The sequence below is a fragment of the Pseudomonas sp. GD03944 genome (genome assembly GCF_029839275.1).
Taxonomy (GTDB): domain Bacteria; phylum Pseudomonadota; class Gammaproteobacteria; order Pseudomonadales; family Pseudomonadaceae; genus Aquipseudomonas.
This window is the reverse complement of the sequence record NZ_JAOCAH010000008.1, coordinates 1-112,800: the sequence shown is the minus strand read 5'-3', so window position 1 is coordinate 112,800 and position 112,800 is coordinate 1. Positions and strand designations below refer to the sequence as shown.

General features: G+C 64.7%; 108 protein-coding genes and 1 pseudogene (1 of these 109 only partly in view). 54 read left to right on the top strand and 55 right to left on the bottom strand.

Translation table 11 applies throughout. The features are described from left to right. Positions 1-1,863 carry the 3' portion of a penicillin-binding protein 1A gene (locus tag N5C28_RS14290; protein ID WP_279823255.1) on the top strand. 579 nt of this gene lie to the left of the window's left edge, so only the last 1,863 of its 2,442 coding nucleotides appear in the window; its start codon lies beyond the left edge, outside the window; it ends in the stop codon at positions 1,861-1,863. 65 nt (positions 1,864-1,928) lie between these two features. On the opposite strand, the gene N5C28_RS14285 is transcribed toward N5C28_RS14290, so the two are convergent. The 4 genes from N5C28_RS14285 to rpmE all read right to left on the bottom strand — a co-directional run bounded on the left by N5C28_RS14285 (position 1,929) and on the right by rpmE (position 5,779). After that, entirely contained in the window at positions 1,929-3,197 is a 1,269-nt protein-coding gene (locus N5C28_RS14285; RefSeq protein WP_279823254.1) for a malic enzyme-like NAD(P)-binding protein, read from the bottom strand. A gap of 101 nt (positions 3,198-3,298) precedes the next feature. Then, positions 3,299-4,741 (bottom strand): M48 family metalloprotease, encoded by a 1,443-nt coding sequence (locus N5C28_RS14280; protein ID WP_279823252.1) that lies wholly within the window; start codon positions 4,739-4,741, stop codon positions 3,299-3,301. Further along, a complete protein-coding gene (locus N5C28_RS14275; RefSeq protein ID WP_279823250.1) occupies positions 4,738-5,538 on the bottom strand; it encodes a thermonuclease family protein in 801 nt (266 codons plus the stop codon). The genes N5C28_RS14280 and N5C28_RS14275 overlap by 4 nt, the downstream gene beginning before the upstream one ends. Positions 5,539-5,563: 25 nt before the next feature. Then, positions 5,564-5,779, bottom strand: coding sequence for a 50S ribosomal protein L31 (gene rpmE, locus N5C28_RS14270; protein ID WP_279823247.1), 216 nt, complete (start codon positions 5,777-5,779; stop codon positions 5,564-5,566). A gap of 172 nt (positions 5,780-5,951) precedes the next feature. Between rpmE and N5C28_RS14265 the strand changes: the two genes are divergently transcribed. The 10 genes from N5C28_RS14265 (at position 5,952) to N5C28_RS14220 (ending at position 18,848) form a co-directional block, all read left to right on the top strand. Next, complete coding sequence (locus N5C28_RS14265; protein WP_279823246.1) at positions 5,952-8,171, top strand: primosomal protein N'; 2,220 nt, start codon at positions 5,952-5,954, stop codon at positions 8,169-8,171. 130 nt (positions 8,172-8,301) lie between these two features. After that, positions 8,302-10,053: an arginine--tRNA ligase gene (argS, locus tag N5C28_RS14260; protein ID WP_279823245.1), complete on the top strand. Its 1,752-nt coding sequence runs from the start codon at positions 8,302-8,304 to the stop codon at positions 10,051-10,053. Beyond that, positions 10,054-10,740 carry an SPOR domain-containing protein gene (locus N5C28_RS14255; RefSeq protein WP_279823244.1) on the top strand — a complete coding sequence of 229 codons (687 nt, stop codon included), beginning with the start codon at positions 10,054-10,056 and terminating at the stop codon, positions 10,738-10,740. 162 nt (positions 10,741-10,902) lie between these two features. Beyond that, positions 10,903-11,436, top strand: coding sequence for an ATP-dependent protease subunit HslV (gene hslV, locus N5C28_RS14250; RefSeq protein ID WP_279823243.1), 534 nt, complete (start codon positions 10,903-10,905; stop codon positions 11,434-11,436). 24 nt (positions 11,437-11,460) lie between these two features. Then, on the top strand, positions 11,461-12,801 hold the full coding sequence (gene hslU, locus N5C28_RS14245; RefSeq protein WP_279823242.1) for an ATP-dependent protease ATPase subunit HslU: 1,341 nt from the start codon (positions 11,461-11,463) through the stop codon (positions 12,799-12,801). 85 nt (positions 12,802-12,886) lie between these two features. Continuing rightward, positions 12,887-13,258: a DUF971 domain-containing protein gene (locus N5C28_RS14240; protein ID WP_279823240.1), complete on the top strand. Its 372-nt coding sequence runs from the start codon at positions 12,887-12,889 to the stop codon at positions 13,256-13,258. 312 nt (positions 13,259-13,570) lie between these two features. Continuing rightward, positions 13,571-15,250 carry a class II poly(R)-hydroxyalkanoic acid synthase gene (phaC, locus tag N5C28_RS14235; protein ID WP_279823239.1) on the top strand — a complete coding sequence of 560 codons (1,680 nt, stop codon included), beginning with the start codon at positions 13,571-13,573 and terminating at the stop codon, positions 15,248-15,250. Positions 15,251-15,400: 150 nt separating this feature from the next. Next, complete coding sequence (gene phaZ / locus N5C28_RS14230) at positions 15,401-16,258, top strand: poly(3-hydroxyalkanoate) depolymerase (RefSeq protein ID WP_279823238.1); 858 nt, start codon at positions 15,401-15,403, stop codon at positions 16,256-16,258. A 219-nt stretch (positions 16,259-16,477) separates the two neighbouring features. Next, entirely contained in the window at positions 16,478-18,160 is a 1,683-nt protein-coding gene (gene phaC, locus N5C28_RS14225; RefSeq protein WP_279823237.1) for a class II poly(R)-hydroxyalkanoic acid synthase, read from the top strand. Positions 18,161-18,233: 73 nt separating this feature from the next. Continuing rightward, positions 18,234-18,848 (top strand): TetR/AcrR family transcriptional regulator, encoded by a 615-nt coding sequence (locus N5C28_RS14220; RefSeq protein WP_279823235.1) that lies wholly within the window; start codon positions 18,234-18,236, stop codon positions 18,846-18,848. 57 nt (positions 18,849-18,905) lie between these two features. Here the strand turns inward: N5C28_RS14220 and N5C28_RS14215 are convergent, their stop codons facing one another. The 3 genes from N5C28_RS14215 to N5C28_RS14205 all read right to left on the bottom strand — a co-directional run bounded on the left by N5C28_RS14215 (position 18,906) and on the right by N5C28_RS14205 (position 20,663). Further along, positions 18,906-19,832 carry a phasin family protein gene (locus tag N5C28_RS14215; RefSeq protein WP_279823234.1) on the bottom strand — a complete coding sequence of 309 codons (927 nt, stop codon included), beginning with the start codon at positions 19,830-19,832 and terminating at the stop codon, positions 18,906-18,908. A 10-nt stretch (positions 19,833-19,842) separates the two neighbouring features. Continuing rightward, positions 19,843-20,265, bottom strand: a complete 423-nt coding sequence (locus N5C28_RS14210) for a phasin family protein (protein WP_279823233.1) — start codon at positions 20,263-20,265, stop codon at positions 19,843-19,845. Between the two features lie 119 nt (positions 20,266-20,384). After that, positions 20,385-20,663 carry a polyhydroxyalkanoic acid system family protein gene (locus N5C28_RS14205; RefSeq protein ID WP_279823232.1) on the bottom strand — a complete coding sequence of 93 codons (279 nt, stop codon included), beginning with the start codon at positions 20,661-20,663 and terminating at the stop codon, positions 20,385-20,387. Positions 20,664-20,867: 204 nt separating this feature from the next. Between N5C28_RS14205 and ubiE the strand changes: the two genes are divergently transcribed. From ubiE to N5C28_RS14160, 9 genes are all read left to right on the top strand, one after another. Then, positions 20,868-21,638, top strand: a complete 771-nt coding sequence (ubiE, locus tag N5C28_RS14200; RefSeq protein WP_279823231.1) for a bifunctional demethylmenaquinone methyltransferase/2-methoxy-6-polyprenyl-1,4-benzoquinol methylase UbiE — start codon at positions 20,868-20,870, stop codon at positions 21,636-21,638. After that, the gene (locus tag N5C28_RS14195) at positions 21,638-22,255 is read left to right on the top strand and encodes an SCP2 sterol-binding domain-containing protein (protein WP_279823229.1); all 618 of its coding nucleotides are present in this window, start codon (positions 21,638-21,640) and stop codon (positions 22,253-22,255) included. Before ubiE ends, N5C28_RS14195 begins: the two co-directional genes overlap by 1 nt. Beyond that, the gene (ubiB, locus tag N5C28_RS14190) at positions 22,252-23,841 is read left to right on the top strand and encodes a ubiquinone biosynthesis regulatory protein kinase UbiB (RefSeq protein WP_279823228.1); all 1,590 of its coding nucleotides are present in this window, start codon (positions 22,252-22,254) and stop codon (positions 23,839-23,841) included. The genes N5C28_RS14195 and ubiB overlap by 4 nt, the downstream gene beginning before the upstream one ends. Before the next feature lie 79 nt (positions 23,842-23,920). Next, positions 23,921-24,319, top strand: a complete 399-nt coding sequence (gene hisI / locus N5C28_RS14185; RefSeq protein WP_279823226.1) for a phosphoribosyl-AMP cyclohydrolase — start codon at positions 23,921-23,923, stop codon at positions 24,317-24,319. Then, positions 24,312-24,647, top strand: a complete 336-nt coding sequence (locus tag N5C28_RS14180; protein ID WP_279823225.1) for a phosphoribosyl-ATP diphosphatase — start codon at positions 24,312-24,314, stop codon at positions 24,645-24,647. The genes hisI and N5C28_RS14180 overlap by 8 nt, the downstream gene beginning before the upstream one ends. A 22-nt stretch (positions 24,648-24,669) precedes the next feature. Continuing rightward, positions 24,670-24,939: a twin-arginine translocase TatA/TatE family subunit gene (locus N5C28_RS14175; protein WP_279823224.1), complete on the top strand. Its 270-nt coding sequence runs from the start codon at positions 24,670-24,672 to the stop codon at positions 24,937-24,939. Positions 24,940-24,948: 9 nt separating this feature from the next. Beyond that, a complete protein-coding gene (gene tatB / locus N5C28_RS14170) occupies positions 24,949-25,308 on the top strand; it encodes a Sec-independent protein translocase protein TatB (RefSeq protein WP_279823223.1) in 360 nt (119 codons plus the stop codon). Next, the gene (tatC, locus tag N5C28_RS14165; protein WP_279823222.1) at positions 25,305-26,099 is read left to right on the top strand and encodes a twin-arginine translocase subunit TatC; all 795 of its coding nucleotides are present in this window, start codon (positions 25,305-25,307) and stop codon (positions 26,097-26,099) included. Before tatB ends, tatC begins: the two co-directional genes overlap by 4 nt. Next, positions 26,096-26,803 (top strand): 16S rRNA (uracil(1498)-N(3))-methyltransferase, encoded by a 708-nt coding sequence (locus N5C28_RS14160; RefSeq protein WP_279823221.1) that lies wholly within the window; start codon positions 26,096-26,098, stop codon positions 26,801-26,803. Before tatC ends, N5C28_RS14160 begins: the two co-directional genes overlap by 4 nt. 6 nt (positions 26,804-26,809) lie before the next feature. Here N5C28_RS14160 and N5C28_RS14155 read toward each other — a convergent pair whose 3' ends face one another. Beyond that, positions 26,810-27,298, bottom strand: a complete 489-nt coding sequence (locus tag N5C28_RS14155) for a helix-turn-helix domain-containing protein (RefSeq protein ID WP_279823219.1) — start codon at positions 27,296-27,298, stop codon at positions 26,810-26,812. Positions 27,299-27,447: 149 nt separating this feature from the next. Between N5C28_RS14155 and N5C28_RS14150 the strand changes: the two genes are divergently transcribed. Both N5C28_RS14150 and N5C28_RS14145 read left to right on the top strand, forming a co-directional pair. Then, the gene (locus tag N5C28_RS14150) at positions 27,448-28,176 is read left to right on the top strand and encodes an SDR family oxidoreductase (protein ID WP_279823199.1); all 729 of its coding nucleotides are present in this window, start codon (positions 27,448-27,450) and stop codon (positions 28,174-28,176) included. Between the two features lie 193 nt (positions 28,177-28,369). Next, positions 28,370-28,957: a 2-hydroxychromene-2-carboxylate isomerase gene (locus N5C28_RS14145; RefSeq protein ID WP_279823198.1), complete on the top strand. Its 588-nt coding sequence runs from the start codon at positions 28,370-28,372 to the stop codon at positions 28,955-28,957. Positions 28,958-28,963: 6 nt separating this feature from the next. On the opposite strand, the gene dtd is transcribed toward N5C28_RS14145, so the two are convergent. Then, a complete protein-coding gene (gene dtd, locus N5C28_RS14140) occupies positions 28,964-29,401 on the bottom strand; it encodes a D-aminoacyl-tRNA deacylase (RefSeq protein WP_279823197.1) in 438 nt (145 codons plus the stop codon). Beyond that, the gene (pip, locus tag N5C28_RS14135) at positions 29,398-30,369 is read right to left on the bottom strand and encodes a prolyl aminopeptidase (RefSeq protein ID WP_279823196.1); all 972 of its coding nucleotides are present in this window, start codon (positions 30,367-30,369) and stop codon (positions 29,398-29,400) included. The genes dtd and pip overlap by 4 nt, the downstream gene beginning before the upstream one ends. A gap of 112 nt (positions 30,370-30,481) precedes the next feature. Here pip and N5C28_RS14130 point away from each other — a divergent pair, with 112 nt between their 5' ends. Beyond that, positions 30,482-30,916: a hypothetical protein gene (locus tag N5C28_RS14130; RefSeq protein ID WP_279823195.1), complete on the top strand. Its 435-nt coding sequence runs from the start codon at positions 30,482-30,484 to the stop codon at positions 30,914-30,916. Between the two features lie 19 nt (positions 30,917-30,935). Here N5C28_RS14130 and N5C28_RS14125 read toward each other — a convergent pair whose 3' ends face one another. The 5 genes from N5C28_RS14125 to N5C28_RS14105 form a co-directional block, all read right to left on the bottom strand. Continuing rightward, positions 30,936-31,496, bottom strand: coding sequence for a lipocalin family protein (locus tag N5C28_RS14125; RefSeq protein WP_279823193.1), 561 nt, complete (start codon positions 31,494-31,496; stop codon positions 30,936-30,938). A gap of 11 nt (positions 31,497-31,507) precedes the next feature. Beyond that, positions 31,508-31,762, bottom strand: coding sequence for a hypothetical protein (locus tag N5C28_RS14120; protein ID WP_279823192.1), 255 nt, complete (start codon positions 31,760-31,762; stop codon positions 31,508-31,510). Between the two features lie 68 nt (positions 31,763-31,830). Beyond that, positions 31,831-32,439, bottom strand: a complete 609-nt coding sequence (locus tag N5C28_RS14115; protein WP_279823189.1) for a DUF924 domain-containing protein — start codon at positions 32,437-32,439, stop codon at positions 31,831-31,833. Between the two features lie 3 nt (positions 32,440-32,442). Then, positions 32,443-33,450: a class 1 fructose-bisphosphatase gene (locus N5C28_RS14110; RefSeq protein WP_279823187.1), complete on the bottom strand. Its 1,008-nt coding sequence runs from the start codon at positions 33,448-33,450 to the stop codon at positions 32,443-32,445. A 95-nt stretch (positions 33,451-33,545) separates the two neighbouring features. Further along, positions 33,546-35,189, bottom strand: a complete 1,644-nt coding sequence (locus tag N5C28_RS14105; RefSeq protein WP_279823185.1) for a histidine kinase N-terminal 7TM domain-containing protein — start codon at positions 35,187-35,189, stop codon at positions 33,546-33,548. 340 nt (positions 35,190-35,529) lie between these two features. Between N5C28_RS14105 and N5C28_RS14100 the strand changes: the two genes are divergently transcribed. Together N5C28_RS14100 and N5C28_RS14095 are read left to right on the top strand one after the other, a co-directional pair. Beyond that, the gene (locus tag N5C28_RS14100; protein WP_279823183.1) at positions 35,530-35,925 is read left to right on the top strand and encodes a YkgJ family cysteine cluster protein; all 396 of its coding nucleotides are present in this window, start codon (positions 35,530-35,532) and stop codon (positions 35,923-35,925) included. Between the two features lie 29 nt (positions 35,926-35,954). Beyond that, complete coding sequence (locus N5C28_RS14095; protein WP_279823181.1) at positions 35,955-37,394, top strand: mannose-1-phosphate guanylyltransferase/mannose-6-phosphate isomerase; 1,440 nt, start codon at positions 35,955-35,957, stop codon at positions 37,392-37,394. A 98-nt stretch (positions 37,395-37,492) separates the two neighbouring features. On the opposite strand, the gene typA is transcribed toward N5C28_RS14095, so the two are convergent. Then, on the bottom strand, positions 37,493-39,313 hold the full coding sequence (typA, locus tag N5C28_RS14090; protein WP_279823178.1) for a translational GTPase TypA: 1,821 nt from the start codon (positions 39,311-39,313) through the stop codon (positions 37,493-37,495). Positions 39,314-39,478: 165 nt separating this feature from the next. Then, complete coding sequence (gene thiI / locus N5C28_RS14085; protein WP_279823176.1) at positions 39,479-40,933, bottom strand: tRNA uracil 4-sulfurtransferase ThiI; 1,455 nt, start codon at positions 40,931-40,933, stop codon at positions 39,479-39,481. 329 nt (positions 40,934-41,262) lie between these two features. Here thiI and glnA point away from each other — a divergent pair, with 329 nt between their 5' ends. From glnA to ntrC, 5 genes are all read left to right on the top strand, one after another. After that, positions 41,263-42,669 (top strand): glutamate--ammonia ligase, encoded by a 1,407-nt coding sequence (glnA, locus tag N5C28_RS14080; protein WP_279823174.1) that lies wholly within the window; start codon positions 41,263-41,265, stop codon positions 42,667-42,669. Between the two features lie 157 nt (positions 42,670-42,826). After that, entirely contained in the window at positions 42,827-43,378 is a 552-nt protein-coding gene (locus N5C28_RS14075; RefSeq protein ID WP_279823172.1) for a DUF4124 domain-containing protein, read from the top strand. A gap of 3 nt (positions 43,379-43,381) precedes the next feature. Continuing rightward, positions 43,382-44,008 (top strand): DUF4124 domain-containing protein, encoded by a 627-nt coding sequence (locus N5C28_RS14070; protein ID WP_279823170.1) that lies wholly within the window; start codon positions 43,382-43,384, stop codon positions 44,006-44,008. Positions 44,009-44,204: 196 nt separating this feature from the next. Beyond that, the gene (glnL, locus tag N5C28_RS14065) at positions 44,205-45,293 is read left to right on the top strand and encodes a nitrogen regulation protein NR(II) (RefSeq protein WP_279823168.1); all 1,089 of its coding nucleotides are present in this window, start codon (positions 44,205-44,207) and stop codon (positions 45,291-45,293) included. Beyond that, entirely contained in the window at positions 45,290-46,729 is a 1,440-nt protein-coding gene (gene ntrC / locus N5C28_RS14060; RefSeq protein WP_279823166.1) for a nitrogen regulation protein NR(I), read from the top strand. Before glnL ends, ntrC begins: the two co-directional genes overlap by 4 nt. A gap of 266 nt (positions 46,730-46,995) precedes the next feature. Here the strand turns inward: ntrC and N5C28_RS14055 are convergent, their stop codons facing one another. Next, on the bottom strand, positions 46,996-47,436 hold the full coding sequence (locus N5C28_RS14055; RefSeq protein ID WP_279823164.1) for a hypothetical protein: 441 nt from the start codon (positions 47,434-47,436) through the stop codon (positions 46,996-46,998). Here N5C28_RS14055 and trmL point away from each other — a divergent pair. Next, on the top strand, positions 47,435-47,890 hold the full coding sequence (trmL, locus tag N5C28_RS14050; protein ID WP_279823162.1) for a tRNA (uridine(34)/cytosine(34)/5-carboxymethylaminomethyluridine(34)-2'-O)-methyltransferase TrmL: 456 nt from the start codon (positions 47,435-47,437) through the stop codon (positions 47,888-47,890). The genes N5C28_RS14055 and trmL overlap by 2 nt on opposite strands. 62 nt (positions 47,891-47,952) lie before the next feature. On the opposite strand, the gene secB is transcribed toward trmL, so the two are convergent. Genes secB through N5C28_RS14035 form a run of 3 tightly spaced genes read right to left on the bottom strand, consistent with a single transcriptional unit; the run spans position 47,953 to position 49,151 of the window. Beyond that, complete coding sequence (secB, locus tag N5C28_RS14045; protein ID WP_279823160.1) at positions 47,953-48,438, bottom strand: protein-export chaperone SecB; 486 nt, start codon at positions 48,436-48,438, stop codon at positions 47,953-47,955. Between the two features lie 43 nt (positions 48,439-48,481). Beyond that, positions 48,482-48,736, bottom strand: coding sequence for a glutaredoxin 3 (gene grxC / locus N5C28_RS14040; protein WP_279823158.1), 255 nt, complete (start codon positions 48,734-48,736; stop codon positions 48,482-48,484). Between the two features lies 1 nt (position 48,737). After that, positions 48,738-49,151: a rhodanese-like domain-containing protein gene (locus N5C28_RS14035; protein WP_279823155.1), complete on the bottom strand. Its 414-nt coding sequence runs from the start codon at positions 49,149-49,151 to the stop codon at positions 48,738-48,740. A gap of 141 nt (positions 49,152-49,292) precedes the next feature. Between N5C28_RS14035 and gpmI the strand changes: the two genes are divergently transcribed. From gpmI to N5C28_RS14015, 4 genes are all read left to right on the top strand, one after another. Then, positions 49,293-50,828 carry a 2,3-bisphosphoglycerate-independent phosphoglycerate mutase gene (gene gpmI, locus N5C28_RS14030; RefSeq protein WP_279823153.1) on the top strand — a complete coding sequence of 512 codons (1,536 nt, stop codon included), beginning with the start codon at positions 49,293-49,295 and terminating at the stop codon, positions 50,826-50,828. 152 nt (positions 50,829-50,980) lie between these two features. Next, positions 50,981-51,877, top strand: coding sequence for an NAD-dependent epimerase/dehydratase family protein (locus tag N5C28_RS14025; RefSeq protein ID WP_279823151.1), 897 nt, complete (start codon positions 50,981-50,983; stop codon positions 51,875-51,877). Positions 51,878-51,990: 113 nt separating this feature from the next. Continuing rightward, entirely contained in the window at positions 51,991-53,235 is a 1,245-nt protein-coding gene (locus N5C28_RS14020) for a murein hydrolase activator EnvC (protein ID WP_279823149.1), read from the top strand. Between the two features lie 34 nt (positions 53,236-53,269). Further along, positions 53,270-54,577, top strand: coding sequence for a S41 family peptidase (locus tag N5C28_RS14015; RefSeq protein ID WP_279823147.1), 1,308 nt, complete (start codon positions 53,270-53,272; stop codon positions 54,575-54,577). 334 nt (positions 54,578-54,911) lie between these two features. Here the strand turns inward: N5C28_RS14015 and N5C28_RS14010 are convergent, their stop codons facing one another. The 8 genes from N5C28_RS14010 to N5C28_RS13975 form a co-directional block, all read right to left on the bottom strand. Continuing rightward, a complete protein-coding gene (locus tag N5C28_RS14010; protein ID WP_279823145.1) occupies positions 54,912-55,805 on the bottom strand; it encodes an ABC transporter permease subunit in 894 nt (297 codons plus the stop codon). Next, on the bottom strand, positions 55,802-56,683 hold the full coding sequence (locus N5C28_RS14005) for an ABC transporter permease subunit (RefSeq protein ID WP_279823431.1): 882 nt from the start codon (positions 56,681-56,683) through the stop codon (positions 55,802-55,804). The genes N5C28_RS14010 and N5C28_RS14005 overlap by 4 nt, the downstream gene beginning before the upstream one ends. A 26-nt stretch (positions 56,684-56,709) precedes the next feature. Then, entirely contained in the window at positions 56,710-57,852 is a 1,143-nt protein-coding gene (potA, locus tag N5C28_RS14000; RefSeq protein ID WP_279823143.1) for a polyamine ABC transporter ATP-binding protein, read from the bottom strand. A gap of 54 nt (positions 57,853-57,906) precedes the next feature. Then, complete coding sequence (locus tag N5C28_RS13995) at positions 57,907-58,941, bottom strand: polyamine ABC transporter substrate-binding protein (RefSeq protein WP_279823428.1); 1,035 nt, start codon at positions 58,939-58,941, stop codon at positions 57,907-57,909. A 260-nt stretch (positions 58,942-59,201) separates the two neighbouring features. Then, positions 59,202-60,302 (bottom strand): polyamine ABC transporter substrate-binding protein, encoded by a 1,101-nt coding sequence (locus N5C28_RS13990; RefSeq protein WP_279823141.1) that lies wholly within the window; start codon positions 60,300-60,302, stop codon positions 59,202-59,204. Between the two features lie 91 nt (positions 60,303-60,393). Further along, positions 60,394-61,767 carry an aspartate aminotransferase family protein gene (locus N5C28_RS13985; RefSeq protein ID WP_279823139.1) on the bottom strand — a complete coding sequence of 458 codons (1,374 nt, stop codon included), beginning with the start codon at positions 61,765-61,767 and terminating at the stop codon, positions 60,394-60,396. 59 nt (positions 61,768-61,826) lie between these two features. Then, a complete protein-coding gene (locus tag N5C28_RS13980; RefSeq protein WP_279823137.1) occupies positions 61,827-63,185 on the bottom strand; it encodes a glutamine synthetase family protein in 1,359 nt (452 codons plus the stop codon). 43 nt (positions 63,186-63,228) lie between these two features. Then, positions 63,229-63,981 (bottom strand): gamma-glutamyl-gamma-aminobutyrate hydrolase family protein, encoded by a 753-nt coding sequence (locus N5C28_RS13975; RefSeq protein ID WP_279823135.1) that lies wholly within the window; start codon positions 63,979-63,981, stop codon positions 63,229-63,231. A 276-nt stretch (positions 63,982-64,257) separates the two neighbouring features. On the opposite strand from N5C28_RS13975, the gene N5C28_RS13970 reads away from it, so the two are divergent. The 4 genes from N5C28_RS13970 (at position 64,258) to aguA (ending at position 68,301) form a co-directional block, all read left to right on the top strand. Then, entirely contained in the window at positions 64,258-65,637 is a 1,380-nt protein-coding gene (locus tag N5C28_RS13970; protein WP_279823133.1) for a glutamine synthetase family protein, read from the top strand. A gap of 138 nt (positions 65,638-65,775) precedes the next feature. Beyond that, positions 65,776-66,120: an extracellular solute-binding protein gene (locus tag N5C28_RS13965; protein ID WP_279823131.1), complete on the top strand. Its 345-nt coding sequence runs from the start codon at positions 65,776-65,778 to the stop codon at positions 66,118-66,120. After that, a complete protein-coding gene (locus tag N5C28_RS13960) occupies positions 66,121-66,747 on the top strand; it encodes a TetR/AcrR family transcriptional regulator (RefSeq protein ID WP_279823129.1) in 627 nt (208 codons plus the stop codon). It begins immediately after the preceding gene. Positions 66,748-67,197: 450 nt separating this feature from the next. Further along, on the top strand, positions 67,198-68,301 hold the full coding sequence (gene aguA / locus N5C28_RS13955) for an agmatine deiminase (protein WP_279823127.1): 1,104 nt from the start codon (positions 67,198-67,200) through the stop codon (positions 68,299-68,301). A 48-nt stretch (positions 68,302-68,349) separates the two neighbouring features. On the opposite strand, the gene N5C28_RS13950 is transcribed toward aguA, so the two are convergent. From N5C28_RS13950 to desA, 5 genes are all read right to left on the bottom strand, one after another. Next, on the bottom strand, positions 68,350-69,669 hold the full coding sequence (locus N5C28_RS13950; RefSeq protein WP_279823125.1) for a PAS domain-containing methyl-accepting chemotaxis protein: 1,320 nt from the start codon (positions 69,667-69,669) through the stop codon (positions 68,350-68,352). Between the two features lie 141 nt (positions 69,670-69,810). Beyond that, a complete protein-coding gene (locus tag N5C28_RS13945) occupies positions 69,811-70,803 on the bottom strand; it encodes a cytochrome-c peroxidase (RefSeq protein ID WP_279823123.1) in 993 nt (330 codons plus the stop codon). Positions 70,804-70,992: 189 nt separating this feature from the next. Beyond that, positions 70,993-72,321 (bottom strand): OprD family porin, encoded by a 1,329-nt coding sequence (locus tag N5C28_RS13940; RefSeq protein WP_279823121.1) that lies wholly within the window; start codon positions 72,319-72,321, stop codon positions 70,993-70,995. 485 nt (positions 72,322-72,806) lie between these two features. Further along, entirely contained in the window at positions 72,807-73,775 is a 969-nt protein-coding gene (locus N5C28_RS13935) for a sensor domain-containing diguanylate cyclase (protein WP_279823119.1), read from the bottom strand. Positions 73,776-73,937: 162 nt separating this feature from the next. Then, the gene (desA, locus tag N5C28_RS13930; protein ID WP_279823116.1) at positions 73,938-75,125 is read right to left on the bottom strand and encodes a delta-9 fatty acid desaturase DesA; all 1,188 of its coding nucleotides are present in this window, start codon (positions 75,123-75,125) and stop codon (positions 73,938-73,940) included. Positions 75,126-75,296: 171 nt separating this feature from the next. Between desA and dibA the strand changes: the two genes are divergently transcribed. Continuing rightward, on the top strand, positions 75,297-77,567 hold the full coding sequence (gene dibA / locus N5C28_RS13925) for a phosphodiesterase DibA (protein WP_279823114.1): 2,271 nt from the start codon (positions 75,297-75,299) through the stop codon (positions 77,565-77,567). Positions 77,568-77,608: 41 nt separating this feature from the next. On the opposite strand, the gene N5C28_RS13920 is transcribed toward dibA, so the two are convergent. The 7 genes from N5C28_RS13920 to N5C28_RS13890 form a co-directional block, all read right to left on the bottom strand. Then, the gene (locus N5C28_RS13920) at positions 77,609-77,824 is read right to left on the bottom strand and encodes a TOBE domain-containing protein (protein WP_013793202.1); all 216 of its coding nucleotides are present in this window, start codon (positions 77,822-77,824) and stop codon (positions 77,609-77,611) included. Positions 77,825-77,840: 16 nt separating this feature from the next. Further along, on the bottom strand, positions 77,841-78,656 hold the full coding sequence (gene ssuB / locus N5C28_RS13915) for an aliphatic sulfonates ABC transporter ATP-binding protein (protein WP_279823112.1): 816 nt from the start codon (positions 78,654-78,656) through the stop codon (positions 77,841-77,843). Further along, positions 78,653-79,447 (bottom strand): aliphatic sulfonate ABC transporter permease SsuC, encoded by a 795-nt coding sequence (ssuC, locus tag N5C28_RS13910; protein ID WP_279823111.1) that lies wholly within the window; start codon positions 79,445-79,447, stop codon positions 78,653-78,655. Before ssuC ends, ssuB begins: the two co-directional genes overlap by 4 nt. A gap of 69 nt (positions 79,448-79,516) precedes the next feature. Next, a complete protein-coding gene (gene ssuD / locus N5C28_RS13905; RefSeq protein ID WP_279823110.1) occupies positions 79,517-80,665 on the bottom strand; it encodes an FMNH2-dependent alkanesulfonate monooxygenase in 1,149 nt (382 codons plus the stop codon). 52 nt (positions 80,666-80,717) lie between these two features. After that, complete coding sequence (locus N5C28_RS13900) at positions 80,718-81,692, bottom strand: sulfonate ABC transporter substrate-binding protein (protein WP_279823109.1); 975 nt, start codon at positions 81,690-81,692, stop codon at positions 80,718-80,720. Between the two features lie 108 nt (positions 81,693-81,800). Continuing rightward, a complete protein-coding gene (gene ssuE, locus N5C28_RS13895; RefSeq protein WP_279823107.1) occupies positions 81,801-82,388 on the bottom strand; it encodes an NADPH-dependent FMN reductase in 588 nt (195 codons plus the stop codon). A 9-nt stretch (positions 82,389-82,397) separates the two neighbouring features. Further along, positions 82,398-83,036, bottom strand: coding sequence for a peroxiredoxin (locus N5C28_RS13890; protein ID WP_279823106.1), 639 nt, complete (start codon positions 83,034-83,036; stop codon positions 82,398-82,400). A 174-nt stretch (positions 83,037-83,210) separates the two neighbouring features. Between N5C28_RS13890 and N5C28_RS13885 the strand changes: the two genes are divergently transcribed. After that, positions 83,211-83,663, top strand: coding sequence for a GNAT family N-acetyltransferase (locus N5C28_RS13885; RefSeq protein WP_279823105.1), 453 nt, complete (start codon positions 83,211-83,213; stop codon positions 83,661-83,663). Here the strand turns inward: N5C28_RS13885 and chrA are convergent. From chrA to N5C28_RS13860, 5 genes are all read right to left on the bottom strand, one after another. Then, positions 83,658-84,998 carry a chromate efflux transporter gene (gene chrA, locus N5C28_RS13880; protein ID WP_279823103.1) on the bottom strand — a complete coding sequence of 447 codons (1,341 nt, stop codon included), beginning with the start codon at positions 84,996-84,998 and terminating at the stop codon, positions 83,658-83,660. The two genes, N5C28_RS13885 and chrA, sit on opposite strands and share 6 nt — an antisense overlap. Positions 84,999-85,826: 828 nt before the next feature. Next, complete coding sequence (locus tag N5C28_RS13875) at positions 85,827-86,558, bottom strand: ABC transporter ATP-binding protein (protein WP_279823102.1); 732 nt, start codon at positions 86,556-86,558, stop codon at positions 85,827-85,829. 2 nt (positions 86,559-86,560) lie between these two features. Continuing rightward, the gene (locus N5C28_RS13870; protein ID WP_279823101.1) at positions 86,561-87,385 is read right to left on the bottom strand and encodes an ABC transporter permease; all 825 of its coding nucleotides are present in this window, start codon (positions 87,383-87,385) and stop codon (positions 86,561-86,563) included. A gap of 3 nt (positions 87,386-87,388) precedes the next feature. Beyond that, positions 87,389-88,381, bottom strand: a complete 993-nt coding sequence (locus N5C28_RS13865; protein WP_279823099.1) for an aliphatic sulfonate ABC transporter substrate-binding protein — start codon at positions 88,379-88,381, stop codon at positions 87,389-87,391. Positions 88,382-88,461: 80 nt separating this feature from the next. Beyond that, positions 88,462-89,799, bottom strand: a complete 1,338-nt coding sequence (locus N5C28_RS13860) for an OprD family porin (RefSeq protein WP_279823097.1) — start codon at positions 89,797-89,799, stop codon at positions 88,462-88,464. Between the two features lie 383 nt (positions 89,800-90,182). Here N5C28_RS13860 and N5C28_RS13855 point away from each other — a divergent pair, with 383 nt between their 5' ends. The 8 genes from N5C28_RS13855 to modC all read left to right on the top strand — a co-directional run bounded on the left by N5C28_RS13855 (position 90,183) and on the right by modC (position 98,220). Then, entirely contained in the window at positions 90,183-91,148 is a 966-nt protein-coding gene (locus N5C28_RS13855) for an aliphatic sulfonate ABC transporter substrate-binding protein (protein ID WP_279823096.1), read from the top strand. Then, on the top strand, positions 91,148-92,380 hold the full coding sequence (locus N5C28_RS13850; protein WP_279823094.1) for an acyl-CoA dehydrogenase family protein: 1,233 nt from the start codon (positions 91,148-91,150) through the stop codon (positions 92,378-92,380). The genes N5C28_RS13855 and N5C28_RS13850 overlap by 1 nt, the downstream gene beginning before the upstream one ends. A gap of 103 nt (positions 92,381-92,483) precedes the next feature. Next, complete coding sequence (locus N5C28_RS13845; protein ID WP_279823092.1) at positions 92,484-93,410, top strand: sulfurtransferase; 927 nt, start codon at positions 92,484-92,486, stop codon at positions 93,408-93,410. A gap of 241 nt (positions 93,411-93,651) precedes the next feature. Further along, the gene (locus N5C28_RS13840) at positions 93,652-94,839 is read left to right on the top strand and encodes a YeeE/YedE family protein (protein WP_279823090.1); all 1,188 of its coding nucleotides are present in this window, start codon (positions 93,652-93,654) and stop codon (positions 94,837-94,839) included. A gap of 52 nt (positions 94,840-94,891) precedes the next feature. Continuing rightward, on the top strand, positions 94,892-95,518 hold the full coding sequence (locus tag N5C28_RS13835) for a class I SAM-dependent methyltransferase (RefSeq protein ID WP_279823088.1): 627 nt from the start codon (positions 94,892-94,894) through the stop codon (positions 95,516-95,518). 117 nt (positions 95,519-95,635) lie between these two features. Further along, a complete protein-coding gene (gene modA / locus N5C28_RS13830; protein ID WP_279823086.1) occupies positions 95,636-96,391 on the top strand; it encodes a molybdate ABC transporter substrate-binding protein in 756 nt (251 codons plus the stop codon). A gap of 15 nt (positions 96,392-96,406) precedes the next feature. Further along, positions 96,407-97,087, top strand: a complete 681-nt coding sequence (gene modB, locus N5C28_RS13825; RefSeq protein ID WP_279823085.1) for a molybdate ABC transporter permease subunit — start codon at positions 96,407-96,409, stop codon at positions 97,085-97,087. Continuing rightward, positions 97,084-98,220: a molybdenum ABC transporter ATP-binding protein gene (modC, locus tag N5C28_RS13820; protein WP_279823084.1), complete on the top strand. Its 1,137-nt coding sequence runs from the start codon at positions 97,084-97,086 to the stop codon at positions 98,218-98,220. Before modB ends, modC begins: the two co-directional genes overlap by 4 nt. Position 98,221: 1 nt before the next feature. Here the strand turns inward: modC and N5C28_RS13815 are convergent, their stop codons facing one another. From N5C28_RS13815 to N5C28_RS13795, 5 genes and pseudogenes are all read right to left on the bottom strand, one after another. After that, entirely contained in the window at positions 98,222-99,190 is a 969-nt protein-coding gene (locus tag N5C28_RS13815) for a CDP-6-deoxy-delta-3,4-glucoseen reductase (protein WP_279823083.1), read from the bottom strand. 92 nt (positions 99,191-99,282) lie between these two features. Beyond that, the gene (gene ubiD, locus N5C28_RS13810) at positions 99,283-100,749 is read right to left on the bottom strand and encodes a 4-hydroxy-3-polyprenylbenzoate decarboxylase (RefSeq protein WP_279823082.1); all 1,467 of its coding nucleotides are present in this window, start codon (positions 100,747-100,749) and stop codon (positions 99,283-99,285) included. 130 nt (positions 100,750-100,879) lie between these two features. Beyond that, positions 100,880-102,139 (bottom strand): transcription termination factor Rho, encoded by a 1,260-nt coding sequence (gene rho / locus N5C28_RS13805; protein WP_279823080.1) that lies wholly within the window; start codon positions 102,137-102,139, stop codon positions 100,880-100,882. Positions 102,140-102,387: 248 nt separating this feature from the next. Next, complete coding sequence (trxA, locus tag N5C28_RS13800; RefSeq protein ID WP_279823079.1) at positions 102,388-102,714, bottom strand: thioredoxin TrxA; 327 nt, start codon at positions 102,712-102,714, stop codon at positions 102,388-102,390. 131 nt (positions 102,715-102,845) lie between these two features. Beyond that, a pseudogene (locus tag N5C28_RS13795) lies at positions 102,846-102,980 on the bottom strand (FCD domain-containing protein); the annotation flags it as partial. A 244-nt stretch (positions 102,981-103,224) separates the two neighbouring features. Here N5C28_RS13795 and ppx point away from each other — a divergent pair. Further along, positions 103,225-104,727 (top strand): exopolyphosphatase, encoded by a 1,503-nt coding sequence (gene ppx / locus N5C28_RS13790; protein ID WP_279823078.1) that lies wholly within the window; start codon positions 103,225-103,227, stop codon positions 104,725-104,727. Between the two features lie 42 nt (positions 104,728-104,769). Here the strand turns inward: ppx and ppk1 are convergent, their stop codons facing one another. Beyond that, complete coding sequence (gene ppk1, locus N5C28_RS13785) at positions 104,770-106,971, bottom strand: polyphosphate kinase 1 (RefSeq protein WP_279823077.1); 2,202 nt, start codon at positions 106,969-106,971, stop codon at positions 104,770-104,772. A 17-nt stretch (positions 106,972-106,988) separates the two neighbouring features. Further along, a complete protein-coding gene (gene hemB, locus N5C28_RS13780) occupies positions 106,989-108,002 on the bottom strand; it encodes a porphobilinogen synthase (RefSeq protein WP_279823076.1) in 1,014 nt (337 codons plus the stop codon). A 222-nt stretch (positions 108,003-108,224) separates the two neighbouring features. Between hemB and N5C28_RS13775 the strand changes: the two genes are divergently transcribed. Further along, positions 108,225-108,779 (top strand): DedA family protein, encoded by a 555-nt coding sequence (locus tag N5C28_RS13775; RefSeq protein WP_279823074.1) that lies wholly within the window; start codon positions 108,225-108,227, stop codon positions 108,777-108,779. 1 nt (position 108,780) lies between these two features. Here N5C28_RS13775 and N5C28_RS13770 read toward each other — a convergent pair whose 3' ends face one another. Continuing rightward, the gene (locus tag N5C28_RS13770) at positions 108,781-110,016 is read right to left on the bottom strand and encodes a sterol desaturase family protein (RefSeq protein ID WP_279823071.1); all 1,236 of its coding nucleotides are present in this window, start codon (positions 110,014-110,016) and stop codon (positions 108,781-108,783) included. 109 nt (positions 110,017-110,125) lie between these two features. Between N5C28_RS13770 and N5C28_RS13765 the strand changes: the two genes are divergently transcribed. The 3 genes from N5C28_RS13765 to N5C28_RS13755 all read left to right on the top strand — a co-directional run bounded on the left by N5C28_RS13765 (position 110,126) and on the right by N5C28_RS13755 (position 112,231). Then, on the top strand, positions 110,126-110,956 hold the full coding sequence (locus tag N5C28_RS13765; RefSeq protein WP_279823070.1) for a dienelactone hydrolase family protein: 831 nt from the start codon (positions 110,126-110,128) through the stop codon (positions 110,954-110,956). Between the two features lie 13 nt (positions 110,957-110,969). Beyond that, entirely contained in the window at positions 110,970-111,632 is a 663-nt protein-coding gene (gene elbB / locus N5C28_RS13760; RefSeq protein ID WP_279823069.1) for an isoprenoid biosynthesis glyoxalase ElbB, read from the top strand. A 128-nt stretch (positions 111,633-111,760) separates the two neighbouring features. Then, positions 111,761-112,231 (top strand): thioesterase family protein, encoded by a 471-nt coding sequence (locus tag N5C28_RS13755; RefSeq protein WP_279823068.1) that lies wholly within the window; start codon positions 111,761-111,763, stop codon positions 112,229-112,231. A gap of 94 nt (positions 112,232-112,325) precedes the next feature. Here the strand turns inward: N5C28_RS13755 and N5C28_RS13750 are convergent, their stop codons facing one another. Then, positions 112,326-112,784 (bottom strand): YaiI/YqxD family protein, encoded by a 459-nt coding sequence (locus N5C28_RS13750; RefSeq protein WP_279823427.1) that lies wholly within the window; start codon positions 112,782-112,784, stop codon positions 112,326-112,328. Between the last annotated feature and the right edge of the window lie 16 nt (positions 112,785-112,800).

Below are 112,800 nucleotides of genomic sequence, written 5' to 3'. Positions count from 1 at the left end.
CTGTCGCAGATGGCGATGATTGCCGGCCTGCCCAAGGCTCCCTCGCGCTTCAACCCCCTGGCCAATCCGGCTCGCGCAAAAGAGCGCCGCGACTGGATCCTCGGCCGCATGCGCCTGCTCGGCCGCATCGACCAGGCCCGCTACGAAGCCGCACTGGCCGAACCGATCAACGCCAGTTATCACGTGCCTACCCCGGAGGTCGCTGCCCCCTACGTGGCGGAAATGGCCCGCGCCGAAATGGTCGGGCGCTACGGGAGCGACGCTTACACCGAAGGCTTCAACGTCACCACCACGGTCCCCAGCGACCTGCAGCAGATGGCCAACACCGCCCTGCGCGAAGGGCTAATCAGCTACGACCAGCGCCACGGCTACCGCGGCCCGATCAGCCGCCTGCCGGGCATGACCAAGGAAACCTGGCTCACCGAACTGGCCAAGCAAATTTCCCTGGGCGGCCTGGAGCCGGCCGTGGTTACCCAGGTGGAAAAGAGCGGCATCCTGGTGCTGCTGCGCAATGGCAAGGAAGAAGCCGTTGCCTGGGACAGCATGAAATGGGCGCGCCCGTTCCTCAACACCAACAGCCTGGGCCCGCGCCCCCAGCAACCGGCCGATGTCACCCAGATCGGCGACCTGATTCGCGTCCAGCGCCAGGCGGACGGCACGCTGCGCTTCGTCCAGCTGCCGGCCGCACAAAGCGCCCTGGTCTCGCTCGACCCGCAGGACGGCGCGATACGCGCCCTGGTCGGCGGCTTCTCCTTCGAGCAGAGCAACTACAACCGCGCGGTCCAGGCCAAGCGTCAGCCAGGCTCCAGCTTCAAGCCCTTCATCTATAGCGCGGCCCTCGACAGCGGCTACACCGCTGCCAGCCTGGTCAACGATGCCCCTATCGTGTTCGTCGACGAGTACCTGGACCAGGAATGGCGCCCGAAGAACGACAACAACACCTTCCTCGGCCCGATCCGCCTGCGTGAAGCCCTGTACAAGTCGCGCAACCTGGTTTCGATTCGCCTGCTGCAAGCCATCGGCATCGACTACGCACTCAATTACGTGAGCCGTTTCGGCTTCAACAAACAGGACCTGCCGCGCAACCTGTCGCTGTCCCTGGGTACGGCCAACCTCACGCCCATGGAAATCGCCAGCGGCTGGTCAGTGTTCGCCAACGGCGGCTACAAGACCCAGCCCTACCTGATTCAGCGCATCGACGACCGCCACGGCAAGACCCTGTTCGTCGCCAATCCGCCCACGGTGCCGAGCGGCGAGCGCAAGAACGCCCCGGAAAACCCACAAGGCGAGGAGCTGACCACCGTCGCCCACCCGCAACCCGGCAGCGAAGGCCTTGCGAGCGAAGCACCCGCCGTGGCGGAGCAGATCATCGACGAGCGCACCGCCTACATCATGACCAGCATGCTGCAGGACGTGATCAAGCGCGGCACCGGACGTCGCGCCATGGCCCTGGGCCGCAATGACCTGGCCGGCAAGACCGGTACCACCAACGAATCGAAGGACAGCTGGTTCTCGGGCTACAACGCGGATTACGTCACCACGGTCTGGGCGGGTTTCGACCAGCCAGAAAGCCTGGGTCGCAACGAGTATGGCGGTACGGTGGCCCTGCCCATCTGGATGAACTTCATGGGCGCCGCACTCAAGGACAAACCCAACCACCTGCCTGAAGAACCTGCCGGCCTGCTGACCCTGCGCATCGACCCGCACAGCGGCCGGGCCGCCACGCCGGGAACGGCGGACGCCTACTTCGAGCTGTTCAAGAGCGAGGATTCGCCACCACCGATGAGCGAACTCGATCCGGGCCTGGGCATTCCGGGCAGCCCGCTGCCGGCCGACGAAGCCGCCCCGATCGACCTCTTCTGAGGTCGATCGCCCCCCCATAAAAAAACCCGCCGAAGCGGGTTTTTTTATGGTCTCAGCAACGACGATCAGCCGTTGAAGACGTCATCCACCGATGCCAGCGGGTAGTGCTTCGGATACGGCAGTGTGGCCACACCGGTTTCGATAGCCGCCTTGGCGACCGCATCGGAAATCACGGTGATCAGGCGCGCATCCATCGGCTTCGGAATGATGTACTCGCGACCGAACTCCAGCTTGATGCCACCATAGGCATCACAGACTTCCTGAGGAACCGGCAGCTTGGCCAGCTCACGCAGGGCCACGGCAGCGGCGATTTTCATCTCTTCGTTGATGCGGGTGGCACGAACGTCCAGGGCACCGCGGAAGATGAAGGGGAAGCCCAGCACGTTGTTCACCTGGTTCGGGTAATCCGAACGGCCGGTGGCCATGATCACGTCACTACGGGTGGCGTGGGCCAGTTCCGGCTTGATTTCCGGATCCGGGTTGGAGCAGGCGAAGACGATCGGGTTCGGCGCCATGCGCAGCAGGTCGTCCGCGCTCAGCAGGTTCGCACCGGACAGACCGACGAACACGTCAGCGCCCTCAAGGGCATCGGCCAGCGTGCGCTTGGTGGTTTCGGTGGCGAATACCGCCTTGTACTGGTTCAGGTCATCACGGCCTGCATGGATCACACCTTTACGGTCGATCATGAAGATGTTCTCGACCTTGGCACCCATGCTGACCAGCAACTTCATGCAAGAGATGGCTGCAGCGCCAGCGCCCAGGCAGACGATCTTGGCTTCAGGCAGGGTCTTGCCTGCGATTTCCAGCGCATTGAGCATACCGGCAGCAGTCACGATCGCGGTGCCGTGCTGGTCATCGTGGAAGACCGGGATGTCGCACTGCTCGATCAGCGCGCGCTCGATTTCAAAGCACTCGGGCGCCTTGATGTCTTCCAGGTTGATGCCACCGAAGGTGATGGAAATGCGCTTGACGGTGTCGATGAACGCCTGCGGGCTTTCCGAGTCGACTTCGATATCGAACACGTCGATACCGGCGAAACGCTTGAACAGCACGCCCTTGCCTTCCATGACCGGCTTCGATGCCAGCGGACCGAGGTCACCCAGACCGAGAATCGCGGTGCCATCGGAGATCACGGCGACCAGGTTACCTTTACCGGTGTAGCGGTAGGCCAACTCAGGATCACGAGCGATTTCACGAACGGGTTCGGCAACGCCAGGGCTGTAGGCCAGCGACAGATCGCGGGCGGTAGCGGTGGGTTTGGTCAGCTCGACACTCAGCTTTCCCGGGCGGGGCTGAGCGTGGTATTCGAGAGCGGCGGTTTTGAGATCAGACATAGTGGCATTTCCGCTTTTTTGGCTGTTGAACAGGCAGGCGGCGAGGATACGCAAGTTGTATACACCTGCACAAGACTGTTCGGTCAGCCTGGGACCAAGCCCTAGCGCACGACTTTGAGCCAGTCGCCCGCCTTGGGCTCACCCGTCGGATAGAGGTTGTTGAGCAGGCGCAATGTCGCTTCGGCATCGTCCGGCAACTTGCTGTCCTTGGCCAGCGCCGCCATGGTCTGGCCGCTTTTCGCCTTGACCATGTGCAGGCGCAGCGGCTCGGCCAGCTTGCGTTCGGCGGTGGTCAGGGGATGGAAGCTCTTGATGACCTGCAGGAACCTGGCGTCCTGGGTGTCCAGCGAGGCATTGCCACGGGTCACCCCGACGAACAGGTAGGCCTGCTTGCCTTTGCTTACAACCGCCACTCGACGGGCCGGATTCCCTGGAATCACGGCGGTGTACCCCTGCAAGCCCGCCTGCTGCAAGGCCTCGCCGTTGGCGAGGCGCGTATTGCCGGCGCGCTGGCGCAGCAGGTCGGCAGGCGCCAGGCCCTGGTCGTTCGCTTCCAGGGTCATCGCGATGAAGGCCTGCTGATCCGGGGTATGGCCAATCACAGCATCCGGCCGATTGACGATGCCCCAGCCATCCGGGAAGCCCAGGGCGAACCCCAATTCCGCGTGATAGAAGTTCTGGCCACGACGCACGCCAGTGGCCGCAGAGTCGCCGAACGGCAAGCCTTCCAGGTGCTGCAAGAACACCTCGCGGTTGACGATCTGTTGCCCGGCAACCAGCGCCCGTGCCGGCCCGAGGACTTCCTGCAGGCGGCGGTCGTTATCCGGGTGCGTGTCGAACAGGCCGTGGTAACCGCCCGTCGCCTGGGCTTCACCGCGCTTGGCAGCCTGGTCCCGGGCGAAGACCTCCTGGTTCTTCAGCACCTTGACCACTTCGATCATCGCCTGCGGGTCGTAGCCGCTGCGGGCCAGGTACTGGGCGCCAAGCCCATCTGCCTCGAGCTCCATATCGCGGCCATAGCCGCGCACGAACGTCGTGCCCAGCACGTTGGTCAGGTCAGCGGCCGCCCCGACACCGGTGCCGATGGCCACCGCCTGGCCCAGGATGTTCCAGGCACTCGACTGGCTCTGCTGCTGGACACTGTGACGGGCCGTAACGTGGCCGACCTCGTGCCCCAGTACCGCGGCCAGTTCGGCTTCCGAATTCAGGTAGGCGAGCAGGCCGCGATGGATATAGATGTAGCCACCCGGCAGGGCGAAGGCGTTGACGTCCGGGCTGTCGACCACGGTGAACTGGTAATCGAGCTGGCTGCGATGGCTGGCCTTCGCCACGCGCTCGCCGATCTGCTGCACATAGGCTTGCAGCTTTTCGTCGGCGTGGCGGGGGTTCTGCTTGATGATTTCCTGGTTGTAGCGGCGCCCCAGGTCGAGTTCCTGCTGCTCGCTCATCATCACGAAATTGGTGCGCCCGGTGGCCGGGTTCACCGCACAGCCACTCAAGAGGCCGAGTACCAGCCCGAGGGCAACGAAATCACGAACGGTCATGGCAACACCTCCAGCATCGCCTCATGGGTCAGTGGCAGCATCCAGCGTGCCTGCCCCGGTTTTACGCCGCCCCGGCGGGAGCGGTCAATCACCCAGCCCCGCGCCTCGACAGAACGCCCGGCGAGCGCCTGCAGGCGTTTCAGATCGAAGGACGCCTGGAACTGCGGCGCGACGCGCAGTACCAGCGAGTCCTGCAACTCCAGCCAGATGCCACCACGGTTGCGCTCGACACGCTCCACCCGACCACGAACCAGGGCGAAGCCACCGGATGCCAGTTGCGATGCATCGATCACCGGGTCTTTGCGCCACAGGCCGAGCCGGGCTTCGCGGGCCTGCCGCTCGGCCTCCAGCTGGCAGGCAGCCAGGGCCACATTGGGCGCGACCGCCACCCGGTAGCCCAGGCCCTCGGCCAGCAGTTGGGCCTCCAGGTTGCGCCCCTCGCGGTCATACAGATGCGCCAGGGTACGGCCGTAGCGGTCCTTGGCTTCGCGCCCGAGCTGCACCCCGACCTGCCCGTCGTTCGCGGCGATCAGCGCCGCCAGGCGTTTTCGTGCGGCCTCGGCGAAGGGTTCGGCGGAACGCCCCTGGCGCCCCATTTCCGGCGCATTCAGGCCAATCAGGCGGATGCTGCGACCGTCCTGCAGGCGCACCGTGTCGCCATCGACCACACGCTGCACCTTGGCGCTGCTCAGCGTCGCGGGCGCAGGGCAGTAGGCCTCGGCCGGGAGCAGAAAAAGCGCAGACACAAAAAAGGCGCCCACCTGGGACGCCTTTTTCAGTAGCGAGCAATACCCCATCAGGGTTACGTCGCTGCGCGCAAGCTTACTGCTTGGCGCCAAACATGCCGAAACGCTGCTTGAAGCGGTCAACACGACCACCGGTGTCCAGCATCTTCTGCTTGCCGGTGTAGAACGGGTGGCACTCGTTGCACACGTCCAGGCTCAGCGGCTTGGCCAGGGTGGAACGGGTTTCGATGACGTTGCCACAGCTGCAGGTAGCGGTAACGGCTTCGTAAGTCGGGTGGATATCAGCTTTCATGATGAATTCCTCAGGTCTAGCGTGCCGCCATCCAACACGATTGTTGAATACCGCACGGAATCAGGCCGCGCACTATACCAGAGCGAGACATCGACGCAAGGCCGGCCGTCGACTGGACGCGTGATAAGATCGCGCCCCAATCGCCACCCCTCAGAGCCGGGAGCCCTGCCGCGTGCCTGACGCCATTCTGCGCCTTGCCCTGCCTTCACCGCTGCGTCGCCTGTTCGATTACCGCGCGCCGCCCGGCGTCCCGCGTAGCGCGCTGCAGCCGGGCGTACGCCTGCGGGTGCCGTTCGGGCGGCGGGAGCTGATCGGTGTGCTGGTCGAGGTGGTAGCGCACAGCGAGGTACCGGCGGACAAGCTCAAGCCTGCCCTGCAACTGCTCGATGCCCAGCCACCGCTGCCCGCCGCCCTGTTCAAGCTCTGCCTGTGGACGGCCCAGTACTACCAGCACAGCCTTGGCGACACCCTGAGCTGGGCGCTGCCCGTGCTGTTGCGCCAGGGCGAGCCCGCCGAAGTGCGGCAGGAGCGCTTCTGGCACCTGAGCGACGGCGCCAGCCTCGACGACCCGCGCCTGAACAGGGCTCCGCGTCAGCGCGAGGCACTGAAAACCATTGCCCAACATCCCCACGGCGTTGCCCATCAGCTGCTCAGCCAATTGCAACTGAACCGCGACAGCCTGGAACTGCTGCGCGAGAAAGGCCTGGTGCGGATCGAGGTGCGCCGGCACCACCCCAACGCCCGCCCCGCTAACTGGCTGGCCCAGCCGGAGCTGCCGCTCAATGCCGAGCAGCGGGCCGCCGCCGAGGCCATTCGCGCTGGCCTGGGCGGCTTCAACACCTACCTGCTGGCGGGGGTCACGGGCAGCGGCAAGACCGAGGTCTACCTGCAGCTGATCCGCGAAACACTGGAGGCCGGCAAGCAGGCCCTGGTGTTGATCCCCGAGATCAACCTCGGCCCGCAGACCCTGTCGCGCTTCGAACGCCGTTTCAATGCCCGCATCGCCCTGCTGCATTCCGGCGTCAACGACCGCGAGCGCCTGGATGCCTGGCTGGCCGCCCGCGATGGCGAGGCCGACATCATCATCGGCACCCGCTCGGCGCTGTTCACGCCCATGCAGCGCCCCGGCCTGATCATCATCGACGAAGAGCACGACGCCTCCTATAAACAGCAGGAAGGGCTGCGCTACCACGCCCGCGACCTGGCCATCGTGCGCGCCCACCAGGAAAACATCCCCATCGTCCTGGGTTCGGCCACGCCGTCGCTGGAAAGCCTGCACAACGCCCATGCCGGGCGTTACGCCCTGCTGCGTCTCAATCAGCGCGCCGGCGGCGCTCATCCGCCGCGGTTCCTGCGCCTGGACATCAAGAGCCGCCCCCTGGACGCCGGCATCTCCGGCCCCATGCAGCAGGCCATCGGCCAGACCCTGGCGGCCGGGCAGCAGGTGCTGGTGTTCCTCAACCGCCGCGGCTTCGCCCCCACCCTGCTCTGCCACGACTGCGGCTGGCTGTCCGAATGCCCGCGCTGCGACGCGCGCATGACCGTGCACCAGCGCTACCACGAACTGCGCTGCCACCACTGCGGCCATGTCGAGCGCCAGCCGAGCAACTGCCCAACCTGCAACACCGTCGATCTGCGCCCTGTCGGCGCCGGCACCGAGCGCGCCGAGGAGCGCCTGGCGATCCTCTTCCCGGACGTCCCGGTGCTGCGCGTCGACCGGGAAAGCACCTCGCGCAAGGAGGCCATGATCACCCTGTTCAACACCGTGCAAAAAGGCGAACCGTGCATCCTGGTCGGCACCCAGATGCTCGCCAAGGGGCACCACTTCCCGCGGGTGACCCTGGTGGCGATTCTCGATGCCGATGGCGGCCTGTTCTCGGCGGACTTCCGCGCCAGCGAGCGCATGGCCCAGCTCATCGTGCAGGTCGCCGGCCGGGCGGGCCGTGCCGAAGAACCGGGCAAAGTCATCATCCAGAGTCATTTGGCGGACCACCCGCTGCTGGTGCAACTGACCGAACAGGGTTACTTCGCCTTCGCCGAACAGGCCCTGAGCGAGCGCCGCAGCGCCGGCCTGCCGCCGTTCTGCCACCTGGCCCTGCTGCGCGCCGAGGCGCACAAGCCCGGGCAGGCCGAGGGCTTTCTCGACGAAGCGTGCAGCGAAGCCGAACTGCTGGTGAACGAACTGGCCCTCAGCGGTATCGAACTGCTCGGACCGGTGCCCGCGCCCATGGAGCGGCGCGCCGGCCGCTACCGCGCACAGCTGCTGGTCCAGGCCAATGCCCGCGCGCCCTTGCACAAGCTGCTCGCCAGCTGGATGCTGGCCCTGGAGCAGATGCCGAGCGGCCGGGCCGTGCGCTGGTCGCTGGATGTCGACCCGATTGACCTGTTCTGACGCGACAGACGTGAATCGGGGCGTGATTGCGCCGCTTAGAACTTGAAGCGGCGGACCAAGCACGCCGATAATGCGCAGTTTTCAACCAGCGCCCCTGGGCACAGCCGCTTCGCGGCCGGACGAGCAGACCATGAAAGACAGTATTCGCCACCTGATCCAGCAAGCCCTGAGCCGCCTGACCACTGACGGTGTGCTGCCCGAAGGCCTGAGCCCGGCGATCCAGGTGGAGAACACCAAGGACAAGACCCACGGCGACTTCGCCAGCAACATCGCCATGATGCTGGCCAAGCCGGCGGGCATGAAGCCCCGTGACCTGGCCGAGAAGCTGATCGCCGCGCTGCCGGCCGACGACAGCATCGCCAAGGTCGAGATCGCGGGTCCGGGCTTCCTCAACTTCTTCCAGAACAGCGATGCCCTCGCCCAGCGCCTGGAGGCCGCCCTGGCTGACGATCACCTTGGCGTGCGCAAGGCCGGCGCCAAGCAGCGCGTGGTGGTCGACCTGTCCTCGCCGAACCTGGCCAAGGAAATGCACGTCGGCCACCTGCGCTCCACCATCATCGGCGACGCCGTGGCACGCGTGCTGGAGTTCCTCGGCGACGAGGTGATCCGCCAGAACCACGTGGGCGACTGGGGCACCCAGTTCGGCATGCTGCTGGCCTTCATGGAAGAGAACCCGGCCGCCGCGGAAAGCGAGCTGGCCGACCTGGAAGGTTTCTACCGCGCGGCCAAGAAGCGCTTCGACGAGTCCCCGGAATTCGCCGAGCGCGCCCGCGCCCTGGTGGTACAGCTGCAGGCCGGCGAAGCCGAGTGCATGCGCCTGTGGCACCGTTTCAACGACATCTCCCTGTCGCACTGCCAGAAAGCCTACGACCGCTTGGGCGTGAAGCTGACCCCGGCCGACGTCAAGGGTGAAAGCGCCTACAACGACGAGCTGCCGGGCGTGGTCGCCGACCTCAAGGCCAAGGGCCTGCTGACCGAAGACAACGGGGCCCAGTGCGTCTTCCTCGACGAGTACAAGAATGCCGAAGGCAACCCGCTGCCGGTGATCGTGCAGAAGGCCGGTGGTGGCTACCTCTATTCCACCACTGACCTGGCGGCCATGCGCTACCGCAGCCAGACGCTCAAGGCCGACCGCGCCCTGTACTTCGTGGACCAGCGCCAGGCCCTGCACTTCCAGATGGCCTTCGAGGTGGCGCGCCGCGCCGGCTTCGTGCACGACGGCATGCAGCTCGAACACATGGGCTTCGGCACCATGAACGGCGCCGACGGCAAGCCATTCAAGACCCGCGACGGCGGCACGGTGAAGCTGATCGACCTGCTCGACGAAGCCGAGCAGCGCGCCTATGCGCTGGTCAAGGCACTCAACGAGAGCAAGGGCATCGTCCTCGAAGAGGACGAGCTGCGTCAGATCGCTCACGCCGTGGGCATCGGTGCGGTGAAATACGCCGACCTGTCCAAGCACCGCACCAGCGATTACAGCTTCAACTTCGAGCTGATGCTCAGCTTCGAGGGCAACACCGCACCCTACCTGCTGTATGCCTACACCCGCGTGGCTGGCGTGTTCCGCAAGCTGGGCAAGGGCGCTGACGAGATCGGCGGCGAAATCCAGCTGGTTGCCGAGCAGGAGCAGGCCCTGGCCGCCAAGCTCGCGCAGTTCGGCGAAGTGCTCGGCAACGTCGCCGACAAAGGCACGCCGCACACCCTGTGCACTTACCTCTATGACCTGGCCGGCCTGTTCTCCAGCTTCTATGAGAACTGCCCGATCCTCACCGCCGAAGACCCGGCGACCCAGCAGAGCCGCCTGCGCCTGGCGGCCCTTACCGGCCGCACCCTGAAACAGGGCCTGGAGCTGCTGGGCCTGGAAACCCTGGAGCGCATGTAAGTGGCTGCACGCAAGAAGGCTGCACCGAAGCGCGGCGCCAGCCGCTACAAGGTCCCCGCCAAGAAGCCCGTCCCGGGCTGGATTTGGCTGGCCTGCGGTCTGGTGGTGGGCGTGTTCATCATGGCCCTGATGAACCTGCAGCCGGGCAGCGACGCGGTCAAGCGCGACCGGGGCGAACCGGAGCGCACCAGCACGCAGCCCAAGCCAAAACCGGCGCCGCCGGCCTCTACGCCGGAAAAGCCCAAGTACGACTTCTACACCTTGCTGCCGGAGTCCGAGGTCATCGTGCCGCCGGATGCGCTGCCGCCACCAACAGCGGCCATACCGCCAGTCAAACCGGTGACCCCGGAAGAAGCCGCCAAGATCGACGCCGAACGCGCCGAAGCCGCGCTCGCCGGCAAGACCCCGCCACCGCCCCCGGTGGTGGCCACCGCAGCACCAGTGACCACGCAATTCTTCCTCCAGGCGGGCTCCTTCCGCCGCAAGGACGATGCGGAAAGCGTGCGGGCGCAGATCATCCTGCTCGGCCAGAACGTGCGGGTCGAGTCCGGCACCGTGCGTGAAGAAACCTGGCACCGGGTGCTGGTCGGCCCCTTCGCCAACCGCGAACAGCTCGCCCAGTCGCAGAAGGCCCTGTCCGCCAACGGTTTCAGCAACCTGCTGCTGCAACAGCGCCAGGCCCGCTGACAGCCAGCCGCCAGGCCTTTCCGGCCGGCGGCTGCAACCTGTGGTTACAGACCGCTCGCCGTTCGGCCGGGAATCGTCCGACAGCGGTTGAAAAACCCCCCAGGTCCCCCCATTTGAGAGTTCATCCGGGCAAATCTGCCCCGCTGCGTGGAGACTCTCCCCTTGACCACCATCGTTTCAGTACGCCGCCACGGCAAAGTCGTCATGGGCGGCGACGGCCAGGTATCCCTCGGCAACACCGTGATGAAAGGCAACGCGAAGAAAGTGCGCCGCCTGTACCACGGCCAGGTGCTGGCCGGCTTCGCCGGTGCCACCGCGGATGCCTTCACCCTGTTCGAGCGCTTCGAAGGCAAGCTCGAGAAACACCAAGGCCACCTGGTGCGTGCTGCCGTCGAGCTGGCCAAGGACTGGCGGACAGACCGCTCCCTAAGCCGCCTGGAGGCCATGTTGGCAGTGGCCAACAAGGATGCCTCGCTGATCATCACCGGCAACGGTGACGTGGTGGAGCCCGAGCACGGCCTGATCGCCATGGGTTCCGGCGGCGGCTACGCCCAGGCCGCGGCCCTGGCGCTGCTGCAGAATGCCGAACAGATGTCCGCCCGCGAAGTGGCGGAAACCGCCTTGAACATTGCCGGTTCGATCTGTGTCTTTACCAATCAGAACCTGACCATTGAGGAACTGGACTCGGCCGTCTGAGCCGACTCCCGTTTGGAGCCCCGTATGTCCATGACCCCTCGTGAGATCGTCCACGAACTCAATCGCCACATCATCGGCCAGGACGACGCCAAGCGCGCCGTCGCCATCGCCCTGCGCAACCGCTGGCGGCGCATGCAGCTGCCGGTCGAGCTGCGCGCCGAAGTGACCCCGAAGAACATCCTGATGATCGGCCCGACCGGTGTCGGCAAGACCGAAATCGCCCGCCGCCTGGCCAAACTGGCCAACGCGCCGTTCCTCAAGGTCGAAGCCACCAAGTTCACCGAAGTGGGCTATGTCGGCCGCGATGTCGAATCGATCATCCGCGACCTGGCCGATGCGGCGGTGAAAATGCTCCGCGAGCAGGAAATGGTGAAGGTTCGCCACCGTGCCGAAGACGCCGCCGAAGAGCGCATTCTCGATGCCCTGCTGCCCCCGGCTCGTACCGGTTTCAACGAGGAAGCCGCCCCGAGCAGCGATTCCAACACCCGTCAGCTGTTCCGCAAGCGCCTGCGCGAAGGCCAGCTGGACGACAAGGAAATCGACATCGAAGTGGCCGACGCCCCGGCCGGCATCGAAATCATGACCCCGCCAGGCATGGAAGAGATGACCAACCAGCTGCAGAACCTGTTCTCCAGCATGGGCAAGGGCAAGAAGAAGAGCCGCAAGCTCAAGGTCAAGGAAGCGCTCAAGCTCATCCGTGACGAAGAGGCCGCGCGCCTGGTCAACGAGGAAGAGCTCAAGGCCCGCGCCCTGGAAGCCGTGGAGCAGAACGGCATCGTTTTCATCGACGAAATCGACAAGGTCGCCAAGCGCGGCAACACCGGCGGTGCCGATGTCTCCCGTGAGGGCGTACAGCGTGACCTGCTGCCGCTGATCGAGGGCTGCACGGTCAACACCAAGCTGGGCATGGTCAAGACCGACCACATCCTGTTCATCGCCTCCGGCGCGTTCCACCTGAGCAAGCCCAGTGACCTGGTGCCGGAGCTGCAGGGCCGCTTGCCGATCCGCGTGGAGCTCAAGGCACTGTCGCCGGAAGACTTCGAGCGCATCCTCACCGAACCGCACGCGTCGCTGACCGAACAGTACGCCGCCCTGCTCAACACCGAAGGACTGAAGATCGCCTTCGCCGAAGACGGTATCAAGCGACTCGCAGAGATCGCCTGGCAGGTCAACGAAAAGACCGAGAACATCGGCGCGCGCCGCCTGCATACGCTGCTGGAGCGCCTGCTGGAGGAGGTCTCGTTCAGCGCCGGTGACCTCGCCGCGCAGCACAACGATGCGCCGATCGCCATCGACGCGGCCTACGTCAACAGCCACCTGGGCGAGCTGGCCCAGGACGAAGACCTGTCGCGCTACATCCTGTAACCGCTACGCTGCGCGAGCGGGCGTGCTTGCGATCCACCCGGATCGCGAGCACGCTTGCCAGCAGACCCGCCGATTGGAACGCCCCATGCGCATCCCCTCCTCGATCAAGCTGCACAAGGCCTCGCGCACCCTGGAACTGCAATACGGTGCCGAACACTTCACCCTGAGCGCCGAACTGCTGCGCGTGCATTCCCCCTCGGCCGAGGTGCAGGGCCACGGCAAACCGGTGCTGCAGACCGGCAAGATCAACGTCGCCCTGGAACGCATCGAGCCCGCGGGCAACTACGCGCTCAAACTGTGCTTCGACGATGGCCACGACAGCGGCCTGTTCACCTGGGATTACCTTTACCAACTGGCCACCCGCCAGGACGAACTCTGGCGCGATTACCTCGCCGCCCTGGAGGCTGCCGGCAAATCCCGCGACCCCAACGAGTCCGTCGTCAAACTGATGCTGTAAGCCAACCGGCGAGCCAGAGTGCTCGTCATGGTCCCGTCCGTCGTCCGCCTCGCCCGCTGCCATCCGGTTAGAACGCATTTTCTAATCCCGGACGGCATACTCCTGCGCAATCACGCGCTATCGCGACCAACTTGCGCAAACTCACAAACTCGGGTAACCAAGGAACTGGCAGGTTCCCTGCATTGGGTCCTCAGGCTGAATGCACGAAAGCAGCGGAGCAATCCGCCCCCGGTAACCCGAGCAATGCCAGGCCCCGTGTCGCCGAGCACAACACAGCGCCGGTATTCGTCTCAGGACAATGGAGCGTCGTAGATGACAGATAAAAATAATGATGACCTGAAACGCCAAGCTTCCGAAAACACCCTTGGCCTCAATCCGGTCATCGGCATTCGTGGTAAAGACCTGCTGACCTCAGCGCGTATGGTGCTCGCTCAAGCCATCAAGCAACCCTTTCACAGTGCCAAGCATGTCGCCCACTTCGGCCTCGAACTGAAGAACGTCATGCTCGGCCAGTCGAGCCTCAGCCCCGAGGACGGCGACCGTCGCTTCGCCGACCCGGCCTGGAGCCAGAACCCGCTCTACCGCCGCTACCTGCAGACCTACCTGGCCTGGCGCAAGGAACTGCACGACTGGATCGAGCACAGCTCGTTGTCCGAGCAGGACGCCAGCCGCGGCCACTTCGTGATCAACCTGATGACCGAAGCCATGGCCCCGTCCAACAGCATGGCCAACCCGGCCGCGGTCAAACGCTTCTTCGAGACCGGCGGCAAGAGCCTGCTCGACGGCCTTTCGCACCTGGCCAAGGACATGGTCAACAACGGCGGCATGCCCAGCCAGGTGAACATGGCGGCCTTCGAGGTCGGCAAGAACCTCTCCACCACCGAAGGCGCGGTGGTGTTCCGCAACGACGTGCTGGAGCTGATCCAGTACAAGCCGATCACCGAAAGCGTGCACGAACGCCCGCTGCTGGTGGTGCCGCCGCAGATCAACAAGTTCTACGTATTCGACCTGTCGCCGGACAAGAGCCTGGCGCGCTTCCTGTTGCGCAGCCAGGTGCAGACCTTCGTGGTCAGCTGGCGCAACCCGACCAAGGCCCAGCGCGAGTGGGGCCTGTCGACCTACATCGAGGCGCTGAAGGAAGCCATCGACGTGATCTGCGCCATCACCGGCAGCAAGGACGTCAACATGCTCGGCGCCTGCTCCGGCGGCCTGACCACCGCTTCGCTGCTCGGCCACTACGCCGCCCTCGGCGAGCAGAAGGTGCATGCCCTGACCCTGCTGGTCAGCGTGCTCGACACCCAGCTCGACACCCAGGTGGCGCTGTTCGCCGACGAGAAGACCCTGGAGGCCGCCAAGCGCCGCTCCTACCAGGCCGGCGTGCTGGAAGGCAGCGACATGGCCAAGGTCTTCGCCTGGATGCGCCCCAACGACCTGATCTGGAACTACTGGGTCAACAACTACCTGCTGGGCAACGAGCCGCCGGTGTTCGACATCCTCTACTGGAACAACGACACCACGCGCCTGCCAGCCGCCCTGCACGGCGAATTCATCGAGATGTTCCAGACCAACCCGCTGACCCGTTCCGGCGCCCTGGAAGTCTGCGGCACGCCGATCGACCTGAAGCAGGTCACCTGCGACTTCTTCTGCGTCGCGGGCACCACCGACCACATCACCCCGTGGGACTCCTGCTACAAGTCGGCCCACCTGTTCGGCGGCAAGTGCGAGTTCGTGCTGTCCAACAGCGGCCATATCCAGAGCATCCTCAACCCGCCGGGCAACCCCAAGGCGCGGTACATGACCAACAGCGAGATGCCGGCCGATCCCAAGGCCTGGCAGGAAAGCTCGACCAAACACACCGATTCCTGGTGGCTGCACTGGCAGACCTGGCTGGCGGAGCGCTCCGGCGCGACCAAGAACGCCCCGGCCAAGCTCGGCAACAAGAAATACCCGGCGGGCGAAGCGGCTCCGGGCACCTACGTGCACGAGCGCTGATTGACCTGCTCTGCAACACTGCTTGCGGCACGGGAGGTGCCGCTCGCCGCGACGGCCTGGCCGGGCGCGGCGTGCCAGGCTAGCCCTGGTCATTCCGGAAACGGCCTGGACGGTCGTATCCGGCGCTCAACTCGATAACAGGCCGCGCGTATGCCGCAACCATTCGTCTTCCGCACCATCGACCTCGATGGGCAGACCATCCGTACCGCGGTGCGCCCTGGCAACGGGGCGCTGGTGCCGCTGCTGATCTTCAACGGCATCGGCGCCAACCTGGAGCTGGTGATGCCCTTCGTCGCGGCCCTCGACCCGGACATGGAGATCATCGCCTTCGACGTCCCTGGCGTCGGCGGCTCTTCCACCCCGGCCACGCCCTACCGCTTCCCCGGGCTGGCCAAGCTGGCCGCGCGCATGCTCGATTACCTCGACTACGGCCAGGTCAACGCCATTGGCGTGTCCTGGGGCGGCGCCCTGGCCCAGCAGTTCGCCCACGATTATCCGGAGCGCTGCAAGAAGCTGATCCTAGCCGCCACGTCAGCAGGCGCGGTGATGGTGCCGGGCAAGCCCAAGGTGCTCTGGCGCATGGCCAGCCCGCGGCGCTACGTGCAGCCGTCCTATGGCGTGCGCATCGCCCCGGACATCTACGGTGGCGCCTTCCGCCGCGACCCCAAGCTGGCCATGGCCCATGCGAGCAAGGTGCGCTCGGGCGGCAAGATGGGCTATTACTGGCAGCTGTTCGCCGGCCTCGGCTGGACCAGCATCCACTGGCTGCACAAGATCCGCCAACCGACCCTGGTGATGGCCGGCGACGACGACCCGCTGATCCCGCTGATCAACATGCGCCTGCTGGCCTGGCGAATCCCCAACTCCGAACTGCACGTGATCGACGACGGCCACCTGTTCCTGGTGACCCGCGCCGAAGCCGTCGCCCCGATCATCATGAAATTCCTCGAGGAGGAGCGGCAGCGGGCCATCATGCACCCAAACCCCGTGCCCGCGCGCACGCACTGAGAACCTGCTACAACAGATAACCTGCACTGACGAACTGCCCCGGCGCCGCACCAAGGTGGTGCGGCGCTGCCTGGACTCGATGCATTTACCGGTTGTCGGTACGACCTGCTGTATCGCGAGCACGTGTCTGGAATGCACGTGGCCCGCGCATTGATACAAGCCTTGCTGCTGACCCCATGGATCTTGAGTCTCAACGGTCTGACGAAGGAGTGTTGCCCCATGCGAGACAAGTCACGTCGCGGTGCGCTGCCCGTACCGTCCAGCGTCATGAACGCCCAGAACGCGGTGGTTGGCCTGCGCGGGCGGGACCTGCTGTCCACCCTGCGCACCCTGGCGCTGCAAGGCCTCAAGCAGCCGGTGCACAGCGCCCGTCACGCCCTGGCGTTCGGCGGCCAGCTGGGCCGGGTGCTGCGCGGCGACACCCTGTACGCGGTCAACCCGCAGGATGCGCGCTTCGCCGACCCCACCTGGCGCCACAACCCCTTCTACCGGCGCAGCCTGCAGGCCTACCTGGCCTGGCAGAAGCAACTGAACAGCTGGATCGATGAGAGCGACCTGAGCGCCGATGACCGCGCCCGGGCGCGTTTCGTCTCCACCCTGCTCAGCGACGCCCTCTCGCCCTCCAACACCCTGCTCAACCCGCTGGCCGTCAAGGAGCTGTTCAACAGCGGTGGCAGCAGCGTGTTCAAGGGCCTGGGGCAATTGTTCGACGACCTGCTGCACAACGACGGCATGCCCAGCCAGGTCAGCAAACAGTCCTTCGAAGTGGGCCGCAACCTGGCCACCACCCCCGGCGCTGTCGTGTTTCGCAACGAACTGCTGGAGCTCATCCAGTACAAGCCTATGAGCGAAAAGCAGTTCGCCCGGCCGCTGCTGATCGTGCCGCCGCAGATCAACAAGTACTACATATTCGACCTGTCCAACGACAAGAGCTTCGTCCAGTACGCGCTGAAGAACGGCCTGCAGACCTTCATGGTCAGCTGGCGCAACCCGGATGCGCGGCACCGCGAATGGGGGCTGTCCACCTACGTGCAGGCGCTGGAAGAGGCCCTGGAGGTGTGCCGGGCCATCACCGGCAGCAAGGAAGTCAACCTGATGGGCGCCTGCGCCGGCGGTCTGAGCATCGCCGCGCTGCAGGGCCACCTGCAGGCCAGACGCCAGTTGCGCAAGGTGTCCAGCGCCACCTACATGGTCAGCCTGCTCGACAGCCAGATCGACAGCCCGGCCATGCTCTTCGCCGACGAGCAGACCCTGGAGACCGCCAAGCGCCGCTCTTACCAGCACGGCGTGCTGGACGGGCGCGACATGGCCAAGGTGTTCGCCTGGATGCGCCCCAACGACCTGATCTGGAACTACTGGATCAACAACTACCTGCTCGGCAAGAAGCCGCCGGCGTTCGACATCCTCTACTGGAACAACGACAACACCCGCCTGCCCGCAGCCCTGCACGGCGACCTGATCGACTTCTTCAAGCACAACCCGCTGACCCGGGCCGGCGCCCTGGAAGTCTGCGGCACCCCCATCGACCTGCAGAAAGTGACGGTCGACAGCTTCAGCGTGGCCGGCATCAACGACCACATCACCCCCTGGGACGCGGTCTATCGCTCGACCCTGCTGCTCGGTGGCGACCGGCGTTTCCTGCTGTCCAACAGCGGGCATATCCAGAGCATCCTCAACCCGCCTGGCAACCCCAAGGCCAACTACTACGAGAACGCCAAGCTGACCTCCGACCCGCGCGCCTGGTACCACGACGCACAGCACGTGCAGGGCAGCTGGTGGCCGCAGTGGCTGGAATGGATCCAGGCCCGCTCCGGCACGCAACGGGAAACCCTGACCGCGCTGGGCAACCAGACCTACCCGGCCATGGAGGCCGCGCCCGGCACTTATATCCACGTACGCTGAACAAGCCCTGGCTGGCCGTGGGCAACCCGGCCGGTTATCGTTCAGTTCCCCGAGGCCTGCACAAGAAGACCGGATGAAAACCCGCGAGCGTATCCTCGAATGTGCGCTGATGCTGTTCAACCAGCACGGCGAGCCCAATGTTTCCACCCTGGAAATCGCCAACGAGCTGGAGATCAGCCCGGGCAATCTCTACTACCACTTCCATGGCAAGGAGCCCCTGATCCTGGGGCTTTTCGAGCGCTTCCAGGCCGATATCGCGCCCCTGCTCGACCCGCCGGACGACGTGCGCCTGGACGCCGAGGACTACTGGCTGTTCCTGCACCTGATCGTCGAGAAGCTGGCTCAGTACCGTTTTCTGTTCCAGGACCTGTCCAACCTAGCGGGGCGCCTGCCCAAACTGGCCCGGGGGATTCGCAACTGGCTCAACGCCCTGAAGCGCACCCTGGCCTCGCTGCTCGCCCGCCTCAAGGCCCAGGGCCAGCTGACCAGCGACACCCCATCGCTCGGCCAACTGGTCGAGCAGATCACCCTGACCCTGCTTTTTTCCCTGGACTACCAGCGCATCATCGGCAGCGAAGGCGAGAGTCGCCTGGTGGTCTATCAGGTGATGATGCTGGTGGCGCCCCACCTGAAGAGCGAATCACGCTTCGCCGCCGAACACCTGGCGCAGCGCTACCTGGAAGCCTGACCCCAGAAACGCAAACGCCCGGCACGAGGCCGGGCGTTGCGAGAAACACCGTCACACTCAGGATTGAGTGATCGGGGTCACCGGTGCAGCTGGGGTGGTCGCCGGAGCGGTGGCTGCCGGAGTCGGTGCCGCGGGGGTAGCCGGCTTGGGTCCAGCGGGCTTGGCCGCGACAGGCTTCGGCGCTGCCGGCTTTTTCACTGCTGGCTTTTTCGCCGCCGCAGGCTTGGCAGCAGGTTTTGCCGCGGGTTTGGCTGCTGGCTTGGCGGCGGCTTTCACAGCGGGTTTCGCAGCCGGTTTGGCAGCGGGCTTGACCGCAGGCTTCGCAGCAGCGGCTGGCTTGGCAGCGGGTTTGACTGCCGGCTTGGCGGCGGCTTTCGCTGCCGGTTTGGCCGCAGGTTTAGCAGCAGGCTTGGCTGCCGGTTTCGCGGCGGCGGCCTTGACGGCGGGTTTGGCTGCCGGCTTGGCGGCTGGCTTCGACGCCGCCTTGGCGGCCGGTTTGGCCGCCGGCTTAACGGCGGGTTTGACCGCAGGCTTGGCTGCCGGCTTGACCGACTTGGCCGAGACGCCGGTGAGCTTTTCGAGCTGCTTGGTCAGGCTGTCGACTTTGTCGTTGAGCGACTTCACTTCATTGCGGCTCGGTACGCCGAGACGCGAGATCGCGTTGTTCAGGCGCTTGTCGAAAGCCTCTTCGAGCTCGCCCCACTTGCCGATCGCCTTGCCACGCACTTCATCGACCTTCGAGCGGGCGCTGCCAACGGTCGTACCGACCGAGGACTTCACGGAGCCCACCTGCTTGTCGACTTCGGCCTTGGCCTGCTTTTCAGCCTTCTCGCCATCCTTGACCAGGGTATCGAACAGCTTGGTGCCGTCCTTGCTGACCTTGGAGTATGCGCCCAAGCCCGCCAACCAGATCTGACGCGAGTATTTTTCAACCTCGCCGATCCAGGAGCTGGTCTGTTTTTCGGTTTTCTTTTTGACAGCCATCCTGCTCTCCTTATTTGGTACGCGCGACGTGCTCGAGCAACGCGCTCAGCTCATCCAGCTTAGCAGACAGTGTTTCAACATCCTGCTTGGACGGAATGCCGATACGATTCAGGGCACTGGCAACCCGAGTGTCGAACGCCTTTTCGATCTTGTCGAGTTGCACGTCAACCTTGCCCTTGACGCCGATGACCGTGTTTTTCACGCTGCCAATCTGCGAATTGGCCGCCTCGACCTGTTCATTGACCAGCTTTTTGCCTTTTTGCTCAACGCCTTCGCCAGTTTTTACCAGCTCCTTGAAGTAGCCGACGCCTTCCTGGCCGGCCTTTGCGTAGGCCCCAAGGCCCGCGAGCCAGATCTTGCGGGCGTAACCTTTAACGTCGGTCAGTACGGCGGCTTTATCTTCGACCGATTTTTTCACGGCAACTTTCGACATGGTGCACCTCACGCGATGTGTTCGAGGAAACGCCCACGGAATGCAGGCTTGGTGACACCGTACCGACGAAAATTAGAATCCACATACTAGGTTGTCATCCGACTGACATCGAACGCGCCCTAAGCCTTCAGGCTCTTGTCCAGCACCTCTTCGATCTCGCGTTTGATGGTGCCGCTCATGGCCGACAGCAGCAGGCCGAGGTTGAGCTGCACCCGGACCTGGTCTTCACCCACCACGATGCTGCCGTCGGCGCCGCTGCGCTTGAACTCCAGGGTGTCGCCGTTCCAGCGGTAGCGCACGTCGTATTCGCGGGCGAGGCGTTCGGCCAGTTGTTCGGCCTTTTCACGGGCGCCTTCGCGGCCGAGGGAATGGGGGCGTTCGATAGTGATTTTGGCCATGTGGTGTCTCCAGGGCAGGCAGGTGGGACATCGCGAAGGCGGTACCGGCAAGCCTCTGCCTGCGGGCCGCTGCGACGATCAGTCACACGACTATATCAGCCCGTCGGCGCCTGCCGCAGCGCATGTCAAGACACAGGAGGCGCACCGGGTTTAGAATGGCCGCCACTTTGATTGAGCCTCCTCTGCACTTTAGGTAAGGGCCACATGAACGATCCACGCAAGAACGACGGCAGCGAACCCACCACGCACTTTGGTTTCCAGGACGTGCCGGAAAGCCAGAAAGCGCAGAAAGTTGCCGAAGTCTTCCACTCGGTGGCGGCCAAGTACGACCTGATGAACGACCTGCTCTCGGGCGGCATGCACCGGCTGTGGAAACGCTTCACCATCGAGCTGTCCGGCGTGCGTTCGGGCAACCGCGTGCTGGACATCGCTGGCGGTACCGGCGACCTGACGAAGCAGTTCTCGCGCCTGGTCGGACCCACCGGCGAAGTGGTGCTGGCCGATATCAACGAATCCATGCTCAAGGTCGGCCGTGACCGTCTGCTGGACCGCGGCGTGGCCGGCAACGTCAAGTTCGTCCAGGCCGACGCGGAAAAGCTACCGTTCCCGGATAACCATTTCGATTGCGTGACCATTGCCTTCGGCCTGCGCAACGTGACCCACAAGGACGAGGCCATCCGCTCCATGCTGCGCGTCCTCAAGCCGGGCGGCCGCCTGCTGGTGCTGGAGTTCTCCAAGCCGTCCAGCAGCCTGCTGTCGAAGGTCTACGACACCTACTCGTTCAACTTCATGCCGCTGATGGGCAAGCTGATCACCAACGATGCCGAGAGCTACCGCTACCTGGCCGAGTCGATCCGCATGCACCCGGACCAGGACACGCTCAAGGCGATGATGGCCGAGGCCGGCTTCGAGCGCGTCACCTACCACAACATGACCGGCGGCATCGTCGCCCTGCACCGCGGTATCAAGCCCTGATGGTCATCAGCGGGCTACTGGCGGGTGTCGAGCTGGGGCTCAACCGGGTCCTGCGCATGGACAGTACCGCCCTGCCACGCCTGTCGGGCCTGGCCGGACGGGTGATTGCCGTGGACTGCCAGAAGCCCAGCCTGCAGCTGTTCATCCTCCCGGATGGCGAAGGCCTGCGCCTGGCAGCGAACTGGGCCGGCGAGGTCGACTGTCGCCTGCGCGCGCCCGCCTCCAGCCTGCTGCAACTGGCCATCAGCCGTGAAAAGACCGCCGTGCTGCACGGCCCCGAGGTCGAGCTGGAAGGCGACAGCGGGGTACTGCTCGAGCTGGCGGCGATCCTCCAGGACCTCGAGCTGGACTGGGAGTACGAGCTGTCGCACTGGCTCGGGCCCGTCGGTAGCCACCTGGTCGGTGCCCACGTGCGCAGCCGCGCCAACTGGACCGGGCAGACCCTGGACAGCCTGCGCCTGAACCTGGCCGACTACCTCAGCGAAGAATCACGCAGCTTGGTGGGTCAGCGCGAAGCCGATGCGCGCTTTGCCGAGCTCGACCGCCTCAAGCTGGCCCTCGACCGTCTCGATGCGCGCATTGAGCGCCTCGCCCAGAAGAATAAGCCCACCGCATGAAGCTGCTCGCCGTCCGCCGCCTGTTCCGCATCCAGCGTGTCGTCGTCCGTTACCGGCTGGACGACCTGCTGTTCGACCTGCCGCTCCCGTTCTGGATGAGGGCGTTGCGCTTTCTGCTGCCCTGGCGCTGGCTGCCCCGTGCACCGCTGGACCTGTCGCGGGGCGCACGCCTGCGCCTGGCCCTGGAAGAACTGGGGCCGATCTTCATCAAGTTCGGCCAGTTGCTGTCCACCCGCCGCGACCTGCTGCCGCCGGACATGGCCGACGAGCTGGCCAGGCTGCAGGACCAGGTGCCGCCGTTCGACCCGACCCAGTCCCTGGCGCTGATCGAGTCGCAGCTGGGCGCCAAGGTCGGCGAACTGTTCGCCCGCTTCGACGCCCAGCCCCTGGCATCGGCATCCGTGGCTCAGGTGCACGCCGCGCAGCTGAAAAGCGGCGAGGAAGTGGTCATCAAGGTGATCCGTCCCGGCCTCAAGCCGATCATCCGCCAGGACATCGCCTGGCTGTTCCTGCTCGCCAGGATCGCCGAAAAGGCCTCTGCCGATGCGCGCCGCCTGCGCCCGGTGGAAGTGGTCAGCGATTACGAAAAGACCATCTACGACGAACTCGACCTGCTGCGCGAGGCGGCCAACGCCAGCCAGCTGCGCCGCAACTTCGAGGGCTCGCCGCTGCTCTACGTGCCCCAGGTCTACTGGGACCTGTGCCGCCCGAAAGTGCTGGTGATGGAGCGCATCTACGGCGTGCCGGTGACCGACCTCGCCACCCTGGTGGACCAGCGCACAGACCTCAAGGCCCTGGCCGAGCGCGGCGTGGAAATCTTCTTCACCCAGGTGTTCCGCGACAGCTTCTTCCACGCCGACATGCACCCGGGCAACATCTTCGTCAGCACCCGCACGCCCTGGAACCCGCAATACATCGCCATCGACTGCGGCATCATCGGCAGCCTCACCGACGAGGACCAGGATTACCTGGCACGCAACCTGATCGCCTTCTTCAAGCGTGATTACCGCAAGGTGGCGCAGCTGCACATCGACTCAGGCTGGGTGCCGGTCGACACCAAGGTCAACGAATTCGAGGCGGCGATCCGCACCGTTTGCGAACCGATCTTCGAAAAACCGTTAAAGGATATTTCCTTCGGCCAGTTGCTGCTGCGCCTGTTCCAGACGGCGCGCCGCTTCAACATGGAAGTGCAGCCGCAACTGGTGCTGCTGCAGAAAACCCTGCTGAACATCGAAGGCCTGGGTCGCCAGCTGTACCCCGACCTGGACCTCTGGAGCACCGCTCAGCCCTTCCTGGAGCGCTGGATGCGCGAGCGGATCAGCCCCCTGCACCTGCTGCGCAACCTGCAGCAGCAGGCCGAACAGGTGCCTCACCTGTCGCAAATGGCCCGCGACACCCTGGAGCGCCTCAACCAGCAGGCCCCGGCGCGCCAGGAGCCAGACAGCCGCCGTGAAACCTGGCCGGTGCGCCTGCTCGGTGCCGCGCTGATCGGCGGTGCCGCCAGCCAGGGCCTGGCCCTGAACGTGCTGGACTGGACGAACTGGGCGATGCTGGCCGGCGGTCTCTATCTGGTACTGCGCCGATAGCCAGTCGGCCGCCGCACTGGCACACTTGGTCAATAGCCGGACGCGCTGGCGCCCGCCTCTGATTTCTGACGGAACACCGATGAACGATTGGCTCGACGACATCAACTGGAACAGCGACGGCCTGGTGCCGGCGATCGCCCAGGACCACAAGACCGGCCGCGTGCTGATGATGGCCTGGATGAACCGCGAATCCCTCGCCCTGACCGCTGCCGAGCAACGGGCTATCTACTGGTCGCGCTCGCGCGGCAAACTGTGGCGCAAGGGCGAAGAGTCCGGCCACGTGCAGAAACTGCATGAGCTGCGCCTGGACTGCGACGCCGACGTGATCATCCTGATGGTCGAGCAACTGGGCGGCATCGCCTGCCACACTGGCCGCGAAAGCTGCTTCTACCGGGTGCTGGAAAACGACGGCTGGAAAACCGTCGATGCCGTGCTGAAAGACCCCCACGCCATCTACGCAGGACACAAGCATGAGTGACACCCTGACCCGCCTCGCCGAGGTGCTGGAAGCGCGCAAGGGTGCAGCGGCCGACAGCTCCTACGTGGCCAGCCTCTATCACAAGGGGCTGAACAAGATTCTCGAGAAAGTCGGCGAGGAATCGGTGGAAGCCATTCTCGCCGCCAAGGACGCAGCCGCCAGTGGCGACTGCAGCGACCTGATCTACGAAACCGCGGACCTGTGGTTCCACAGCCTGGTCATGCTGGCCGCCCTCGGTCAGCACCCCCAGGCGGTACTGGACGAACTCGATCGCCGCTTCGGCCTGTCCGGGCATGCGGAAAAAGCCGCACGCACCGACACCCACTAATCAACCTCAAGAGGCTCCGTACATGGGCATTTTCGATTGGAAACACTGGCTGGTCATTCTCATCGTCGTGATTCTGGTGTTCGGTACCAAGAAGCTGAAGAACCTGGGTTCGGACCTCGGCGAAACCATCAAGGGTTTCCGCAAGGCGATGAACACCGACGACGAGCAGCAGCCAGGCGCTCCGGCCGATGCCGCCAAGCCGCAGCCGGCCCAGCCGACCGCTCCGCTGAACCAGCCGCACACCATCGACGCGCAGGCCCAGAAAGTCGAAGAGCCTGCTCGCAAGGACTGATCCCACGCCATGTTCGATATAGGCTTTTCCGAACTGCTCCTGGTCGGCCTGGTTGCCCTGGTTGTTCTCGGCCCGGAACGCCTGCCCGGTGCGGTGCGTACCGCCAGCCTGTGGATCGGCCGCCTGAAACGCAGCTTCCAGGCGATCAAGCAGGACGTGGAACGCGAACTCGGTGCCGATGAAATCCGCCGGCAGCTCCACAACGACAAGATTCTCGAACTGGAGCGCGAGATGCAGGCCATGAAACGCGACCTGCTCAGCCCGCCGGGCAGCAAGCCTGCCGAACCGACCATCAGCCCGGACCCGGCCGCCCCGAGCACACCGCCCGCGCCGCCACCCACCAGCCAGGACAAGCCTCAGCAACCATGAGTCGACTACCCGATGGCGATCAGGAAATGCCGCTGCTCTCGCACCTGACCGAGCTGCGCTCGCGCATGCTGCGGTGCATCGTCATGGTGTTCCTGCTGTTCGCCGGTCTGTTCTATTTCGCCCAGGACATCTACACCCTCGTCTCGGCGCCGCTGCGGGCGTACCTGCCGGAAGGCGCGACGATGATCGCCACCGGCGTCGCCTCGCCGTTCCTCACGCCGTTCAAGCTCACCGCCTGGGTCGCGCTGTTCCTCAGCGTGCCGGTGATCCTGCACCAGATCTGGGGTTTCATCGCTCCGGGCCTGTACAAGCACGAGAAGCGCATCGCGGTGCCGTTGCTGGTCTCCAGCATCATTCTGTTCTACAGCGGCATGGCCTTCGCCTACTTCCTGGTGTTCCCGATCATTTTCCACTTCTTCGCCAGCGTCACCCCGGACGGCGTGGCGATGATGACGGACATCAACGAGTACCTGAACTTCGTCCTCACGCTGTTCCTGGCCTTCGGCGTCGCCTTCGAGATCCCGGTCGCCACTTTCCTGCTGATCTGGGTCGGCATCGTCGATGTCGAAACCCTGCGCAAAAGCCGCCCCTACGTGATCGTCGGCTGCTTCGTGGTCGGCATGATCCTCACACCGCCCGACGTGTTCTCACAGACGCTCCTGGCGGTGCCGATGTGGCTGTTGTTCGAGGTGGGCGTGCTCTGTGGCAGCCTGATCAAGCGCGACCGCGACGCCGAGCACGAAGACGACGAAGCGGAAACCGAAGACCAGCCGCCCGCTCCCCAGCCGTGAACCTGCTGCTCCTGGAAGACAGTAACTTCGTGGCCGCTGACCGCGCCCTGCTTAGCGGGCGTCGCCTCAAACACCTGCACGAGGTACACCGCGCGGAGGCGGGCGACAGCCTCCGCGTCGGTCGGCTGAACGGGGCCATGGGCCGCGGCCAGCTGCTGCGCCTGGAGGCCGACGAGGCGGAGTTGCAGGTCACGCTCGACCAACCCGCTCCCGCCAAACTGCCCCTGACCCTCCTGCTGGCGCTGCCCCGGCCGAAGATGCTCAAGCGCGTGCTGCAGACCGTCAGCGCCATGGGCGTGCCGCGCCTGGTGCTGCTCAACAGCTACCGCGTGGAAAAAAGCTTCTGGCAGACACCATTCCTGGAACCGGAGGCGATTCGCGAGCAGCTGATTCTCGGCCTGGAGCAGGCCCGCGACACGGTGCTGCCTGAGGTGATCATCGAGAAGCGCTTCAAGCCCTTTGTAGAGGACCGCCTGCCGGCCCTGGTCGGCGACAGCCTGGGCCTGGTCGGACACCCGGGTGATTACCCGGCCTGCCCGCGTGCGGTCGAGCAACCGGTCACCCTGGCCATCGGCCCCGAGGGTGGCTGGATTCCCTACGAAGTGGAAAAACTGCAGGAGGCCGGCCTGCAACCCGTGCAGCTCGGCGAACGTATCCTGCGGGTCGAAACCGCCGTCACCGCGCTGCTCGCCCGCCTGTTCTGATCCCGCTCAGTCGCGATCCTTCCAATGCGCGGGCAGCAACTGCCCGGCGAACGCCGGCGCCTCCTCCAGGCGCACCTCATTGGCCAGCAACGGCTCACCGCATTCGGAGCACACCAGCACGCCGTGCATGGCATGGCCGCAACTGCGGTGCACGTGGCGGATCGGCGGGCCGTTCTCGTCGCTCATGTGCCGATCGCCCCAGTTCACCAGCGCCAGCACCGCCGGGTACAGCTCACGGCCCTTGTCGGTGAGACGGTATTCCTCCCGTACCGGCCGCGCCTGGTAGGCGACCTTGTCCAGCACACCGTGCTCGGCCAGTTTCTTCAGCCGCTCCGCCAGCAGATGACGGGTCACACCTAGGCGCTTCTCGAATTCGTCGAAGCGGCGAATCCCGAGAAAACACTCGCGCAGGATCAGCAACGTCCAGCGGTCCCCGACCACGGACAGGGTCCGTGCCAGCGAACAGGGTTGTTGGTCGAGCTCTTCCCAGCGCATCGGTGATTCTCCGGCAATCGATAACGCACGATAACTTGACAGGTTCCAAAACGGAACCCACTATCGAGCCAGGTTCCAAATAAGAACTAACAAGAACCACGTGCGTTCCGATCGCTTGCCGAGGAGTCCGCCCCACACGGAGAACCCGTATGTCACAGGAAAAAGCCGTCCTCGTGGTAGGCGCCGGCGATGCCACCGGCGGTGCCATTGCCAAGCGCTTTGCCCGCGAGGGCTACATCGCCTGCGTGGCCCGACGCAACGCTGACAAACTGGCGCCGCTGGTCGAGGAGATCGAAGCGGCAGGTGGACGGGCCCGCGCATTTGGCTGCGATGCCCGGATCGAAGAACAGGTCATCGACCTGCTCGCCACCATCGAACGGGAGGTCGCACCCATCGAGGTGGTGGTTTTCAACATCGGTGCCAACGTGCAGTTCTCGATCACCGAAACCACCGAGCGGGTCTACCGCAAGGTCTGGGAAATGGCCGCGCTGGCAGGTTTCCTGACCGGGCGCGAAGCGGCGAAAGTCATGCTCACCCGCGGCCGCGGCACCATCCTCTTCACCGGCGCCACCGCCTCGCTGCGCGGCCGCGCCAACTTCGCTGCCTTCGCCAGCGCCAAGTTCGCCCTGCGGGCTCTGGCCCAGAGCATGGCCCGCGAACTCGGCCCCAAGGGCATCCATGTCGCCCACCCGATCATCGACGGCGCCATCGATACCGCCTTCATCCGCGACACCTTTCCCGAGCTATACCAGCGCAAGGAACAGGACGGCATCCTCGACCCGGCACACATCGCCGAGACCTACTGGCAGATCCATTGCCAGCCACGGGACTGCTGGGTGCACGAACTGGACCTGCGACCCTGGACGGAAACCTTCTGACCCAGTGCTCCCCCAGGATTGCAGCCGAAAGCCGAGGGTATTCCGTAGGGTGGATGACGCTTCACCCATCCACCACCGCACACCTCATGGTGGATGAACAAAGCGTCATCCACCCTACGGGATCACGAGACGCGGAAACCTTTCCAGCCGCTGCACACCAGGCTAATAACAGGTCCTCCAAGAGGAGTACGCAATGAGCAAAACCGTTGAGTTCTTTTTCGATTTCGGCAGCCCCACCAGCTACCTGGCCTGGACCCAGTTGCCGCGTATCGCTGCCGATGCAGGCGCCGAGATTGCCTGGCGCCCGATGCTGCTGGGTGGGGTGTTCAAGGCCACCGGCAACCAGTCACCGATCAGCGTGCCGGCCAAGGGGCGCTACATGCTGCAGGACCTGGCCCGCTTCGCCACGCGCTATGGCGTGCCGATGGCCTTCAACCCGCACTTCCCGATCAACACCCTGACGCTGATGCGCGGCGCCACCGGCTACCTGGATACGCCGCACTTCGTCACCTACGTGCAGGCCATATTCGAGGCCCTGTGGGTGCAGCAGAAGAACCTCGGCAATCTCGAGGTCGTGGCCGAGGTGCTGGAGAAAGCCGGCCTCGACGCCACCGCGTTCGAGCGACTGGTCAGCGACGAAGCGGTCAAGGAGCGGCTCAAGCAGACCACCGAGGAAGCCATCCGCCGCGGGGTCTTCGGGGCGCCGACCTTCTTCGTCGGCAACGAACTGCATTTTGGCCAGGACCGCCTCGACTTCGTCGCCGAGGCGCTGGCCCGCTGAAGCGGCTCAGGTTTCCAGGAGAAAAGTCACCGGCCCGTCATTGACCAGATGCACCTGCATGTCGGCGCCGAAGCGCCCGGTGGCCACCGTGGGATGCTGACGCCGAGCCTGCTCGACCAGCAGGTCGAACAGCTCGGCGCCCAATGCGGGCGACGCGGCGCTGGAAAAGCTCGGGCGCAGGCCGCTTTTGGTGTCAGCCGCCAGGGTGAATTGCGAGACCAGCAACAGACCGCCACCGACATCACTGAGCGACAGGTTCATCTTGCCGTCGGCATCGCTGAACACCCGGTAGTTGAGCAGCTTGTGCAGCAGCTTGGCGACACTGGCCGGAGTGTCCTGGGGCTCGACCCCGACCAGCGCCAGCAGGCCCTGGTCCACCGCGCCAACCACTTCGCCGGCCACGTCCACCCGCGCGCTGCGTACCCGCTGGATCAGCGCCTTCACGCTTCGTCAGGCGCCAGGTTGAGCAGGCGCCGGGCGATCTGGTCGGTGGCGCGTACCAGGGCATCGGTGATGCCGATTTCCGACGCGGCATGGCCGGCATCGCGGATGATCTGCAGCTCGCTGTTGGGCCAGGCCTGGTGCAGGTCCCAGGCATTGTCCAGCGGGCAGATGACGTCGTAGCGGCCGTGCACGATGACACCCGGCAGGTGGGCGATCTTCGGCATGTCGCGCAGCAACTGGTCCGGCTCGAGGAAGGCGTTGTTGACGAAGTAATGGCACTCGATGCGGGCGATCGACAGTGCGCGATGGGCATCTGTGAAGCGATCGACCACCTGCGGGTTGGGGCGCAGCGTGAGGGTTTTGCCCTCCCAGGTCGACCAGGCCTTGGCGGCGTGCATCTGGGCGATCTGGTCGGAGCCGGTCAGGCGCTTGTAGAAGGCCTGCATCAGGTCGCCGCGCTCCTCCACCGGAATCGGCGCCACGTAGTCCTGCCAGTAATCGGGGAACAGGCGGCTGGCGCCTTCCTGGTAGAACCAGCGGAACTCCTGCGGGCGGCAGAGAAAGATGCCCCGCAGGATCAGCGCGTGGATGCGCTCCGGATGACGCTGGGCATAGGCCAGGGACAAGGTGGAGCCCCAGGAGCCACCGAACAGCACCCACTTGTCGATGCCCAGGTGCTCGCGGATTCGCTCGAGGTCGGCAACCAGGTCCCAGGTGGTGTTGTTTTCCAGGCTGGCATGGGGGGTCGAACGCCCGCAGCCGCGCTGATCGAAGGTGATGATGCGGTACAGGGTCGGGTCGAAGAAGCGGCGGCTCATGGCATCGCAACCCGCGCCCGGACCGCCGTGAATGAACACCACGGGCAGCCCATCCGGAGAGCCGCTTTCGTCCACGTAAAGCACATGCGGCGCCTCGACCGCCAGATCATGGCGGGCGTAGGGTTTGATCTCCGGATAGAAAGTCTGCATGGCTGGCTCCTGGATATGTGCGTACGGTACGGTCAGGCGTATAACGAGGCGTTACTGTCGCACCGACGTTTCCCGTCTGCCGGGCATCATAACCATGAAAAAGGAGTTCAGCATGTCAGCAAGGAAATTCACCCTGCCTTTTATGATGTTTTTCGCCCTGCTCGCCGGCTGCGGCGGCAACAGCGATCCGCAGGCGGCCCTGGAGGCCGCGGTGCAGCTACTGCAGGACAACCTCGAAACGAAGAAGACCAGTGCCGTGATGGACCAGCTGCACCCGGAGTTTTCCGCCCAGGAACAGTTCGACCGGGACTGGGCCCAGCGCACCATGACCCTGCTGTTTCTGCGCCACAAGAACGTCAAGGTGATCGCCCTGAGCAAGAGCAGCCAGGTCGACCCGACCTACAGCGAGAAAGGCCACACCGATGCCCAGGTGGCCCTGACCGGCGCCGAGGGCCTGATCCCCAACAGCGCCAAGCACTATGGAGTCAAGCTCGAATGGTGGCTGGACGACGGCGAATGGAAGCTGGCACGCCTGCGCTGGGAATGACCGGCGCAGGTGCCTGAGGTCAGGGGCGCGGCAGCTCGCTGTCCGGCGTGCGCCAGATCAGCTTGTCGGTGTCGTAGCCCTGGCCCTTGGCGACTTCCAGCAGTTTGTCGCGCAGCTCTGGGGCGACCTCCTGCTCACGGGACAGCAGCCACAGGTAACGGCGGTTGGGGTTACCCACCAGTGCCGTGCGGTAGTCGCCATCCACGTACAGCACCCAGTAGTCGCCCTTGGCCACGCCAGGCAGCGCCTTGCTGAACCAGTTGTCGAAACGTACCCAGAGCTTGTCGGTCTTGCCCTCGACCTGGGCCACGGCCTCGCCCTCGGCCTGCTGCCAGTCGCGGTCGTCGGTGAGGCAGCGGTTCAGCACATGGATGCTGCCGTCGTCCTGCAGGTCGTAATGGGCCTCGGACTGCACGCAGTCGCGCTGGAAGAACATCGGCAGGCGCGCCTGTTCGTACCAGGTGCCCTGATAGCGCTCGAGATCGACATTCTCGGCGGTCTTGGGCGGCACCACCCCGGTGCCCGAGTTGGCGCAGCCAGCCAGCGCTGCGAGGACGAACAAACCAGCGAACACACGCATTTTCGACTCCTTTACTTCAAACCTTTGCCGGAAAACATCAAGACCTTGTCCCCGGCGTACTGCACGCTGATGAAGGTCTGCTGGTCGCCCCAGGTGCAGCTGGACATGCCCAGGGCGCCGGAGCACTCGGTGGCCTTGCCCAACAGGTTCTCGACCTCGACCTTGCTCATGCCGGCTTCGAGTTTCGAATAGTTATCCTGGTTGATCTTGTTGCAGGCAGCCAGCAACACACAGCACGCCAACATGGCGAAGTGACGGGGGGACATGGATGACGCTCCTGATGAATGGTCGCGGAAAGCTTGGCACAGTGCCATGCAACCTGCCTGCTTGGACGTCAGAAACGCGAGCCAGGTTCCAGCAGGAAGGCCTGTTCTTCAGCCGTGGAAGAGCGCCCGAGAATGGCGTTGCGGTGGGGGAAACGGGAAAAGCGCGCGATCACGCGCTGGTGCCGCTGCGCGTAGTCCAGGTAGTCGGCGAACGTCGGACGGTCGACGGGCGCTGACGCGCTGTGCAACCCGGAAAAGTACTCGACGGAACGCGCCTGGCTCGCCAGGTCTTCCGCGTGCTCCAGCACCAGGTAGATGAACACCCGCTGAAGCGGCGGCAGGTGCTGGTCCAACCCACGGGCCAAGCCCTCTTCCACCAGCGCCTGGGCCCGCGCGTCGCCGGCGAATGCCCGGGGCGTGTCGCGGAAGATCATGCGCGGCAACTGGTCCAGCAGCAGGACCGTGGCCAGCCAGCCGGAGGGTTGCGCGTGCCACGCCGTCAGTTCACCGGCCATGGCCTTGTCCACCCACTCGCCGAAACGCTCGCGGGCCTCCTGGTCCTGGCTGTCACGCTTGCCGAACCACAAACGCGACTGCGCAGCCGCCACCTCGGCAGCCGTCGCCCGGGGTTCGCTACCGAACCACCAGTCGAGCAACGGCTGCCAAGGCGCGGCCAAGGGTCATTCCTTGTGGTAGGCGGTCACGCGCTCGACTTCTTCCTTCGAACCGAGGAAGACCGCGACCCGCTGGTGCAGCGAGGTCGGCTGGATGTCGAGGATGCGCTGCTGGCCGTTGGTGGCGGCACCGCCGGCCTGTTCGATGATGAAGGCCATGGGGTTGGCTTCGTACATCAGGCGCAGCTTGCCGGGTTTTTCCGGCTCGCGGCTGTCGCGCGGGTACATGAACAAACCGCCACGGGTCAGGATGCGGTGCACATCGGCCACCATCGAGGCGATCCAGCGCATGTTGTAGTTCTTCTTCAGCGGCCCGGTTTCACCGGCCAGCAGCTCGCCGACATACCGCTGCACCGGCGCTTCCCAGTGGCGCTGGTTGGACATGTTGATGGCGAATTCCTTGGTCGTTTCCGGCACCGTGATGGTGTCGTGGGTCAGCACGAAGCTGCCCAGTTCGCGGTCCAGGGTGAAGCCCTTGACGCCGTTGCCCAGGGTCAGCAGCAGCATGGTCTGCGGGCCGTAGATCGCGTAGCCGGCGGCCACTTGCTGGGTGCCAGGCTGCAGGAATGCGTCTTCGCCCAGGTCACCGCTGTCGCCGTTACGGTCCGGGCAACGCAGCACCGAGAAGATGGTACCGACCGAGACGTTGACGTCGATGTTGGAGGAGCCGTCCAGCGGGTCGAACACCAGCAGGTACGCGCCCTTGGGATAACGGCCCGGGATCTGGTAGGCGTTGTCCATTTCTTCCGACGCCATGCCCGCCAGGTGACCGCCCCACTCGTTGGCTTCCAGCAGGATCTCGTTGGAGATCACGTCGAGTTTCTTCTGCACTTCGCCCTGTACGTTCTCGGTTTCCATGCTGCCGAGCACGCCGCCCAGTGCACCCTTGGAGACCTGGTGGCTGATGGCCTTGCATGCACGCGCCACGACTTCGATGAGGAAGCGCAGATCGGCGGGGGTGTTATGGCTGCGGGTCTGCTCGATCAGATAGCGGCTCAGGGTAACGCGAGACATGGATGACTCCGGGAGGGGAAGTAAAATCGCGCGCAGTTTACTCCTTTACGGGCAACCGCGCCTCAGAACCTAGATCGGTGGGAAGGGCCTTTAGTTCAACACAGGGCGCACACGCGGTTGCGGCCACTGCGCTTGGCTTCGTAGAGGGCCGCGTCCGCTGCCTGCAGCAGCTCATCCAGCCCGGCGCCCTGCTCCGGCCACAGCGCCAGCCCCGCCGACAGGGTCACGTAGCGAGCGCCGCCGCGGGTCGGCAGCGGGTGTTCCGCCAGTTGCCGGCAGACCAGTTCCATGCGCCGACGCGCCTCCCCGGCATCGGCCCCTGGGAGGATCAGCAGGAACTCCTCGCCGCCGATGCGAAATGCCGCATCCGAGCCCCGGATGCTGCCCAGCAGGTGACGCGCCACGCCCTTGAGCACGTCGTCGCCTTCCATATGGCCATGCACGTCGTTGAGCTGCTTGAAATGGTCGAGGTCAATGAGCGCCAGGGACAGGGGAATCTGGTCACGCTGGGCGCGAATCCGCTCGCGCTCGAAGAATTCGTCCAGGTAACGGCGGTTGAACAGACCGGTCAGCGGGTCGCACAGCGCCTGCTCCTGCAACTGCTCGTGCAGGATGGAAATGGTCCGCAGGCGTTCTTCGCTCACCGCCAGGGCCTCGGCCAGCCTCAGCTCGCTCAGGTGGCGCTGGGTCACGTCACGCAGGTAGAGCATCTGCCCGAGCAGCGCGCGCCCGCGGCGGCTGACCCGCTCGATGGCCCGGACCCGCACTTCGAAATAACGCCCTGCGCTGGTCAGGGTCAGCAGTTGCTCCTGGGCGGTATCGACCTGGCCGTCCAGCAGCGCCTGCAGGTCGCTGCCCAGCACCGGCCAGTCCCGCAACGGCTGCCCCCGCCAGCCTTCGTGCAGCCCGGCCAGCTTCAGGGCTGCCGGGTTGGCTTCGATCACCCGCCCCCGGGAGTCGACCACCAGCACCGGATCGAACAGCTCCTCCAGCAACAGGTGCCGCGCCACGGGCATCAGGTCGAACAGGCGCACGCCGACGATCAGCCAGGCGAAGGCCACCAGGGTAAAGGCGAAACTGAAGGGGGTGGGGTCGAAACCGAACAGGGTCTGGCCAAAGCCCACATAGCTGATGTTGGCGATCCAGGGCACCGCCGTCACCAGCACGAACGCCAGATAATGCCGGCGATGCACTCCCTCGCTGGTCAGCGCAGCCCGCAGCATCACGCCCATGCAGAACAGCATGAACACGTACACATACGCTGCTGCGGCATAGAACAACGGGCCATGGGCGTAACGGATCGCCGCTCCCGGCTCCGCCGACAGCGGAGCTGTAGCGGCGCCGTAGAACAGGCCATGCCAGGGGTTGCTCACGGCCGCCAGCCAGACCAGCACCGGCACCACGGCAAGCGCCAGGACGCCGCGCAGCGGAATCGGCGTCCGCACGCTGTTGACGTACTGCCAGAGGAAGATCGCCCAGAAGGTCGGCACCGAGATGATTCCCGGCCAGGCCATGCTCGCCCAGAACACCTTGCAGTCTGCCCCTTGAGCCGCCATCTCGATCGAGGCTGCGGCCATCCACCAGAGGCTGCCGAGGTGCAGCAGAATGAAACTGTCACGCCCTGGGAAGGCGCGTTGCCGGATGACCCAGTGGGCCAGCAGGAGGACCCCGATGCAGACGACACCCGTCAGCACCACCGGGATGCTCAGAGCCCAGCCAGAGCCGAGACAGGCCGTCATGCCAGCCACCGGTGCGCAGGCACGAAGCGAACATCAAGACAAAGATCGAAAAAGCGCTGCAAAAGGCCATCCTGACCTGAAATAAAAGAACAACGGTGCGATCGGGTGGCACGAAGCGGAAAACGGTACTGCAATTCCAGCGTCCTTTACTGCATTCACGCGGCCCACCTCACCGCTCCCGGACCGAGGATCAGCCTGAAACCCGAAGTCTAGAGCGGCATTCTACTCCGCGCCAATGCACCACGGGCACAAATACCCACAACCAACCGGCGGTTATTTAGCCCAAAACCCGGCAACACCGCTATCATCGCCCGCCGCCCAACCACGCCCCGTGCACACGATGAAAAACAACCTGATTGCCGCCGCTGAAATCGACCGACTGGAAACCTGGGCCAAGTACAGCGGCGACATGTGTCACAGCTGCATCTCCAGCTGCTGCACCCTGCCGGTCGAGGTGCGCCTCAACGACCTGATTCGCATCGGCATCGTCGACGAGTTCGAACGCAGCGAGCCCGCCAAGAACATCGCCAAGCGCCTGCAGAAGGACGGCATCGTCGAGCGCTTCAACCAGAAGTCCGGGATCTTCACCCTGGTGCGCATGAGCAACAACGACTGCCTGTACCTGGACCGCAAGACCCGCCTGTGCACCATCTACGACAAGCGCCCCGACACCTGCCGCAACCACCCCAAGGTCGGGCCACGCCCGGGCTACTGCGCCTACAAGCCCAAGAGCTGACGACCGGCCAGCCGCGCGAGGAGAACGCCATGATTCCCCTGATCCTGTCCGGCGGCAGTGGCTCCCGGCTCTGGCCCCTGTCTCGCACCCACTACCCCAAGCAGTTTCTGGCGCTGGGCGAGCACGGCAGCATGCTCCAGCAGACCGTGCAGCGCTTGCCTGCGCATGGTCTGCAAGCGCCATTGGCGGTCTGTAACGAGGCCCATCGCTTCGTGGTCAGGGAGCAACTGGAGGCCATTGGCTGCCAGCCCCAGGCGATCCTGCTCGAACCGGTCGGCCGCAATACCGCGCCGGCCGTGGCCGTGGCGGCCATGCACCTGCTTGCCGAGGGCCGCGACGAGTTGCTGCTGGTGCTGCCGGCCGACCATGCGATCGACGACCTACCACGCTTTCACGCCGCCCTGGACGCCGCCCGCCAGGCCGCCGACAGTCACGAGATGGTGCTGTTCGGCGTTCCAGCCGACCGGGCGGAAACCGGCTATGGCTACATCAAGGCCGCCCCGGCGGCCGAGGCGCCCAACGGCGCGCTACGGGTCGAACGGTTCGTCGAGAAACCCGACCTGGCCACCGCGAACGCATTCGTGGCCGAGGGCGGCTACTTCTGGAACAGCGGCATGTTCCTGTTCCGCTGCAGCCACTACCTTGAGGCGCTTGAACGCCATGCCCCGGAGATTCACGCCGCCTGCCGATCAGCCTGGCAACGCAGCACCGAAGACCTCGGTTTCATCCGCCTCGATCCGGCGGCCTTCGATAGCTGCCCGGCCGACTCGATCGATTACGCCGTGATGGAAAAGACCGACCGCGCCTGCGTGGTACCGCTCGCGGCGGGCTGGAACGACATCGGCTCCTGGTCCGCCCTCTGGGACGTGCAGGACAAGGACGGCGACGGCAATGCCCGGATCGGCGATGTGGTGCTGCAGGACAGCCGCAACTGCCTGGCGCACAGCCAGAGCAAACTGGTGGCCCTGGTGGGCCTGGACGACGTGGTGGTCGTGGAAACCCGGGATGCGGTGATGGTGGCCCACAAGGATCGGACCCAGGACGTCCGGCAACTGGTCGGCACCCTGGGCGTCCAACAGCGCCCGGAAATCCATGACCACAGCCAGGTCTACCGTCCCTGGGGCAGCTACAGCACCCTCGACAGCGGCCCGCACTTCCAGGTCAAGCGCCTGGTGATCAAGCCCGGTGCCAGCCTGTCGCTGCAGCGCCACCAGCACCGCGCCGAGCACTGGGTGGTGGTGTCCGGCACGGCACGGGTGACCTGCGACGACCGGACCTTTGTGCTCACCGAAAATCAGTCGACCTACATTCCCATGGCGGCGCTGCACCGCCTGTCCAACCCGGGCAGGATTCCCCTGGAAATCATCGAGGTGCAGTCCGGCAGTTACCTGGGCGAAGACGATATCGAACGCTTCGACGACGTCTATGGCCGCACCGACGCCCTGCTCCACAGCGATCCCGCAGATTGAACCACTCAACCCCGGATAGCGCCGCGAGGCCGAACGCCAGGCATTAAAAAACCCCGCAGGCTTTCGCCGGCGGGGTTTTCAGGCAGTCAGGCTGAAGATCAGGCCTTGGCTTTCTTGGCAGCGCGGGTGCGCTCGCCTTCGTCCAGGATCTTCTTGCGCAGACGGATCGACTTCGGCGTGACTTCGCACAGCTCGTCGTCCTGGATGAATTCCAGGGCCTGCTCGAGGGTGAAGCGAACCGGCGGAACCAGGGCGATGGTCTCGTCCTTGCCCGACGCGCGCATGTTGTCGAGCTTCTTGCCCTTGGTGGGGTTCACGCCCAGGTCGTTGTCACGGCTGTTCAGGCCGACGATCTGACCGTTGTAGATGTCCTGACCGTGCTCGATGAACAGCTTGCCACGAGCCTGCAAGGTTTCCAGGGAGTAGGTCAGTGCCTTGCCGGTCTCGATGGAGACCAGTACGCCGTTCTGGCGGCCGGACATCTGGCCGGACTTCATCACGTCGTAACGGTCGAAGATCGAGGTCAGGATGCCTGCACCGTTGGTCAGGGTCAGGAACTGGTTACGGAAACCGATCAGACCACGGGCCGGAATGTTGTATTCCAGGCGAACACGGCCCTTGCCATCCGGCGCCATGTTGGTCAGGTCGCCCTTGCGCAGGCCCATTTCTTCCATGACCTTGCCCTGGGCTTCTTCCGGGATGTCGATGGTGACGTTCTCGAACGGCTCGTGCTTGGCGCCGTTGACTTCGCGGATGATCACTTCAGGACGGCCTACGCCCATCTCGAAGCCTTCGCGACGCATGTTCTCGATCAGAACCGAGAGGTGCAGCTCACCACGGCCGGAGACCTTGAACTTGTCGGCCGAGTCGCCTTCTTCGACGCGCAGGGCCACGTTGTACAGCAGCTCCTTGTCCAGACGCTCCTTGATGTTGCGGCTGGTGACGAACTTGCCTTCCTTGCCGCAGAACGGCGAGTCGTTGACCTGGAAGGTCATGGAAACGGTCGGCTCGTCTACGGTCAGCGGCTTCATCGCCTCGACATTGTTCATGTCGCACAGGGTGTCGGAGATGAACAGCTCGTCGAAACCGCTGATGCAGACGATGTCGCCGGCGGTGGCTTCTTCGACGTCCACACGGTGCAGACCGTGGTGGCCCATCAGCTTGAGGATACGGCCGTTGCGCTTCTTGCCTTCGGTGTCGATGGCGACGACCGGGGTGTTCGGCTTGACGCGGCCACGGGCGATACGGCCCACACCGATGATGCCGAGGAAGCTGTTGTAGTCCAGGGCGGAAATCTGCATCTGGAACGGACCGTCGACGTCGACGCTCGGCGCCGGAACGTGGTCGACGATGGCCTGGTACAGCGCGGTCATGTCTTCGCCCATGGCAGTGTGGTCCAGACCGGCGATGCCGTTCAGGGCCGAGGCGTAGACGACCTGGAAGTCCAGCTGCTCTTCGGTGGCACCGAGGTTGTCGAACAGGTCGAAGATCTGGTCCAGAACCCAGTCAGGACGCGCGCCCGGACGGTCGACCTTGTTGATCACGACGATCGGCTTCAGGCCGGCTTCGAAGGCCTTCTTGGTCACGAAGCGGGTTTGCGGCATCGGGCCGTCCTGGGCGTCGACCAGCAGCAGCACGGAGTCGACCATCGACATCACGCGCTCTACTTCACCGCCGAAGTCGGCGTGGCCGGGGGTGTCGACGATGTTGATGCGGTATTCGCCCCAACGGATCGCGGTGTTCTTGGCCAGAATGGTAATGCCGCGCTCTTTTTCCTGGTCGTTGGAGTCCATCACGCGCTCGTCGTTGAGCTCGTTGCGCTCCAGGGTGCCGGACTGACGCAGGAGTTTGTCGACCAGGGTGGTTTTACCGTGGTCAACGTGGGCGATGATGGCGATGTTGCGTAGATTTTCGATCACGTGTGTATCTCGATCAGAGGATTCGGTTTGCCACCCAGTCTAGGCGGCGAGTGTTAACTAATTGCGATTTCTGCCAGGCGGTGTGAACACCTGGTGCGGCAGGCTCATGCCGCCGCGGGGTCGGGAGGGCGATGGCGGATGCTTCCGCCATTCAACCCGGGCGTCTTATGCCGGACGATAAACGCGCACATTGGCATGCCCCTCGCTCAGCAGATGGTGGGCGTGCAGGCGACTCATCACGCCCTTGTCGCAATACAGCAGGTACTGGCGATTGCTATCGAGCTCCTTGAATTTGCTGTTCAGGGCATAGAAAGGCAGCGTCTGTACGTCGATGCCCGGCAGCGCCAGCGGCGCGTCCTCACAGGCATCGGGGTGGCGAATATCGATGACCACCTGCCCCGCCAGGGCCTCGGTCACTTCTTCGACCTGCACATCCTTGCCCAGCTCGTCGATCACGCGGTCGATGGGCAGCAGGGTGGCGCGCTCCAGGGCGCGCTCCAGGATCGCCATGTCGAACTGGGTTTCTTCGTGGGCAATGCGGGCGCTCTTCGCCTTGGTCGTCGGGTTCACCGAGATGACCCCGCAATACTCCGGCATGTGCTTGGCGAATTCGGCGGTGCCGATCTGCTCGGCGGTATTGATGATGTCCTGCTTGTGGCTGGCGATCAGCGGGCGCAGCACCAGCATGTCGGTGACCGAGTCGATCACCGAGAGGTTCGGCAGGGTCTGGCTGGACACCTGGGAAATCGCCTCGCCGGTCACCAGCGCATCGATGTTCAGGCGCTCGGCCATCTGCGTGGAGGCGCGCAGCATCATGCGCTTTAGCACCACGCCCATCTGGCTGTTGTCGACCTTGCCGAGGATTTCGCCGAGCACCTCCTCGAACGGCACGCTGATGAACAGCACGCGCTGGGAGCTGCCGAACTTTTTCCACAGGTAGTGAGCCACTTCCATCACGCCCAGCTCGTGGGCACGGCCACCGAGGTTGAAGAAGCAGAAGTGGGTCATCAGGCCGCGGCGCATCATCTGGTAGGCGGCGACGGTGGAATCGAAACCACCGGACATCAGCACCAGGGTCTGCTCCAGCGAGCCCAGTGGGTAGCCACCTAGGCCCTCGTGCTGGTGATGAATGACGAACAGGCGCTGGTCACGGACCTCGATCCGCACCTCGACGTCAGGGTTCTTCAGGGAAATGCCGGCCGCGCCGCATTGCTGGCGCAACTGGCTGCCCACGTAGCGCTCGATGTCCATGGAGCTGAACGGGTGCTTGCCCGCACGCTTGCAGCGCACGGCGAAGATCTTGCCCGGCAGCACGTCGGCGAAGTGTTGCTTGCACTTTTCCAGGACGTCGTCGAAATCGCCCAGCGGATACTCGTCGACCTGCAGGAAATGCGCGATGCCCGGCGTGCAGCTCAGGCGATCGACCATCTCCGACAAGATCTTCGGCTCGGTCAGGGTGGTTTGCACTTCCAGGTTGTCCCATACGCCACTCACCTGCAGCTGCGGATCGAGATCGCGCAGCACCGAGCGAATGTTCTTCGCCAACTGCCGGATGAAATGCTTGCGCACCGGCGGGCTCTTGATGGTGATTTCCGGGAAGACTTTGACGATCAGTTTCATGAAAAAATGGGTAAGCCGCGACGGCCGAAAAACAGGGGCGCGGATTATAGCGGAAATTGCTCAAGCTTTAACCAAAAATCCCATCTTTCGAATGAGTCGCACCAATGCAGTGCACAAAGCCTAAATGGCGACCCATTACGGTGCGTAAAATGTTTCCGCACCAAGTTGCAGCCCCCGCCAATGCTGAGTTTCAGGGCTTCAACCCATTCCAGGGCACTGGCATGCATTTTGCTCCCTTGTGAGGCAGGTTGTCCTGGCGGAGTATCCCGCCCGGCTTCACGACTTAATGAAGGCTTAACAGAACGAGCCTTATCCACCTGGAGGACAGCATGTCGAAGGCGATTCAACTCATCAAAGAACACGACGTGAAGTGGGTAGACCTGCGCTTCACCGACACCAAGGGCAAGCAGCACCACGTGACCATGCCGGCCCGTGATGCCCTGGACGAAGATTTCTTCGAGCACGGCAAGATGTTCGACGGCTCCTCCATCCATGGCTGGAAAGGCATCGAAGCCTCCGACATGATCCTGCTGCCGGTCGACGAAACCTCCGTACTGGACCCGTTCACCGAAGAGCCGACGCTGATCATCGTCTGCGACATCATCGAGCCGAGCACCATGCAAGGCTACGACCGCGACCCGCGCTCCATCGCCAAGCGCGCCGAGGAATACCTCAAGACCACCGGCATCGGCGACACCGTATTCGTTGGTCCGGAGCCTGAGTTCTTCATCTTCGACCAGGTGAAGTTCAAGTCCGACATCTCCGGCTCCATGTTCAAGATCTACTCCGAACAAGGTTCCTGGATGACCGACCAGGACGTCGAAGGCGGCAACAAGGGCCACCGCCCAGCCGTCAAAGGTGGCTACTTCCCGGTTCCGCCGTGCGACCACGACCACGAAATCCGTACGGCCATGTGTAATGCCATGGAAGAAATGGGCCTGGTCATCGAAGTTCACCACCACGAAGTGGCGACTGCCGGTCAGAACGAAATCGGCGTGAAGTTCAACACCCTGGTTGCCAAGGCTGACGAAGTTCAGACCCTGAAGTACTGCGTGCACAACGTGGCCGATGCCTACGGCAAGACCGCTACCTTCATGCCGAAGCCGCTGTACGGCGACAACGGCTCGGGCATGCACGTCCACATGTCGATCTCCAAAGACGGCAAGAACACCTTCTCCGGTGAAGGCTATGCCGGCCTGTCCGATACCGCCCTGTACTTCATCGGCGGCATCATCAAGCACGGTAAGGCCCTGAACGGCTTCACCAACCCGTCGACCAACTCCTACAAGCGTCTGGTCCCGGGCTTCGAAGCACCGGTCATGCTGGCCTACTCGGCTCGCAACCGCTCCGCCTCGATCCGTATCCCGTACGTTTCCAGCCCGAAAGCCCGCCGCATCGAAGCGCGCTTCCCGGACCCGGCTGCCAACCCGTACCTGGCCTTCGCTGCCCTGCTGATGGCTGGTCTGGACGGTATCCAGAACAAGATCCACCCTGGCGATGCAGCCGACAAGAACCTGTACGACCTGCCGCCGGAAGAAGGCAAGCTGATCCCGCAGGTGTGCGGCAGCCTGAAAGAAGCCCTGGAAGAGCTGGACAAGGGCCGCGCGTTCCTGACCAAGGGCGGCGTGTTCTCCGACGACTTCATCGATGCCTACATCGAGCTGAAGTCCGAAGAAGAAATCAAGGTTCGCACCTTCGTACACCCGCTGGAATACGACCTGTACTACAGCGTCTAAGCCAGCCCTGCGCCGTCTGACGGCGCGGTGAAGAAAGCCCCTCCGGCCTCGCCGGTGGGGCTTTTTTTTGGGCGGCAATCACAGCGCGGTGGCGACAGGCTTGAAAGCCGGCCCCACCAGTGCAAGTCTAGACGGCACACCATTCGGGAGATTGGCCATGCGCCTGATGCTCGCCTGCCTGCTGCTGGTCCTGGCCCTGCCAGCCAGTGCCCAGATCTACAAATACACCGACTCCAAGGGCAACACCGTCTTCACCAACCAGCCACCGGACGGAACCCCGGCCGAAAGCGTCGAGCTGCCGAAGACCAATACCGTGCAGATGCAGGCGCCTACGGTGCCGGTCGAGCCGGAACCGGAAGCCGAAAGCGGTCCGTTCTACCGCACCCTGGCGCTGACCGGGATTCCTGACGAAGAAGCGCTGCGCGCCAACAATGGCACCTTCACCGTGGGCGTGCGCCTGGAACCGCGCCTGGTAAACGGCCACCGTCTGCGTCTGCTGCTCGATGGCAAGCCCTATGGTCAGCCGAGCAATGTGCCGCGACTGCAACTGACCAACATCGATCGCGGCGAACACAGCCTGGCGGTGGAAGTGCTGAACGGCAACGAGTCGATCCAGCAAAGCGCGACCGTCACCTTCACCGTGCAGCGCATCAGCCTCAACAGCCCCGCCCGAGGCCCTGCGGCCCCCACTCCTCGCCCGGCTCCCTGACCCATGCGCCACACGCTGTTCTGCCTGCTGCTGATCAGCCTGCCCACCTGGGCAGGCGTCTACACCTATATCGATGCCGACGGTAACCGGGTCTTCACCGACAAGCCGCGCTCGAGCACCTACGAGCGCGTCGACCTGCCCACCACCAACAGCATGAGCGGTCAGACGAACACGCCGCCGACACCGGTCAAAATGGAAGAACCTACCGCCGATGTGGTCCGCTATCAGGTGCTGCGCATCCTGGTACCGGAGCCCGATGCGACCATCCGCGATGGCGCCGGTAACCTGATTGTCACCGCCGACAGCGAACCCGGCCTGATCACCGGCCACAGCTACCGCCTGCTACTGGACGGGCAAGCCGTTGGCGAGCCGGGTCGCAGTCCGGTTTTCCCCCTGCAGAACATCGACCGCGGCACGCATCAACTGGCCATCGAAATCATCGATGCGCAAGGGCGGACCCTCGAGCGTACCCCGAGCCAACCGTTTCACGTGATTCGCATGTCCCTGGCGCAGAAACGCAACGCCAACCCTTGCAAGAAAGACGACTACGGCGTGCGTCCTGAATGCCCGATCAAGGACAAACCGCCCGAAGAAGACGACGGCCCACTCAGTATCCTGCCCTTCTTCTGACCCGTCAGCGCAGACGCACCATTTCAGTGCGCGGCGCCGCACTACTTTCTATACTCTCCCCATTTTGGTTCGCCCCTCACGGGCAGACACGCGCCTAAACGCGGCCTGAATCACCGAACTCGCGGCCAAACGCGTCTTTTCGGGGCTTTGGTTTGCTTCTTGCATTTTCCTGCCCATTGCCGGAATGCCCAGAACTATGACCATCAACGACGCACTGCACCGCCTGCTGCTCGACAACCTGACCACCGCGACGCTGTTGCTCAATGACGACCTGCGCCTTGAGTACATGAATCCGGCGGCCGAAATGCTCCTGGCCGTCAGCGGCCAGCGCAGTCATGGGCAATTCATCAGCGAACTGTTCACCGAGTCGCCGGAGGCCCTCGCCGCCCTGCGCCAGGCGGTGGAACAGGCGCACCCGTTCAACAAGCGCGAAGCCGTGCTCACCGCCCTCACCGGCCAGACCCTGACGGTCGACTATGCGGTAACGCCGATTCTCAGCCGGGGCGCCACGCTGCTGCTCCTGGAAGTGCACCCCCGTGATCGCCTGCTGCGCATCACCAAGGAAGAGGCCCAGCTCTCCAAGCAGGAAACCACCAAGATGCTGGTGCGCGGCCTGGCCCACGAAATCAAGAACCCCCTGGGCGGCATCCGTGGCGCGGCGCAGCTGCTGTCGCGCGAGCTGCCCGAGGAGAGCCTCAAGGACTACACCAACGTCATCATCGAAGAAGCGGACCGCCTGCGTAACCTGGTGGACCGCATGCTCGGCTCGAACAAGCTGCCGTCGCTGTCGATGACCAACGTCCATGAAGTCCTGGAGCGCGTGGGTAGCCTGGTCGAAGCGGAAAGCCAGGGCAGCATCACCCTGGTGCGCGACTACGACCCGAGCATCCCGGACCTGCTGATCGACCGTGAGCAGATGATCCAGGCCGTGCTCAATATCGTGCGCAACGCCATGCAGGCCATCGCCGGGCAAAAACACGACCTGGGCCTGGGCCGTATCAGCCTGCGCACCCGTACCCTGCGCCAGTTCACCATCGGCCACACCCGTCACCGCCTGGTGGTCAAGGTCGAGATCATCGACAACGGCCCCGGCATTCCGCCGGAACTGCAGGAAACCATCTTCTATCCCATGGTCAGCGGCCGCGCCGACGGCACCGGGCTCGGCCTGGCCATCACCCAGAACATCATCAGTCAGCACCAAGGCCTGATCGAGTGCGAGAGCCACCCCGGGCACACCGTGTTCTCGATCTTCCTGCCGCTGGAACAAGGAGCAACCCCGCCATGAGCCGTAGTGAAACCGTCTGGATCGTAGATGACGACCGCTCCATCCGCTGGGTCCTGGAAAAAGCCCTGCAACAGGAAGGCATGAGCACCCAGAGTTTCGACAGCGCCGACGGCGTACTCGGGCGCCTCAGCCGGCAGCAGCCGGACGTGATCATCTCCGATATCCGCATGCCCGGCGCCAGCGGCCTCGACCTGCTGGCACGCATTCGCGAGATTCACCCGCGCCTGCCGGTCATCATCATGACGGCCCATTCGGACCTCGACAGCGCGGTGGCCAGCTACCAGGGCGGCGCCTTCGAGTACCTGCCCAAGCCGTTCGATGTCGACGAAGCCGTTTCTCTGGTCAAGCGCGCCAACCAGCACGCCCAGGAGCAGCAGGGCCTGAGCACACCGGCCGAGCAGACGCGCACCCCGGAAATCATCGGTGAAGCACCGGCGATGCAGGAGGTGTTCCGCGCCATCGGCCGCCTGTCCCACTCCAACATCACTGTGCTGATCAATGGCGAGTCCGGTACCGGCAAGGAGCTGGTCGCCCACGCCCTGCACCGCCACAGCCCACGGGCCGCAGCGCCGTTCATCGCCCTGAACATGGCGGCGATTCCCAAGGACCTGATGGAATCCGAGCTGTTCGGCCATGAAAAGGGCGCGTTCACCGGCGCTGCCAACCAGCGGCGCGGGCGTTTCGAACAGGCCGACGGCGGCACGCTGTTTCTCGACGAGATCGGCGACATGCCCGCCGACACCCAGACCCGCCTGCTGCGCGTACTGGCCGACGGCGAGTTCTACCGGGTCGGTGGTCACACCCCGGTCAAGGTGGACGTGCGCATCATCGCCGCCACCCACCAGAACCTGGAAAGCCTGGTGCAGGCCGGCAAGTTCCGTGAAGACCTGTTCCACCGCCTGAACGTGATTCGTATCCACATCCCGCGCCTGGCCGATCGCCGCGAAGACATCCCGACCCTCGCCCGCCACTTCCTGAGCCGTGCGGCCCTGGAGCTGGCGGTGGAGCCGAAGCTGCTCAAGAGCGAAACCGAGGACTACATGCGGCAACTGGCCTGGCCCGGCAACGTGCGCCAGCTGGAAAACACCTGCCGCTGGATCACCGTCATGGCCTCGGGCCGCGAGGTTCATGTGGGCGACCTGCCCCCCGAACTGCTGAGCCAGCCCCAGGACAACGCCCCGGTCAGCAACTGGGAACAGGCCCTGCGCCAGTGGGCCGACCAGGCCCTGGCGCGCGGTCAGTCGAGCCTGCTCGACAGTGCCGTGCCGTCCTTCGAGCGCATCATGATCGAGACCGCACTCAAGCACACCGCCGGACGCCGCCGGGATGCCGCGGTGCTGCTGGGCTGGGGTCGCAACACCCTGACCCGCAAGATCAAGGAACTGGGCATGAAGGTCGATGGCGGGGACGACGAAGACAACGACGACGCCGCCTGAGCATCTCCCTCACAAAAAAGCGGGCCGCATGCCCGCTTTTTTGTGCCCGGAAAAAATGCTCCCTATCGGCGCCCGAACACCCTGCCGTGCACTTTGCCGGGACATTTCTCTCGCCGAAAACACTGCCGCCAGGCTGGAAAAGGCGCGAAAAAGGCCGGAATCACGGGATTTCGCACACCGTAATAAAAGTGGCACAGCCTCTGCATAGACTAAAGCAATCCCAGTTTCGGGGACCTTGGTACAGGCAGGCCGGGGATTCCCCTCTTTTATTGCTCTTGCAGGCTGACCACCAGCCGCCAGCGACCGTCCACTTCCTCAGCGCGCCATTCGCCGCGCAGTGGACGGGCCGCCACCACCCTCAACTCCAGATCCTTGCGTTCGCGCTGCAGGCGCCAATTGGCGGCCCTGCCCTGGACACTCAACTGACCACTCTGCTCGCGACCGAAGCTCTCCAGGCGCAGGATGAACGCGCCGGCGATCTGCGTCACCTGCGGCCGAGGCACCTGGTCGAACCAGAGCACCAACCCCTGATCGACCACATCCACCTGCCGCAGCCACTGGGGATCGGGTTGCAGCATGCGCCCGATCATCATGCCGATCAGAAAGCCGAATATCGCCAGCGACCCGATGACCCGCACCCAGGGGCGGGGTTTCGGCCCGATATCGGGGGTAGAATGGCGGCCGTCTTCAGGCCTGGAGCCGCGCATGTTTCACGTGATCCTTTTTCAACCGGAAATTCCCCCCAATACGGGCAACATTATCAGGCTCTGCGCCAACAGCGGCTGCCACCTGCACCTGATCGAACCCCTGGGTTTCGAACTGGACGACAAACGCCTGCGCCGCGCCGGTCTCGACTACCACGAATACGCCACGCTGCAGCGCCACGCCGACCTCGCCAGTTGCCTGGAAAGCCTTGGCCAGCCGCGGGTTTTCGCCTTCACCACCAAAGGCTCCCACGCCTTCCACGAGGTGGCCTACCAGCCCGGTGACGCCTTCCTTTTCGGCCCGGAAAGCCGGGGCCTGCCCGAGGAGGTGCGTGACGCCCTGCCGCCCGAGCAGCGCCTGCGCCTGCCCATGCGTGAAGGCTGCCGCAGCCTGAACCTGTCCAACACGGTCGCCGTGGCCGTGTACGAGGCCTGGCGTCAGCAAGGCTTCAAGTAACCCGACGCGGCCAGCAGGCACAAAAAACGCCCCGAAGGGCGTTTTTAGGACGAGGCCGCCGCTCAGTGAGCCGGGGCTTCTTGTGCAGCCTGCTGAATACGCTGCATTTCCTGCGCGTACAGCGCGTCGAAGTTCACCGGTGCCAGCATCAGGGCCGGGAACGAACCACGAACCACCAGGCTGTCCAGGGTTTCGCGGGCATACGGGAACAGGATGTTCGGGCAGAAGGCGCCCAGGGTGTGGCTCATCGAGGCCGCATCCAGGCCCTTGATCAGGAAGATGCCAGCCTGCTGGACTTCAGCGATGAACGCGGTCTCTTCACCGTTCTTGACGGTCACGGAAAGCGTCAGCACCACTTCGTGGAAGTCGCCATCGAGCGGCTTCTGACGGGTGTTCAGGTCCAGGGCAACGCTCGGCGTCCACTCCTGGCGGAAGATTTCCGGGCTCTTGGGTGCTTCGAAAGACAGGTCACGCACATAGATGCGCTGCAGGGAGAACTGTGGGTTCTGCTCGCCCTGTGCGGCGCCGTTGCTAGCTTGTTCAGTCATGGCAAAGCCTTCTTTTCGTAGAGACGTGTTTAAAGGGTGCGGTTCAGGCCTGGAGCAGTGCGTCGAGCTTGCCGGCGCGCTCCAGGGCATACAGGTCGTCGCAGCCACCCACGTGGGTGTCGCCGATCCAGATTTGCGGCACCGAGGTGCGTTTCGCCTTGCGGGTCATCTCGGCGCGCAGCTCGGGCTGACCGTCGACCCTGATTTCCTCGAACGCCACCCCTTTTTTCGCGAGCAATTGCTTGGCGCGGATGCAGTAGGGGCACCAGTCGCTGGAATAGACGACGACGGGTTTCATGTCATTTCACCAGCGGCAGGTTGTCACCGCGCCAGCTGGCGATGCCACCGGACAGCTTGGCCGCGGTGTAGCCAGCCTTCTTCAGTTCACGGCTGGTGGTGCCGGCGTGCTGGCCCATGGCGTCGACCACGATCAGGGTCTTGCCCTTGTGCTTCTCCAGCTCGGCGATGCGCGCGGCGACTTTCTCATAGGGGATGTGCAGGGAACCGGCGATGTGACCCGCGGAGAAGTCTTTCTGGTTGCGCACGTCGAGCACCACGCCCTGCTCGCTGTTGATCAGCGCGGTCAGCTCGCGGCAGCTCAGGCTCTGGCCGCCCTTGCGCAGTTCGGTGAAGATCAGCAACCCCAAGAGAAAGACGAACAATCCGCTCAGTACATAGTGGGTAGAGGTAAATTCAATCAGATTGGCAAGCATCGGGCGGTTCCGGGACGGTAAAATCCCCGCAGTATACACAGCCCCACAGGTCGGCCAAACCCCGTCCGGCGGTGACGGGCTTGCCATCAGGCCGTAAAATGCCGAGTCTTTTTCGCCCCTCATGCAGAGCGAGTCAGCTTTATGAGCGCCACGCCCAAACCCCTGGTTCTTATCATCCTCGACGGCTTCGGCCACAGCGACAGCCCGGACTACAACGCCATCTACGCCGCCAACACCCCGGTTTACGATCACCTGCGCGCCACCCAGCCGCACGGCCTGATCTCCGGTAGCGGCATGGACGTGGGCCTGCCGGACGGCCAGATGGGCAACTCCGAAGTCGGTCACATGAACCTCGGCGCCGGGCGCGTGGTGTACCAGGACTTCACCCGCGTGACCAAGGCCATCCGCGATGGCGAGTTCTTCGACAACGCCACCATCACCGGTGCCGTGGACAAGGCCGTGTCGGCCGGCAAGGCGGTGCACATCCTCGGCCTGTTGTCCGACGGCGGTGTGCACAGCCACCAGGACCACCTGGTCGCCATGGCCGAACTGGCGGCCCGCCGCGGCGCCGAAAAGATCTACCTGCACGCCTTCCTCGACGGCCGTGACACGCCGCCGAAAAGCGCCCAGAGCAGCATCGAGCTGCTGGACGCCACCTTCGCCAGGCTCGGCAAGGGCCGCATCGCCAGCCTCATCGGCCGCTACTTCGCCATGGACCGCGACAACCGCTGGGACCGCGTCGAAAAAGCCTACAACCTGATCACCGATGGCCAGGGCGAATACAGCGCCGAGAGCGCCGTGGCCGGCCTGCAGGCCGCCTATGCGCGCGACGAGAGCGACGAATTCGTCAAGGCCACCACCATCGGCGAGGCCGTCCGGGTCGAAGACGGCGACGCCGTGGTGTTCATGAACTTCCGCGCCGACCGTGCCCGCGAACTGACCCGCTGCTTCGTCGAGCCGGACTTCAAGGAATTCCAGCGCGCCCGGGTGCCGCAACTGGCCGGTTTCATCATGCTGACCCAGTACGCGGCCAGCATCCCGGCGCCCAGCGCCTACAAGCCCGAGCCGCTGACCAACGTGCTGGGCGAGTACCTGGCCAAGAACGGCAAGACCCAGCTGCGCATCGCCGAGACCGAGAAATACGCCCACGTGACCTTCTTCTTCTCGGGCGGTCGCGAAGAGCCGTTCGAAGGCGAAGAGCGCATCCTCATCCCGTCGCCGAACGTCGCCACCTACGACCTGCAGCCGCAGATGAGCGCGCCGGAAGTGACCGACCGCATCGTCGAGGCCATCGAGCAGCAGTGCTACGACGCGATCATCGTCAACTACGCCAACGGCGACATGGTCGGTCACACCGGTGTGTTCAGCGCCGCTGTGGCAGCTGTCGAGTGCCTGGATGCCTGCGTCGGGCGCATCGTCGCGGCGCTGGACAAGGTCGGTGGCGAAGCCCTGATCACCGCCGACCACGGCAACGTCGAGCAGATGGAAGACGAATGCACCGGCCAGGCGCACACCGCGCATACCTGCGAGCCGGTACCGTTCATCTACGTCGGCAAGCGCGACGTCAGCCTGCGCGAGGGTGGTGTGCTGGCCGACGTGGCCCCCACGCTGCTGACCCTGATGGGCCTACCCATCCCGCCGGAAATGACCGGTACCAGCATCGTCACCCTGAAGTGACGTAGCCCCGAAAGCCCCGGTCCTGCCGGGGCTTTTTCGTTGTACCGTCCATTCTTGATTCCGGGGCAATTCTGATTTGAGCACCAGCCGGTTATTGGCCCGACCAGGCCCGTCCATACTGGCGGCACATTCAGCCCAATCGGGAGAACGCCATGAACATCTTCATCACTGGCGCCGGCGGTTACATCGGCGGCTCCATCGCTACGGGTCTGGTCCGTGCCGGACACCGTGTCACAGGCCTGGCACGACGCGCCGAGCAAGCCGAAGAACTGCGCGCCCTGGGTGTCATCCCGGTCATTGGCGCCCTCGATGACCGGACGCTGTTGATCGAACAGGCCCAGGCGGCGGATGCCGTGATCAATGCGGCCAGCAGCGACCACCGGGGCGCCGTCGAGGCGCTCATCGACGGCCTCGCCGGCTCGGGCAAGCCACTGCTGCACACCAGCGGCTCCAGCATCGTCGGCGATGCCTGCGGTGGCGACTCGGCCTCCCCTGACATCTACCACGAGGATGCCCTGCCCCAGCCGACGGCGGACAAGGCGGCCCGCGTGGCCATCGATAACCTGGTGCTGGCGGCCGCCTCGCGGGGCGTGCGCAGTGCCGTGCTGTGCAACACGCTTATCTATGGACACGCCCTTGGCCTGCCGCGGGAAAGCGTCCAACTGCCCCGCCTGCTGCGCCAGGCGCGCAAGTCCGGGGTGGTGCGGCATGTCGGACGCGGCCTGAACATCTGGTCCAACGTACACATCGAGGACGTCGTGGCGCTCTATCTGCTCGCCCTGGAAAAGACCCCGGCGGGTACCTTCTACTTCGTCGAAAACGGCGAAGCCTCGTTCCGAGACATGACCGCTGCCATGGCGCGTGCCCTGGGGCTCGGTGAAGCCCAGGACTGGCCGCTGGAGGAAGCCGAAGCCGAGTGGGGCTATGAAATGGCCAACTACGGCCTGGGCTCCAACAGCCGCGTACGTGGCGAGCGGGCCCGCCGCCTGCTCGGCTGGGCGCCACGGCATGGCTCGGTGCTGCACTGGATCGAGCACGAGATGCTGTAACCCCGCCGGTCAACCGGCAAGCGCCTTGAGTCGCCAATCGCGATTCAAGGCGTTTTTTTTGCCCCGTACCACGGGCATACTAGGCGCGTTCCCCGCCAGGTACCGCCTGCCCCATGTCCCGTGCCCTCACCCTGATTCTTCTCGCTTGCCTGCTGACGCCGGCCTTTGCCGATCAGAAGGCCGACACGCAAAAGCAGCTCGACGCGGCACGCACCGATGTGGCCGAACTGAAAAAGCTGCTGGAGAAGCTTCAGCTGGAAAAAACCGGTGTGCAGAAAGAACTGCAGAAGACCGAAACCGAGATGGGCCAGCTGGAGAAGCAGGTCAAGGACCTGCAGGGCGAGCTCAAGCAGAGCGAAGAGGAAATCCAGCGCCTCGACCAGGAGAAAAAAAAACTTGAGGGTGCGCGTCTCGAGCAGCAGCGGCTGATCGGTATCCAGGCGCGGGCGGCCTACCAGAGCGGGCGCCAGGAGTACCTCAAGCTGCTGCTCAACCAGCAGAACCCCGAACGCTTCTCGCGCACGCTGACCTACTACGATTACCTCAGCGAAGCGCGCATGGAACAGCTGGCCACCTTCAACGAGACCCTGCGCCAGCTGAACAACGTCGAGCAGGACATCGCCCGCCAGCAGGCCCAGTTGCAGGAACAGAAAAGCGCCCTGGATGACCGCCGCCAGAAACTGGGCGACGCACGCAAGGAGCGCCAGCTGGCCCTGGCCAAGCTGAACAAGGAATTCTCCGCCCGCGACCAGCGCCTCAAAGCCCGGGAGCAGGAACAGGCACAGCTCACCCGCGTGCTGAAAACCATCGAAGAAACCCTCGCACGCCAGGCGAAGGAAGCAGAAGAAGCCCGCCAGCGCGCCCTGGTCGCCGCCCGCGAGCAGCAACGCAGCGCTCCAGGCAAACCGGCCAACAGCGGCCCGCAGGTCAGCTCCGGCGCCGTCTACGGCGGGCCTTTCGCCAGTGCACGGGGTAAATTGCCGTGGCCGGTCGATGGCCGATTGGTTGCACGGTATGGAACCCCGCGCGGCGGCGACGCTCGGACTAAGTGGGACGGCGTACTGATCGGTGCCTCAGCCGGCAGCCAGGTCCGCGCCGTACACGGTGGCCGCGTGGTCTTCGCGGACTGGTTGCGCGGCGCCGGGCTTCTGGTCATTCTCGACCATGGCAATGGCTACCTGAGCCTGTACGGGCACAACCAGAGCCTGCTCAAGGACGCCGGTGATGTGGTCAAGGCCGGCGAACCGATCGCCACCGTCGGCACCAGTGGCGGGCAGGATGAGCCCGCCCTGTATTTCGCGATTCGCCAGCAGGGTCGCCCCAGCGACCCGGCGCAATGGTGCCGCGCGCAAGGATAAGCGCTGCGCTCACCTACTTAGGAGTTAGTCCGCTATGCCGCATTTGTCTCGCCTCACCTCCCTGGCCCTGGCTATCGCCCTGCTTGGCGGCGCGCCCCTGCTGCAGGCCGATCAGACGCCTCCAGCCGCCGCGACGGCGACCGACAAGGCACCGCTGCCGCTGGATGACCTGCGCACCTTCGCCGAGGTCATGGACCGCATCAAGGCGGCATACGTCGAGCCGGTGAGCGACAAGACCCTGCTGGAGAATGCCATCAAGGGCATGCTCAGCAACCTCGACCCGCACTCCGCCTACCTCGAGCCGGAAGCCTTCCTCGAACTGCAGGAAAGCACCAGCGGCGAGTTCGGCGGCCTGGGCATCGAAGTCGGCATGGAAGACGGGTTCGTCAAAGTGGTCTCCCCCATCGACGACACCCCTGCGTCGAAAGCCGGTATCCAGCCCGGCGACCTGATCGTCAAGATCGATGGCCAGCCGACCAAGGGCCTGTCGATGATGGAAGCCGTGGAGAAGATGCGCGGCAAGGCCGGCAGCAAGATCCTGCTGACCCTGGTGCGTGAAGGCGGCAAGCCCTTCGACGTGGAACTCACCCGCGCGGTGATCAAGGTCAAGAGCGTCAAGAGCCAGCTGCTCGAAGACGGTTACGGCTACATCCGCATCACCCAGTTCCAGGTCAACACCGGTGAAGAAGTCGGCAAGGCCCTGGCCAAGCTGCGCAAGGACAACGGCAAGAAGCTCCGCGGCCTGGTGCTCGACCTGCGCAACAACCCAGGCGGCGTGCTGCAGGCGGCGGTCGAAGTCTCCGACCACTTCCTCAAGAAGGGCCTGATCGTCTACACCGAAGGCCGCATCGCCAACTCCGAGCTGCGCTTCTCCGCCGACCCGGCCGATGCCAGCGAAGGCGTACCGCTGGTGGTGCTGATCAACGGTGGCAGTGCCTCAGCCTCGGAAATCGTCGCCGGCGCCCTGCAGGACCACAAGCGCGCCGTGCTGATGGGCACCGACAGCTTCGGCAAGGGCTCGGTGCAGACCGTGCTGCCGCTGAACAACGACCGCGCCCTGAAGATCACCACGGCCCTGTACTTCACCCCCAACGGCCGCTCGATCCAGGCCCAGGGCATCGTCCCGGACATCGAGGTGGCCCGCGCCAAGGTGACCCGCGAGCAGGACGACGAGAACATCAAGGAAGCCGACCTGCAGGGCCACCTGGGCAACGGCAACGGCGGCGCCGACCGTCCCAGCGCGGGCAAGGGCACCGCACCTGCGCGCCCGCAGGACGGCGACTACCAGCTCAGCCAGGCCCTCAACCTGCTCAAGGGCCTCAACGTCACCCGCAGCGAATAACCGGCCCTCGCAGGTACGAAAGCCCGGCACATGCCGGGCTTTTTTATTGGCCGGTCTGACGCTGCGGACGCAGAGCGTCCGGGGATACACGCCCACGCGGAGCATGGGTGCGATCAGCAGGTCGTTGCTTGATCGTTCCCACGCTCCGCGTGGGAACGCCGCCCGGGACGCTCTGCGTCCCCAGCGATGCCTGACGTCACTGCCTCATGACCCGTGCGCTGCGAACGCACTCGGCGGACGCGGAGCGCGGGTGCGATCAGCAAGCCCCAGAACGCAGAACGCCCGATGCAAGGCATCGGGCGTTCCGGGTTCAGCGTGCGTCAGCGCATCCGAATCAAGCGTGTACCTGGGACGGGTCGCGGCGGGCGTCCGGGCCGCTTTGCAGGTGGGCACCGGTGCTTTCGTCCATGGCCTGCTGCAAGGCTTTCTTGCGCCGCTCTTCGGCACGGTGGGCGAAGAACCACACCAGGAAGGTGGCGAAGGACACCACCAGCAGGATCAGGCTCGCCACGGCGTTGATCGCCGGGGTGACCCCCAGTCGTACCTTGGAGAACACTTCCATCGGCAGCGTGGTGGCACCCGGGCCGGACACGAAGCTGGCCAGGACCAGGTCGTCCAGCGACAGGGCGAAGGACATCATGCCCCCGGCCACCAGCGACGGCGCGATCATCGGGATGGTGATCAGGATGAACACCTTCCATGGCCGTGCACCGAGGTCCATGGCCGCCTCTTCGATGGACAGGTCCAGTTCGCGCAATCGGGCTGACACCACCACCGCCACGTAGGCCGAGCAGAAAGTGGTGTGGGCGATCCAGATCGTCATCATGCCGCGCTCGGCGGGCCAGCCGATCAGTTGCGCCATGGCCACGAACAGCAGCAGGAGCGACAGACCGGTGATCACTTCCGGCATTACCAGCGGCGCGGTGACCAAGCCACCGAACAGCGTACGGCCCTTGAAGCGGGAGATCCGCGTGAGCACGAAGGCTGCCAGCGTCCCCAGGGCCACCGCGGCGATCGCCGTGTACAGGGCGATTTCCAGGGAACGCCACACCGCGCCCATCAGTTGCCGGTCGTCCAGCAGGCTGACGTACCACTTCACCGACCAGCCGCCCCACACCGTCACCAGGCGTGAGGCGTTGAACGAATAGATCACCATGATCAGCATCGGCAGGTAGATGAACAGCAAGCCCGCCCAGAGCATGAAGGTGGAGAAACGGAAGTTTTTCATGCACGTCCCTCCATTTCCTTGGCTTGGTTGCGGTTGAACAGAATGATCGGAATGATCAGCACCGCCAGCATCACCACCGCCAGGGCGGATGCCACCGGCCAGTCGCGGTTGTTGAAGAACTCCTGCCACAGCACCTTGCCGATCATCAGCGTCTCCGGGCCACCCAGCAGTTCAGGGATGACGAACTCGCCGACCACCGGAATGAACACCAGCATGCAGCCGGCGATGATGCCGTTCTTGGCCAGTGGCACGGTGATCTTCCAGAAGCTGTTGAAGGTGCTCGACCCCAGGTCAGCAGCGGCTTCCAGCAGGCTCTGGTCGTGTTTCACCAGGTTGGCGAACAGCGGCAGGATCATGAACGGCAGGTACGAGTAGACGATGCCGATGTACACCGCGGTGTTGGTGTTGAGGATCTGCAGCGGCTCGCTGATCAGGCCGATGCTCTGCAGGAAGCCGTTGAGCAGGCCGTTGTTGCTAAGGATGCCCATCCAGGCGTACACGCGGATCAGGATCGCGGTCCAGGTCGGCATCATGATCAGCAGCAGCAGGACCATCTGCTTGTCCTTGGGCGCACGCGCGATGGCATAGGCCATCGGGAAGCCGATCACCAGGCACAGCAGGGTGCTGATCGTGGCGATTTTCAGGGAGCCAAGGTAGGCCGCCAGGTACAGGTCGTCCTCGCTGAGGAAGATGTAGTTGCCGAGGTTGAGCACGATCGACAGCTTGTTCTCCACCCAGGTGTACACCTCCGTGTACGGCGGGATGGCCACGTCGGCTTCGGCGAAGCTGATCTTCAGCACGATGACGAAGGGCAGCAGGAAGAACAGGAACAGCCAGAGGAACGGCACGCCGATGACGACGTGCCGGCCGGACGGAATCAGGCGGCTGAAGCTTCGGAGAATGTTCATGAGCGCAATGCCACCCCGCTGTCGTCCTCCCACCAGACGTAGACCTGGTCATCCCAGGTCGGGCGCGCGTTGCGGCGCTCGGCGTTGGCGACGAACGACTGGACGATCTTGCCGCTCGGCAGCTGCACGTAGAACACCGAGTGGCCGCCCAGGTAGGCGATGTCGTGGACCTTGCCGCGCGACCAGTTGTGCTCGCAGGTCGGCTGCTCGGTGGTGACCAGCAGCTTCTCCGGGCGGATGGCGTAGGTGATGCTCTTGTCCTGCACCGAGGTGCTGACCCCGTGGCCGACGTAGATGTTGCGCTCCAGGTCCGGGCTGTCGATCAGGGCATGGCCTTCCATGTCCTCGATGACCTGACCCTCGAACAGGTTGACGTTGCCGATGAACTCGCAGACCAGGCGGCTGGTCGGGGTTTCGTAGATGTCGATCGGGCTGCCGATCTGGGCGATCCAGCCCAGGTGCATGATGGCGATGCGCTGGGCCATGGTCATGGCCTCTTCCTGGTCGTGGGTCACCATCACGCAGGTCACGCCGACGCGCTCGATGATCTCCACCAGCTCCAGTTGCATCTGCGAGCGCAGCTTCTTGTCCAGGGCGCCCATTGGCTCATCGAGCAGCAGCAGTTTCGGGCTCTTGGCCAGCGAACGGGCCAGGGCCACGCGCTGACGCTGGCCGCCGGACAGCTGGTGCGGCTTGCGCTTGGCGTACTGGGTCATCTGCACCAGCTTGAGCATCTCGGCCACGCGGGCGTCGATCTGGTCCTTGGGCATCTTGTCCTGCTTGAGGCCGAAGGCGATGTTGTCGGCCACGCTCATGTGCGGGAACAGAGCGTAGGACTGGAACATCATGTTGATCGGCCGCTCGTAGGGCGGCAGGTCGGTGATGTCCTGGCCATCGAGGAAGATGCGGCCTTCGGTGGGGCGCTCGAAGCCGGCGAGCATGCGCAGCAGGGTGGATTTCCCCGAGCCGGAGCCGCCCAGCAGCGCGAAGATCTCGCCTTTGTTGATGGTCAGAGAGACATCATCGACCGCGACCGTTTCGTCGAATTTCTTGGTCACGCGCTCGATCTTGACCAGCACCTCTTTCGGCTGCTGGTTGCCCTCGAGAACCTTCTTGTAGGCACTGGAAGCAACTGCCATTACCAAACTCCCGCAAAAAAGTAGTACCCGGCCTCTGCGACCGGGTCTTTGAAATTATTTGCCCGACTTGACCTTGGTCCAGCTACGGGTCATCAGGCGCTGCACCTTGATCGGCAGTTCGGCCGAGATATACAACTTGTCCAGCACGGCCTGTGGCGGATAGACCGACTCGTCGTTGCGCACCTCCTGGTCCATCAGCTCACCGGCTTTCGGATTCGGGTTGGCGTAGCCGACGTAATCACTGACCCCGGCGATCACCGCCGGCTCCAGCAGGTAGTTGATGAAGGCATGGGCCTCATCGGGGTTGCTGGCATCCTTGGGGATGGCGAGCATGTCGAACCACAGGTTGGCGCCTTCCTTCGGAATCGCGTAGGCGATTTCCACGCCCTTGCCGGCTTCTTCAGCACGGTCTGCCGCCTGCAGCACATCCCCGGAATAGCCGACCGCCACGCAGATGTTGCCGTTGGCGAGGTCCGCGATGTACTTGGAGGAGTGGAAGTAGGTGACATGAGGACGCACTTCCAGCAGCTTGGCTTCTGCCTTCGCGTAGTCCTCGGGGTTCTTGCTGTTCGGGTCGAGTCCCAGGTAGTTGAGTACCGCCGGGATCATCTCATCGGCCGAATCGAGGAACGCCACACCGCAGGTGCTGAGTTTCTCGATGTTTTCCGGCTCGAATACCGCGCTCCAGGAGTCGATCGTGTCAACACCGAGCGCCGCCTTGACCTTCTCGGCATTGTAACCGATGCCGTTGGTGCCCCATAGATAGGGGACCGCATACTGATTGCCCGGATCGTTGGCCTCGAGTTGCTTGAGCAACGCCGGATCGAGGTTGTCCCAGTTCGGCAGCTTGCTGCGGTCGAGGGCCTGGAAGGCGCCCGCCTTGATCTGCTTGCCGAGGAAGTGGTTGGACGGGACCACCACGTCGTAACCGGAGCGCCCGGCGAGCAGCTTGCCCTCCAGGGTCTCGTTGGAATCGAAAACGTCGTAGACCGGCTTGATGCCTGTGGCCTTCTGGAACTCGGCGAGGGTTTCTTCGCCGATGTAGTCGCTCCAGTTGTAGATATGCACGGTCCCTGCCGCCTGCGCCATACCGGCCAGACCCAGCGAAAGGGCTGTCGTTGTCAGAATCTTGCCAAAGACGTTATGCACGGGTGCGTCCTCATTCTTATTGATCGTTACAGACCGCCGGGACGGTCAGCGCAGCAAAAAAGTGGAGCCTTTCCTAAAGACGCGCAGCCGCCTGGCCAGACAATCGTCCGGCTCACTCAGAGCGAAAAGACGCGAAAGAGGGACATGAGCCTCCTGGCGAGCCTCCAGCGGGAGCACCCGCCGGAGGGTGTCGCGTGCCGTTAGCGGCCGGACTTGATCTTGGTCCAGCTGCGGGTCATGGTGCGTTGCACGTTGGCCGGCAGATCCGGGAAGGTGTAGATCTGCTTCAGGACTTCAGGGCTCGGGTAGACGCCCGGGTCGTTACGGATAGCATCATCCACCAGCGGCGTGGCAGCGGCGTTACCGTTCGGGAACTGCACGAAGTTGGTGATCTCGGCCATGATTTCCGGCTTCATCAGGAAGTTCAGGAACACATGGGCGCCTTCGACGTTCTTGGCGTCGGCCGGTACGGCCAGCATGTCGAAGAAGCTGCCAGCACCTTCTTTCGGAATGTTGTAACCGACCTTCACCGCATTACCGGCTTCTTCGGCACGGGCCTTGGCCTGGTAGATGTCACCCGAGTAACCGATGGCGACGCAGATGTTGCCGTTGGCCAGGTCGGAGATGTACTTCGAGGAGTGGAAGTAGGCGGTGGAGGAACGGATGGAGAGGAACAGCTCCTCGGCCTTCTTCAGCTCGGCCGGGTCTTGGCTGTCCGGCTTGAAGCCCAGGTAGTGCAGCGCAGCCGGCAGGATCTCGGTCGGCGAGTCGAGGAACGACACACCGCACTCTTTCAGCTTCGCCATGTTCTCGGGCTTGAACACCAGGTCCCAGGAATCCACCGGGGCGTTCTCGCCGAGCACGGCCTTGACCTTCTCGACGTTGTAACCGATGCCGATGGTGCCCCACATGTAGGGAATGGAGTACTGGTTGCCCGGATCGCTCGGGTCCAGGGCCTTGAGCAGGTCCTTGTCGAGGTTTTCCCAGTTCGGCAGCTTGGACTTGTCCAGCTTCTGGAACACGCCCGCCTTGATCTGCTTGGCCAGGAACGGGTTGGACGGAACGACGATGTCATAACCCGAGCTGCCGGCCAGCAGCTTGGCTTCAAGCACTTCGTTGCTGTCGAAGACGTCGTACACCACCTTGATGCCGGTTTCCTTCTGGAACTTGGCCAGGGTGTCCGGTGCGATGTAGTCCGACCAGTTGTAGACGTGCAGCACCTTGTCGTCGGCCTGCGCCATACCGGCCACGGCACCCGCCAGGGTCATGGCAAGCAGTGTTTTACCGAAGGTCTTGATCATGCGGGTTAGCTCCATATTGTCATTTGAGTGTCCGGTGCGCATCGCCAGGGGCGGTGCGCACCGGTGGCCGGCGCAGTCTGGCAAGCTACCGCTACACCAGTAAAGCACGGGCGGTGAGATCGAGGCACGTACGTGCCTTGTCCACCAGCTCGTCGATCTCGGTCTTGCTGATCACCAGCGGTGGCGAAATGATCATCGTGTCTCCCACTGCACGCATGATCAGCCCGTTCTCGAAACAGTGACCGCGGCAAATCATACCGGCAGCCGTCTCATTCGGATAACGTTCGCGGGTCTGTTTGTTCTTCACCAGTTCGATGGCGCCGAGCATGCCGACACCGCGGACTTCGCCCACCAGCGGATGGTCCGCCAGTTCACGCAAACGTTGCTGCAAATACGGTGCCGTTTCGGCCTTCACCCGTTCGACGATTTTCTCGTCACGCAGGATGCGCAGGTTCTCCAGCGCCACCGCCGCCGCCACCGGATGACCGGAGTAGGTGAAGCCGTGGTTGAAGTCGCCACCCTGGTTCAGCACCTCGACGATCTCGTCGCGTACCACCAGCCCGCCCATGGGGATGTAGCCGGAGGTCAGGCCCTTGGCGATGGTCATCATGTCCGGGGCATTGCCGAAATAGTCGCTGCCGAACCACTCCCCGGTACGCCCGAAGCCGCAGATCACTTCGTCGGCGACGAACAGGATGTCGTACTTGGCCAGAATCTCGCGGATCTTCGGCCAGTAGGTGTCCGGCGGAATGATCACGCCGCCGGCGCCCTGGATCGGCTCGGCGATGAACGCCGCGACCTTGTCTTCGCCGACTTCGAGAATCTTCTTCTCCAGCTGCTCGGCCGCCCACACCCCGAATTCATCCGGGGTCATGTCGCCGCCTTCGCCGAACCAGTAGGGCTGCGGAATGTGCACGATGCCCGGGATCGGCAGGTCGCCCTGCTCGTGCATGTAGGTCATCCCACCCAGGCTGGCACCGGCGACGGTGGAACCGTGGTAGCCGTTGAGGCGGCTGATGATGACCTTCTTCTCCGGCTGGCCCTTGATCGCCCAGTAGTGGCGGACCATGCGCAGCATGGTGTCGTTGCCTTCCGAGCCGGAGCCGGTGAAGAACACATGGTTCATGCCTTCGGGGGCCAGCTCGGCGATGGTCTTGGCCAGCTCCAGCGCCGGTGGCGTGGCGGTCTGGAAGAACATGTTGTAGTACGGCAATTCCTGCATCTGCCGGGCCGCGGCGGCGGCCAGTTCCTTGCGCCCGTAGCCCACGGCCACGCACCACAGGCCGGCCATGCCGTCGAGGATCTTGTGGCCCTCGCTGTCCCACAGGTACACGCCGTCCGCCCGGGTGATGATGCGCGGGCCGTTCTCGGCCAGCTGCTTGTAGTCACTGAACGGCGCCAGGTGGTGCTCGCGGCTCATGGCCTGCCATTCGCGGGTTTTCGGGTTGCTCACTTGGCTAGTCATTCTTCACCTCAGATTACAGCTGGTCGACGCGCCGGACAGGTGCCCGGCGCGTCTCCAGGTCAGACGGAGAGCAGCAGGAACTCGCGTTCCCAGGAGCTGATCACCCGCTTGAAATTTTCGTGCTCGGCGCGCTTCACCGCGACATAGCCGCGGACGAACTTCTCGCCCAGGTATTTCTGCGCGTCGCGGCACGCTTCCATACGCTCCAGGGCGCTTTCGATGGTCACCGGCAGGCGCAGGTTGCGGCGCTCGTAGCCACGACCCTTGACCGGCGCGCTGGGCTTGATGCCATCGACCATGCCGATGTAGCCGCACAGCAGCGAGGCCGCCAGCACCAGGTACGGGTTGGCGTCGGCACCGGCCAGGCGGTTTTCCACACGGCGGTTCTGCGGTCCGGCTTCCGGTACGCGCAGGCCCACGGTGCGGTTCTCCTCGCCCCACTCGACGTTCACCGGCGCCGAGGTATCGGGCAGGAAGCGGCGGAACGAGTTGACGTTGGGGGCGAACAGCGGCAACAGCTCAGGGATGTATTTCTGCAGGCCGCCAATGTGCTGCAGGAACAGGTCACTCATGGTCCCGTCCTCATTGGAGAACAGGTTCTTGCCGGTCTTCACGTCCACCACGCTCTGGTGGATGTGCATCGCGCTGCCCGGCTGGTCGGTGATCGGCTTGGCCATGAAGGTCGCGGCCACGTCGTGCTTGAGCGCCGCTTCGCGCATGGTGCGCTTGAACACGGTGATCTGGTCGGCCAGGTGCAGGGCATCGCCGTGACGGAAGTTGATTTCCATCTGCGCCGGGCCGTCTTCGTGAATCAGCGTGTCGAGGTCCAGGTCCTGCAGTTCGCACCAGTCGTAGACGTCTTCGAACAGCGGATCGAATTCGTTGGCCGCGTCGATGGAGAACGACTGCCGGCCGACTTCCGGGCGACCGGAGCGGCCCATGGGCGCCACCAGCGGGAAGTCCGGGTCGCTGTTGCGCTTGGTCAGGTAGAACTCCATCTCAGGCGCGACGATCGGCTTCCAGCCCTTGTCGGCGTAGAGCTTGAGGATGTTCTTGAGAATGTTGCGGGGCGACAGCTCGATGGGGCGGCCCTGCTTGTCGAAGGTGTCGTGGATCACCATCGCGGTCGGCTCGATGGCCCAGGGCACCAGGAACACGGCGTTCTCGTCCGGGCGGCAGAACATGTCGATGTCCGCCTCGTCGAGCAGCTCGTAATAGATGTCGTCTTCGACGTAGTCGCCGGTAACGGTCTGCAGCAGCACACTCTCGGGGAGGCGCATGCCCTTCTCGTCGAGAAACTTGTTGGTCGGCGAGATCTTGCCGCGGGCAATCCCGGTCAGGTCGCTGACCAGGCATTCAACTTCGGTGATTTTGCGTTCTTTCAGCCAGCTCGAAAGCTGGTCCAATTTGGTACTCATAGAGACCTCAGGGTTAGAGAGACCGACTCTTTTTATAGTCGGCTCAGCGTTGCCTCGCCCTCTCCCTGCAAGCCTCACCAAAGGCCTGAAAGAGGGCGAGATAATTCGGGTTCGATCGTACCTGCCATTCGGGGTGCCATTGCACCCCCAGTGCAAAGCTTTTTGCACCCGCGACAGAAAAAGATTCGATCAAACCGTCAGGCGCCAGTGCTTCGACGCGAAGGCCCGGCGCCAGACGCTGCACGCCCTGGCCATGAATGGAGTTGACCATGATCTCGCGCGGCAAGCCGAGGCCGTCGAGCACGCCACCGGGCTGCACCTGCAGCGGGTGGCGAGGTCCGTATTGCACCTCGAGCGGCTCGTCCGCCGGCTCGCGGTGGTCCATCAGCCCATCGACGTCGTGCACCGCCTGGTGCAGCGTGCCGCCGAAGGCCACGTTCATTTCCTGGAAACCCCGGCAGATGCCCAGCACCGGGATGCCGGCCTCGATGGCCTGGCGGATCAGCGGCAGCGTGGTACGGTCACGGGCCGGATCGTGCAGCGTGCCAGGGGCGCTGGCCGGCCCGGAATAATGATGGGGTTCGACGTTCGAAGGAGAGCCGGTAAAAAGCAGCCCGTCCAGGTTGTCGAGCAGGTTGGACGAGTCGAGCAGCTCGGCCAGGGCGGGAATGATCAGGGGCAGGCCACCGGCTCCGTCGGCCACGGCCCGTACGTATTTGTCACCCGCGATATGGTAAGGATGTAGACCGATCTGCTTGGTGCAGGCGGTGACGCCGATTAACGGCAGGCGAGACATGGGGCACCCTTTTTATTGCTGTTATGGGTTTCGACCGAGCTTAGCCTTGTTCATTTTTTTACACAATAGTCATGTAAAAAATTGAACACACCTCACTGAGCACCGCTAAACCCAAGGGGTCGAGCGCGATCGCGATGCCCTGAAACGCCCTGAAATTGGCCACAAAGCCCTTTTTTAGGGCACAATGGGGCGCTCTTGACAGCGATTGGTGATTACGATTGACTCACCCTTGAGCAATTGCATGATTGATATTTTTAACAAGAAAGGTGTTGCATCATGTCGGTACCCCCGCGTGCCGTTCAGCTTAATGAAGCGAACGCGTTCCTTAAGGAACATCCTGAGGTCCAGTTCGTCGACCTTCTTATTGCAGATATGAATGGTGTGGTGCGCGGCAAGCGCATCGAACGCGCCAGCCTTCACAAGGTGTACGAAAAAGGCATCAACCTCCCCGCCTCTTTGTTCGCCCTGGACATCAATGGCTCGACGGTGGAAAGCACCGGCCTGGGCCTGGACATCGGCGACGCCGACCGTATCTGCTTCCCCATCCCCAATACCCTGTGCAATGAACCCTGGCAGAAGCGCCCCACCGCGCAGCTGCTGATGACCATGCACGAGCTGGACGGCAAGCCTTTCTTCGCCGACCCGCGCGAGGTATTGCGCCAGGTGGTACAGAAGTTCGACGAACTAGGCCTGACCATCTGCGCCGCTTTCGAACTCGAGTTTTACCTGATCGACCAGGAGAACGTGAACGGCCGTCCACAGCCGCCACGCTCGCCCATCTCCGGTAAACGTCCGCATTCGACCCAGGTTTACCTGATCGACGACCTCGACGAGTACGTCGATTGCCTGCAGGACATGCTCGAAGCCGCGAAAGAACAAGACCTGCCCGCTGACGCCATCGTCAAGGAAAGTGCCCCGGCGCAGTTCGAGGTCAACCTGCACCACACCAACGACGCCATCAAGGCCTGCGACCATGCGCTGCTTCTCAAGCGCCTGATCAAGAACATCGCCTACGACCACGAGATGGACTCGACCTTCATGGCCAAGCCCTACCCGGGCCAGGCGGGCAACGGTCTGCATGTGCACATCTCGCTGCTGGACAAGAAGACCGGGCAGAACATCTTCGCCACCGAAGAGCCGCTGGAAAGCGATGTCCTGCGCCACGCCATTGGCGGCGTACTGGAAACCATGCCGGCGTCGATGGCGTTCCTGTGCCCCAACGTCAACTCGTACCGCCGCTTCGGCGCACAGTTCTACGTGCCCAACGCGCCGAGCTGGGGCCTGGACAACCGTACCGTGGCCGTTCGCGTGCCGACCGGCAGTGCCGACGCGGTGCGCATCGAACACCGCGTGGCCGGTGCCGATGCCAACCCGTACCTGATGATGGCGGCGATCCTCGCCGGCATTCACCACGGCATGACCAACAAGATCGAGCCGGGGGAGCCGATCGAAGGCAACTCCTACGAACAGCTCGAGCAGAGCCTGCCGAACAACCTGCGCGATGCCTTGCGCGAGCTGGACGACAGCGAAGTGATGAACAAGTACATCGACTCCAAGTACATCGACATCTTCGTCGCGTGCAAGGAAGCCGAGCTGGAAGAATTCGAGACCACCATTTCCGACCTCGAATACAACTGGTACTTGCACACGGTCTGACCCCACTGAAAACGCCGGCAAAAGCCGGCGTTTTCATGATAAACCCCCCTTTACAGAGCCGTTCCAGGCTTTCAGGCATTGACGCCGAAAACCGCTGGACAGTTAATGCGTGCGTCACCTCCGCTCAGGACGATTCCGATGATTCGCCGCCTCGCACCCCTGCTGCTGGCCCTGTCGCCCTTCGCTGCCCAGGCGGCAGACGGCGACAGCATTCGCGCCTACAACTGGAACGACTACATCGCCCCCCAGGTGCTGGAACGGTTCCAGGCCGACACCGGGATCAAGGTCGATTACCACACCTTCAGCACGGCGGAAGAACTGAGAACCGCCCTGGCCAGCGGCGAAGCCATCGACGTCGCCGTGCCCTCGCACAGCGACCTGACCGCCCTCAGCAACGCCGGCCGCCTGCAGCCGCTGAAAACCCTCGCCAAGCAGGACGACGTGCGCGACACCGTGTGGAAACGCTTTCGTGACGGTGCCTGAATGAGCGTGCGCAAACCCCGCGCCAGCAGCCAGGCGCGTATCGCGGTGATCCTCGACTCGGCACGGGGGCTGCTGGCCGAACAGGGCGTCGCCAGCCTGTCGATCTACAGCGTGGCTGAGCGGGCGGCGATTCCGCCGTCTTCGGTCTACCACTTCTTCGCCAGCGTCCCGGCCTTGCTCGAAGCGCTGACCGCCGATGTCCACGCGGCCTTCCGCGCCTGCCTGCAGGAGCCGGTGGAGCATGCCGCCCTGCGCGACTGGCGCGACCTGTCGCGGGTCATCGAACAGCGCATGCTGGCGATCTACGCCCAGGATGCCGCCGCACGGCAGCTGATCCTGGCCCAGCACGGCCTGACCGAGGTAACCCAGGCCGACCGCCAGCACGACATCGAACTCGGCCAGCTGATGCAGGCCGTGTTCGCCCGCCATTTCGAGCTGCCGACGCTGCCCGACGACATCGATGTGTTCGCCCTGGCCATGGCCCTCGGCGACCGCGTCTACGCCCGTTCCATCCAGCTGCACGAACACATCACACCGCGCCTGGCCGAAGAAGGCCTGCGCGTGTTCGATGCCTACCTCGGTCTCTACCTCCCCCCCTGCCTGCCCAAGCGCCCGGCCGCCCTGTAGCCGATCGGGCATTGCGGGGCTGCAACCCGACAGGCCCTGACGAATCGAATGGCCAGATATAGCCCGATAAATACAGATATTTATCGGCTTTTTTATCGATAAAAATCCTCAGATAGAAAAAATGCGTTTTAAATCCAGAATTTTATCGACTATAAAGTGATCAATCGCGGCCAGACCCTTTTCTGCCGACACCGCACCGTCATCGCGGGTCTGCTAGCGTTACGGCCAGCGCTTACTGTTCGTCCGAGGTGTTCCATGTCGCGCATCGTTACCATCGCCGCCACCCAGAGGGCCTGCTCCTGGGATCGCGCCGTCAAGATCGCCAACGCCGAGAAACGACCGATCAAGCCCCAGGACAGCGCGCTTGAGTCCTGATGCCTGTCGCCTTCAGGACCTGAACCGCACTGACGCGCCCACGCCTTACCACTTCTTTATTCACAGGAATACTCGATGACCAGCCTGAACAGCACCCCACGCGCCGATGGATTCCGCATGCCGGCGGAATGGGAACCGCACAGCCAGACCTGGATGGTCTGGCCCGAGCGCCCGGACAACTGGCGCCTCGGCGGCAAGCCGGCGCAGGCAGCCTTCACCGCCGTGGCCAAGGCCATCGCCGCCTTCGAGCCGGTAACCGTCTGCGTCTCCGCCGCCCAGTATGAAAACGCCCGTGCCCGTCTTGACCACCCGGCGATCCGCGTCGTGGAAATCAGCACCGACGACGCCTGGGTGCGCGACACCGGTCCGACCTTCGTCTGCAACGACCAGGGCGAGGTCCGCGGCGTGGACTGGACATTCAACGCCTGGGGCGGTTTCGACGGTGGCCTGTACGCACCGTGGAACCGTGACGACCAGGTGGCCAGCAAGATCCTCGAGGTCGAGCGCTGCGCCCGCTACCGCACCGAGGGTTTCGTGCTCGAAGGCGGTTCGATCCATGTCGATGGCGAAGGCACCCTGATCACCACCGAGGAATGCCTGCTCAATCGCAACCGCAACCCGCACCTGAGCCGCGAAGAGACCGAGCAGGTCCTGCGTGACCACCTGAACATCGACACGGTGATCTGGCTGCCGAACGGCCTCTTCAACGATGAAACCAACGGCCACGTCGACAACTTCTGCTGCTACGTGCGCCCTGGCGAAGTGCTGCTGGCCTGGACCGACGACCCGCAGAACCCCAACTACCCGCTCTGCCAGGCCGCCATGCAGGTACTGGAGCAGGCGCGCGACGCCAAGGGCCGTCAGTTGATCGTGCACAAGCTGCCGATTCCCGGCCCGCTGTACGCGACGGACGAAGAGTGCGCCGGCGTCGACCGGGTCGATGGCTCCCAGGAGCGCAGCTCCGAGGTACGCCTGGCGGGTTCCTACGTGAACTTCCTGATCGTCAACGGCGGCATCATCGCGCCGAGCTTCGACGACCCGCTCGACGAGGAAGCCCGCGCCATCCTGCAGCGCGTGTTCCCCGAACACCGCGTGGTCATGGTGCCGGGCCGGGAAATCCTGCTGGGCGGTGGCAACATCCACTGCATAACCCAGCAGCAGCCTGCGCCGCAGCGCTGACTGCGATACGGGCTGCCCGCACGACGGGCAGCCCGGGCAATCTCCGCGTCAATCCTGCATGGCCTCGGTGAACTGGCTGATCGCATCGACCACGCGCTGCGCCTCGTCACGGATATCCAGCATTACCTCGCCGGCCCGGTTGACCAGCTGCACGCCCTGTTCAGCCTTGACCTTGCTGCCGTCCATCCCACCCACCGCCTGCTGAGCCAGATCCTGGTTGAGGCGCACCACCTCGTTGATCTCCACGGTCGCCTGACTGGTGCGCGCGGCCAGGCTGCGCACCTCATCGGCGACGACTGCAAAGCCGCGCCCCTGCTCCCCCGCGCGAGCGGCCTCGATAGCAGCGTTCAGCGCCAGCAGGTTGGTCTGCTCGGCGATGCCGCGGATGACCTGGACGATGCTGCTGATACGCTCGGACTGCGCATTGAGCGCACCGATATTGCCCGCGACCTGCTCCAGTTCCTGGGCGATACCGCGCACCACCTGCACCGCCTCCTCCACCGTGGCAGCCCCCTTTACGGCACTCTCGTCGGTTTCCCGGGCGATATCGAACGCCAGTTGCGCGGCTGCCGCCTCAGCCTCTCGGTGTTCCACCTGCGCGGTGATATCACTGGCGAACTTGACCACCCCATACAGGCGGCCTGCGGCGTCATACAGCGGGTTGTAGGTCGCGCGCAGCCAGACGATCTGCCCTGATTTGGTAATGCGCTTGAAACGGTCGGAGACGAACTCCCCCAGGTTCAGGCGCTGCCAGAACTGCCGATAGGCATCGCTGCCGGCTTCGTCGTGCTCGCAGAACACGCGGTGGTGCTTGTCGCGGATCTCGTCCAGGCGATAGCCCATGGTCCGCAGGAAATTATCGTTGGCCTCGACCACCTCGCCAGCCAGGTTGAACTCGATCACCGCCATGGAACGGTTGATCGCATTCAGCAAGCTCTGATGCTGCTGCTCGGAATGCACCTGCGCGGTGATATCGGTCGCCACCTTGATCACTTTGCTGACCACCCCGCTGCTGTCGCGAACGGGCAGGTAGCTCGCTTCCAGCCAGACTTCGCGGCCGCCCTTGGCCAGACGCATGAAGCGATCGCTGAAACTCTCGCCACTGGCCAGGCGTTTCCAGAATTGCGTGTAGGCCGGGCTGGCGGCCAGCTCATGTGTGCAGAACAGGCGATGGTGCTGACCCCTGACGTCGTCCAGCCCATAGCCCATCGTCGCCAGGAAAGGTTCGTTGGCGTTGATGATCTCCCCGTGGGGGGTGAACTCGATCATCGCCATGGTTTTCTGGATGGCGCCCAGAGTTTGTTGGGTGATCGCCAATTGAATCCGGGCGCTCTGCAATTCACCGCTGCCGGCATTGAAACCAAACATGAATGACCTCCATTCCCTAGAGAACGCCGCACACATGGCCATATGACATGCATGGGGCACACGTCCAAAGAGCCTAGACGAACGTTTGCGCAATCACCCGGCAGCCAGAAAAAACCCGCCGATTGGCGGGTTTTCAGGGGGTCATTCGAAGGGCACGGGCCTCGGCGTCTGGTGAGTGGACGGCGGCAGGATCGGCAGGGCGAAGCTCGGCTGGTCGCCGGTCAGGGTCTTGAGGAACGCCGTGATCTTGCCCACTTCGTCCGGGCTCAGCGTGCGCCCCAGCTGCAGACGCGCCATCACGTCCACCGCGTCCTCCAGTGCCCAGTAGGCACCGTCGTGGAAGTACGGGTAGGTCAGCTCCACGTTGCGCAACGTTGGCACCTTGAACGTGAAGCGGTCGGCGTCCTTGCCCGTGAGGCCGGCCACGCCCTCGGCCGGGTTGCGGGTTTCGTAAGGCTCGACCAGGCCCATCTTCTGGAACGAGTTGCCGCCCAGGGCCGGGCCGTTGTGGCAGGCCACACAGCCGATGGACTTGAACAGCTCATACCCCTCCAGCTCGGCGGTGCTGATGGCCGTGTCGTCGCCGTTCAGCCACTGGTCGAAGCGCGAATTCGGCGTGACCAGGGTTTTCTCGAACTCGGCGATGGCGTCGGTCACGGCGTCCAGGGTGATCTCGTCGAGCGTGTAGACCTGCTTGAACGCCTCGCGGTACTGCGGGATGGAGCGCAGCGTGTCGATCGCCAGGACGTGGGTGAAGGCCATTTCCTTGGGGTTGGAAATCGGCCCGGCGGCCTGTTCCTTGAGGTCCGCGGCGCGGCCATCCCAGAACTGCGCCAGGTTCATGCTGGCATTGAGCACCGTCGGCGAGTTGATCGGGCCTTCCTGCCAATGGTGCCCGATGGAGGTGGGCAGGTTGTCGCTGCCGCCCATGGACAGGTTGTGGCAGGAGTTGCAGGAAATGAACCCCGACCGTGACAGGCGCGGGTCGAAGAACAGCTGCTTGCCGAGCTCGACTTTGCCCGGGTCGGTGATTTCCGCCGCGGGAATGACATGAACCGGTTCATCGCGCTGGGTCACGGCCCAGGCATCGGCGCTCAGGCACAAGCCGACCGCCAGCAGGGAGAGCGTACGCATGGTGAGACTCCTCGGGTATCAGGCACCTCGACCATGCCTGCCCAGGCGGGACGAGGCCTTGACCAGGGTCAAGAAGCCGTGAAGTCGGCAAACGCCGGTACCGGAGGGGCAAAGAAAAGCCCGCTCCTGGGAGCGGGCTTTCGTACAACGGCAAACCGGGCAGGACGCAACTGCCCGGTGTGCTGCGGCTTACAGCAGGGGGATGCTGTAGCTGACGATCAGGCGGTTTTCGTCCTGGTCAGTGGTGCCGGCAACGTTACTGCGGATGCTCGCGTTACGCCAGGAGAAGCCCAGGCCTTTCAGCGCGCCTTCCTGCAGGGTGTAGTCCAGGCGGAAGTCACGCTCCCACTCTTTACGGTCACCCTGGGCAGCGTCGATGTTGTCGCCGGACAGGTAGGTCACGGTGGCTTTCAGGCCCGGGATACCGGCGCTGGCGAAGTCATAGCCGTACTCGGCCAGCCAGGTGCGCTCGCCGGCGCTCAGGAACTTGCCGATCTGACGGTCGGTGATCAGGTAGGAGGACGAACCGCCGCCCTGGTTCAGGAACGGGAAGGCGCTGTCGCCTTCGACCTGCTGGTAGCCAGCGCTCAGGGAGTGACCGCTCAGGCTGTAGGTGAACAGGGCGCTCCAGGTCTGGTTGTCGACTTCACCGGTGGTGACGCCGCCACCGTAGTAACCGTTGCTGACATAACCCTCGGCACGGCCGGCAGCGCTGCCGTTCTTGCCGTCGGAGCTGCTGTCGAAGTAGCGCAGGTCGGTCTTCAGGGTGCCCGGGCCGATTGCCCAGTTGTGGATCAGGCCCAGGAAGTGCTGCTTGTAGAAGTCTTCCAGGTTGCCGTAGTAGTACTGCGCGGTCAGGTCCTTGGTGACTTTGTAATCACCACCGGCGAAGTAGAACTTGTTGGTGTCGGCGTTGGCGCCAGCACCGGCGATCTTCAGGCTGATGTCGTCAGTCGAGGAACGGGTCTTGGTGTGCTCCAGCTGGCCGCCGGTCAGGGTCAGGCCGTCGATCTCGTTGGAGATGATCTGACCACCGTCGAAGGTCTGCGGCAGCAGGCGACCGTCGTTGAAGTTGACAACCGGCAGCTTCGGCATCAGGGTGCCGACGCGCAGTTCAGTCTTGGAAATGCGCATTTTGGCGGTGGCGCCGGCCTTGCTGTAGTCGTTCACGGCACTGCCGTCGGTCTCGGTCGGGAACAGCTGGCCCGGGGCGCGATCGCGCGGAGTGCTGCTGTCGCCGCCGCCGTCCAGGCGCAGGCCGTACATGCCGATCACGTCAACACCGAAACCCACGGTGCCTTCGGTGAAACCGGAGTTGTAGGTGAACACGAAGCCCTGGCCCCACTCGTTGGCCTCGCCGTTGTTGTTGGCGACGTTCTTGTTGTTCAGGTCGTAGTAGAAGTTACGCAGGTCCAGCTTGGCCTTGCTGTCTTCGAGGAACGCTGCGTTGGCAACGTGGCTCAGGGACAGGCCCAGGGTGCCGACGGCTACGGCCAGCGCCAGGGAGGTCTTTCTCATTATGGTCTTCTCCAGTGTTTTTATGGGTGACGCTTCGACTTGCGCCCGGGTCGTCGACGACAGACCAGGCACGCATGACGAATGGGGCTACTCACTCCGCCACACATGATCGCCGGGCGGCCGGAGGTGCCACGGGGTCACGCGTACAACGGAATGCAGTGAATCTAGGATTTCGCGGCAGCGTGCGACGCCAGGGGCGGGCACAAGCCGTGGGTAACGCGGGGGCAGCAGGTAAACGTCATCGGCACATTCTCTAATTTTTGTTGTGCGCCGGCCAGAGGGCCGGTCCTTGCTATGCCAACCAGTACGCAGATACTGTGCCAGCCGCCGATGAAAGGCGCTTGCCGCCGTCTAGGACGCCATTTTCCCGGAGAGAGGTGAAGCGTGGAAGCGCTATTTTCAGGCCATTGATGAGCGGATTTTTGCCCAAGCAGAACGCGTGTTGGGCGGTTTATCGCCAATCGCGCCAGATCAGCGACCTTCGATCAGCCGAGGACGATGCGGTTCTTGCCCTGGCGCTTGGCCGTGTACATGGCGGCGTCGGCCCGGGCGAACATGGTGTCGAGGCTGGCGTCATCGCCGCGCAGATGCGCCAGGCCCTGGCTGACGGTAATGCCGAACTGGGTGCCTTCGAACTCGAAGCTCAGGCGCTGGACCTCGCGCTGCAGACGCTCGGCCACCTGCTCGGCGACGCCCAGCTCGCAGCCCGGGAAGACTGCCGCGAACTCCTCGCCGCCGATCCGGCCGAACAGGTCGCCACGGCGCAACACCGCCGTGCTGCAACGGGCCAGGCGCTGCAGTACCTGGTCACCCATCTGGTGGCCGTAGCGGTCGTTGATCTGCTTGAAGTCGTCCAGGTCGAGCAGCAGGAAGGCCAGCGGGCTGCCGTACTGCCGGGCGTGTTCGAACTCGCGCCGGGCGCAGTCGAAGAAGTGCCGGCGGTTGCTGCTCTGGGTCAGCACGTCCGTGGTGGCCAGACGGTGCAGTTCGCCCTCGAGCTGTTTCTTCTCGGTGATGTCTTCGGCGATACCGACGATCAGCGGCCCACCAACGGCCTCAGGCTGCTGGCTGACGAAGCATTTGTCGCTGATCCAGCGCAATTGCCCGTCCGCCCGGATGATCCGGTACTCCCGGGCTTCCGCCCCGCTCTGCAGGACATTGGCGAAGCTTTCGGCGGCGTAATCCATGTCATCCGGGTAGATGCTGTTGCGCCACTGGTCGTAATCGGCCATCAGCAATGCGGCCGAACGGCCGAACACCGTCTCGTAGGCCGGGCTGACGTAGATCACCTGCTGGGTCTGCCAGTCGTACGCCCACAGCACCACGTTGACGCTGCCCAGCAGGGTGCTGATCAACTGCTCGCGCTCGCGCAGACGCGTGACTTCCGCACGGCTGTGCAGAAGCGCCAGGGTCAACTCCTCCAATTCGGTTGGAAGTCCGCTGTTCTCGTCCATAAAACCGCCATCCAGATGAATACATGGGCGATGTACGCAGCTTAATGCGTGCTTGCTCCGGCAACTAAAAAGCCCGCCGAACGGCGGGCTTTTCAATTCTTTCGGTGATCTACAGACCGACTGGATGGCGCGGGGTTCAACCCCCTCGTCCGGAAGTGCGGATCAGGTCGCACTCGCCGGGCGCAGGGAGTAGGTCTTCAACTGCTCGGCGAAATCACGCAGCGACTGGATACCGCTGGCCTCGGCCTCGTGCACCCATTGCTTGATGGCTTCGAGCATTTCGTGACCGTTGGAGCTGGTCTTGGCCCAGATCTGCTGCAGCGCCAGGCGCTTCTCGTAGATCACCTTCAGGGCCTGGCTCTGGGCGAGCATGGCGTCGATGCGCATCTGCTGCTGATCGTGCAGCAGGCTCGGCTCCCGGGACAGCAGGCGCTTGGCGCGGTGGAACTGGTGGCGGACGGACGCATCGGCCTTGGCCAGTTCCTGCTTGACCAGCGGGCCGATCACCAGCTTGCGGTACTGGGCCATGATCTGGAAGCGGTTGTTGAGGATCGCCATGGCGGTGTCCATGTCCAGGTGCCGCTTGCCTTCGACCCGGTGGGCGATGGGCGCGACGCGCTGCACCTTGGCCAGGCCGAAGAAGCTGAACAGCTTGATCCAGGCCCAGCCCATGTCGAATTCCCACTTGCGCACCGACAGCTTGGCCGAGTTCGGGTAGGTGTGGTGATTGTTGTGCAGCTCTTCGCCGCCGATCAGGATGCCCCAGGGCACCAGGTTGGTGGCCGCGTCGCGGCACTCGAAGTTGCGGTAGCCGACGGCATGGCCCAGGCCGTTGATCACGCCGGCCGCCCACACGGGAATCCACATCATCTGCACGGCCCAGATGGTGATACCGGCGGCACCGAACAGCGCCAGGTCGATCACCGCCATCAGCGCCACGCCACCGATCGGGAAGCGCGAGTAGACGTTGCGCTCGACCCAGTCATCCGGGCAGTTCTTGCCGTAGATACGCAGGGTTTCTTCGTTCTTGGCCTCTTCGGCGTAAAGCTCCGCGCCTTTGCGCAGGACGGTGCTCAGGCCCTTGATTACCGGGCTGTGCGGGTCGTCAGCGGTTTCGCACTTGGCATGGTGCTTGCGGTGGATGGCCGTCCACTCGCGGGTGTTCTGCGCCGTGGTCAGCCACAGCCAGAAGCGGAAAAAGTGTTTGAGCGCCGGGTGCAGCTCCAGCGCACGGTGCGCGGAGTAACGGTGCAGATAGACCGTAACGCTGACGATGGTGATGTGCGTCATCACCAGGGTGACCGCGATCAGTTGCCAGACCGACAGATCGAGAAAACCGTTGTACCACATAGTGGGTCGTGTGCCTCTTGAAGGTAAAAGTGCGACTTGTCCTACAGTTTCAGGCCGCGACCCATTATGCTCGACCCCACCCAGAAAACCAGTTGGTCTTTTGGATAAGAATGTTACGGCTGTATCGCACGCTATATAGCGGTGCGCCGACCAGGAGCTGTTCACTACCCGATGACTATCCGCCAGGGCCCCTTGCGCCTGACCTTGATCTATCTACTGGCAGCGGGATCGTGGATATTTTTCAGCGACACACTGCTGACCACCCTGGGCCTGACCGCTCATCAGCTGGAACGCCTGCAGTTGCTCAAGGGCATGGGCTTCGTCGTGCTCACCAGCCTGCTGCTGTTCCTCATCCTGCGCAGCCACCGGCACGCCCAACGGGGCATTCGCCGCGCCCTGCGCGCCAGCGAGAACCGCCTGAGCCTGGCGCTGGATGCCGCCCAGGACGGCCTGTGGGACTGGAACCTGCGCACCCAGGAAATCTATTACTCGCCGCGCTATGCCGCCATGCTGGGCCTGGCCCCCGACGAGCTGGGCAACAGCCGCGAGCGCTGGCTGGCCCGCCTGCACCCGGATGACCGCAACCACTACCGCGAGGTCGTGGAACAGCACCTGCAACGGGCCACCCCGACCTCCTACGAAAACACCTACCGGCTGCGCCATGCCGACGGCAGCTACCGCTGGATCCGTTCCCGCGGGCGCCTGCAGATGGCCGCCCACGGCGAACCCGAGCGTTTCATCGGCACCGTCACCGACATCACCCAGAAGCGCGCCGACGAGGACAGCCTGCGCCAGGCCGCCGCGGTGTTCGATGCGACCCAGGAAGGCGTGCTGGTCAGCGACGCCAACCAGACCATCGTGCACATCAATCCGGCCTTCAGCCGCATCACCGGCTACAGCGAGGCGGAAATCATCGGCCAGCACCCGAACCTGCTGAAATCCGGCCGTCACGACGCGACCTTCTACCAGGCCATGTGGCACGCCCTGCAGCACAAGGGTGCCTGGAGCGGCGAGATCTGGAACCGCCGCAAGAACGGCGAGATCTACCCGCAATGGCAGTGCATCCGCGCCATTCACAACGAAAAGGGCCTGATCAGCCATTACGTGGCGGTGTTTTCCGACATCACCGCGCTCAAGCGTTCCCAGCGCGAGCTGGACTACCTGGCGCACCACGACCCCCTGAGCAACCTGCCCAACCGCCTGCTGTTCACCGAGCGCGTGGAACATGCCATCGAGCGGGCGCGACGCGAGCAGCAGAGCGGCGCGGTGCTGCTGATCGACCTGGACCACTTCAAACACATCAACGAAAGCCTGGGGCACAACGTCGGCGACCTGCTGCTGCGGGCCGTGGGCGAGCGCCTGGCCGGGCTGCTGGGCAAGGGCACGACCCTGGCCCGCCTGGGGGGCGACGAATTCGGCCTGCTCTGCGAGAGCTGCGCCCAGGCCGAGCAGGCCGCCGCCCTGGCCCAGCGCCTGCTGGACAGCCTGCATGCGCCATTCCTTCTCAACGGCCAGGAGCTGTTCATCGGTGCCAGCGTCGGCATCAGCCTGTTCCCCGAGGATGCGCAGAGCGTCGACCAGGTGCTGCGCAACGCCGACTCCGCCCTGTTCAAGGCCAAGAGCAGCGGTCGCGAGGGCTTCGCCTTCTACGCCCAGGAACTCACCGAATACGCCCGCCAGCGCGTCGAACTGGCCAGCGCCCTGCGCCACGCCCTGGAAGGCAACGAACTGCGGGTCTACTACCAGCCGCTGCACAGCCTGAGCACCGGCGCCCTGCTCGGGGTCGAGGCCCTGGTGCGCTGGCAGCATCCGCAGCGGGGCATGGTGCCGCCAAGCGATTTCATTCCCATCGCCGAAGACAGCGGCCTGATCGGCGCCATCGACACCTGGGTGCTGGAGCAGGCCTGCCGGCAGATGGTGGCCTGGCAAGCCGCCGGGTGCGGCCTGAAGTTCGTGGCGGTGAACGTGTCCAGCCGCCTGTTCAGCCGCGGCGGCCTGGACACCCGGGTGGCCGAGGTGTTGGCGCAGACCGGCCTGGACCCCGATTGCCTGGAGCTGGAAGTCACGGAAAGTGCGGTGATGGACGACCCGGACGCCGCCCAGGCGCTGCTCGAACGCCTGCGCGGCCTGGGCATCCGCCTGTCGATCGACGACTTCGGCACCGGCTACAGCTCGCTGGCGCGGCTCAAGCGCCTGCCGGTGCACAAGCTCAAGCTGGACCAGAGCTTCGTGCGCGGCCTGCCCCACGACAGCAACGATGTGGCCATCACCCGCGCGGTGATCGCCCTGGGCCACAGCCTGGAGCTGAAGATCCTCGCCGAAGGCATCGAGCAGCCCGAGCAGGCCGAATTCCTCCGGCAGCTCGGGTGCGACTACGCCCAGGGCTACCACTTCGGCCGTCCCCAGCCCGCACACCTGCTGCCGCTGATCCCCAGCGCATGAAAAAGCCGGCCTGCAGGCCGGCTTGTCGTGACCGATCGCGCTTACAGCTTGGCGATCGACACTTCGGTGGATTTCACGAAGGCGATCACTTCGCTGCCCACGCCCAGTTCGAGCTCGCGCACCGAACGGGTGGTGATGACCGAGGTCACGATGCCGGCGGCGGTCTGCACGTCGATTTCCGACAGCACGTCGCCTTCGACGATTTCCTTGATGGTGCCTTTGAACTGGTTGCGTACGTTGATGGCTTTGATGGTCATGATGCGTCTCCTGAGGTCAGAGGGCCCAACGCAACTGCGTGGGCAAGGGTGAAACGGGTTCTGCTTGAGGGGGGAGTGCCGGCAGGGCCAGGACCCGGTTGAGGACCTGGGCTTCCAGCGCCGCCAGGTGCGCCGAGCCCCGGGCACGGGGCCGCGGCAGGTCGACGATCAGGTCGAGCCCGACCCGGCCGTCTTCGATCAGGATCACCCGGTCGGCAATGGCCACGGCCTCGCTGACGTCGTGGGTGACCAGCAACACGGTGAAGCCGTGCTGTTGCCAGAGGCGTTCGATCAACTGCTGCATCTCGATGCGGGTCAGGGCATCCAGCGCCCCCAGCGGCTCGTCGAGCAGCAGCAGGCGCGGCTGGTGAATCAGCGCGCGGGCCAGGGCTACGCGCTGCTTCTGCCCGCCGGACAGCGCCGCCGGCCACTCCTGGGCGCGGTCGGCCAGGCCCACCGCCTCCAGGGCGTCGAGGGCCTTGGGCCGCCAGTCGCCGGACAACCCGAGGCCGACGTTGTCGATCACCCGTTTCCAGGGCAGCAGGCGCGCGTCCTGGAACATCAGGCGGATGTCTTCGCGGGCGGCGGCCAGCGAACCATTGCCGGCGTTGAGCTGGCCCTGGGTCGGCTGGTCGAGGCCGGCCAGCAGGCGCAGCAGGGTGCTCTTGCCGCAACCGCTGCGGCCCACCACGGCGACGAACTGCCCCGCCGGGATACGCAGGTCGACCTGCTTGAGCACTTCACGCTCGCCGAAGGCCTTGTGGATGCTTTCGATCGACAGCGGAACGCCGCCCGGCGGGATGCCACTTTTCAAACTGTGCAGAGCAGTCATTGGCCACCTGCCTTGGCTTGATAAGCCGGATGCCAGCGCAGCCAGACACGCTCCAGGCCACGGGCGGCGAGGTCGGCCAGCTTGCCGAGCACGGCGTACAGCAGGATCGCCAGCACCACCACATCGGTCTGCAGGAATTCACGGGCGTTCATTGCCAGGTAGCCGATGCCGGAGCTGGCGGAAATGGTTTCCGCCACGATCAGCGTCAGCCACATGAAGCCGAGGGCGAAGCGCACGCCGACCAGGATCGACGGCAGCGCACCGGGCAGGATCACCTGGCGGAACAGGCTGAACCCGGACACGCCATAGCTGCGCGCCATTTCCACCAGGGCCGGGTCGACGTTGCGGATGCCGTGGTAGGTGTTCAGGTAGATCGGGAACAGCGTGCCAAGGGCGACCAGGAAGATCTTCGCGCTCTCGTCGATGCCGAACCACAGGATCACCAGCGGGATCAGCGCCAGGTGCGGCACGTTACGAATCATCTGCACCGAGCTGTCGAGCAGGCGCTCGCCCCACTTCGACAGGCCGGTGATGAAACCGAGCAGCAGGCCGAGGCCGCCGCCGATGGCAAAACCGATGCCGGCGCGCCAGCCGCTGATGGCCAGGTGCGTCCAGATTTCGCCACTGCTGATCAGGGTCCAGCCGGCCTCCAGCACGGCACTGGGGGCCGGCAGGATGCGCGTGGACAGCAGTCCCGCGACCACCGCGCCCTGCCAGGCGAGCAGCAAGGCCACCGGCAGGGCCCACGGCGCCAGGCGCAGGGCCAGTCTGTTGATTGATGTTGCACTCATCGCATACCTCGAATCGTCATTCACGTCCGCACGGTGGGCGCGCCAGGCGCGGCCCACCGTCGGTTGTCCTCAACTGGCCGAAGCCGCCTTGGGCAGGATGTCGCTGGAGATCATTTCGCCGAACGGGCTGACGTAGCCGCGCCCTTCCGGGACCTGCGGCCGGTTCACGTCGAGGTGCGGGAACAGCAGCTCGGCAACCCGGTACGACTCCTCCAGGTGCGGATAACCGGAGAAAATGAAGGTATCGATGCCCAGCGCGGCATATTCCTTGACCCGCTCGGCCACGGTCGGGCCGTCGCCGACCAGCGCGGTGCCCGCGCCGCCACGCACCAGGCCGACCCCGGCCCAGAGGTTGGGGCTGACTTCCAAGTTGTCCTTGCTGCCGTTGTGCAGGGCTGCCATGCGCTGCTGGCCCACCGAATCGAAGCGCGCCAGGGACGCCTGGGCCCGGGCGATGGTGTCGTCGTCGACATGGGCGATCAGCTTGTCGGCGGCCTTCCAGGCCTCTTCGTTGGTTTCGCGCACGATCACATGCAGGCGGATGCCGAAGCGCACTTCACGCCCCTGGGCCGCGGCTTTCTCGCGCACCTGGGCAATCTTCTCGGCCACTGCGGCAGGCGGCTCGCCCCAGGTCAGGTACAGCTCGACCTGTTCGGCAGCCAGGTCCTGGGCGGCCTCCGACGAGCCACCAAAGTACAGCGGCGGACGCGGTTGCTGGATCGGTGGGTAGAGCAGCTTGGCGCCCTTCACCTGGATGTGTTTGCCGTCGTAGTCCACCACCTCGCCTTCCAGCACGCGGCGCCAGATGCGGGTGAATTCCACCGAGGCTTCGTAGCGCTCGGCGTGGGACAGGTTCAGGCCATCGCCGGCCAGTTCGTCCGGGTCACCGCCGGTCACCAGGTTGAACAGCGCACGGCCGCCCGACAGGCGATCGAGGGTGGCGGCCTGGCGCGCGGCGACCGTCGGGGAAATGATCCCGGGACGCAGGGCCACCAGGAACTTCAGGCGCTGGGTCACCGGAATCAGCGACGCGGCCACCAGCCAGGAGTCCTCGCAGGAACGCCCGGTGGGAATCAGCACACCGCCGTAGCCAAGACGATCCGCCGCTTGGGCGATCTGCTGCAGATAACCGTGGTCGACCGCGCGGGCGCCCTCGGACGTGCCCAGGTAATGGCCGTCGCCGTGGGTGGGCAGGAACCAGAAAATATTCAAACTCATGGAGTGGTCTCCTTGATCGTTGCGCCCCCCGCGTCCGCAGGGGGCCGGTTTGTTACGGCGCGACGCTGGCCTGAGACTGGGCGGCCGGGCGTTGCCAGATCACGTCCTTGATCACCAGGCGTTTGGGGATCAGCTTCAGGTCGGTGAAGGTGTCGGCGATCTTCTGCTGCGCGTCCACCACCTGCGGGGTGATCAGCTGGGCGCCGTAGCTCTGGCGCTCGACCGCAACACGGGTGATGTCCGGCGACAGGCCGAGCAGCGGCGCGACCTGGGCGGTGGCCTCTTCGGTATTGGCCTTGGTCCATTCGCCGATGCCACGGATCTCGTCGACCAGGATCTCGACCACTTCGGGGTGCTTCTCGGCGTAGGGCTTGGTCGCCAGGTAGAACTGGTGGTTGCTGACCAGGCCCTGGCCGTCACGCAGGGTGCGGGCCTGCAGCTGGTTCTCGGCGGCTGCCTGGAAGGGGTCCCAGATGACCCAGGCGTCGACGCTGCCCCGCTCGAAGGCGGCGCGGGCGTCGGCAGGCGGCAGGTACACCGGCTGGATATCGCTGTATTTCAGTCCGGCGTCTTCCAGGGCGCGCACCAGCAGGTAGTGCACGTTGGAGCCTTTGTTCAGGGCGACTTTCTTGCCCTTGAGGTCGGCCACCGACTTCAGCGGTGAATCCTTGGGCACCAGGATGGCTTCGCTGGTCGGCGCCGGCGGCTCGTAGGCCACGTACAGCAGGTCAGCGCCAGCGGCCTGGGCGAATACCGGCGGGGTTTCGCCGGTGGTACCGAAGTCCACCGAGCCGACGTTCAGCCCTTCCAGCAGCTGCGGGCCACCCGGGAACTCGGTCCATTTGACGTCGATGCCCTTGTCGGCCAGGCGCTTCTCCAGCGTGCCCTTGGCCTTGAGCAGCACCAGGGTGCCGTATTTCTGGTAACCGATCCGCAATGTCTCGGCTTGAGCGTGAGTGATGGCGCCGAAGGAAATGGCCGCGGCAAACAGGGCGACCAGACTCCGACGCAAAGTAACAGTGCGCATGGCGCTCTCCTTTGCTGTGGGGGTTGTGGTGTAGCGACCTGCTTGCCCGTTGGCGGGCGAGTAAGGTGGGTTGTGCTTCGTGCCGTCGGTGACGGCGGGTCAAACGGTTCAGGCGCTCCAGCGACCGCTGATCAGTCGCTCGTTCAGCACCCCAGGCTCGATCGGGCGCGGACGCCGGCTCAAGGCCTGGTGAAAGTGTTGCAACGCATCGTCCAGCCGCTGCTCCAGCCCCGGCGCCAGTTGCACACCGTGATCGCTGTAGGCGATCTGGCTGTCATCGGCGAACACGCCGTGCAGCATTTCCTGGGCTTTCAACGAGGCCAGCACCGGTTTCAGCGCATAGTCCACGGCCAGCATGTGGGCACTGCTGCCGCCCGTGGCGATCGGCAGTACCACCTTGTGATTCAGGGCGCGCTCCGGCAACACGTCGAGCAGGGTCTTCAGCGCCCCGGAAAAGGACGCCTTGTACACCGGCGTGGCGATCAGCAGCCCATCCGCCAGGGCGACATGGGCCTGCAGCGCCTGGATCTGCGGGCTCTCGAAGCGCGCGAACAGCAGGTCTTCTGCCGTGAAATCGCGCACCTGGTAACTCACTACCTCGACGCCGTGCAGCTGCAGCCAATGCCTGGAACGGTCGAGCAGGACGTTGGAGCGCGACTTCTGGCTTGGGCTGCCGCCCAGCGAAACCACCAACATGGCCAATCCTTACTTGTTCGGCTGCGGGGTCAGGCGCAGGTAAGGCTTCACCGCCCGGTAACCCTTGGGGAAGCGCTGCTTGATCTCGTCTTCGTCCTTGAGCGACGGCACTATCACCACGTCTTCACCGTCCTGCCAGTTGGCCGGGGTGGCGACCTTGTGGTTGTCGGTCAGTTGCAGCGAATCGATCACCCGCAGGATCTCGTTGAAGTTGCGGCCGGTGCTCGCCGGGTAGGTGATGGTCAGGCGCACCTTCTTGTTCGGGTCGATGACGAACAGCGAGCGCACGGTCAGGGTGTCGTTGGCATTGGGGTGGATCAGGTCGTACAGCTCGGACACCTTGCGGTCGGCGTCGGCGAGAATCGGGAAATTCACCCGGGTGTTCTGGGTTTCGTTGATGTCGTCGATCCACTTCAGGTGCGAATCCACCGGGTCGACCGACAGGGCGATGGCCTTGACGCCACGCGTGGCGAACTCGTCCTTGAGCTTGGCGGTGAAACCCAGCTCGGTGGTGCACACCGGCGTGAAGTCAGCCGGGTGGGAGAACAGCACACCCCAGCTGTTGCCCAGCCACTCGTGAAAACGAATACGGCCTTCGCTGGAATCCTGCTCGAAATCGGGGGCGATGTCGCCAAGGCGGATGCTCATGCTGCTTCTCCTTCGGAATCGGGTCTGAGTGGTGCGTGGCGCTCACTATGCTCAGGATCGAAGAGAAACAAAAAGAATAAATAATGATTTATTTATCACGTATAGATATATGTGAATCACGGCCCCAATGCCGTGCTAGCGTGGCCTCACTGTCCGCCCATTGCGTCCCGAACCATGAGCCTGTCGATTCACACCTGCCTGCCTCACCAAGCGCCACTGCCGCTGCTGCTGGAGGCCGATCCGGACCTGTCGAAGATCCGGCATTACCTGGCCAACGGCCTGTGCCGGGTCGCCCAGATCGATGGCATGACCGTGGGCGTCTGTGTGTTGCAAGTGATCACGCCCGACCTGGTCGAGCTGATAAATATCGCCGTGGACCCGGCAAGGCAGGGCCAGGGTATTGGCCGCGCGCTGCTGGCGGACGCCATCGCCCAGGCCCGCCAGCTGGGTGCGCGGCGCCTGGAGCTGGGCACCGGCACCTTCGGCCACCCACTGACCTTCTACCAGCGGGCCGGTTTTCGCGTGGTGGCTGTGGAGCCCGATTACTTCCTCGCGCACTACGCCGAGCCGCTGTTCGAGAACGGCCTGCAGCACAAGGACCGCTTGCGCCTGGCCCTGGCGCTATAGCCAGAGGTGCACGGCCAGCCCTGCCAGGGCACAGCCGGCGAGGGTCTCGATAACCCCGCGCTTGAAGCCGAACAACGCCACGGCCGCCGCCAGGGCGATCAGCGCGGCGGACCAGTCGATACGCCCTTCGATGCCCTCCGGGTAGAGCACGTGGTAGCCAAAGAACAGCGCCAGGTTGACGATCACCCCGACCACCGCCGCCGTGATGCCCGTCAGCGGTGCGGTGAAACGCCGTTCATCCCGGGTCGACTCCACCAGCGGGCCGCCGGCCAGGATGAACAGGAACGACGGCAGGAAGGTGAACCAGGTGACCAGCGCCGCCGCCAGCGCACCGCTGGCGAAACCGCTGTCGCCGACCAGCACCGGCGGCGCATAGGCCCCGACGAAGGCAACGAACGCCACCAGCATGATCAACGGCCCCGGCGTGGTTTCGCCCAGCGCCAGGCCGTCCATCATCTGCGTCGGCGTCACCCAACCGTAATAGCCCACGGCGCCCTGGTACACATAGGGCAGCACGGCATAGGCACCGCCGAAGGTCAGCAGCGCGGCCTTGGTGAAGAACCAGCCCATCTGCGTGAGTGTGCCGTGCCAGCCGAATGCCAGGGTCAGCAGGCCCATGGGCACCGCCCAGAGCCCGGCGCCGACCAGCAGGATCAGCGCCAGCCGCAGCCAGCGGAAACGCGCGTGGACCGGTGGCGGCGTGTCGTCATCGATCAATGCGGGGCCATAGGACGCCGCGGAAGCCTGCTCCCCGCCCCTCGGCAGGAAATGCCGCGGCGCGAACCGCCCACCAAGGTAGCCGAGCACCGCGGCGCCCAGCACGATCAGCGGGAACGGCACCCGCGCGGCAGAAATGGCGACGAAGGCCACAGCCGCCAGCGCCCACAGCCAGGCGTTCTTCAGCACCCGCCCGCCAATGCGCCAGGCGGCGTGCAGCACGATGGCCGTCACCGCCGGCTTGATGCCATAAAAGATGCCTACCACCAGCGGCACGTCGCCGAACACCAGGTAAACCCAGGCCAGGCCGATGAGGATGAACAGCGAAGGCAACACGAACAGCACACCGGCAATCACCCCACCCCAGGTGCGGTGCAGCAGCCAGCCGAGGTAGGTCGCCAACTGCTGCGCCTCCGGCCCGGGCAGCACCATGCAGTAGTTCAGCGCATGCAGAAAACGCCGCTCCGACAGCCAGCGGCGCTTCTCCACCAGCTCGCGGTGCATGATCGCGATCTGCCCGGCCGGGCCACCGAAACTGATAAAGCCCAGCTTCAGCCAGAACCACAGGGCTTCGCCGAGGCTGACAGAGACAGGCTTCAAGGGTGTCGACTCACTCATTCGTGCTTATCCACAGAAAGACCGAACACTATAGGCCGCCCAGGCGACAGCCCCATGACTGGCAAAAAAACGACCAGTACTCAACAATCCCCGGAACCCGTGGGCTGCAAGACCTTTCTCCCAGGTTATCCACAATTACCTCCCCAAGAACTGTGCATAGCCTGACAAGGCACCAGGCGGCTCGGTAATCATTATTCTTAAAACACTTGAAAAACCGCTACTTGTCTGAGTTTCCCACACCACCGCAGCCCGCTGCAAAGCAGTGCATAACTACTGGCTAAAAATCGATCATCACTGCTGAACGCCCGCTTCCAGCGGCTGAACCGTTCTTTCCAGCAGCTTATCCACAGAGTTTTGCCCAGCTTCTGTGCACTGTTTCTCCTACCTGAACCATCTCCTGCAAGCAAGGCCTTTTCAATCGATCCAGACAGCGTTCCTCTCACTGTAGAAAATATGATCAACAGCCTGTAAAGCCCGCCATATCAGGCATACAGACGATTACGACCAGACTATCCACAGCCTTCTCCCCAGTTCCTGTGGGTTTTACCGTCCACGATTCGTTCGCTTGCCCGAAAACCTGCCTCCTGCGCGGCAAAAAACCCATCTGCGGAGCATCGAACAAAAAACGATCAACAGGCCGAAGACCCCGATATTAATGATCTGTAGCCGCCTGCGCGCAGGTTATACACAGAACGTTCCCCAGGTTCTGTGCATGAATGCCCGTCGATTGACGCAAGGTGCCCTCCATTTGGCAACGGTTGGCTTCTGCCTGCCAAAAAAAACCGGGCCTGCCGCCCGGTAAATATTCCACCTTGAGGAATAGCGGATTTACAACGCGTGTCGCTGGTACAACTCGGTCAACGCCTCCCCGCGCAGGTACGCCAGTTCCGCCGAACGCCGGTCCCGAGGCCGCGCCAGCGGCACGTCCAGCTCGCGCTGCACGCGGCTCGGGGTGCCGCCGAGGATCAGCACGCGGTCGCTGAGGTAGAAGGCTTCGTCGAGATCATGGGTGACCAGCAGCACGGCGATGTCATAGCGGGCCGCCAGCTCCACCAGCAGGTCTTGCAGTTTCATGCGGGTAAAGGCGTCCACCGCACTGAAGGGTTCGTCGAGCAGCAGCACCTGGGGTTTGCCGTACAGGCCGCGCGCAATAGCGACGCGCTGTGCCTGGCCGCCGGAAAGCTGCTTGGGCAGCGCCTCGCCACGGCCTTGCAGGCCCACGTCGCGCAGCAGCTGCTGCACCCATTTGTCTTCGGCGACCCAACCATCGGCGAAGCCGACGTTCTGCGCCACGGTCAGCCAGGGCATCAGCCGGGGTTCCTGAAACACCACGCCAATACCGCTGCCCGGGCCGAATTGCAGCAGTGGGTTGAGTTCCAGCTCGCCGGTGAATGCCCGATCAAGACCGGCGGCGATGCGCAGCAGGGTGCTCTTGCCGCAGCCACTGGGGCCGAGGAGGCTGACCACCTCCCCCGGCGCCAGGCTCAGGCTGACATCGTCGAGCACCCGCACGCCGGCATAGGCCTTGTGGATATTCTGCAAATTCAGCAATGCACTCATGCTCACCCCTCCCCGCCCTGGTAACTGTCACGCCAGCGCAAGGCCCGGGTTTCCCAGTACTTGAGCAGGCTGTCGCTGAGTTTGCCGAGCACTGCCAGCAGCAGGATGGCGGCGATCACCAGGTCCGGGCGCGAGGTTTCGCGGCCGTCGCTGAGCAGGTAGCCGAGGCCCCGGGTGGCGGCGATCAGCTCGGCAGCCACCAGGAACATCCAGCTCAGGCTCAGCGCACCGCGCAGGCCGGTGAACAGGTTCGGCAGGGACGCCGGCAACAAAATGCGCCGCACCAGCTCGAAGCGGCTGAGCTGGTACAGCTGGCCGACCTCGACCAGCTTGCGGTCGATGTTGCGGATGCCCGCCAGCAGCGCCAGGTAGACCGGGAAGAACGCGCCCAAGGCAATCAGCACCACCTTGGGCGTTTCGTCGATGCCCAGCCAGAGGAGCAGCAACGGCACCCAGGCCAGGCTGGGAATCGCCCTCAGCGCCTGGAAGGTCGGCTCCAGGTAAGCCTCGGCGCGACGGCTGAGGCCGACCCAGGTACCGATGACGATGGCCAGGGCCGCCCCGATCAAAAAGCCTGCGACCACCCGCAGCAGGCTGGCGTTGAGGTGACGCCACAGGTCACCGCTGACGGCCAGTGCATACAGTGTCTGCGCCACCTGGCTCGGTGCCGGCAGTTGATGGGAAGGCAGCACGCCAGTGCGCACCAGTGTTTCCAGCAGCACCAGCAACAACACGGGCACCACCCAACCCCGCAGGTCGGCCAGCGCCGGCCGCCAGCGCGGCAGCCGTTCGGCCCAGCGACCGAGTGCGAGATTGAGCGAACCCATGACTCAGTTCCCCGCCTTGGCCACGGCCGGTTTGATCACCTCAGCCGCCAGTTGAGGGCTGATCAGTTGCTCGACCACCGCGACCACGTCCGTACCCGGACGCACTAACTGCTCGTCGAGCAGGATCGGCGCGGCGGCCTTGAGCGCGGCGATGTGCTCGGCCCCCGGCTGCGAGTTGCTGAAGTCAGTGCGCGACAGTTGCAGCTCGGCCACTTCCAGCGGAAGCTTGGCTTCGTCGGCCAGCAGCTTTGCAAGGGCGTCCGGGTTGGCGATGGCCCACAGGCGCGCCTCTTCGTACGCGGCAATGACCTGCTGGATCAGCGCCGGCTGCTCCTTGGCGAAGCTGTCGGTGACGCTGAGCACGCCGTAGCTGTTGAAGTCCAGGTTGCGGTACAGCTGACGGGAGCCGGCTTGCAGTTGGCTGGAGGCCATCAGCGGGTCGAGGCCGGCCCAGGCGTCCACGTCACCCCGCTCCAGGGCAACGCGGCCATCCGGATGCTGCAGGTGGACGATTTCCACGGCGTTCTTGTCCAGCCCGGCCTTCTGCAGGCTTTGCAGCAGGAACAGGAACGGGTCGGTGCCCTTGGTGGCAGCGATCTTCTTGCCCTTGAGGTCAGCCAGGGTCTTGATCGGCGAATCCTTCGGCACCACCAGGGCGGTCCACTCCGGGCGGCTGGCGATGTACACGGTCTTCACCGGGCTGCCGTTGGCACGGCTGAGCACGGCGGCCAGGCCGGCGGTGGAGGCGAAGTCGGTGCTGCCGCCGTTGAGGTATTCCAGGGAGCGGTTGCTGCCCTGGCTGAACACCCATTTCACGCTGATCCCTTGCGGGGCCAGGGCTTTTTCCAGCAGGCCCTGTTGCTTGAGCACCAGGCTGGTGGGGGCGTAGTAGGCGTAATCCAGGCGCACTTCCTTGGGTGGGGCGGCGTGCACGGCGGCGGGCAGCCAGGCGGCGAACAGCGGAGCCAGGCCGAGGCGCAGGGTGTGTTTGGTCATGGTCATCTCCTCAATCACGTGGGACGCCTTCCGGCTCGTTGGCGAGCCGGTCAGGAGATGGGTACAACAGGAGTCGGGGGTTACAGCAGCGGGATGCTGTAGCTGACGATCAGGCGGTTTTCATCGGCGTCGGTGGTGGTCGACACGTTGCTGCGCAGGCTCGCGTTACGCCAGGAGAAGCCCAGGCCTTTGAGCGCGCCTTCCTGCAGGGTGTAGTCCAGGCGGAAGTCGCGTTCCCATTCCTTGCGGTCGCCTTCGGCGGCGTCGATGCTGTCGCCGGACAGGTAGGTAATGGTGGCTTTCAGGCCCGGCACACCGGCGCTGGCGAAGTCGTAGCCGTACTCGGCCAGCCAGGTGCGCTCGCCGGCACTGAGGAACTTGCCGATCTGGCGGTCGGTGATCAGGTAGGCGGTGGAGCCATCACCCTGGTTGAGGAACGGGAAGGCGCTGTCGCCCGACACCTGCTGGTAGCCGGCGCTCAGGGAATGGCCGCTCAGGCTGTAGGTGAACAGGGCGCTCCAGGTGCGGTTGTCGACCTCGAAGCGATCCGGGTCGGCGGCACCCGCGGCCCAGTAACCGGCGCTGCGGTAGCCTTCGGCGCGGCCGGCGGTGCTGCTGTTCTTGCCGTCGGAGCTGCTGTCGAAGTAGCGCAGGTCGGTCTTCAGGCTGCCCACAGGCAGGGCCAGGTTGTGCACCAGGCCGAGGAAATGCTGTTTGTAGTAGTCGTCCAGGTTGCCGTAGTAGTACTGCGCGGTGAGGTCCTTGGTGACTTTGTAATCACCGCCGGCGAAGTAGAACTTGTTGGTGTCGGCGCCCGCCAGGGAGCCGCCGATTCGCAGGCCGATGTCATCGGTGGAGGAACGGGTCTTGGTGTGTTCCAGCTGACCGCCGGTGAGGGTCAGCCCGTCGATCTCGTTGGAAATGATCTGGCCGCCGTCGAAGGTTTGCGGCAGCAGACGGCCGTCGTTGAAGTTCACCACCGGCAACTTCGGCAGCAGGGTGCCGAGGCGTACTTCGGTCTTGGACACGCGCAGCTTGGCGGTGGCACCGGCCTTGCTGTAATCGCGCACGGCGCTGCCGTCGGTCTCGGTCGGGAACAGCTGGCCCGGGGCACGATCACGCGGGGTGCTGCTGTCGCCGCCGCCATCCAGGCGCACCCCGTACAGGCCGATCACGTCCACGCCGAAGCCCACGGTGCCCTCGGTGAAACCGGAGGTGTAGTTGAAGATGAAGCCCTGGCCCCACTCGTTGGCCTCGGCGTTGTTGTTCGCGGTGTTCTTGTTGTTCAGGTCGTAATAGAAGTTGCGCAGGTCAAGCTTGGCCTTGCTGTCTTCGAAGAAGGCCGCGTTGGCGACGTGGCTCAGGGACAGGCCGAAGGTGCCGGCGGCAATGGCCAAGGCCAGGGTGGACGATTTCATGCTCGATGCTCCAAGTGCAGGTCTTGCTGTTATCGGGTTGGCACTGCAGAGGGGCTCGAGACGATGGCGTGCGTTGCGCCACGTTCAGCGGATACGGCAAATCAGAGCCCCTGGTACGGGCCCGGTGCGGTGGTCCGCTGTCGGCTTGGGGGCACTCTAAGGGAGGAATCGTAATCCCTAAAAAGAATTATTTTTCACTTTGTAGTAACCAAAATGAATATGCGAGCCGCACGCAACGCCTAAGCTAATTCCTAAAAATTATTGGATCGCATTTTTTTAGATCAGATAGCTTATCGCTACCGGATCACCGGACACCCCCAGGTTTCCTGTGATCCGGCTGCCGTTACACCCATGGCCGGCACATCATTTCGATGAGGTCCGCCATGTCCAACCCCCGCTCCAAACGCTCCACCCTGATCGCCGTCGGCCTGGCCGTTGGCCTGCTGGGTGCGCCGCTCGCCGACGCTGCCACTCAGGTGCGTATCGGCTACCAGAAATCCTCCACCCTGATCAGCCTGCTGAAAACCCAGGGCACCCTGGAAAAGGCGCTGGCCGAGCAGGACATCCAGATCAGCTGGCATGAATTCCCCAACGGCCAACCGCTGCTGGAAGCGCTCAACGTCGGCAATATCGACCTGTCCGCCGACGTCGCCGACACCGTGCCGGTGTTCGCCCAGGCGGCCGGCGCCCAGCTCACCTATTTCGCCCAGGAAGCGCCCTCACCCGGCGCCCAGGCGATCATCGTGCGCGACGACTCGCCGCTGCGCAGCGTGGCCGAACTCAAGGGCAAGAAAGTCGCCGTGACCAAGGCCGCCGGCAGCCACTACCTGCTGCTCGCCGCCCTGGCCAAGGCCGGATTGAAATTCAGCGACATCGAGCCGGCCTACCTGACCCCCGCCGACGGCCGCGCCGCGTTCGAGAACCGCAAGGTCGACGCCTGGGTCACCTGGGAACCCTTCCTCAGCGGCGCCCAGCAGCAGTTGCCGACCCGAACCCTGGCCGACGGCACCGCACTGGCCGATTACCAGCGCTACTACCTGACCAGCACCGCCTTCGCCAAGGCCAACCCCAAGGTACTCGAGGTGGTGTTCGCCGAGCTGGTGAAGACCGGCGACTGGCTGCGCGCCAACCCGGCCGACGCCGCGAAGGTCCTGGGCCCGCTGTGGGGCAACCTGGACCCGAAAATCGTCGAGCAGGCCAACGCCCGCCGCAGCTACCAGGTGCGCAAGGTGCAGCCGGCCAGCCTCGAAGAGCAGCAGAAGATCGCCGATGCCTTCTTCGCCGAAGGTCTGTTGCCCAAGCGCGTCGACGCCCTGAACGTGGCCATCTGGCCGACGGAGCAGCCGTGATGACCGCCGAACTGCGCCTGCCCCACGCCTTCGACAGCAGCCAGCCGCTGTTCGAACCGCGCCTGTTCCCGGCCGATTTCGGCAACCGCACGGTCAAGGTCGAACGCCTGGCCCGACGCCTGGCGGCCACGGCGGTGGAGCGCGACCGCGCCGGCGGCAGTGCCGTCGCCGAGCGCCAGCTGCTGCGCGACAGCGGCCTGCTGACCCTGGCCATTCCGCAGCAGTACGGCGGCCAAGGCCTGGTGTGGCCGGAGATCTATCGGATCATCCGCCACCTGGCGGCGGTGGACAGCTCGCTGGCCCACCTCTTCGCCTTCCAGCACCTGCAAGTGGCCACCATCCTGCTGTTCGGCACCGCCGACCAGCAGCGCCACTGGCTCAGCCGCACGGTGCACGAGCGCTGGTTCTGGGGCAACGCCACCAACGGCCGTGACACCGGGCTCAAGCTCAGCCGGCGCGAAGAACATTACGAGCTCAACGGCAGCAAGTCGTTCTGCTCGGGCGCCCTGGGCGCCGATGCCCTGGTGATCAGCGCGCCCCGCGGCAACAACCCGGAAGACCGCGTGTTCGTGGTGCTGCCCAGCCAGCGCGAGGGCCTGGCGATCAATGACGACTGGGACGGCTTCGGCCAGCGCCAGACCGACAGCGGCACCGTGCAATTCGAGAACGTCTTCGTCGACACCAGCGAGCTGCTCGGCCCCAGCGGCGTGAGCCCGCGCACCACCCTGCGCGCCTGCCTGTCGCAGCTGATCCTCACCCAGCTGTACCTGGGCAACGCCCAGGGCGCCCTGGACGCCGCCCTGCGCTACACCCGCGAGAACACCCGCCCGTGGCCGGCCTCCGGTGCGGCACAGGCCAGCGAAGACCCGTTCATCCAGCAGCGCTACGGCGAACTCTGGCTGCGTTACCGCGCCGCCGTGCCGCTGGCCGAGCAGGCTGCACAACGCCTGCAGGCCGCCTGGGAACGTCCGGCCCTGACCGCCGCCGAACGGGCCGACGTGGCCCTGGCGATCAGCGAGGCCAAGGTGGTGGCGGCTCAGGCCGCGCTCGATATCACCGCCCAGATTTTCGACAACATGGGCGCGCGCTCGACCAGCTCGCGGTATGGCTTCGATCGTTTCTGGCGCAACGTGCGCGTCCACACCCTGCACGACCCGCTGGATTACAAGGTGCGCGACATCGGCCACTGGCTGCTCAGCGGCCAGGGGCCGCAACCGTCGCTGTACAGCTGACAAGGAGGTTCGACACCCGGGACATGCACCGCTCACGCGTTCATTCAGACCAGAGAGGCCCACAGGCCTCGACCCACTGCCAACCCTAACGAGGTCATACGCAATGACGATCAAGACCCTTCTCAGCGCGGGCCTGCTGGCCGCCGCCACCCTGCTCCACACGGTGTCGGCATCCGCCGCCAGCGAGTACCTGGTCAGCACCGACTGGCTGGAAAAGAACCTGAAAGACCCCAAGGTGCGCATCATCGAAGTCAGCGTGGTGCCCGGCGTCTACGAGCGCGGCCACATCCCGGGCGCGGTGAACTTCGCCTGGCACAGCGACCTGGTCGACCCGGTACGCCGTGACATCGCCAGCCAGGAAGATTTCCAGGCCCTGCTGCGCAAGGCCGGCGTCAACAAGGACAGCACCACCATCCTCTACGGCGACAACAACAACTGGTTCGCCGCCTGGGGCGCCTGGGTGTTCGACATGTACGGCGTGGATAACGTCAAGCTGCTGGACGGCGGCCGCGCCAAGTGGGAAGCCGAAGGCCGCAGCCTGGACAGCCGCGCCAGCACCCCGGTGGCCGGCAACGTCAGCGTGAAAGCCGCCAACAAGGACCTGCGCGCCTTCCTCCCGGACGTGCTCGCCGCCGCGGAAAAACGCAGCGACACGCAACTGGTGGATATCCGTTCCGCCGACGAATACAACGGCAAGGTCTTCGCCCCGCAAGGCGTGCAGGAACTGGCCGTGCGTGCCGGCCACGTACCCGGCGCGGTCAACGTGCCCTGGGGCCAGGCGGTGGCCGCCGATGGCACCTTCAAATCTGCCGAGGAGCTGAAAAAGGTCTACGGCGCGGTGGGTATCGACGGCAGCAAGCCGATCATCACCTACTGCCGGATCGGCGAGCGCTCCAGCCACACCTGGTTCGCCCTGAAGAAAATCCTCGGCTACGACGTGCGCAACTACGACGGCTCCTGGACCGAATACGGCAACGCCGTGGGTGTGCCGGTGGTCAACGTGGCCGGCACCGTCTGGGGCGGCAAGTAAGGTCCTGGCCCCGACGGTGGATGAAAAAAGCGTCATCCACCCTACGACTGACTCCGTAGGGTGGCTCTCGCTTCACCGATCCACCACGCCACTGAACCCGTAATCGCCCGGATCCCTCAAGGGCGCCGGGCGGTTCCGCCTTATCGGTCCGCCACAACGGTGGATGAAACCCACGCACCCAACGTGCCCCTGTGCCAAGGGCCAGGGTCGCCTTCGTCACCCCGGTCGGAAAGGACAACCCATGACCGCCTCCGTTCTCGCCCCGCCGACCTGGCTGTCCCGCACCGGCGCGGCCCTGATCGCCGCCGGCCTGCTGCTCGCCACCTGGCTGCTGGCCGACCCGAGCAACCAGGGACGCGACCTCAGTTTCTCCCTGCTCAGCGGCGCCCTGTTCGGCCTGCTGCTGCAACGCTCGCGTTTCTGCTTCTTCTGCATCACCCGCGATTTCATCGAGCGCCGCGACCCCACCGGCCTGCTCGGCCTGCTGGCGGCCCTGGCCGTGGGCACCCTGGGCTACCACGCGGTGTTTGGCGCCTTTCTGCCGGACCCGTCCAGCGGCCGGCTGCCCCCCGACGCCCACATCGGCCCCCTGAGCTGGGTGCTGGCACTGGGCGCTACGGTGTTCGGCATCGGCATGGCGCTGTCAGGCTCCTGCATCAGCGCCCACCTCTACCGCCTGGGCGAAGGCGCCTTCGCCTCGCTGGCTGCCCTGGTCGGCGCGCTGATCGGTTTCTTCCTCGGCTTCCTGTGCTGGAACACCCTGTACCTGCTGACCATCCAGGAAGCCCCCGTGGTCTGGCTGCCCGGCACCCTGGGCTATGGCGGCTCGCTGCTGCTGCAACTGGCGCTGCTCGCCCTGTTGGCCAGTGGGCTGCTGCGCTACCGGCGTACCCTGAGTGCGCCCCAGGCCGAGCAACCCTTGTTCGCCCTGCTGTTCGGCACACGCTGGCCCACCTGGGTCGGTGGCCTGCTGATCGGCGCCATGGCCACCGTGGCCTACCTGCGGGTCAGTCCCCTGGGCGTGACCGCCGAGCTGGGCAGCGTGGCGCGCACCGGCGCCAATACGCTGGGCTGGCTGCCGGAGCGCCTGGAGGGGCTGGATGGCTTTTCCGGTTGCGCCACCGTGGTGAAGGAAACCCTGCTGTCGAACAACGGCCTGTTCGTGCTCGGCCTGGTGTTCGCCGCCTGGGCCAGCGCCCTGCTCGCCGGTGATTTCCAGCCGCGCCGGCCGGCACCGCGCGAACTGCTGCGCAACCTGCTGGGCGGCGTGCTGCTGGGCTGGGGCGGCATGCTCGCCCTGGGCTGCACGGTCGGCACGCTGCTGTCCGGGATCATGGCCGGGGCCGCGTCGGGCTGGCTGTTCGGCCTGTTCTGCCTGGTCGGCATCGCCGTCGGCCTGCCCCTGAAACGCGGATTGAAACTGGCCTGAACCGAACCGGGCGGGTTTAATAGCCCTCCCCCGGTTCCAGGTTCACCCGCCCATGCCCCTCAGCCCCGACGACCTCGCCCAGATCAGTGCCCTGACCCTGGCCCATTACCAGGGCTGCGCCGAAGGCTTTCGCGACGCCACCCGCGACCACGACGTCAGTCAGAATATCGCCGCCCTGCTGCGGGCCATCGAGGGCGAGGCGCCTTGGCAGATCCTCGATTTCGGCTGTGGACCCGGCCGCGACCTGCGCACCTTCAGTGCCTTGGGGCACGTGGCGGTCGGGCTCGACGGCTGCCCCGAATTCGTCGAGATGGCCCGCACCGACAGCGGCTGCGAGGTCTGGCGGCAGGACTTCCTTGCCCTCGACCTGCCGGACGCGCGCTTCGACGGCATTTTCGCCAACGCCGTGCTGTTCCATGTGCCGCTGCAGGAACTGCCGCGGGTGCTGCGCCAGTTGCACGCCACCCTGAAACCCGGCGGCGTGCTGTTCAGCTCCAACCCCCACGGCGATAACCAGGAAGGCTGGAATGGCGAGCGCTATGCCTCTTACCACGACCTGGCCACCTGGTGTTCGCTGCTGACCGACGCCGGGTTCAGCGAGATCGAGCACTTCTACCGCCCCACCGGCCTGCCTCGCGAGCAGCAGCCCTGGCTGGCCAGCGTCTGGCGCCGCGCCTGAAGCCCTAACCAGCAGCCAACTCCCTCTGCGATTTTGCTTGCGGACCGCCAGGCTCAACCGCTATATACAAAAGTAAATAGCGGTTACGCTTCGCCACCCCTCACTCGAGACGCTGCCATGACCCCTCTGCTTCGTTCGCTGTTGCCCCTGCTCGCCGGCCTCACCCTGGCCACCCCTGCCCTGGCCGAGGACGTTCAGGTGGCCGTGGCCGCCAACTTCACCGCGCCGATGCAGGCCATCGCCAGCGCCTTCGAGAAAGACACAGGACACAAAGTGGTGGCCGCCTACGGCGCCACGGGCCAGTTCTACGCGCAGATCCGCAACGGCGCGCCGTTCGAGGTGTTCCTCTCGGCGGACGACAGCACCCCGGCCAAGCTGGAAAGCGAAGGCCAGGCAGTGGCCGGCTCGCGCTTCACCTATGCCATCGGCACCCTGGTGCTGTGGTCGGCGCAGCCGGGCTACGTCGATGAGAAAGGTGACGTGCTCAAGGCCAACCAGTTCAAGCACCTGGCCATCGCCAACCCCAAGGCCGCGCCCTATGGCCTGGCCGCGACCCAGACCCTGGACAAGCTGGGCCTGCGCGACGCCGTGGCCGGCAAGATCGTCGAGGGGCAGAACATTACCCAGGCCCTGCAGTTCGTCTCCACCGGCAATGCCGAGCTGGGTTTCGTCGCCCTGTCCCAGGTCTACAAGGACGGCACGATCACCAGCGGCTCGGCCTGGCAGGTGCCCACCGAGCTGTATGAGCCGATCCGTCAGGATGCGCTGATCCTCAAGAAGGGCGAGCACAACCCGGCCGCCGCAGCCCTGGTCGAGTACTTGAAGGGCCCGCAGGCAGCCGCCATCATCAGCGCCTACGGTTACCAGCTGTAATCACGGATTGCTCCGATGCCCCTGACCCAGGCCGATTTCGCCGCCGTTCTGCTGACCCTCGAACTGGCCTCGCTGACCACCCTGCTGCTGTTGCTGATCGGCACGCCGATCGCCTGGTGGCTGGCACGCACCCAGTCGCGCCTGAAGCAGCCGATCGGCGCGCTGGTGGCCCTGCCGCTGGTGCTGCCGCCCACCGTGATCGGCTTCTACCTGCTGGTGAGCATGGGGCCGAACGGCTTCTTCGGGCAGTTCACCCAGAGCCTGGGGCTGGGCACCTTCACATTCACCTTCACCGGACTGGTGATCGGCTCGGTGTTCTACTCGCTGCCCTTCGTGGTGCAGCCCCTGCAGAACGCCTTCGAGGCCATCGGCCGCTTGCCGCTGGAAGCCGCGGCCACGTTGCGTGCCGGCCCCTGGGACAGCTTCTTCAGCGTGATCCTGCCGCTGGCCCGCCCCGGCTTCATCACCGCCTCGATCCTCGGCTTCGCCCACACCGTGGGCGAGTTCGGCGTGGTGCTGATGATCGGCGGCAACATTCCCGGCAAGACCCAGGTGGCCTCGGTGCAGATCTACAACCACGTGGAAACCATGGAGTACGCCCAGGCCCACTGGCTGGCCGGCGGCATGGTGCTGTTCTCCTTCATCGTTCTGCTGGCGCTGTATTCGGGCCGCAGCAACAAGCGGGTGTGGCAATGATCTGGCCGCTGCGCCGGGCGTCGGCGGTGAAGGTGCCGAGCGATGCGCCGCAGAACCTGATCCTCGCGCGCTTCAAGGTGGCGCGTCCCGGCTTCACCCTGGACGTCGACCTCACGTTGCCGGGGCGCGGCGTGACCGCCCTGTTCGGCCATTCGGGTTCAGGCAAGACCAGTTGCCTGCGCTGCTTCGCCGGCCTGGATCGCCCTGCCGAGGGCCTGCTGCAGGTGAACGGCGAGCAATGGCAGGACAGTGCCCATGGTCACTTCCTGCCCGCGCACCAGCGCCCGGTGGGCTATGTGTTCCAGGAAGCCAACCTGTTCCCGCACCTGTCCGTGCGGCGCAACCTGGAGTACGGGCTCAAGCGTATCCCGGCGGCGCAACGGCATATCGAACTGGAGCAGGCGGTGACCCTGCTCGGCATCGACCACCTGTTGCAGCGCATGCCGGCCAACCTGTCCGGCGGCGAGCGCCAGCGGGTGGCCATCGCCCGGGCGCTGCTGACCAGCCCGCGGCTGCTGCTGATGGACGAGCCCCTGGCGTCCCTCGACCTCAAGCGCAAACAGGAGGTGCTGCCGTACCTGGAGCGCCTGCATGAAGAACTGGATATCCCGGTGCTGTACGTCAGCCACGCACCGGATGAAGTGGCGCGCTTGGCCGATCACCTGGTCCTGCTGGAGGACGGCCAGGTGCGCGCCAGCGGGCCGCTGAAGGAAACCCTGCTGCGCGCCGACCTGCCGTTCGCCTTCGAGGACGATGCGGAAGCGGTGATCGACGGCCAGGTCAGCGGTTTCGACGCCGACTACCACCTGCTGCAACTGACACTGGCCGGCAGCCCGGCCCGGGTGCGCCTGCCCCACGGCAGCCTGCCGCTGGGGCAGATGGTGCGGGTCAAGATCAAGGCACGGGATGTCAGCCTCAGCGTGCAGCGCGCCGAAGGCAGCAGCCTACTCAACCTGCTACCGGCGGAGGTCGACAGCTGGCGGCACATGGAGGCGCAGAGCCTGCTGACCCTGCGCGTGGGCGAGCAGCGCCTGCTGGCGCGGATCACCCGTTATTCGTTCGACCAGTTGGGCATTCACGCCGGCCAGGCCCTCTGGGCCCAGGTGAAATCGGTGTCGCTGCTGGGCGCCTGAGCTAGTCGCGCGGCGCGTAGGCGAACACGTCGGCGCGCATCTGGTGGGCGTCCATCCCGGCCTCGACCAGCGCATCGAGGGTGGCGTAGACCATGGGCGGCGAGCCGCTGGCGTAGACATGCACGGCCGACAGGTCGGGGAAGTCCTCGCACACCGCCTGGTGCAGCATGCCGCAGCGCCCTTCCCAGCCGCAGGCATCGCTGACCACCCGGTGCAGGAACAGGTTGGGCAACTGCTGCCATTCGGCCCAGTGCGGCAGCTCGTAGAAGTCGTCCGGCCGGCGCGCGCCCCAGTACAGGTGCACCGGGTGCTTGAAGCCCTGGGCCCGGCAGTGTTCGATCAGGCTGTGCATCTGCCCCATGCCGGTGCCGGCGGCGATCAGCACCAGCGGCCCGTCCGGCAGCTCGGCCAGGTGGGTGTCGCCGAACGGCAGCTTGGCGCGCACCACGCCCAGACCGCGCAGTTTTTCCACGAAGCGGTTGGTGACCTCGTCCCGGGCCAGGATGTGCAGTTCCAGGTCACGACCCGATTGCGGTGCCGAGGCCAGGGAAAACGCCGCGTAGTCATCGCCCTCGCGCTGCAGCAGCAGGTACTGGCCGGCGTGGTAGCGCGGCGGCTTGCCGGCCGGGGTACGCAGGCGCAGGCGGTACACGTCGCCGCCTACCGGGTCGCAGGCGATCACCTGGCAGGCCACTTCGCGCACCGGCAACTCACCCGGCGCCAGCACCCCATCCCAGTGCAGCACGCAGTCTTCCAGCGGCTCTGCCAGGCAGGTGAACAGCTCGCCATGGTCCAGCTCCGCTCCGGCCTGACGCACCCGGCCCTCGACCAGCAGCGCCGCACAGATATGGCAGTTGCCGTTGCGGCAGCTCTGCGGGCAATCGAAACCCAGGCGCCGCGCCGCATCGAGGATACGTTCGCCGGGCAACATCTCGAACACGGCACCGGAGGGTTGCAGGGTGACTCTCATGGCACATCCACTTCAAAAACCAAGGCAGTTTGCCAGGCCCGGGTCGCCGCTGATAATCGCTCAGCGTTGCGCCCGTGCCCGACACGGCGGCATTAATCGATCCCCAGTTCGGCCCACATCTCATCGACCCGGCGCTTGACCGACTCGTCCTGAACGATGGCCCGGCCCCACTCGCGGGTGGTCTCGCCCGGCCACTTGTGGGTAGCGTCGAGGCCCATCTTCGAACCCAGGCCGGAGATCGGCGAGGCGAAGTCCAGGTAGTCGATCGGCGTGTTGTCGATCATCACCGTGTCGCGCTTGGGGTCCATGCGCGTGGTGATGGCCCAGATCACGTCGTTCCAGTCCCGGGCGTTGATGTCGTCGTCGGTGACGATAACGAACTTGGTGTACATGAACTGTCGCAGGAACGACCAGACACCCAGCATGACGCGCTTGGCGTGACCGGGGTACTGCTTCTTCATGGTCACCACCGCCATGCGGTAGGAACAGCCTTCCGGCGGCAGGTAGAAATCGGTGATTTCCGGGAACTGCTTCTGCAGGATCGGCACGAACACTTCGTTCAGCGCCACGCCGAGGATGGCGGGCTCATCTGGCGGCCGGCCGGTGTAGGTGCTGTGGTAGATCGGTTTCTGCCGGCGGGTGATGCGTTCCACGGTGAACACCGGGAAGCGGTCGACCTCGTTGTAGTAGCCGGTGTGGTCGCCGTAGGGACCTTCGTCGGCCATCTCGCCAGGGTGGATCACCCCTTCGAGGACGATCTCGGCACTGGCCGGCACCTGCAGCTCGCTGCCGCGGGCCTTGACCAGTTCGGTCTTGTTGCCGCGCAGCAGGCCGGCGAAGGCGTATTCGGAGAGGCTGTCCGGCACCGGCGTCACCGCCCCGAGAATGGTCGCCGGATCAGCGCCCAGGGCCACGGCGACCGGGTACGGCTGGCCAGGAAACTTCTCGCACCACTCACGGAAATCCAGGGCGCCGCCGCGGTGGCTGAGCCAGCGCATGATCACCTTGTTGCGACCGATCACCTGCTGGCGGTAGATGCCCAGGTTCTGCCGGTCCTTGTTCGGCCCCTTGGTGATGGTCAGGCCCCAGGTGATCAGCGGCCCGACGTCGCCAGGCCAGCAGGTCTGCACCGGCAGCTTGTAGAGGTCGACGTCGTCGCCCTCCTCGATCACTTCCTGGCACGGCGCATCCTTGAGCACCTTGGGCGCCATGGACAGGACCTTCTTGAAGATCGGCAGCTTGGACCAGGCGTCCTTGAGCCCCTTCGGCGGCTCGGGCTCCTTGAGGAACGCCAGCAGCTTGCCGATCTCGCGCAGCTCGCTGACCGCCTCGGCGCCCATGCCCAGCGCCACGCGCTCGGGCGTGCCGAACAGGTTGCCCAGCACGGGCATGTCGAAGCCGGTGGGGTTCTCGAATAACAGCGCCGGGCCTGCCTTGCGCAGGGTGCGGTCGCAGATTTCGGTCATTTCCAGCACCGGGGACACCGGTGCCTGGATGCGCTTGAGTTCGCCGCGCGCCTCCAGGCCGCTTATAAAGTCGCGCAGGTCGCGATACTGCATGCAGGAACCTCGTATCGGGCGTGCCAGTCGGCCGCAAAGTTTAGCGCCGAAGTCGGTCTTTCAGAAGCCGGGCCAATACCACAGACAGCAAAAGGCCGGGTTTCCCCGGCCTTTTGGCAAGCCACAGCGCTTATTTGCGCTTCATCGACAGGAAGAACTCGTCGTTCGTCTTGGTCGCTTTCAGCTTGTCGATCAGGAACTCGATCGCGGCGATTTCATCCATCGGGTGCAGCAGCTTGCGCAGAATCCACATGCGCGACAGCTCTTCTTCACCGGTCAGCAACTCCTCGCGGCGGGTGCCGGACTTGTTGATGTTGATGGCAGGGAACACACGCTTCTCGGCGATACGACGGTCCAGGGGCAGCTCCATGTTGCCGGTGCCCTTGAATTCTTCGTAGATCACTTCGTCCATCTTCGAACCGGTTTCCACCAGCGCGGTGGCGAGGATGGTCAGCGAACCGCCTTCCTCGATGTTACGCGCGGCACCGAAGAAACGCTTCGGCTTCTCCAGGGCGTGGGCGTCGACACCACCGGTCAGCACCTTGCCGGAGCTCGGGATCACGGTGTTGTAGGCACGCGCCAGGCGGGTGATGGAGTCCAGCAGGATGACCACGTCCTTCTTGTGCTCGACCAGGCGCTTGGCCTTCTCGATCACCATCTCGGCAACCTGCACGTGGCGGGTTGGCGGCTCGTCGAAGGTGGAGGCGACCACTTCGCCGCGCACGGTGCGCTGCATCTCGGTCACTTCTTCCGGGCGCTCGTCGATCAGCAGGACGATCAGGTGCACTTCCGGGTTGTTACGGGTGATGTTGCTGGCGATGTTCTGCAGCATGATGGTCTTGCCCGCTTTCGGCGGGGCGACGATCAGGCCGCGCTGACCCTTGCCGATCGGGGCACAGAGGTCGATCACACGGCCGGTGATGTCCTCGGTGGAGCCGTTGCCGGCTTCCATGGTCAGGCGCTCGTTCGGGAACAGCGGCGTCAGGTTCTCGAACAGAATCTTGTTCTTCGCGTTCTCGGGGCGGTCGTAGTTGATGGTGTCGACCTTGAGCAGCGCGAAATAACGCTCGCCTTCTTTCGGCGGGCGAATCTTGCCGACGATGGTGTCGCCGGTACGCAGGTTGAAGCGGCGGATCTGGCTCGGCGAGACGTAGATATCGTCCGGGCCGGCGAGATACGAGGCATCTGCGGAGCGAAGGAAGCCGAAACCGTCCTGGAGGATCTCCAGCACGCCATCACCGGAAATCTCTTCGCCGCCTTTGGCATGTTTCTTCAGCAGCGAGAAGATCACGTCCTGCTTGCGCGAACGGGCCATGTTCTCGATGCCCATCTGTTCGGCCATTTCCAGCAGTTCGGTAATCGGCTTTTGCTTGAGTTCGGTCAGATTCATAGGAATGACGTAATCATTTTGAGGAGGGAAATAAGCTAATCGCTTGGGCAGCCGCGCCGCTGGAATGCGACTGAATCGCGTGCTTGTATCTCGAAGGTTCGAGTAGGGAGGCGTCGGCGACGGCTATGCAGGGGGCTGCACAGAAAATGCAGCGAGGCCGAATGTAACACCGGCTTATCGAAGACGTCTAGCCTTCGGGCAGAAAAAAGCCCCGCATTGTGCAGGGCTTCTTGTCGCAGCGAAATTGCTCAGATATTGCTATCGAGAAAGGCCGCCAGTTGCGATTTGGACAGGGCGCCAACCTTGGTGGCTTCGACGTTGCCGTTCTTGAACAGCATCAGGGTCGGGATGCCGCGAACGCCGAACTTCGGCGGGGTGTCCTGGTTTTCGTCGATGTTCAGCTTGCAGACTTTCAGCTTGCCCTGATAGTCCTTGGCGATCTCATCGAGGACCGGCGCGATCATCTTGCACGGGCCGCACCACTCAGCCCAGTAGTCGACCAGCACCGGACCTTCTGCCTGGAGAACGTCTTGGTCGAAGCTGGCGTCGCTGACGTTGGTGATGAATTCGCTCATGGATAGTCTCCGCGTTCGGAAGCAAAAAAGTGACCGACATCATAGCCCGGCTTTTCTGGCACAGGAAGGCGCAGGCAATTGTGCTTCTCTATCGACCCGTTCGGTTTTCGCCCTGATGGCCAGTCGCCCAGCGTGGCGAACGCGATCCCGGTGCGCGACGCCGCCGCGCGGATATGCTGCCGCATGGCCTTCTGCGCAGGCCCCGCGGCATGGCGGGCCAGGGCCTTGAGAATCTTGCGGTGCTCCTGCCAGGTTTCCATGGCGCGCTCCACGCCCCCGGCTCCTGGCACCACCCCCCTGCTGAGCCTGCACCAGCCGGGCACCTTCGTGGTGATCGACCGCGGCGGCGACGGTCCCAACTGCGATGAACAGGTGCTGTGCCACCCCTGCTGGCCACCTTTGCGGCGGACCCGGCGCCGCCCTGAGGGGGCCACTGCGACATCGGTATGCGTTGGCTCGACCGGTCGATCGTGGCACGATGACGCGGTTAATGACCGAGACATCGCCACTATGCCGCATACCCCTGCCGAGTCGTTCCCGTTGATCGCCGCCATCGACCTGGGCTCCAACAGCTTCCACATGGTGCTGGCCAAGGCCGATCACGGCGAGATCCGCATCCTCGAACGGCTGGGCGACAAGGTGCAATTGGCCGCCGGCATCGATGAACAGCGCCTGCTCAGCGAAGAAGCCATGCAGCGCGGCCTGGACTGCCTGCGGCGCTTCGCGCAGCTGACCTCCACCCTGCCCGAGGGCGCGGTGCGCATCGTCGGTACCAACGCCCTGCGCGAAGCGCGCAACCGCGCCGAATTCATCCGCCGCGCCGAAGCCGTACTCGGCCACCCGGTGGAAGTGATCTCCGGCCGCGAAGAAGCCCGCCTGATCTACCTCGGGGTTTCCCACAGCATCGCCGACACCCCGGGCAAACGCCTGGTGGCCGACATCGGCGGCGGCAGCACCGAATTCATCATCGGCCAGCGTTTCGAGCCGCTGCTGCGCGAAAGCCTGCAGATGGGCTGCGTCAGCTACACCCAGCGCTTCTTCAAGGACGGCAAGGTCACGCCGGCCCGCTATGCCCAGGCCTACACCGCCGCGCGCCTGGAGCTGATGGGCATCGAGCACGCCCTGCGCCGCCTCGGCTGGGAAGACGCCGTGGGCGCGTCCGGCACGATCAAGGCCATCGGCCTGACCATCCAGGCCGCCGGCCTGGGCAATGGCGAGGTCAACCAGGAAGGCCTGGCGTGGCTCAAGCGCAAGGTGTTCAAGATCGGCGAAGCGGAAAAACTCGACCTGGACGGCATCAAGCCGGACCGTCGGGCGATCTTCCCGGCCGGCCTGGCGATCCTGGAAGCGATCTTCGACGCCTGCGACATCCAGCGCATGACCCATTCCGAAGGCGCGCTGCGCGAAGGCGTGCTGTATGACCTGCTTGGCCGCCACCAGCACGAAGACGTCCGTGAGCGCACCCTGAGCGCCCTCATGGAGCGCTACCACGTCGACCTGGAACAGGCGGCGCGGGTCGAGAGCAAGGCGCTGGAAGCCCTGGAACAGGTGGCGGACAGCTGGGAGCTGACGGACGAGTGGCACCGCGAACTGCTGGTCTGGGCCGCCCGGGTCCACGAGCTGGGCCTGGACATCGCCCACTACCAGTACCACAAGCACGGCGCCTACCTGATCGAACACTCCGACCTGTCCGGTTTCTCGCGCCAGGACCAGCAGATGCTGGCCCTGCTGGTGCGCGGCCACCGCCGCAACGTGCCCAAGGACAAGCTCGCCGACTTCGGCGAGGAAGGCATCAAGCTGGTTCGGCTGTGCGTGCTGCTGCGCTTCGCCATCCTGTTCCACCACATCCGTGGCAACCAGGAAATGCCCGCCGTGCGCCTCAAGGCCAACGACAAGAGCCTGGAAATCCAGTTTCCCAAGGACTGGCTGGATGCCAACCCGCTGACGCAGGCCGACTTCACGCAGGAAGCGGAGTGGCTCAAGCGCATCGACATCGTGCTCAGCGTACGCTGAGCACCCTTCGCCTGAGCCCCAGAGGGTCGCCGCTCACCGGTCTCAGCGGGCGCTGACCACCGGTACCGTCAACTTCTCCAGCAGGCCGGCCTGCGCACTGCGCGGGTTCTGGTTGCCGGTCGGGCTGTTGCGCAGGTAGCGGCCATCCGGCTGCAGCGCCCAGCTCTGGGTGTTGTCGGTGAGGTAGGCCTCGAGCTCCTTCTTCACCCGCAGGATCAACTTCTTGCCCTCGACCGGGAAGCAGGTCTCGACGCGCTTGTCGAGGTTGCGCTCCATCCAGTCGGCACTGGAGAGATAGATCAGCTCGTCGCCGCCGTTGAGGAAGTAGTAGACCCGGGTGTGCTCCAGGAAGCGGCCGATGATCGAGCGCACGTGGATGTTGTGCGACACCCCCGGCACGCCCGGACGCAGGCAGCACATGCCGCGCACGATGAGGTCGATGCGCACGCCGGTCTGGCTGGCCTTGTACAGCGCGCGGATGATCTTCGGATCGGTCAGCGAGTTGAACTTGGCGATGATGTGCGCCGGCTTGCCCTCGGCGGCTGCCGCGGTTTCCTTGGCGATCAGGTCGAGCAGGGTCTTCTTCAGGGTGAACGGCGCATGCAGCAGCTTCTTCATGCGCAGGGTCTTGCCCATGCCGATCAGCTGGCTGAACAGCTTGGACACGTCCTCGCCCAGCGCCACGTCCGCGGTGAGCAGGCTGTAGTCGGTGTACAGGCGCGCGTTGCCGGCGTGGTAGTTGCCGGTGCCCAGGTGGGCGTAGCGGCGGATCTCGCCGTTCTCGCGGCGCAGGATCAGCATCATCTTCGAGTGGGTCTTGAAGCCGACCACCCCGTAGATCACCACCGCACCGGCCGCTTGCAGGCGGCTGGCCAGTTGCAGGTTGGATTCTTCGTCGAAGCGCGCCCGCAGCTCAATCACCGCCGTGACTTCCTTGCCGTTACGCGCGGCTTCCACCAGCGCGTCGACGATCTCGGAGTTGGCCCCGGAGCGGTACAGGGTCTGCTTGATCGCCAGCACGTGCGGGTCCTTGGCGGCCTGGCGCAGCAGGTCAACCACCGGCGTGAAGGACTCGAACGGGTGCAGCAGCAGGATGTCCTGCTTGCTGATCACGTTGAACAGGTTGTCGCTGTTCTGCAGCAGCTTGGGGATGACCGGGGTGAACGGCGTGTACTGCAGCTCCGGATGGCTGTCCAGGCCTGTGATGCTGAACAGGCGCGTCAGGTTCACCGGGCCGTTGACCTGGTACAGCTCGCTTTCGGACAGGCCGAACTGCTTGAGCAGGTAGTCGGACAGGTTCTTCGGGCAGGTGTCGACCACTTCCAGGCGCACGGCATCGCCGTAGCGGCGGCTGAACAGCTCGCCACGCAGCGCGCGTGCCAGGTCTTCCACGTCCTCGGTGTCCACCGAAAGGTCGGCGTTACGGGTCAGGCGGAACTGGTAGCAGCCCTTGACCTTCATGCCCTGGAACAGGTCGTCGGCGTGGGCGTGGATCATCGACGAGAGGAACACGAAGTTGTCGCCGGGACCGCCGACTTCCTCGGGCACCTTGATGATCCGCGGCAGCAGGCGTGGCGCCGGGATGATCGCCAGACCGGAATCGCGGCCGAAGGCGTCGACCCCTTCCAGCTCGACGATGAAGTTCAGGCTCTTGTTCACCAGCAACGGGAACGGGTGCGTCGGGTCGAGGCCGATCGGCGTGATGATCGGCGCGATCTCGTCGCGGAAATAGCGGCGGACCCAGGCCTTGATCTTGGTGGTCCAGAAACGCCGGCGGATGAAGTTGACGTGGTGCTTGGCCAGGGCCGGGAACAGCACATCGTTGAGGATCGCGTACTGGCGGTTGACCTGCTCGTGCACCAGCTCGGAAATCCGCGCCAGGGCCTGGTGCGGCTGCAGGCCATCGGCGCCGGCCTGCTCGCGGGCGAAGGTGATCTGTTTTTTCAAGCCGGCGACACGGATCTCGAAGAACTCGTCCAGGTTGCTGGAGAAGATCAGCAGGAACTTCAGGCGCTCCAGCAACGGGTAGGACTCATCCAGCGCCTGCTCCAGCACGCGGATGTTGAACTGCAACTGCGACAGCTCGCGGTGAATGTACAGGCTGCTGTCATCCAGGCCCGGGATCACCAGGGGCGCTACCGCCGGCTCCTCCGGAACGGGGGCGGGAGCCGGTTCCACCGGTATGTCGGCGACGACCGGCTGGGCGTCTTGCAGCTCGCTGTTGCTGAGTCCTTCGGTGTTCATCGTCAATCCTGGGGAGGCTAGGGCCTCTGTTGTAACAGTTCAGCCGCACGCACGGCGAAATAGGTGAGGATGCCATCGGCACCGGCACGCTTGAACGCGGTCAGCGATTCAAGGATCACCGCCTCGCTGAGCCAGCCGTTCTCGATCGCGGCCATGTGCATCGCGTACTCGCCACTGACCTGGTAGACAAAGGTGGGCACGCGGAATTCTTCTTTGACGCGCCAGAGGATGTCGAGATACGGCATGCCCGGCTTGACCATCACCATGTCGGCGCCTTCGGCCAGGTCGGCGGCCACTTCGTGCAGCGCCTCGTTACCGTTGGCGGGGTCCATCTGGTAGGTGTTCTTGCTGCCCTTGCCGAGGTTGGCGGCAGAGCCCACCGCATCGCGGAACGGGCCGTAGTAGGCGCTGGCGTACTTGGCCGAGTAGGCCATGATGCGCACGTTACTGTGATCGGCCAGCTCCAGGGCTTCGCGGATCGCCTGCACACGGCCGTCCATCATGTCCGAGGGGGCCACCACCTGGGCGCCGGCTTCGGCATGGGACAGGGCCTGCTTGACCAGGGCATCGACGGTGACGTCGTTCTGCACGTAGCCGGCGTCGTCGAGGATGCCGTCCTGGCCGTGGGTGGTGAACGGGTCGAGGGCCACGTCGCTGATCACGCCCAGCTCAGGGAAGCGCGCACGCAGGGCACGAATCGCGCGTTGGGCAATGCCTTCGGGGTTCCAGGCTTCGCTGCCATCGAGGGACTTCTTGTCCAGCGGCGTCACCGGGAACAGCGCCAGGGCCGGAATGCCCAAGGCCACCCACTTCTCCGCTTCCTGCAGCAGCAGGTCGATGGACAGGCGCTCGACGCCCGGCATGGAGGGAATGGCTTCGCGGCGGTTGTCACCGTCCAGCACGAACACGGGGAGGATCAGGTCATCGACGCTCAACCGGTTCTCGCGCACCAGCCGTCGGGAAAAATCATCGCGCCGGTTGCGGCGCAGGCGGGTTGCGGGGAACAGACGATTGGCAGGGGTAAAGCTCACGGCAGACTCCATGGCCCGCACGAACGGGCGAGTGTGACAGTTATAAGCCGCCATTATGACCAAATGATGACGAACCGATACGCGGCGGCACGTCGCAGCCGTGCCGATCGAGGCGAATGCCCACATTGTGACCATGCGGGCACGGGTTCGTCGAGCCATCCGGCAGTTTTCCCGCCCCGCGCGACGGAGTAGTCTGAAACACCTCCACACACGAGCCCGTCCATGTTCGAAAACCTGCTGCAGCAATTCGGTTACCCGGCCATCGTGGCAGGCGCCTTTCTCGAAGGCGAGGTGTCTCTGCTGGTGGCCGCCTACCTGGCGCTGCGCGGCTACCTGAGCATCGAACTGGTGGTGCTGTGCGCCTTCTGTGGCACCTACGCCAGCGACCAGCTGTGGTACCACGTCGGCCGCCACCAGGGGCAGCGCATCCTCGCCCGCAAGCCCGGCTGGCAAGCCACCGCCGACAAGGCCCTGAAGCACCTGCGGCGTTATCCGGACCTGTGGGTGCTGGGCTTTCGCTTCATCTACGGCATGCGCACGGTGATGCCGCTGGCCATCGGCATCTCGGGCTATTCCTGGCGCCGCTACCTGGTGCTGAACGCCATCGGCGTGGCGATCTGGGCCAGTGTCATCGGCTACGCCGCCTACCACTTGGGCGCGGCCGTGAAGGTGATCCTCAGCGACGTGCAGCGTTTCCAGGGTTACATCGCCGCGGTCCTGGTGCTGCTCTTGGTCGTGCTGTGGCTGCTGCGCCGCTGGCGCCGCCAGGCGCCGTGATTCACACCGCCAGGGCGCGCTCACCGCGGCGCCCGGCGAACAGGGCGATGAGACTCAGCAGGCTGTAGGCGCCGAACAGCAACCAGCCCAGCGGGGCCAGGGCAACCACCCCCAGCTGATCCGCCAGCACCAGCACCGGCAGGTTGAGCACCAGGCGCCAGGCTTCCAGGGTCGAGGCCCAGGGGCGGCTTTCCAGCCACATGCCGATGCAGTACAGACCGAAGCCCACCCAGGCACAGCCCAGCAGCAAGGCGGCGACCGAGAGCTCGCCACCCAGCGCCAGCAGGTAGCTGCCTCCCACCACGTAGACCACGAATTGCAGGGCTGCGTAGACCTGTCGGTAACGGCTCAGCGGCACCTCGAATTTGACGAAACGCGACAGGTCGGGCTTCTGCTGCAGGTAGCGGGCGGCCACATCCGCCGGGCGCCAGCCGGTGCGCATGAACCAGATGCGCAGCTTGTCCCACCAGGAGCCGGCCCGCACCGCGTCCTGCCACAGCACGCTGTAGAACTGCAGGTTGGCCCACAGCGGGTTCCAGCTGGCCAGGGGCGTGGTCACGCCGAAGATCACCGGTTCCTCGTCCAGCTCCTCCTGGAAGGTGCCGAACAGACGATCCCAGACGATGAATACACCGCCGTAGTTGCGATCCATGTACACCGGATTCTGGGCGTGGTGCACGCGGTGGTTGGACGGGGTGATGAACAGCCACTCGAACCAGCCCAGCTTGGGAATGTGCCGAGTGTGCACCCAGAACTGGTACAGCAGGTTCAGCGCGGCCACGGTCAGGAACACCAGAGGCGGCACGCCCACCAGGGCCATGGGCACGTAGAAGATCCAGCCGAAGATGAACCCGGTGCTGGTCTGGCGCAGGGCGGTGGAGAGGTTGTAGTCCTCGCTCTGGTGGTGCACCGAGTGCGCCGCCCACAGCACGTTGCGCTCGTGGCCCAGGCGGTGGTTCCAGTAGTAGCAGAAGTCGTAGAAGACAAAGGCGCCTACCCAGACCCAGGGGTTGTCGGCCGACAACTCGAACAGCGCCGCCTGCTGCCAGACCAGGGTGTAGGTCAGCAGTCCCACCGTCTTGGTCAGCAACCCGACCGTGGTCGACAGCACGCCGGCGCTCAGGCTGTTGATCGAATCGGCCAGGCGGTAGGTGCGAACACCGCGCCAACGGTCGGCCAACAGTTCCAGGGCAATCAGCAGGAAGAAAAAAGGCACCGCGTAGAGGATGTAATTCATGTCAGACCCGTATCACTGTGCAAGGCCAAGGGCTACGATTGCATCGTACGGCCCGCGCGATACGGGGACGCGGCGCCCCATGACAACCTGAGTGGCATTTGACGACAGCATGCGCAGACCTTTTCGCTGGATCGCCTTCGGCTTCGTATCGCTGAGCCTCGTCGCCCTGCTCGGCCTCTATCCCTACCGTGACGCCCTGCTGCCCGCCGATGACGACCTGGCGCACGCCAAGGCGCGGCTTGCGCCCCATCTGCGCCTGCTCACCCCGCCCGGCGACGGTCCCTTCGCCACGGTGCTGGTGTTCCATGGCTGCAGCGGCCAGCGCCAGGAGATGGTCAAGAGCGTGACCGACTGGGTCTTGCCCGCCGGCTATGCGGTGCTGTTCGTCGACAGCTACGGCGCCCGTGGCATCACCGACTGGCAGCCGGTGTGCGCCGGCAAGCGGCTGTGGGGCAACCAGCGCGCCCTGGACGTGTACGCTGCCCTCGAGCTAACCACCGATTACCCGCAGATCGACAGCCAGCGCCTGGCGCTATTGGGCTTCTCCCACGGCGGCTGGAGCATCCTCGATGCGCTGTCCTACGCCGGCGAGGCCGGACACGGCTTCAGCGCCCCCGGCCAGCAAGGCCTGGCACGGGTCCGGGCGGCGGTCACCTACTACCCCTACTGCGGTTTTCCGGCCCATTTGCGCGGCCACCTGCAGCCCACGATCCCGCAGTTGATGCTGCTCGCCGACCAGGACCGCATCACCGACCACCAACAATGCCTGGAAGCGTTGCAACAACTGGCGCCCGGCTCAGTCCAACTACAACAGTACGCAGCGGCCGACCACGTGTTCGACCACGAAAGCGATCTGGCCACGTATCAACCACAACTCGCCAAGGATGCGCAGCAACGGGTCAGTCGCTTTCTGCGCACCCACCTTGGTTCAACCCGGTAACCAGGAGTACTTGATGAACAAAAAAGTAGCGGTGATTCTTTCCGGCTGCGGTGTTTACGACGGTGCGGAAATTCATGAAAGCGTGATCACCCTCTTGCGCCTCGACCAGCGTGGCGCCGAGGTGCAGTGTTTCGCGCCGAACATCGCACAAATGCACGTGGTCGATCACTACAGTGGCGACGAGACCGGCGAGACGCGCAACGTCCTGGTCGAGTCCGCCCGGATCGCCCGCGGCAACATCAAGGACGTGCGCGAACTGCGCGCCGAGAACTTCGATGCCCTGATCATCCCCGGCGGTTTCGGGGCCGCCAAGAACCTCTCCGACTTCGCCGTCGCCGGCGCCAACTGCACCGTGCAGCCGGACGTGCTCAACGCCGCCCAGGGCTTCGCCACAGCGGGCAAGCCGGTTGGCCTGATCTGCATCGCCCCGGCCCTGGCCGCGCGCATCTTCGGTGAAGGCATCAACTGCACCATCGGCACCGACGAAGGCACCGCCGAGGCCCTGACCAAGATGGGCGCCGTGCACCACGAATGCGAAGTCAGCGAAATCGTCGAGGACAGCGCCCGCAAACTGGTGACGACGCCGGCCTACATGCTCGCCGAGTCCATCAGCCAGGCCGCCTCGGGCATCAACAAGCTGGTCGACCGGGTGCTGGAACTGACCCACGCGGACTGACCCCGCACCCCCCGGGCGGGGCGACCGAGCAGGTCGATCCCGCCAATGCGCGCGGTACACCGGCCGCGCCTCTGGTCAAGGACGGGCCGTTGCGGCAGCGTGTGGCAAACCCTGGAGGCCTGCCACCGATGACCCGCCAACCCTTCGAACTCACCGCCGAATTGCAGCGGGCGGTGAGCGATTTCTTCCAGCGCATCCCCTTCAACCAGGTGCTTGGCATCGAGCTGGATGAGCTCAGTCCCGAGCGCGTCACCATGCACCTGCCCATGAAACCCGAGCTGATCGGCAATTACCTGCACGGCATCCTGCATGGCGGGGTCATTTCCTCGTTGCTGGACGTCGCGGGCGGCGCCATGGCGCTGATCGGCGCCTTCGAGCGCCACCAGAACCTGTCGACCAGCGAACGCATGGCGCGCCTGTCCAAGCTCGGTACCATCGACCTGCGGGTGGATTACCTGCGCCCCGGGCGGGGCCAGCGCTTCACCGCCAATGCGGTGCTGCTGCGTTCGGGCAACAAGGTGGCGGTGGTGCGCAGCGAACTGCACAGCGACGACGGCACCCTGGTGGCGGTGGGTACGGGCACTTATCTCTGCGGCTGATGGCCGTTAAAAGCTCGCCGCTGAAGCGCCTTCCACGGAGACAACTGCCTGTGTGGGAGGGGCTTCAGCCGCGAGTTTTACCAACGATGGCACGCTACGCGCCGTGGGTTTTCAGGCGGGTCAGGATGCGGTCCAGGGCGTTGGAGAACGCCTGGCGATCCTTGTCACCGTAGGGCGCCTGGCCGCCGCCGACCTGGCCCTGCTCGCGCAGGTCGGTGAACAGGTTGCGCACGGCCAGACGTTCGCCCATGTTCTTCTCGTCGAACTCCCGGCCCCGGGGATCGAGGGCCGCCACTCCCTTCTTCACCAGACGGTCCGCCAGGGGCACGTCGCTGCAGATCACCAGCTCACTCGGCACGGCATGCTCGACCAGGTAATCGTCCGCCGCATCCGGGCCACTGGGCACCACGACCAGCCGCACACAGGCGAAGTTCGGCCGCGCCACGGCCTGACCGGCCACCAGCACCACCTCGAAACCCCGCTTGAGGGCGAACTTCACCACCTGATCCCGGGCCCCCCGAGGGCAGGCATCGGCATCGATCCACACGCGCATCGGCGTCTCCATCAAA

Excerpts from the sequence above, each read along its gene's own strand:
- N5C28_RS14285 (WP_279823254.1), bottom strand. The coding sequence starts at position 3,197 with ATGTCTGATCTCAAAACCGCCGCTCTCGAATACCACGCTCAGCCCCGC.
- N5C28_RS14280 (WP_279823252.1), bottom strand. The coding sequence starts at position 4,741 with ATGACCGTTCGTGATTTCGTTGCCCTCGGGCTGGTACTCGGCCTCTTG.
- N5C28_RS14275 (WP_279823250.1), bottom strand. The coding sequence starts at position 5,538 with ATGGGGTATTGCTCGCTACTGAAAAAGGCGTCCCAGGTGGGCGCCTTT.
- rpmE (WP_279823247.1), bottom strand. The coding sequence starts at position 5,779 with ATGAAAGCTGATATCCACCCGACTTACGAAGCCGTTACCGCTACCTGC.
- argS (WP_279823245.1), top strand. The coding sequence starts at position 8,302 with ATGAAAGACAGTATTCGCCACCTGATCCAGCAAGCCCTGAGCCGCCTG.
- hslU (WP_279823242.1), top strand. The coding sequence starts at position 11,461 with ATGTCCATGACCCCTCGTGAGATCGTCCACGAACTCAATCGCCACATC.
- N5C28_RS14240 (WP_279823240.1), top strand. The coding sequence starts at position 12,887 with ATGCGCATCCCCTCCTCGATCAAGCTGCACAAGGCCTCGCGCACCCTG.
- phaC (WP_279823239.1), top strand. The coding sequence starts at position 13,571 with ATGACAGATAAAAATAATGATGACCTGAAACGCCAAGCTTCCGAAAAC.
- phaZ (WP_279823238.1), top strand. The coding sequence starts at position 15,401 with ATGCCGCAACCATTCGTCTTCCGCACCATCGACCTCGATGGGCAGACC.
- phaC (WP_279823237.1), top strand. The coding sequence starts at position 16,478 with ATGCGAGACAAGTCACGTCGCGGTGCGCTGCCCGTACCGTCCAGCGTC.
- N5C28_RS14220 (WP_279823235.1), top strand. The coding sequence starts at position 18,234 with ATGAAAACCCGCGAGCGTATCCTCGAATGTGCGCTGATGCTGTTCAAC.
- N5C28_RS14215 (WP_279823234.1), bottom strand. The coding sequence starts at position 19,832 with ATGGCTGTCAAAAAGAAAACCGAAAAACAGACCAGCTCCTGGATCGGC.
- N5C28_RS14210 (WP_279823233.1), bottom strand. The coding sequence starts at position 20,265 with ATGTCGAAAGTTGCCGTGAAAAAATCGGTCGAAGATAAAGCCGCCGTA.
- N5C28_RS14205 (WP_279823232.1), bottom strand. The coding sequence starts at position 20,663 with ATGGCCAAAATCACTATCGAACGCCCCCATTCCCTCGGCCGCGAAGGC.
- ubiE (WP_279823231.1), top strand. The coding sequence starts at position 20,868 with ATGAACGATCCACGCAAGAACGACGGCAGCGAACCCACCACGCACTTT.
- N5C28_RS14195 (WP_279823229.1), top strand. The coding sequence starts at position 21,638 with ATGGTCATCAGCGGGCTACTGGCGGGTGTCGAGCTGGGGCTCAACCGG.
- ubiB (WP_279823228.1), top strand. The coding sequence starts at position 22,252 with ATGAAGCTGCTCGCCGTCCGCCGCCTGTTCCGCATCCAGCGTGTCGTC.
- hisI (WP_279823226.1), top strand. The coding sequence starts at position 23,921 with ATGAACGATTGGCTCGACGACATCAACTGGAACAGCGACGGCCTGGTG.
- N5C28_RS14180 (WP_279823225.1), top strand. The coding sequence starts at position 24,312 with ATGAGTGACACCCTGACCCGCCTCGCCGAGGTGCTGGAAGCGCGCAAG.
- N5C28_RS14175 (WP_279823224.1), top strand. The coding sequence starts at position 24,670 with ATGGGCATTTTCGATTGGAAACACTGGCTGGTCATTCTCATCGTCGTG.
- tatB (WP_279823223.1), top strand. The coding sequence starts at position 24,949 with ATGTTCGATATAGGCTTTTCCGAACTGCTCCTGGTCGGCCTGGTTGCC.
- tatC (WP_279823222.1), top strand. The coding sequence starts at position 25,305 with ATGAGTCGACTACCCGATGGCGATCAGGAAATGCCGCTGCTCTCGCAC.
- N5C28_RS14155 (WP_279823219.1), bottom strand. The coding sequence starts at position 27,298 with ATGCGCTGGGAAGAGCTCGACCAACAACCCTGTTCGCTGGCACGGACC.
- N5C28_RS14150 (WP_279823199.1), top strand. The coding sequence starts at position 27,448 with ATGTCACAGGAAAAAGCCGTCCTCGTGGTAGGCGCCGGCGATGCCACC.
- N5C28_RS14145 (WP_279823198.1), top strand. The coding sequence starts at position 28,370 with ATGAGCAAAACCGTTGAGTTCTTTTTCGATTTCGGCAGCCCCACCAGC.
- pip (WP_279823196.1), bottom strand. The coding sequence starts at position 30,369 with ATGCAGACTTTCTATCCGGAGATCAAACCCTACGCCCGCCATGATCTG.
- N5C28_RS14130 (WP_279823195.1), top strand. The coding sequence starts at position 30,482 with ATGTCAGCAAGGAAATTCACCCTGCCTTTTATGATGTTTTTCGCCCTG.
- N5C28_RS14125 (WP_279823193.1), bottom strand. The coding sequence starts at position 31,496 with ATGCGTGTGTTCGCTGGTTTGTTCGTCCTCGCAGCGCTGGCTGGCTGC.
- N5C28_RS14120 (WP_279823192.1), bottom strand. The coding sequence starts at position 31,762 with ATGTCCCCCCGTCACTTCGCCATGTTGGCGTGCTGTGTGTTGCTGGCT.
- N5C28_RS14110 (WP_279823187.1), bottom strand. The coding sequence starts at position 33,450 with ATGTCTCGCGTTACCCTGAGCCGCTATCTGATCGAGCAGACCCGCAGC.
- N5C28_RS14105 (WP_279823185.1), bottom strand. The coding sequence starts at position 35,189 with ATGACGGCCTGTCTCGGCTCTGGCTGGGCTCTGAGCATCCCGGTGGTG.
- N5C28_RS14100 (WP_279823183.1), top strand. The coding sequence starts at position 35,530 with ATGAAAAACAACCTGATTGCCGCCGCTGAAATCGACCGACTGGAAACC.
- N5C28_RS14095 (WP_279823181.1), top strand. The coding sequence starts at position 35,955 with ATGATTCCCCTGATCCTGTCCGGCGGCAGTGGCTCCCGGCTCTGGCCC.
- thiI (WP_279823176.1), bottom strand. The coding sequence starts at position 40,933 with ATGAAACTGATCGTCAAAGTCTTCCCGGAAATCACCATCAAGAGCCCG.
- glnA (WP_279823174.1), top strand. The coding sequence starts at position 41,263 with ATGTCGAAGGCGATTCAACTCATCAAAGAACACGACGTGAAGTGGGTA.
- N5C28_RS14075 (WP_279823172.1), top strand. The coding sequence starts at position 42,827 with ATGCGCCTGATGCTCGCCTGCCTGCTGCTGGTCCTGGCCCTGCCAGCC.
- N5C28_RS14070 (WP_279823170.1), top strand. The coding sequence starts at position 43,382 with ATGCGCCACACGCTGTTCTGCCTGCTGCTGATCAGCCTGCCCACCTGG.
- glnL (WP_279823168.1), top strand. The coding sequence starts at position 44,205 with ATGACCATCAACGACGCACTGCACCGCCTGCTGCTCGACAACCTGACC.
- ntrC (WP_279823166.1), top strand. The coding sequence starts at position 45,290 with ATGAGCCGTAGTGAAACCGTCTGGATCGTAGATGACGACCGCTCCATC.
- trmL (WP_279823162.1), top strand. The coding sequence starts at position 47,435 with ATGTTTCACGTGATCCTTTTTCAACCGGAAATTCCCCCCAATACGGGC.
- N5C28_RS14055 (WP_279823164.1), bottom strand. The coding sequence starts at position 47,436 with ATGCGCGGCTCCAGGCCTGAAGACGGCCGCCATTCTACCCCCGATATC.
- secB (WP_279823160.1), bottom strand. The coding sequence starts at position 48,438 with ATGACTGAACAAGCTAGCAACGGCGCCGCACAGGGCGAGCAGAACCCA.
- grxC (WP_279823158.1), bottom strand. The coding sequence starts at position 48,736 with ATGAAACCCGTCGTCGTCTATTCCAGCGACTGGTGCCCCTACTGCATC.
- N5C28_RS14035 (WP_279823155.1), bottom strand. The coding sequence starts at position 49,151 with ATGCTTGCCAATCTGATTGAATTTACCTCTACCCACTATGTACTGAGC.
- gpmI (WP_279823153.1), top strand. The coding sequence starts at position 49,293 with ATGAGCGCCACGCCCAAACCCCTGGTTCTTATCATCCTCGACGGCTTC.
- N5C28_RS14025 (WP_279823151.1), top strand. The coding sequence starts at position 50,981 with ATGAACATCTTCATCACTGGCGCCGGCGGTTACATCGGCGGCTCCATC.
- N5C28_RS14020 (WP_279823149.1), top strand. The coding sequence starts at position 51,991 with ATGTCCCGTGCCCTCACCCTGATTCTTCTCGCTTGCCTGCTGACGCCG.
- N5C28_RS14015 (WP_279823147.1), top strand. The coding sequence starts at position 53,270 with ATGCCGCATTTGTCTCGCCTCACCTCCCTGGCCCTGGCTATCGCCCTG.
- N5C28_RS14010 (WP_279823145.1), bottom strand. The coding sequence starts at position 55,805 with ATGAAAAACTTCCGTTTCTCCACCTTCATGCTCTGGGCGGGCTTGCTG.
- potA (WP_279823143.1), bottom strand. The coding sequence starts at position 57,852 with ATGGCAGTTGCTTCCAGTGCCTACAAGAAGGTTCTCGAGGGCAACCAG.
- N5C28_RS13995 (WP_279823428.1), bottom strand. The coding sequence starts at position 58,941 with ATGGCGCAGGCGGCAGGGACCGTGCATATCTACAACTGGAGCGACTAC.
- N5C28_RS13990 (WP_279823141.1), bottom strand. The coding sequence starts at position 60,302 with ATGATCAAGACCTTCGGTAAAACACTGCTTGCCATGACCCTGGCGGGT.
- N5C28_RS13985 (WP_279823139.1), bottom strand. The coding sequence starts at position 61,767 with ATGACTAGCCAAGTGAGCAACCCGAAAACCCGCGAATGGCAGGCCATG.
- N5C28_RS13980 (WP_279823137.1), bottom strand. The coding sequence starts at position 63,185 with ATGAGTACCAAATTGGACCAGCTTTCGAGCTGGCTGAAAGAACGCAAA.
- N5C28_RS13975 (WP_279823135.1), bottom strand. The coding sequence starts at position 63,981 with ATGTCTCGCCTGCCGTTAATCGGCGTCACCGCCTGCACCAAGCAGATC.
- N5C28_RS13970 (WP_279823133.1), top strand. The coding sequence starts at position 64,258 with ATGTCGGTACCCCCGCGTGCCGTTCAGCTTAATGAAGCGAACGCGTTC.
- N5C28_RS13965 (WP_279823131.1), top strand. The coding sequence starts at position 65,776 with ATGATTCGCCGCCTCGCACCCCTGCTGCTGGCCCTGTCGCCCTTCGCT.
- N5C28_RS13960 (WP_279823129.1), top strand. The coding sequence starts at position 66,121 with ATGAGCGTGCGCAAACCCCGCGCCAGCAGCCAGGCGCGTATCGCGGTG.
- aguA (WP_279823127.1), top strand. The coding sequence starts at position 67,198 with ATGACCAGCCTGAACAGCACCCCACGCGCCGATGGATTCCGCATGCCG.
- N5C28_RS13950 (WP_279823125.1), bottom strand. The coding sequence starts at position 69,669 with ATGTTTGGTTTCAATGCCGGCAGCGGTGAATTGCAGAGCGCCCGGATT.
- N5C28_RS13945 (WP_279823123.1), bottom strand. The coding sequence starts at position 70,803 with ATGCGTACGCTCTCCCTGCTGGCGGTCGGCTTGTGCCTGAGCGCCGAT.
- N5C28_RS13940 (WP_279823121.1), bottom strand. The coding sequence starts at position 72,321 with ATGAGAAAGACCTCCCTGGCGCTGGCCGTAGCCGTCGGCACCCTGGGC.
- N5C28_RS13935 (WP_279823119.1), bottom strand. The coding sequence starts at position 73,775 with ATGGACGAGAACAGCGGACTTCCAACCGAATTGGAGGAGTTGACCCTG.
- desA (WP_279823116.1), bottom strand. The coding sequence starts at position 75,125 with ATGTGGTACAACGGTTTTCTCGATCTGTCGGTCTGGCAACTGATCGCG.
- dibA (WP_279823114.1), top strand. The coding sequence starts at position 75,297 with ATGACTATCCGCCAGGGCCCCTTGCGCCTGACCTTGATCTATCTACTG.
- N5C28_RS13920 (WP_013793202.1), bottom strand. The coding sequence starts at position 77,824 with ATGACCATCAAAGCCATCAACGTACGCAACCAGTTCAAAGGCACCATC.
- ssuB (WP_279823112.1), bottom strand. The coding sequence starts at position 78,656 with ATGACTGCTCTGCACAGTTTGAAAAGTGGCATCCCGCCGGGCGGCGTT.
- ssuC (WP_279823111.1), bottom strand. The coding sequence starts at position 79,447 with ATGAGTGCAACATCAATCAACAGACTGGCCCTGCGCCTGGCGCCGTGG.
- ssuD (WP_279823110.1), bottom strand. The coding sequence starts at position 80,665 with ATGAGTTTGAATATTTTCTGGTTCCTGCCCACCCACGGCGACGGCCAT.
- N5C28_RS13900 (WP_279823109.1), bottom strand. The coding sequence starts at position 81,692 with ATGCGCACTGTTACTTTGCGTCGGAGTCTGGTCGCCCTGTTTGCCGCG.
- ssuE (WP_279823107.1), bottom strand. The coding sequence starts at position 82,388 with ATGTTGGTGGTTTCGCTGGGCGGCAGCCCAAGCCAGAAGTCGCGCTCC.
- N5C28_RS13890 (WP_279823106.1), bottom strand. The coding sequence starts at position 83,036 with ATGAGCATCCGCCTTGGCGACATCGCCCCCGATTTCGAGCAGGATTCC.
- N5C28_RS13885 (WP_279823105.1), top strand. The coding sequence starts at position 83,211 with ATGAGCCTGTCGATTCACACCTGCCTGCCTCACCAAGCGCCACTGCCG.
- chrA (WP_279823103.1), bottom strand. The coding sequence starts at position 84,998 with ATGAGTGAGTCGACACCCTTGAAGCCTGTCTCTGTCAGCCTCGGCGAA.
- N5C28_RS13875 (WP_279823102.1), bottom strand. The coding sequence starts at position 86,558 with ATGAGTGCATTGCTGAATTTGCAGAATATCCACAAGGCCTATGCCGGC.
- N5C28_RS13870 (WP_279823101.1), bottom strand. The coding sequence starts at position 87,385 with ATGGGTTCGCTCAATCTCGCACTCGGTCGCTGGGCCGAACGGCTGCCG.
- N5C28_RS13865 (WP_279823099.1), bottom strand. The coding sequence starts at position 88,381 with ATGACCAAACACACCCTGCGCCTCGGCCTGGCTCCGCTGTTCGCCGCC.
- N5C28_RS13860 (WP_279823097.1), bottom strand. The coding sequence starts at position 89,799 with ATGAAATCGTCCACCCTGGCCTTGGCCATTGCCGCCGGCACCTTCGGC.
- N5C28_RS13855 (WP_279823096.1), top strand. The coding sequence starts at position 90,183 with ATGTCCAACCCCCGCTCCAAACGCTCCACCCTGATCGCCGTCGGCCTG.
- N5C28_RS13850 (WP_279823094.1), top strand. The coding sequence starts at position 91,148 with ATGACCGCCGAACTGCGCCTGCCCCACGCCTTCGACAGCAGCCAGCCG.
- N5C28_RS13845 (WP_279823092.1), top strand. The coding sequence starts at position 92,484 with ATGACGATCAAGACCCTTCTCAGCGCGGGCCTGCTGGCCGCCGCCACC.
- N5C28_RS13840 (WP_279823090.1), top strand. The coding sequence starts at position 93,652 with ATGACCGCCTCCGTTCTCGCCCCGCCGACCTGGCTGTCCCGCACCGGC.
- N5C28_RS13835 (WP_279823088.1), top strand. The coding sequence starts at position 94,892 with ATGCCCCTCAGCCCCGACGACCTCGCCCAGATCAGTGCCCTGACCCTG.
- modA (WP_279823086.1), top strand. The coding sequence starts at position 95,636 with ATGACCCCTCTGCTTCGTTCGCTGTTGCCCCTGCTCGCCGGCCTCACC.
- modB (WP_279823085.1), top strand. The coding sequence starts at position 96,407 with ATGCCCCTGACCCAGGCCGATTTCGCCGCCGTTCTGCTGACCCTCGAA.
- modC (WP_279823084.1), top strand. The coding sequence starts at position 97,084 with ATGATCTGGCCGCTGCGCCGGGCGTCGGCGGTGAAGGTGCCGAGCGAT.
- N5C28_RS13815 (WP_279823083.1), bottom strand. The coding sequence starts at position 99,190 with ATGAGAGTCACCCTGCAACCCTCCGGTGCCGTGTTCGAGATGTTGCCC.
- ubiD (WP_279823082.1), bottom strand. The coding sequence starts at position 100,749 with ATGCAGTATCGCGACCTGCGCGACTTTATAAGCGGCCTGGAGGCGCGC.
- rho (WP_279823080.1), bottom strand. The coding sequence starts at position 102,139 with ATGAATCTGACCGAACTCAAGCAAAAGCCGATTACCGAACTGCTGGAA.
- trxA (WP_279823079.1), bottom strand. The coding sequence starts at position 102,714 with ATGAGCGAATTCATCACCAACGTCAGCGACGCCAGCTTCGACCAAGAC.
- ppx (WP_279823078.1), top strand. The coding sequence starts at position 103,225 with ATGCCGCATACCCCTGCCGAGTCGTTCCCGTTGATCGCCGCCATCGAC.
- ppk1 (WP_279823077.1), bottom strand. The coding sequence starts at position 106,971 with ATGAACACCGAAGGACTCAGCAACAGCGAGCTGCAAGACGCCCAGCCG.
- N5C28_RS13775 (WP_279823074.1), top strand. The coding sequence starts at position 108,225 with ATGTTCGAAAACCTGCTGCAGCAATTCGGTTACCCGGCCATCGTGGCA.
- N5C28_RS13770 (WP_279823071.1), bottom strand. The coding sequence starts at position 110,016 with ATGAATTACATCCTCTACGCGGTGCCTTTTTTCTTCCTGCTGATTGCC.
- N5C28_RS13765 (WP_279823070.1), top strand. The coding sequence starts at position 110,126 with ATGCGCAGACCTTTTCGCTGGATCGCCTTCGGCTTCGTATCGCTGAGC.
- elbB (WP_279823069.1), top strand. The coding sequence starts at position 110,970 with ATGAACAAAAAAGTAGCGGTGATTCTTTCCGGCTGCGGTGTTTACGAC.
- N5C28_RS13755 (WP_279823068.1), top strand. The coding sequence starts at position 111,761 with ATGACCCGCCAACCCTTCGAACTCACCGCCGAATTGCAGCGGGCGGTG.
- N5C28_RS13750 (WP_279823427.1), bottom strand. The coding sequence starts at position 112,784 with ATGCGCGTGTGGATCGATGCCGATGCCTGCCCTCGGGGGGCCCGGGAT.